This is a genomic window from Streptomyces sp. NPDC059852, from assembly GCF_042731455.1.
Classification (GTDB): domain Bacteria; phylum Actinomycetota; class Actinomycetes; order Streptomycetales; family Streptomycetaceae; genus Streptomyces.
Window position 1 is genome coordinate 230,687 of sequence record NZ_JBHWJK010000006.1, and the last position, 103,448, is coordinate 334,134.

Annotated in this window: 86 protein-coding genes and 1 riboswitch (1 of these 87 cut by a window edge); of the genes, 28 read left to right on the forward strand and 58 right to left on the reverse strand. The window is 72.2% G+C overall.

Going from position 1 to position 103,448, the window contains the following annotated elements; all coding sequences use genetic code 11:
* From cimA to ureA, 5 genes are all read right to left on the reverse strand, one after another.
* Nucleotides 1-327 carry the start of a citramalate synthase gene (gene cimA / locus ACFV46_RS10630; protein WP_376727401.1) on the reverse strand. The gene continues 1,278 nt to the left of window position 1, outside the view, so the window shows 327 of its 1,605 coding nt (coding positions 1-327); the start codon lies at nucleotides 325-327; its stop codon lies beyond the left edge, outside the window.
* 325 nt (nucleotides 328-652) lie between these two features.
* Nucleotides 653-1,252: a TetR/AcrR family transcriptional regulator gene (locus ACFV46_RS10635; protein ID WP_385497762.1), complete on the reverse strand. Its 600-nt coding sequence runs from the start codon at nucleotides 1,250-1,252 to the stop codon at nucleotides 653-655.
* Between the two features lie 11 nt (nucleotides 1,253-1,263).
* Nucleotides 1,264-2,283 (reverse strand): agmatine/peptidylarginine deiminase, encoded by a 1,020-nt coding sequence (locus ACFV46_RS10640; RefSeq protein WP_385497763.1) that lies wholly within the window; start codon nucleotides 2,281-2,283, stop codon nucleotides 1,264-1,266.
* Nucleotides 2,284-2,292: 9 nt separating this feature from the next.
* Nucleotides 2,293-4,002: an urease subunit alpha gene (locus ACFV46_RS10645; protein ID WP_385497764.1), complete on the reverse strand. Its 1,710-nt coding sequence runs from the start codon at nucleotides 4,000-4,002 to the stop codon at nucleotides 2,293-2,295.
* Nucleotides 3,999-4,694, reverse strand: coding sequence for an urease subunit gamma (gene ureA, locus ACFV46_RS10650; RefSeq protein ID WP_361926884.1), 696 nt, complete (start codon nucleotides 4,692-4,694; stop codon nucleotides 3,999-4,001). Before ureA ends, ACFV46_RS10645 begins: the two co-directional genes overlap by 4 nt.
* 131 nt (nucleotides 4,695-4,825) lie before the next feature.
* On the opposite strand from ureA, the gene ACFV46_RS10655 reads away from it, so the two are divergent.
* Nucleotides 4,826-6,277, forward strand: a complete 1,452-nt coding sequence (locus tag ACFV46_RS10655; RefSeq protein WP_376727406.1) for a cytosine permease — start codon at nucleotides 4,826-4,828, stop codon at nucleotides 6,275-6,277.
* Here the strand turns inward: ACFV46_RS10655 and ACFV46_RS10660 are convergent.
* The 3 genes from ACFV46_RS10660 to ACFV46_RS10670 form a co-directional block, all read right to left on the reverse strand.
* Nucleotides 6,274-7,362 carry a branched-chain amino acid aminotransferase gene (locus ACFV46_RS10660; RefSeq protein ID WP_376727407.1) on the reverse strand — a complete coding sequence of 363 codons (1,089 nt, stop codon included), beginning with the start codon at nucleotides 7,360-7,362 and terminating at the stop codon, nucleotides 6,274-6,276. The genes ACFV46_RS10655 and ACFV46_RS10660 overlap by 4 nt on opposite strands.
* Before the next feature lie 265 nt (nucleotides 7,363-7,627).
* Entirely contained in the window at nucleotides 7,628-8,671 is a 1,044-nt protein-coding gene (locus tag ACFV46_RS10665; protein WP_361926877.1) for a 3-isopropylmalate dehydrogenase, read from the reverse strand.
* Nucleotides 8,672-8,755: 84 nt separating this feature from the next.
* Nucleotides 8,756-8,896 (reverse strand): hypothetical protein, encoded by a 141-nt coding sequence (locus tag ACFV46_RS10670; RefSeq protein ID WP_107115595.1) that lies wholly within the window; start codon nucleotides 8,894-8,896, stop codon nucleotides 8,756-8,758.
* A gap of 338 nt (nucleotides 8,897-9,234) precedes the next feature.
* Here ACFV46_RS10670 and ACFV46_RS10675 point away from each other — a divergent pair, with 338 nt between their 5' ends.
* Nucleotides 9,235-9,441, forward strand: a complete 207-nt coding sequence (locus ACFV46_RS10675) for a DUF5988 family protein (protein WP_385497765.1) — start codon at nucleotides 9,235-9,237, stop codon at nucleotides 9,439-9,441.
* Nucleotides 9,442-9,505: 64 nt separating this feature from the next.
* On the opposite strand, the gene pruA is transcribed toward ACFV46_RS10675, so the two are convergent.
* Nucleotides 9,506-11,137, reverse strand: a complete 1,632-nt coding sequence (gene pruA, locus ACFV46_RS10680) for an L-glutamate gamma-semialdehyde dehydrogenase (RefSeq protein WP_361926873.1) — start codon at nucleotides 11,135-11,137, stop codon at nucleotides 9,506-9,508.
* A 78-nt stretch (nucleotides 11,138-11,215) separates the two neighbouring features.
* Nucleotides 11,216-12,142 (reverse strand): proline dehydrogenase family protein, encoded by a 927-nt coding sequence (locus ACFV46_RS10685; RefSeq protein WP_361926870.1) that lies wholly within the window; start codon nucleotides 12,140-12,142, stop codon nucleotides 11,216-11,218.
* Between the two features lie 142 nt (nucleotides 12,143-12,284).
* Here ACFV46_RS10685 and ACFV46_RS10690 point away from each other — a divergent pair, with 142 nt between their 5' ends.
* On the forward strand, nucleotides 12,285-13,508 hold the full coding sequence (locus ACFV46_RS10690) for a PucR family transcriptional regulator (protein WP_385497766.1): 1,224 nt from the start codon (nucleotides 12,285-12,287) through the stop codon (nucleotides 13,506-13,508).
* Here the strand turns inward: ACFV46_RS10690 and ACFV46_RS10695 are convergent.
* The 3 genes from ACFV46_RS10695 to ACFV46_RS10705 are packed head-to-tail and all read right to left on the reverse strand — an operon-like array spanning nucleotide 13,505 to nucleotide 16,637.
* Complete coding sequence (locus tag ACFV46_RS10695; RefSeq protein WP_385497767.1) at nucleotides 13,505-15,589, reverse strand: tetratricopeptide repeat protein; 2,085 nt, start codon at nucleotides 15,587-15,589, stop codon at nucleotides 13,505-13,507. The two genes, ACFV46_RS10690 and ACFV46_RS10695, sit on opposite strands and share 4 nt — an antisense overlap.
* A complete protein-coding gene (locus tag ACFV46_RS10700) occupies nucleotides 15,582-16,004 on the reverse strand; it encodes a hypothetical protein (protein ID WP_361926863.1) in 423 nt (140 codons plus the stop codon). The genes ACFV46_RS10695 and ACFV46_RS10700 overlap by 8 nt, the downstream gene beginning before the upstream one ends.
* Before the next feature lie 51 nt (nucleotides 16,005-16,055).
* Nucleotides 16,056-16,637, reverse strand: coding sequence for a TetR/AcrR family transcriptional regulator (locus tag ACFV46_RS10705; RefSeq protein WP_376727410.1), 582 nt, complete (start codon nucleotides 16,635-16,637; stop codon nucleotides 16,056-16,058).
* 84 nt (nucleotides 16,638-16,721) lie between these two features.
* On the opposite strand from ACFV46_RS10705, the gene ACFV46_RS10710 reads away from it, so the two are divergent.
* Nucleotides 16,722-18,272 (forward strand): MFS transporter, encoded by a 1,551-nt coding sequence (locus ACFV46_RS10710; protein WP_385497768.1) that lies wholly within the window; start codon nucleotides 16,722-16,724, stop codon nucleotides 18,270-18,272.
* A 59-nt stretch (nucleotides 18,273-18,331) separates the two neighbouring features.
* On the opposite strand, the gene serA is transcribed toward ACFV46_RS10710, so the two are convergent.
* The 6 genes from serA to ACFV46_RS10740 all read right to left on the reverse strand — a co-directional run bounded on the left by serA (nucleotide 18,332) and on the right by ACFV46_RS10740 (nucleotide 28,340).
* Nucleotides 18,332-19,921 carry a phosphoglycerate dehydrogenase gene (gene serA / locus ACFV46_RS10715; protein ID WP_361926856.1) on the reverse strand — a complete coding sequence of 530 codons (1,590 nt, stop codon included), beginning with the start codon at nucleotides 19,919-19,921 and terminating at the stop codon, nucleotides 18,332-18,334.
* A 231-nt stretch (nucleotides 19,922-20,152) separates the two neighbouring features.
* Nucleotides 20,153-21,151: a ketol-acid reductoisomerase gene (gene ilvC / locus ACFV46_RS10720; RefSeq protein ID WP_062666567.1), complete on the reverse strand. Its 999-nt coding sequence runs from the start codon at nucleotides 21,149-21,151 to the stop codon at nucleotides 20,153-20,155.
* A 118-nt stretch (nucleotides 21,152-21,269) separates the two neighbouring features.
* Complete coding sequence (gene ilvN / locus ACFV46_RS10725) at nucleotides 21,270-21,794, reverse strand: acetolactate synthase small subunit (protein WP_055624315.1); 525 nt, start codon at nucleotides 21,792-21,794, stop codon at nucleotides 21,270-21,272.
* Nucleotides 21,795-21,815: 21 nt separating this feature from the next.
* A complete protein-coding gene (locus tag ACFV46_RS10730) occupies nucleotides 21,816-23,660 on the reverse strand; it encodes an acetolactate synthase large subunit (RefSeq protein WP_361933812.1) in 1,845 nt (614 codons plus the stop codon).
* Between the two features lie 243 nt (nucleotides 23,661-23,903).
* Complete coding sequence (locus tag ACFV46_RS10735; protein WP_385497769.1) at nucleotides 23,904-26,936, reverse strand: putative bifunctional diguanylate cyclase/phosphodiesterase; 3,033 nt, start codon at nucleotides 26,934-26,936, stop codon at nucleotides 23,904-23,906.
* Nucleotides 26,937-27,389: 453 nt separating this feature from the next.
* The gene (locus tag ACFV46_RS10740) at nucleotides 27,390-28,340 is read right to left on the reverse strand and encodes a 2-hydroxyacid dehydrogenase (protein WP_385497770.1); all 951 of its coding nucleotides are present in this window, start codon (nucleotides 28,338-28,340) and stop codon (nucleotides 27,390-27,392) included.
* Nucleotides 28,341-28,415: 75 nt separating this feature from the next.
* On the opposite strand from ACFV46_RS10740, the gene ACFV46_RS10745 reads away from it, so the two are divergent.
* Nucleotides 28,416-29,414, forward strand: coding sequence for an aldo/keto reductase (locus tag ACFV46_RS10745; RefSeq protein ID WP_361933803.1), 999 nt, complete (start codon nucleotides 28,416-28,418; stop codon nucleotides 29,412-29,414).
* A 94-nt stretch (nucleotides 29,415-29,508) separates the two neighbouring features.
* Nucleotides 29,509-30,711, forward strand: coding sequence for a PQQ-dependent sugar dehydrogenase (locus tag ACFV46_RS10750; protein ID WP_376727415.1), 1,203 nt, complete (start codon nucleotides 29,509-29,511; stop codon nucleotides 30,709-30,711).
* Here the strand turns inward: ACFV46_RS10750 and ACFV46_RS10755 are convergent.
* From ACFV46_RS10755 to ACFV46_RS10780, 6 genes are all read right to left on the reverse strand, one after another.
* Nucleotides 30,698-30,919 carry a DUF6191 domain-containing protein gene (locus ACFV46_RS10755; protein ID WP_361933798.1) on the reverse strand — a complete coding sequence of 74 codons (222 nt, stop codon included), beginning with the start codon at nucleotides 30,917-30,919 and terminating at the stop codon, nucleotides 30,698-30,700. The two genes, ACFV46_RS10750 and ACFV46_RS10755, sit on opposite strands and share 14 nt — an antisense overlap.
* A 38-nt stretch (nucleotides 30,920-30,957) precedes the next feature.
* On the reverse strand, nucleotides 30,958-34,023 hold the full coding sequence (locus ACFV46_RS10760) for an AAA family ATPase (protein ID WP_376727416.1): 3,066 nt from the start codon (nucleotides 34,021-34,023) through the stop codon (nucleotides 30,958-30,960).
* 62 nt (nucleotides 34,024-34,085) lie between these two features.
* Nucleotides 34,086-34,298 (reverse strand): hypothetical protein, encoded by a 213-nt coding sequence (locus ACFV46_RS10765; RefSeq protein ID WP_376727417.1) that lies wholly within the window; start codon nucleotides 34,296-34,298, stop codon nucleotides 34,086-34,088.
* Nucleotides 34,299-34,462: 164 nt separating this feature from the next.
* Nucleotides 34,463-35,005, reverse strand: a complete 543-nt coding sequence (locus ACFV46_RS10770; RefSeq protein WP_385497771.1) for a hypothetical protein — start codon at nucleotides 35,003-35,005, stop codon at nucleotides 34,463-34,465.
* Between the two features lie 35 nt (nucleotides 35,006-35,040).
* Nucleotides 35,041-35,616: a GNAT family protein gene (locus ACFV46_RS10775; protein WP_361933788.1), complete on the reverse strand. Its 576-nt coding sequence runs from the start codon at nucleotides 35,614-35,616 to the stop codon at nucleotides 35,041-35,043.
* Entirely contained in the window at nucleotides 35,594-37,822 is a 2,229-nt protein-coding gene (locus tag ACFV46_RS10780) for an MMPL family transporter (RefSeq protein WP_385497772.1), read from the reverse strand. The genes ACFV46_RS10775 and ACFV46_RS10780 overlap by 23 nt, the downstream gene beginning before the upstream one ends.
* A gap of 305 nt (nucleotides 37,823-38,127) precedes the next feature.
* On the opposite strand from ACFV46_RS10780, the gene ACFV46_RS10785 reads away from it, so the two are divergent.
* Nucleotides 38,128-38,931: a methyltransferase domain-containing protein gene (locus tag ACFV46_RS10785; RefSeq protein WP_385497773.1), complete on the forward strand. Its 804-nt coding sequence runs from the start codon at nucleotides 38,128-38,130 to the stop codon at nucleotides 38,929-38,931.
* Between the two features lie 59 nt (nucleotides 38,932-38,990).
* Here the strand turns inward: ACFV46_RS10785 and gatB are convergent, their stop codons facing one another.
* The 9 genes from gatB to ACFV46_RS10830 all read right to left on the reverse strand — a co-directional run bounded on the left by gatB (nucleotide 38,991) and on the right by ACFV46_RS10830 (nucleotide 49,718).
* Nucleotides 38,991-40,505 carry an Asp-tRNA(Asn)/Glu-tRNA(Gln) amidotransferase subunit GatB gene (gene gatB / locus ACFV46_RS10790; protein ID WP_376727420.1) on the reverse strand — a complete coding sequence of 505 codons (1,515 nt, stop codon included), beginning with the start codon at nucleotides 40,503-40,505 and terminating at the stop codon, nucleotides 38,991-38,993.
* Nucleotides 40,506-40,520: 15 nt separating this feature from the next.
* Nucleotides 40,521-40,763 (reverse strand): hypothetical protein, encoded by a 243-nt coding sequence (locus ACFV46_RS10795; protein WP_361933777.1) that lies wholly within the window; start codon nucleotides 40,761-40,763, stop codon nucleotides 40,521-40,523.
* Nucleotides 40,760-42,253: an Asp-tRNA(Asn)/Glu-tRNA(Gln) amidotransferase subunit GatA gene (gene gatA, locus ACFV46_RS10800; RefSeq protein WP_385497774.1), complete on the reverse strand. Its 1,494-nt coding sequence runs from the start codon at nucleotides 42,251-42,253 to the stop codon at nucleotides 40,760-40,762. The genes ACFV46_RS10795 and gatA overlap by 4 nt, the downstream gene beginning before the upstream one ends.
* A 2-nt stretch (nucleotides 42,254-42,255) precedes the next feature.
* Nucleotides 42,256-42,552 carry an Asp-tRNA(Asn)/Glu-tRNA(Gln) amidotransferase subunit GatC gene (gene gatC / locus ACFV46_RS10805; RefSeq protein ID WP_019754397.1) on the reverse strand — a complete coding sequence of 99 codons (297 nt, stop codon included), beginning with the start codon at nucleotides 42,550-42,552 and terminating at the stop codon, nucleotides 42,256-42,258.
* A 118-nt stretch (nucleotides 42,553-42,670) separates the two neighbouring features.
* The gene (locus ACFV46_RS10810) at nucleotides 42,671-44,881 is read right to left on the reverse strand and encodes a putative bifunctional diguanylate cyclase/phosphodiesterase (RefSeq protein ID WP_385497775.1); all 2,211 of its coding nucleotides are present in this window, start codon (nucleotides 44,879-44,881) and stop codon (nucleotides 42,671-42,673) included.
* Nucleotides 44,882-45,205: 324 nt separating this feature from the next.
* Entirely contained in the window at nucleotides 45,206-47,401 is a 2,196-nt protein-coding gene (gene ligA, locus ACFV46_RS10815; protein ID WP_385497776.1) for an NAD-dependent DNA ligase LigA, read from the reverse strand.
* 14 nt (nucleotides 47,402-47,415) lie between these two features.
* Nucleotides 47,416-48,423: a methionine synthase gene (locus tag ACFV46_RS10820; RefSeq protein WP_361933768.1), complete on the reverse strand. Its 1,008-nt coding sequence runs from the start codon at nucleotides 48,421-48,423 to the stop codon at nucleotides 47,416-47,418.
* Nucleotides 48,424-48,462: 39 nt separating this feature from the next.
* Nucleotides 48,463-49,161 (reverse strand): SDR family oxidoreductase, encoded by a 699-nt coding sequence (locus tag ACFV46_RS10825; RefSeq protein WP_385497777.1) that lies wholly within the window; start codon nucleotides 49,159-49,161, stop codon nucleotides 48,463-48,465.
* A gap of 17 nt (nucleotides 49,162-49,178) precedes the next feature.
* Nucleotides 49,179-49,718 carry a TIGR00730 family Rossman fold protein gene (locus tag ACFV46_RS10830; protein WP_361933764.1) on the reverse strand — a complete coding sequence of 180 codons (540 nt, stop codon included), beginning with the start codon at nucleotides 49,716-49,718 and terminating at the stop codon, nucleotides 49,179-49,181.
* A gap of 50 nt (nucleotides 49,719-49,768) precedes the next feature.
* On the opposite strand from ACFV46_RS10830, the gene ACFV46_RS10835 reads away from it, so the two are divergent.
* Entirely contained in the window at nucleotides 49,769-50,092 is a 324-nt protein-coding gene (locus ACFV46_RS10835) for a DUF427 domain-containing protein (protein WP_385497778.1), read from the forward strand.
* 37 nt (nucleotides 50,093-50,129) lie between these two features.
* A complete protein-coding gene (locus tag ACFV46_RS10840) occupies nucleotides 50,130-50,909 on the forward strand; it encodes an alpha/beta fold hydrolase (protein WP_385497779.1) in 780 nt (259 codons plus the stop codon).
* A 46-nt stretch (nucleotides 50,910-50,955) separates the two neighbouring features.
* On the opposite strand, the gene mnmA is transcribed toward ACFV46_RS10840, so the two are convergent.
* Nucleotides 50,956-52,092, reverse strand: coding sequence for a tRNA 2-thiouridine(34) synthase MnmA (mnmA, locus tag ACFV46_RS10845; protein ID WP_385497780.1), 1,137 nt, complete (start codon nucleotides 52,090-52,092; stop codon nucleotides 50,956-50,958).
* 60 nt (nucleotides 52,093-52,152) lie between these two features.
* Between mnmA and ACFV46_RS10850 the strand changes: the two genes are divergently transcribed.
* The gene (locus ACFV46_RS10850; protein ID WP_361933754.1) at nucleotides 52,153-52,818 is read left to right on the forward strand and encodes a peptidoglycan recognition family protein; all 666 of its coding nucleotides are present in this window, start codon (nucleotides 52,153-52,155) and stop codon (nucleotides 52,816-52,818) included.
* A gap of 10 nt (nucleotides 52,819-52,828) precedes the next feature.
* On the opposite strand, the gene ACFV46_RS10855 is transcribed toward ACFV46_RS10850, so the two are convergent.
* The 3 genes from ACFV46_RS10855 to ACFV46_RS10865 all read right to left on the reverse strand — a co-directional run bounded on the left by ACFV46_RS10855 (nucleotide 52,829) and on the right by ACFV46_RS10865 (nucleotide 54,557).
* Nucleotides 52,829-53,998 (reverse strand): cysteine desulfurase family protein, encoded by a 1,170-nt coding sequence (locus ACFV46_RS10855; protein ID WP_376727435.1) that lies wholly within the window; start codon nucleotides 53,996-53,998, stop codon nucleotides 52,829-52,831.
* A 54-nt stretch (nucleotides 53,999-54,052) separates the two neighbouring features.
* Entirely contained in the window at nucleotides 54,053-54,331 is a 279-nt protein-coding gene (locus ACFV46_RS10860) for a DUF4190 domain-containing protein (RefSeq protein WP_376727436.1), read from the reverse strand.
* A 73-nt stretch (nucleotides 54,332-54,404) separates the two neighbouring features.
* Nucleotides 54,405-54,557, reverse strand: coding sequence for a hypothetical protein (locus ACFV46_RS10865; RefSeq protein WP_361933749.1), 153 nt, complete (start codon nucleotides 54,555-54,557; stop codon nucleotides 54,405-54,407).
* 136 nt (nucleotides 54,558-54,693) lie between these two features.
* Here ACFV46_RS10865 and ACFV46_RS10870 point away from each other — a divergent pair, with 136 nt between their 5' ends.
* Nucleotides 54,694-55,320, forward strand: coding sequence for a TetR family transcriptional regulator (locus tag ACFV46_RS10870; protein ID WP_361933746.1), 627 nt, complete (start codon nucleotides 54,694-54,696; stop codon nucleotides 55,318-55,320).
* 72 nt (nucleotides 55,321-55,392) lie between these two features.
* Here the strand turns inward: ACFV46_RS10870 and ACFV46_RS10875 are convergent, their stop codons facing one another.
* The gene (locus ACFV46_RS10875) at nucleotides 55,393-56,256 is read right to left on the reverse strand and encodes a thioesterase family protein (protein WP_385497781.1); all 864 of its coding nucleotides are present in this window, start codon (nucleotides 56,254-56,256) and stop codon (nucleotides 55,393-55,395) included.
* A 98-nt stretch (nucleotides 56,257-56,354) separates the two neighbouring features.
* Between ACFV46_RS10875 and ACFV46_RS10880 the strand changes: the two genes are divergently transcribed.
* Complete coding sequence (locus ACFV46_RS10880; RefSeq protein ID WP_385497783.1) at nucleotides 56,355-57,581, forward strand: alpha/beta hydrolase; 1,227 nt, start codon at nucleotides 56,355-56,357, stop codon at nucleotides 57,579-57,581.
* On the opposite strand, the gene ACFV46_RS10885 is transcribed toward ACFV46_RS10880, so the two are convergent.
* The 9 genes from ACFV46_RS10885 to ACFV46_RS10925 all read right to left on the reverse strand — a co-directional run bounded on the left by ACFV46_RS10885 (nucleotide 57,490) and on the right by ACFV46_RS10925 (nucleotide 67,247).
* Entirely contained in the window at nucleotides 57,490-58,146 is a 657-nt protein-coding gene (locus tag ACFV46_RS10885; RefSeq protein ID WP_361933739.1) for a trimeric intracellular cation channel family protein, read from the reverse strand. The two genes, ACFV46_RS10880 and ACFV46_RS10885, sit on opposite strands and share 92 nt — an antisense overlap.
* Before the next feature lie 63 nt (nucleotides 58,147-58,209).
* Nucleotides 58,210-59,499 carry an ABC transporter ATP-binding protein gene (locus ACFV46_RS10890; protein ID WP_385497784.1) on the reverse strand — a complete coding sequence of 430 codons (1,290 nt, stop codon included), beginning with the start codon at nucleotides 59,497-59,499 and terminating at the stop codon, nucleotides 58,210-58,212.
* Nucleotides 59,496-60,593, reverse strand: coding sequence for an ABC transporter ATP-binding protein (locus ACFV46_RS10895; RefSeq protein WP_361933734.1), 1,098 nt, complete (start codon nucleotides 60,591-60,593; stop codon nucleotides 59,496-59,498). Before ACFV46_RS10895 ends, ACFV46_RS10890 begins: the two co-directional genes overlap by 4 nt.
* A complete protein-coding gene (locus ACFV46_RS10900) occupies nucleotides 60,590-61,597 on the reverse strand; it encodes an ABC transporter permease (RefSeq protein WP_361933731.1) in 1,008 nt (335 codons plus the stop codon). Before ACFV46_RS10900 ends, ACFV46_RS10895 begins: the two co-directional genes overlap by 4 nt.
* A gap of 69 nt (nucleotides 61,598-61,666) precedes the next feature.
* The gene (locus ACFV46_RS10905) at nucleotides 61,667-63,439 is read right to left on the reverse strand and encodes an ABC transporter substrate-binding protein (protein WP_385497785.1); all 1,773 of its coding nucleotides are present in this window, start codon (nucleotides 63,437-63,439) and stop codon (nucleotides 61,667-61,669) included.
* Between the two features lie 37 nt (nucleotides 63,440-63,476).
* Nucleotides 63,477-64,475, reverse strand: a complete 999-nt coding sequence (locus ACFV46_RS10910) for an ABC transporter permease (RefSeq protein WP_361933726.1) — start codon at nucleotides 64,473-64,475, stop codon at nucleotides 63,477-63,479.
* 361 nt (nucleotides 64,476-64,836) lie between these two features.
* Nucleotides 64,837-65,625 carry an enhanced serine sensitivity protein SseB C-terminal domain-containing protein gene (locus tag ACFV46_RS10915; RefSeq protein WP_361933723.1) on the reverse strand — a complete coding sequence of 263 codons (789 nt, stop codon included), beginning with the start codon at nucleotides 65,623-65,625 and terminating at the stop codon, nucleotides 64,837-64,839.
* An 83-nt stretch (nucleotides 65,626-65,708) separates the two neighbouring features.
* Nucleotides 65,709-66,500, reverse strand: coding sequence for an enhanced serine sensitivity protein SseB (locus tag ACFV46_RS10920; RefSeq protein ID WP_376727440.1), 792 nt, complete (start codon nucleotides 66,498-66,500; stop codon nucleotides 65,709-65,711).
* A 78-nt stretch (nucleotides 66,501-66,578) separates the two neighbouring features.
* Nucleotides 66,579-67,247: an AAA family ATPase gene (locus tag ACFV46_RS10925; RefSeq protein WP_361933717.1), complete on the reverse strand. Its 669-nt coding sequence runs from the start codon at nucleotides 67,245-67,247 to the stop codon at nucleotides 66,579-66,581.
* Nucleotides 67,248-67,417: 170 nt separating this feature from the next.
* Nucleotides 67,418-67,516, forward strand: a riboswitch (glycine riboswitch).
* A 153-nt stretch (nucleotides 67,517-67,669) separates the two neighbouring features.
* Between ACFV46_RS10925 and gcvT the strand changes: the two genes are divergently transcribed.
* The 5 genes from gcvT (at nucleotide 67,670) to ACFV46_RS10950 (ending at nucleotide 72,724) form a co-directional block, all read left to right on the forward strand.
* Nucleotides 67,670-68,797 carry a glycine cleavage system aminomethyltransferase GcvT gene (gene gcvT, locus ACFV46_RS10930; RefSeq protein ID WP_361933715.1) on the forward strand — a complete coding sequence of 376 codons (1,128 nt, stop codon included), beginning with the start codon at nucleotides 67,670-67,672 and terminating at the stop codon, nucleotides 68,795-68,797.
* A gap of 135 nt (nucleotides 68,798-68,932) precedes the next feature.
* Nucleotides 68,933-69,310 (forward strand): glycine cleavage system protein GcvH, encoded by a 378-nt coding sequence (gene gcvH / locus ACFV46_RS10935; protein ID WP_361933713.1) that lies wholly within the window; start codon nucleotides 68,933-68,935, stop codon nucleotides 69,308-69,310.
* A gap of 16 nt (nucleotides 69,311-69,326) precedes the next feature.
* Nucleotides 69,327-70,604, forward strand: coding sequence for a serine hydroxymethyltransferase (gene glyA, locus ACFV46_RS10940; protein ID WP_283285940.1), 1,278 nt, complete (start codon nucleotides 69,327-69,329; stop codon nucleotides 70,602-70,604).
* 103 nt (nucleotides 70,605-70,707) lie between these two features.
* Complete coding sequence (locus ACFV46_RS10945; RefSeq protein ID WP_385497786.1) at nucleotides 70,708-72,075, forward strand: L-serine ammonia-lyase; 1,368 nt, start codon at nucleotides 70,708-70,710, stop codon at nucleotides 72,073-72,075.
* A 91-nt stretch (nucleotides 72,076-72,166) separates the two neighbouring features.
* Nucleotides 72,167-72,724, forward strand: coding sequence for a glycoside hydrolase family 25 protein (locus ACFV46_RS10950; RefSeq protein WP_361933708.1), 558 nt, complete (start codon nucleotides 72,167-72,169; stop codon nucleotides 72,722-72,724).
* 52 nt (nucleotides 72,725-72,776) lie between these two features.
* Here ACFV46_RS10950 and ACFV46_RS10955 read toward each other — a convergent pair whose 3' ends face one another.
* The 5 genes from ACFV46_RS10955 to ACFV46_RS10975 all read right to left on the reverse strand — a co-directional run bounded on the left by ACFV46_RS10955 (nucleotide 72,777) and on the right by ACFV46_RS10975 (nucleotide 77,452).
* Nucleotides 72,777-72,995 (reverse strand): EF-hand domain-containing protein, encoded by a 219-nt coding sequence (locus ACFV46_RS10955; RefSeq protein WP_361933705.1) that lies wholly within the window; start codon nucleotides 72,993-72,995, stop codon nucleotides 72,777-72,779.
* 98 nt (nucleotides 72,996-73,093) lie between these two features.
* The gene (locus ACFV46_RS10960; protein ID WP_062666485.1) at nucleotides 73,094-73,597 is read right to left on the reverse strand and encodes an ATP-binding protein; all 504 of its coding nucleotides are present in this window, start codon (nucleotides 73,595-73,597) and stop codon (nucleotides 73,094-73,096) included.
* A 294-nt stretch (nucleotides 73,598-73,891) separates the two neighbouring features.
* Entirely contained in the window at nucleotides 73,892-74,659 is a 768-nt protein-coding gene (locus ACFV46_RS10965; protein WP_361933702.1) for an enoyl-CoA hydratase-related protein, read from the reverse strand.
* Nucleotides 74,660-74,783: 124 nt separating this feature from the next.
* Nucleotides 74,784-76,025 carry an Ig-like domain-containing protein gene (locus tag ACFV46_RS10970; protein WP_376727441.1) on the reverse strand — a complete coding sequence of 414 codons (1,242 nt, stop codon included), beginning with the start codon at nucleotides 76,023-76,025 and terminating at the stop codon, nucleotides 74,784-74,786.
* Nucleotides 76,026-76,204: 179 nt separating this feature from the next.
* Nucleotides 76,205-77,452, reverse strand: coding sequence for an Ig-like domain-containing protein (locus ACFV46_RS10975; protein WP_376727442.1), 1,248 nt, complete (start codon nucleotides 77,450-77,452; stop codon nucleotides 76,205-76,207).
* A 157-nt stretch (nucleotides 77,453-77,609) separates the two neighbouring features.
* Between ACFV46_RS10975 and glgX the strand changes: the two genes are divergently transcribed.
* The gene (glgX, locus tag ACFV46_RS10980; protein WP_385497788.1) at nucleotides 77,610-79,865 is read left to right on the forward strand and encodes a glycogen debranching protein GlgX; all 2,256 of its coding nucleotides are present in this window, start codon (nucleotides 77,610-77,612) and stop codon (nucleotides 79,863-79,865) included.
* Here the strand turns inward: glgX and ACFV46_RS10985 are convergent, their stop codons facing one another.
* The 4 genes from ACFV46_RS10985 to ACFV46_RS11000 are packed head-to-tail and all read right to left on the reverse strand — an operon-like array spanning nucleotide 79,866 to nucleotide 83,418.
* On the reverse strand, nucleotides 79,866-80,513 hold the full coding sequence (locus ACFV46_RS10985; RefSeq protein WP_385497789.1) for a response regulator: 648 nt from the start codon (nucleotides 80,511-80,513) through the stop codon (nucleotides 79,866-79,868).
* Nucleotides 80,503-81,759 carry a sensor histidine kinase gene (locus tag ACFV46_RS10990; protein WP_385497790.1) on the reverse strand — a complete coding sequence of 419 codons (1,257 nt, stop codon included), beginning with the start codon at nucleotides 81,757-81,759 and terminating at the stop codon, nucleotides 80,503-80,505. Before ACFV46_RS10990 ends, ACFV46_RS10985 begins: the two co-directional genes overlap by 11 nt.
* Nucleotides 81,760-81,784: 25 nt before the next feature.
* Complete coding sequence (locus ACFV46_RS10995) at nucleotides 81,785-82,519, reverse strand: ABC transporter permease (protein ID WP_361933684.1); 735 nt, start codon at nucleotides 82,517-82,519, stop codon at nucleotides 81,785-81,787.
* Nucleotides 82,516-83,418 (reverse strand): ABC transporter ATP-binding protein, encoded by a 903-nt coding sequence (locus ACFV46_RS11000; RefSeq protein ID WP_385497791.1) that lies wholly within the window; start codon nucleotides 83,416-83,418, stop codon nucleotides 82,516-82,518. The genes ACFV46_RS10995 and ACFV46_RS11000 overlap by 4 nt, the downstream gene beginning before the upstream one ends.
* Nucleotides 83,419-83,625: 207 nt before the next feature.
* Between ACFV46_RS11000 and ACFV46_RS11005 the strand changes: the two genes are divergently transcribed.
* The 8 genes from ACFV46_RS11005 (at nucleotide 83,626) to ACFV46_RS11040 (ending at nucleotide 97,741) form a co-directional block, all read left to right on the forward strand.
* Nucleotides 83,626-85,410 carry an ABC transporter ATP-binding protein gene (locus ACFV46_RS11005; RefSeq protein ID WP_385497792.1) on the forward strand — a complete coding sequence of 595 codons (1,785 nt, stop codon included), beginning with the start codon at nucleotides 83,626-83,628 and terminating at the stop codon, nucleotides 85,408-85,410.
* Nucleotides 85,407-87,260: an ABC transporter ATP-binding protein gene (locus ACFV46_RS11010; RefSeq protein WP_385497794.1), complete on the forward strand. Its 1,854-nt coding sequence runs from the start codon at nucleotides 85,407-85,409 to the stop codon at nucleotides 87,258-87,260. Before ACFV46_RS11005 ends, ACFV46_RS11010 begins: the two co-directional genes overlap by 4 nt.
* Nucleotides 87,261-87,303: 43 nt before the next feature.
* Nucleotides 87,304-89,025, forward strand: a complete 1,722-nt coding sequence (locus ACFV46_RS11015) for an ABC transporter ATP-binding protein (protein ID WP_385497795.1) — start codon at nucleotides 87,304-87,306, stop codon at nucleotides 89,023-89,025.
* Nucleotides 89,022-90,830 carry an ABC transporter ATP-binding protein gene (locus ACFV46_RS11020; protein WP_385497796.1) on the forward strand — a complete coding sequence of 603 codons (1,809 nt, stop codon included), beginning with the start codon at nucleotides 89,022-89,024 and terminating at the stop codon, nucleotides 90,828-90,830. Before ACFV46_RS11015 ends, ACFV46_RS11020 begins: the two co-directional genes overlap by 4 nt.
* 72 nt (nucleotides 90,831-90,902) lie before the next feature.
* Nucleotides 90,903-92,933, forward strand: a complete 2,031-nt coding sequence (locus tag ACFV46_RS11025; protein ID WP_361933666.1) for an NAD(+) synthase — start codon at nucleotides 90,903-90,905, stop codon at nucleotides 92,931-92,933.
* Between the two features lie 307 nt (nucleotides 92,934-93,240).
* The gene (locus ACFV46_RS11030; RefSeq protein ID WP_385497797.1) at nucleotides 93,241-95,289 is read left to right on the forward strand and encodes a M4 family metallopeptidase; all 2,049 of its coding nucleotides are present in this window, start codon (nucleotides 93,241-93,243) and stop codon (nucleotides 95,287-95,289) included.
* A 214-nt stretch (nucleotides 95,290-95,503) separates the two neighbouring features.
* Nucleotides 95,504-97,162: a M4 family metallopeptidase gene (locus tag ACFV46_RS11035; protein WP_385497798.1), complete on the forward strand. Its 1,659-nt coding sequence runs from the start codon at nucleotides 95,504-95,506 to the stop codon at nucleotides 97,160-97,162.
* A gap of 69 nt (nucleotides 97,163-97,231) precedes the next feature.
* Nucleotides 97,232-97,741 (forward strand): DUF1990 domain-containing protein, encoded by a 510-nt coding sequence (locus ACFV46_RS11040; RefSeq protein WP_361933657.1) that lies wholly within the window; start codon nucleotides 97,232-97,234, stop codon nucleotides 97,739-97,741.
* A 31-nt stretch (nucleotides 97,742-97,772) separates the two neighbouring features.
* Here the strand turns inward: ACFV46_RS11040 and ACFV46_RS11045 are convergent, their stop codons facing one another.
* Nucleotides 97,773-100,391 carry a glycosyltransferase family 1 protein gene (locus ACFV46_RS11045; protein WP_376727453.1) on the reverse strand — a complete coding sequence of 873 codons (2,619 nt, stop codon included), beginning with the start codon at nucleotides 100,389-100,391 and terminating at the stop codon, nucleotides 97,773-97,775.
* Nucleotides 100,392-100,714: 323 nt separating this feature from the next.
* Here ACFV46_RS11045 and ACFV46_RS11050 point away from each other — a divergent pair, with 323 nt between their 5' ends.
* Together ACFV46_RS11050 and ACFV46_RS11055 are read left to right on the forward strand one after the other, a co-directional pair.
* Nucleotides 100,715-101,917 carry a S8 family peptidase gene (locus ACFV46_RS11050; protein WP_361933651.1) on the forward strand — a complete coding sequence of 401 codons (1,203 nt, stop codon included), beginning with the start codon at nucleotides 100,715-100,717 and terminating at the stop codon, nucleotides 101,915-101,917.
* 263 nt (nucleotides 101,918-102,180) lie between these two features.
* Nucleotides 102,181-103,448: maltotransferase domain-containing protein (locus ACFV46_RS11055; RefSeq protein WP_385497800.1), on the forward strand; the 1,268-nt coding region annotated here is incomplete at its 3' end.

Consider the following 103,448-nt stretch of genomic DNA (forward strand, 5'->3'; position numbering starts at 1 on the left):
GGTGATCACCGGGGCGCCGGACTCCAGCAGCGCCTTGACCTGCGGGTCCTCGGACGCCTTGCCGCCCGCGCGCCGGGTGGCGCCGAAGGCGACGAGCTGGGCGTGCCGGAACTCGATCTCCTGCTGGGCGCGGGCGAAGAACTCGGTGTCGCGCGGGTTGGCGCCGGGCCAGCCGCCCTCGATGAATCCCACGCCGAAGTCGTCCAGGTGCCGGGCGATGGCCAGCTTGTCGGCGACGGTGAGGTTGATGCCCTCCCGCTGGGCGCCGTCGCGCAAGGTGGTGTCGAAGACGTGGAACGAGTCGTCGAGCTCGTTGGTCGGCGTCATGGTCGTAAGGCTCCTGTACTGGATCTCGGTCTACCGGAATGACCGGCTCCACCGCCCCCACCTATGGTCCCTCACGCTCTCCGCCCGGCTGCGGGTGGGCCGGGAAACAGAAAAACCCCTCGCGGGTGCGAGAGGTCTGCGCGCGGGTCGAGGACGACGGTGTCCACCCGTACCTGGTCGTACGTGGTGGTCACTGCGGACCGGCGCGCCTGCTGCCAATAATCATGGCGAACGAGAGCACGGAGGCAGTCTGGCACACCTCCACCCCGCGCTCACCGTCCGTCTCAGGATGCGAACACTGTGCTGATCATCGGCGGTGGGGGTCTCAGGCGTCCCCGAGGAGGGTGTCGTCGAGGAACTCGCGCACATGGCGCAGGATCCGGGCGCGGTCGGTGCCGCGCAGGCCGATCGCCACATGGATGGAGAAGCCGTCGAGGAGGGCCCGCAGCCGGGCGGCGAAGCGGTCCGGGTCGACCGCCCGGAACTCCCCGCGCGAGATGCCCTCCGCGACGAGGGCCACGAGGTCCCGGTGCCAGGCGCCCTCGATGGCGGCCTGCCGGTCCCGGGCGTCGTCGTCGGCGTTCTGCGAGCGGTTCCAGACCTCCAGCCACAGAGTCCAGTGCGGGTCGCCCCGGCCGTCGGGGACGTACAGGTCGACATAGGCGTCGAGCCGTTCCCGCGCGGAGTCGCCCCGGGCGAGCAGCCGGCCGCGTTCGGCGCCGAGCCGGCCCTCGCTCCACTCCAGGGTGCGCAGCAGCAGCTCGTCCTTGGAGTGGAAGTAGTACAGGAGGTGGCCGCTGCTCATGCCGACCTCGCGGCCGAGCGCGGCCATGGTCAGCTTCTCCAGTCCGCGCTCGGCGATCATCTCCATGGCGGCGGCCAGGACCCGCTCGCGCGGCGGGGCGTTCCGGCGCGCACCGGCCATGGGTCAGGCTCCTAGGGTTTCGGCTGCTGCTGGGTGATGCAGTGGATGCCTCCACCGCCCGCGAAGATGGTACGGGCGTCCACCAGGGTGACCGTGCGCCCGGGGTACAGGCGGCGCAGGATGCCGGCCGCGATCTCGTCGTGCGGGTCGTCGAAGGCGCACAGCACGACGCCGCCGTTGCAGACGTAGTGGTTGATGTAGGAGTAGTCGACCCAGTGGCCGTCCTCGTCCCGGAGCACGGTCGGCGCGGGCACCTCGACGACCTCCAGGCGGCGTCCCCGGGCGTCGGTCGCGCCGCGCAGGATCTCCAGATACTCCAGGGAGCGGGCGTGGTCCGGGTGGTCGGGATCACGCTGGCTGTGGACGACGACGGTGCCGGGCCCGGCGAAGGCGGCGACGATGTCGACGTGGCCCTGGGTGCCGTACGTCCCGTAGTCGCCGGACAGGCCGTGCGGGAGCCAGATCGCCTTGGTGGTGCCGAGCCGGGCGTGGATCTCCGCCTCGACCTTCTCGCGGGTCCAGCCGGGGTTGCGTCCGGCGCCGAGCTGGACGGTGTCGGTCAGCAGGACCGTGCCCTCGCCGTCGACGTGGAGGGCGCCGCCCTCGTTGACCAGCGGCGAGGAGTGGACGGGGACGCCCGCGAGGCCGGCGACATGGCGGGCGATGCCCGCGTCGTGCTCCCAGCGGGCCCAGTCCTGGCCGCCCCAGCCGTTGAACACCCAGTCCACGGCGGCGAGCCGTCCGTCCTCGTCCTGGACGAAGGTGGGGCCGATGTCCCGCATCCACGCGTCGTCGAGGTCTCCCTCGGCCAGCTCCACGTCAGGGCCGAGCAGTTCGCGGGCGGAGTCGGCGTCGCCGGGGGCGTGGACCATGGTCACGGGCTCGAACCGGCGTACAGCACGGGCGACTTCGGCCCAGGCGGCGCGGGCCGCGGAGAGTTCGGCGTCGGTGGTGAAGGTCGGGTTGGGACGGGGCCAGGCCATCCAGGTGCGCTCGTGCGGGGCCCACTCGGGGGGCATGCGGAAGGTCATCACCACGTCCTAGAGGAAGTACAGGCGGTTGAGGGAGACGGAGTCGGCGGGCTCCGAGCGCAGCGGCTCCCCGTCGAGGGTGACCAGACCGGTGCGCCGGTCGACGTCGACCGCTCCGACACGGGTGTTCAGGCGCAGGTCGGCGGGGCCGATGCCTCGGGTGCCGCGCACGGCGACCCGGCGCCTGCGGGTCGGCATCGAGTCCCCGCCCTGGTCGAGGGCGGCCTGCGCGACGAAGGCGACCGAGAGGTCGGCGGGCGTGGCGCCGTACGCCCCGAACTGCGGGCCGAGCACGAGCGGTTCGCAGGTGTCGGTGGCCGCGTTGGGGTCGCCGACCACCCCGTACGCCGGGAAGCCGGCCTTGAGGACGAGCTGCGGTTTGGCGCCGAAGTACTCGGGGCGCCACAGCACGATGTCGGCGAGCTTGCCGACCTCCAGGGAGCCGACCTCGTGGGCGAGGCCGTGGGCGATCGCGGGGTTGATCGTCAGCTTGGCGACGTAGCGCAGGACGCGCTCGTTGTCGTGGTCCCCGGGCGCCCCGAACTGGGCTTTCATCTTCCCGGCCATCGCGAGGGTGCGCCGGACGGTCTCGCCGGCCCGGCCCATGCCCTGCGCGTCGGACGAGGTGATGCCGATGGCGCCCAGGTCGTGCAGGACGTCCTCGGCGCCCATGGTCCCGGCGCGGATGCGGTCGCGGGCCATGGCGGCGTCGCCGGGCAGGTCGGTCTTGAGGTCGTGGACGGAGACGATCATGCCGTAGTGCTCGGCGACGGCGTCCCTGCCGAACGGCAGGGTCGGGTTGGTGGAGGACCCGATGACGTTCGGCACGCCCGCCATCTTCAGGACGTTCGGGACGTGCCCGCCGCCGCAGCCCTCGATGTGGAAGGCGTGGATGGTGCGGCCCTCCAGGACCTTCAGGGTGTCCTCGACGGACAGGCACTCATTGAGGCCGTCGCTGTGCAGGGCGACCTGGACGTCGTGCTCCTCGGCCACGCGCAGCGCGGTGTCCAGGGCGCGGGTGTGGGCGCCCATGTCCTCGTGCACCTTGAAGCCGGAGGCGCCGCCCTCGGCCAGCGCCTCGACGAGGGGTGCCCCGTGGGAGGAGGAACCCCGGGCGAGGAAGCCGATGTTGACCGGCCAGGCGTCGAAGGCGCCGAACGCATGCCGCAGCGCCCAGGGCGAGTTGACGCCGACGCCCCAGACCGGCCCGAACTCCTGGCCGATGATCGTGGTGACGCCGGAGGCGAGCGACGCCTCCATGACGCGCGGCGACAGCAGGTGGACATGGGTGTCGACGGCGCCCGCGGTGGCGATCAGCCCTTCGCCGGAGACGATCGACGTGCCGGTGCCGACCACGACGTCGACGCCGTCGAGGGTGTCCGGGTTCCCGGCCCGCCCGATGGCGCTGATCCGCCCCTGCCGGATGCCGATGGACACCTTGCGGATGCCGAGGACCGCGTCGACGACCACGACGTTGCTGATGACGACGTCGCACGTCTCCCGGACCGACGCGGCCTTCAGGTGCAGCCCGTCCCGGGCGGTCTTGCCGAACCCGGCGAGGAACTCGTCGCCGGGGCGCTGGGAGTCGGACTCGACGCGGACGGTCAGCCCCGAGTCGCCGAGCCGGACGCGGTCGCCGGCGCGGGGGCCGTGGGTGGCGGCGTACTCGTGCGGGGTGAGGTGGCGGGCCTCGGCGGGGTGTCCTCCGGGACGGCTCATCGGCCGGCCTCCTTCCCGGGGACGCCCAGGTAGCCGCAGGCGGCGGCGCGGCGCAGGGCCTCCTCGCGGGCGCCGGGCGCGTCCAGCGGCCCGTCGACGAGGCCCGCGAAGCCGATGGCGATCCGGTCGCCGCCGAGGGGCACCAGCCCGACCTCGGCGCTCTCCCCCGGCCCGAACCGGACGGAGGACCCGGCGGGCACGGCGAGCCGCATCCCGTACGCCCGCGCGCGGGGGAAGTCCAGGCGCGGGTTGGCCTCGAAGAAGTGGAAGTGGGAGGTGACGGAGACCGGCACGTCGGCGGTGTTGGTGACCGTCAGCCGCAGGGCCGGCGCCGGCTCCTCGTGTCCGGGGCCGGGCAGCAGGGCACCGGGGGCGCGGTCGCCGAGGCCGCCGCCGATCGGGTCGGTGACCACCGCGAGCCGGGAGCCGTCGTCGAAGACGGCCTCGACCTGCACCTCGGTGACGACGTCCGCGACGCCGGGCAGCACGTCGTCCGGGCCGAGCACGGAGCGGGCCCGCTCGATCGCCTCGGCGAGCCGGGCGCCGTCGCGGGCGGCCTCGCACACCGTGTCCGCGATGAGCGCGGTCGCCTCGGGGACGTTCAGGCGCAGTCCGCGGGCACGGCGGGCCCGCGCCAGTTCCGCGGCGCCGAAGAGCAGCAGCCGGTCACGTTCCGTGGGCGTCAGTCTCATGCCGCGGCCTCTCCTTGCCTGACAGAAGTTAGATCGCCACTCTAAACATCGGATCGCCTGCAATCCAAGGGTTGACGGCGACCAGCATCCTCCCTCAGATTGAACGCCACTCTAACCGAGGGAGATCAGCCATGCCGAGGGAACAGCGCGGAGTCGACACCATCCCGGAGGAGGAACGCACCAGCGGGCCGAAGGACCTCGTCTCGATCCTGCTCGGATCGAACCTCTGCCTCGGCGTGATCGTCTTCGGCTGGCTGCCGCCGTCGTTCGGGCTCGGCTGGTGGGCCTCGGTCAGCTCGATCGTGCTCGGCACCCTGGCCGGTACGGTCCTCACCGCCCCGCTGGCCCTCGTCTCGCTGCGCACGGCGACCAACCTGTCGACCTCCTCCGGCGCCCAGTTCGGGGTGCGCGGCCGCCTGGTCGGCTCGGTGGTCGGACTGCTGCTGGCACTCGGGTACTCCGCGCTCACCGTGTGGATCGGCGGTGACGTCATGGTGGGCGTCCTCGGCCGCCTGACCGGCATGCCGGCGAACGACGTCTCGTACGGGGTGGTCTACGCGCTGCTGGCCGCCGCGACCGTCGCGGGCGCGGTGTACGGCTACCGCGTACTGCTCGCCATGTCCCGCGTCCTCGCGTTCGGCATGACGGCCCTGCTGGTCCTCGGCGTGGCCGCCTACGCCCCGCACTTCACGACGGCCGCGCTGCCGGAGGCGGGTGGCTATCTGCTGGGCGGCTTCTGGCCGACCTGGCTGCTGGCGGCGGTCGCGGCCGGTCTGTCGGGGCCGATCGCCTTCATCACCCTGCTCGGCGACTACACCCGCTACATCTCACCGGCCCGCCACTCCGCGCGCCGGGTGCTGCACGCGACCTGGCTCGGCCTGATCCTGGGCCTGCTGGTGCCGCAGCTCTTCGGCACCTTCACGGCGTACGCGGCGCGCGCGGCCCTAGACTACGCGGGACCGCTGGTCGACGCCTCCCCCGGCTGGTACCTGCTGCCGCTGCTGCTGGCCGCCTCGGCCGGGTCGGTCGGCAACGCGGGCCTGATGCTCTACTCCATGGGCCTGGACCTGGACGCGATCCTGCCGCGCGCCTCCCGCGCGACGGCCACGTACGCGGTCGCCGTCGTCGCCACCGTGTGCGTCTTCGCCGGTCACTACGCCTCCAGCACCCAGGACGCCATGACGTCGTTCGTCCTGCTGCTGACGGCGATCGGCACGCCCTGGGCGGTGATCACCCTCATCGGCTTCGTCCGCTGCCGGGGCGTGTACGACGCGGAGGCGCTCCAGGTGTTCAACCGCCGGGCGCGGGGCGGGATCTACTGGTACCGGGCCGGCTGGAACGTGCGGGCGACGGTGTCCTGGGCGCTGGGCGCGGTGGTGGGCGTGCTGGCGGTCGCACTGCCGTCGTACGAGGGGCCGCTGCTGGGCCTGACGGGCGGGGTGGACTGCAGCTTCCTGCTGTCGGGGCTGGTGGGAGGCGTGGCGTACGCGCTGCTGACCGGCCGCGGCGGCGCGGGTGCGGACGGAACGGCCGCCGTGGACACGGGGTCCGCGGCGGCCGTGAAGGTCCCGTCCGGCGATTAGGCCAGCTTGTGCATCCAGCCGTGCCGGTCCTCGGCCGTGCCGCGCTGGATGTCGAGGAGGGCCTGGCGCAGCTTCATCGTCACCTCGCCGGGCTCGCCCCCGCCCTGCTGCCACTGGGCGCCGGTGCGCTTGACGGTGCCGACGGGGGTGATCACCGCGGCGGTGCCGCAGGCGAAGACCTCGGTGAGGGTTCCGTTCTCGGAGTCGCGCTGCCACTGGTCGACGGAGACCCGGCCCTCCTCGGCCGTGTAGCCGAGGTCACGGGCGACCTGGAGCAGGGAGTCACGGGTGACGCCCTCCAGGATGGAGCCGGTGAGGGACGGGGTGACGATCCGGTCGCCGTACACGAAGTACAGGTTCATGCCGCCGAGTTCCTCGACCCACTTGCGCTCGACCGCGTCGAGGTAGCAGACCTGGGCGCAGCCCTCGGCGGCCGCCTCGGCCTGGGCCAGCAGGGAGGCCGCGTAGTTGCCGCCGGTCTTGGCGTCGCCCATGCCGCCGGGCACCGCGCGGACGTGGTCCTCGGAGACCCAGATCGACACCGGCTGGACGCCGCCCGGGAAGTAGGCGCCGGCCGGGGAGGCGATGACGATGAACAGGTACTCGCCGGCGGGCTTGACGCCCAGGCCGACCTCGGTGGCGAACATGAACGGACGCAGGTAAAGCGACTCCTCGCCGCCGTGCGCCGGGACCCACCCCTGGTCCTGCCTCACCAGCGCGTCGCACGCCTCGATGAACGTCTCGACCGGAAGCTCGGGCATGCCGAGGCGGCGGGCCGAGCGCTGGAAGCGCTCGGCGTTCTTCTCGGGGCGGAAGGTGGCGACGGTCCCGTCCGGCCGGCGGTACGCCTTGAGGCCCTCGAAGATCTCCTGCGCGTAGTGCAGGACCATGGTGGCCGGGTCGAGGGAGAGCGGCGCGTACGGCACGAGCTGGCCGTCGTGCCAGCCACGGCCCTCGGTCCACTTGATGGTCACCATGTGGTCGGTGAAGTGGCGGCCGAACCCCGGGTTGGCCAGGATCGCGTCGCGCTCGGCGGAGGAGAGCGGGCTGGCGGAGGGCTTGAGCTCGATCGTGGGCGTCGTCATGAGTGGTTGTCCTTCACCGGTTGTGTGTGACGGGCCGCGCTCACGCCTGTACTGCCCGTGGCCAGTGCTAGGACGTCCGAGCATTCCCTCATTCCGCGGCTCCTTGTTCGATTATCGCAAGAGCGAGCCGTGGACGAAATCGGCCTGTTCGGTGTGATCGGCGTGGTGTGCGACCCGGGGTCGATGGTGTCACCCGGCGGCGGACATGCGGAAGCCGCCGGGTGCGATGTGACCCGGCGGCTTCGAGGTGGGCGAGCGGCGCGGGTCAGCCGGCTACTCGTACGGCCAGCGCGTCGCCGATCTCCGACGTGCTGCGGGCGGGCTTGCCGGTGCGTTCGGCCAGGTCGGCGGAGACCGCCTCGTCGATCCGGGCGGCCTCGGCCTCGTAGCCGAGGTGGCGCAGGAGCAGGGCGACCGACAGCACCGTGGCGGTGGGGTCGGCCTTGCCCTGGCCGGCGATGTCGGGCGCGGAACCGTGGACCGGCTCGAACATCGAGGGGTACGTGCCGGAGGGGTTGATGTTGCCGCTCGCGGCGACGCCGATGCCGCCGGAGACGGCCGCGGCGAGGTCGGTGATGATGTCGCCGAAGAGGTTGTCGGTGACGATCACGTCGAACCGCTCGGGCTGGGTCACCAGGTAGATGGTGGCCGCGTCGACGTGCATGTACTCGGTGGTGACCTCGGGGAACTCCTCGGCCACCCGGTTGAAGACGTCGGTCCACAGGTGACCGGCGAAGGTCAGCACGTTGTTCTTGTGGATCAGCGCGAGCTTCTTGCGCGGGCGGGCCTGGGCGCGGGCGAAGGCGTCCCGGACGACACGCTCGACGCCGAAGGCCGTGTTGACGGAGACCTCGGTGGCGACCTCGTGCTCGGTGCCCTTGCGGATGGTGCCGCCGTTGCCGGTGTACGGGCCCTCGGTGCCCTCGCGGACCACGACGAAGTCGATGCTCGGCTCACCGGCGAGCGGGGTGGCCACGCCCGGAAGCAGCTTCGAGGGACGCAGGTTGACGTGGTGGTCGAAGGCGAAGCGGAGCTTCAGCAGGAAGCCGCGCTCCAGGACGCCGGACGGCACGGACGGGTCGCCGATCGCGCCGAGCAGGATCGCGTCGTGGGCCTTGAGGGCGTCGAGGTCGGCGTCGGTGAGGGTCTCACCGGTGGCGTGGTAGCGCCGGGCGCCGAAGTCGTACTCCTTGGTCTCCAGCTTCACATCCTGCGGGAGGACGGCGGAGAGGACCTTCAGGCCTTCGGCCACGACCTCCTGGCCGATGCCGTCACCGGGGATCACTGCGAGATCGATGCTGCGAGACATGTCGGCACCCTACTGCTCGTCCCATGGGATGACACACGCCGTCCGCCATACGGACAACGTGTGTCGGGCGGACGAGGGCCGGGGCTACGCGGCCTGGTGGCCGGTGGCGCCCCCGTTGTCCCTGCGGTCGAGGGCGCGCTGGAGGGCGGCCGCGGCGTTCTTGCGGTCGCTGTCGCTGGTGCGGGAGAGGTGACGGACTCGACGGCGGGCGGTCGTCTCGGCCATGGGAAATCGACTCCTTCGGCAAGCACGGGAGTGCGGGGAGGGGTTACGAGACGCCGGAAGGGGCGGGGAGCGGTGCCGCAGGGGTTGCCTGCACGGGGCCCGGCTCACGACCGCCATTCGCTGGATCGAGCGAGACGTTCGGCTCCTACAAAGCTAAGGGAGCCGGGCGCATCTGTCTCCACAATTACTCGGACTTCCTACTATCTGAGACGGCGGATCGGGCCTCACCACGCTGAGCTGCGGTTTCCTGGTCCACCCGGCAGAGCGCGTCAGCCGGTCGGCTGATCCTCCGGCCGGTCCGGGAGGCGGTGCCGCGCCGCCCGGGGAACGCTGGACGCATGAACGACACGGCGAAGGTGTTCCTGGAAGGCGGCCCGGACGATCTGCCCGACCGCGTCGTCCCCGCCCCGTCCCCCGGCCCGGACGTGAAAGTCGAACTGCGAGGCGGCTACGAGCACTTCCGGCCGACCTCGCGCCGCACGGACACCCCGCACGGGGAGCTGCCGGTGTACGAGTGGTGGGAGCGCACGGAGATGCCCGGCTAGCGGGACGGAGACGCAGAGGGGCCGGGCGCACGGCGCCCGGCCCCTCGTCACGCACCTCGGACGGTCAGCCCATGTGCGGGTACCCGTAGTCGGTCGGCGGGACCAGCGTCTCCTTGATGGCGCGGGTCAGCGTCCAGCGCATCAGGTTCTGCGGGGCGCCGGCCTTGTCGTTGGTGCCGGAGGCACGGCCGCCACCGAAGGGCTGCTGGCCGACGACGGCGCCGGTCGACTTGTCGTTGATGTAGAAGTTGCCGGCCGCGTAGCGCAGCTTCTCCATGGTGTACGCGGTCGCCGCGCGGTCGGTCGAGATGACCGAGCCGGTCAGCGCGTACGCGGACACCGACTCCATCTGGTCCAGCATCTCCTCGTACCTGTCGTCCTCGTAGACGTGCACGGCGAGGATCGGGCCGAAGTACTCGGTCGTGAAGACCTCGTTCTCCGGGTCGTCGCACTCGATGACGGTCGGGCGGACGAAGTAGCCGACCGAGTCGTCGTAGGAGCCGCCCGCGACGATCGTGCAGGACGGGTCGGCCTGGGCGCGGTCGATGGCGGCCTTGTTCTTGGCGAAGGCGCGCTCGTCGATGACGGCGCCGATGAAGTTCGACAGGTCGGTGACGTCACCCATGGTCAGGTAGTCGACCTCGGCCGCGAACTCCTCCTTGAAGCCCGAGTTCCAGATCGACGCCGGGATGTACGCCCGGGAGGTCGCCGAGCACTTCTGGCCCTGGTACTCGAAGGCGCCGCGGGTCAGGGCGGTCTTCAGGACCGCGCGGTCGGCGCTCGGGTGGGCGACGACGAAGTCCTTGCCGCCGGTCTCGCCGACGATGCGCGGGTACGAGCGGTACTTCTCGATGTTGTTGCCGACCGTCTTCCACAGGTACTGGAAGGTCTTGGTCGAGCCGGTGAAGTGGATGCCCGCGAGGTCGCGGTGCTCCAGCGCCACCTTGGAGACCTCGATGCCGTCGCCGGTGACGAGGTTGATGACGCCCTTGGGCAGACCGGCCTCCTCCAGGAGCTGCATCAGCAGCACGGCGGCGTGGGTCTGCGTCGGGGACGGCTTCCAGACGACGACGTTGCCCATGAGCGCGGGCGCGGTCGGCAGGTTGCCCGCGATGGCCGTGAAGTTGAACGGCGTGATCGCGTAGACGAAGCCCTCCAGCGGGCGGTGGTCGAGGCGGTTCCAGACGCCCGGGGAGTTCGCCGGGGGCTGCTCGGCGAGCAGGTCACGCGCGTACTTGACGTTGAAGCGCCAGAAGTCGACGAGCTCGCAGGGGGTGTCGATCTCGGCCTGCTGGGCGGTCTTGGACTGGCCGAGCATGGTGGAGGCGGCCAGCGTCTCGCGCCAGGGGCCGGCCAGCAGCTCGGCGGCGCGCAGGATGATCGCGGCGCGGTCGTCGAAGGACATGGCGCGCCAGCCGGGAGCGGCGGCGAGGGCCGCGTCGATGGCGTCCTGGGCGTCCTGCCGGGTGGCGGTGCCGAAGGTGCCGAGCCGGGCCTTGTGGTTGTGCGGCTGCACGACGTCGATCCGCTCGCCGCCGCCCATCCGCTTCTCACCGCCGATGGTCATCGGCAGGTCGATCGGGTTCTCGGCCAGCTCCTTGAGCTTGGCCTCCAGCCGGGCGCGCTCGGGCGAGCCGGGGGCGTAGCCGTGCACCGGCTCGTTGACGGGGGTGGGGACCTGGGTCACAGCGTCCATGGGTTCCGTAACTCCTTACTGAGCGGTGTGTGTCGAGCCGTTGTGCAGGGGCCGGGGGTCGGGCCGCTGTGCGGGGGCTCAGCCCTTGCTGACCATGGAGCGGACGAAGAACCGCAGGTTGGCGGGCTTCTCCGCGAGCCGCCGCATGAAATAGCCGTACCAGTCGGTGCCGTAGGCCGTGTAGACGCGCATGCGGTGGCCCTCGGCGGCCAGGCGCAGGTGCTCGTCGCTGCGGATGCCGTACAGCATCTGGAACTCGTACTCGTCCAGTTTGCGCCCGGCGCGCCGGGCGAGCTCCTGCCCGATGGAGATCAGCCGGGGGTCGTGGGAGCCGATCATCGGGTACCCGGAGCCCTCCATCAGGATCTTGAGGATCCGGACGTACGCCTTGTCGATGTCCTGCTTGCGCTGGAGGGCGACCTCGGCGGGCTCCTTGTAGGCGCCCTTGACCAGGCGGACCCGGCTGCCGTTCGCGGCGAGGCGGCGGGCGTCGTCCTCGGTGCGGAACAGGTAGGCCTGGATGACGCAGCCGGTCCGGGGGAAGTCCTTCCGCAGCTCCTCGTGGATGGCGAACATCGAGTCGAGGGTGGTGTGGTCCTCCGCGTCCAGCGTGACCGTGGTGCCGATGGCGGCGGCGGCCTCGACCACGGGGCGGACGTTGGCGAGGGCGAGCTCGTGGCCGCCCTCCAGCGCCTGGCCGAACATGGAGAGCTTCACGGACATCTCGACGCGCTCGCCGAGTTCCAGGTCCTTGATCCGGTCGACGAGGCGCAGATAGGCGTCCCGCGCGGCGGCGGCCTGCTCGGGGCGGGTGATGTCCTCACCGACGACGTCCATGGTCAGCTCCAGGCCCTTGCCGGTGAGCTCCTGGACGATCGGCACGATCTCGTCGACGGTCTCGCCGGGGATGAACCGGTCGACGACCTGCTTCGTCACCGGGGCCGCCGAGATCAGGCGTCGCATCCGGTCGCTGCGCGACGCGGCGAGAATCACGGGACCCAGCACGGGGCACCTCCACAGACAACGAAAGGCGGCCGCGATCCCGACCATTCGGGTACGGCACGGAGAACCACCGTGAAACCTAGGGATCCCTCCGATCGTGGGCCATCGACAGCTGTCACGCATCCGTGCCGGAGATCTCAGACAGATGTATGAAGCCCCCGGGAGAATGAGGGAGAATGCCCGGGTGACGCCCGCAGACAAGGCCGACTATCAGGAGCTCGTGGACGAGATCTCGGAGCTCCTGGGCGCCCCCGCGACGCTGGAGAACCGCGACTTCGAGCTGATCGCGTTCGGCGCGTACGACAGCGAGGACGAGCTCGACGCGTCGGCCCTGGACCCCGTGCGCACCCGCTCGATCCTGACCCGGCGCTCCACGGCGGCCGTGCGGACCTGGTTCGAGGGGTTCGGCATCACCCGGGCGAGTGGCCCGGTGCGCATCCCCCGCACCCCGGAGGCCGGGGTCTACCGGGCCCGGATCTGCCTCCCGGTACGCCATCGGGGTGTCGTCCTCGGCTATGTGTGGCTGCTGGACGGCGATCCCGGCCCCACCGACCGGCAGCTTGACGACGCGATGGCGGTCACCGCGCGGATCGGCGCGCTGCTCGCGGACGAGGCGCAGCACGGGGCCGACCTCAGCCGTGAGCTGCGCGCGGTGCTGACCGCTGAGCGCGGGTGGCAGAGCGACATGGCGGTGGCCGAGCTGCGCACGGCGCTCGGGTCGCGCGCGGACGGCGTCCACACGGTGGTCTGTGTGGCCCTCTGGCCCTCGGCACACCCGGACGACACCCCGTCGGTGCGGACGGTCCCGCACGCGACCGCGCTGTGCACGCTCCCCTGGGGCGCGGCCGGGCACAGCCTCGCCGTCCTCGTCCGGCTGCGCTCGGCGGACGTGCGCACGGCGGCGCACGCGGCGGCGGCCCGGCTGTTGAAGGACGACACGGGTCCGGCCCGCCCGGCGGCCGGCCTCGGCGAACCGCGCACCGGGCTCGCCGAGCTGGCCGCGTCCTGGCGGGAGGCGTCGGCGGCGGCCCGCGCGGCGCTGGCGGAGCCGCGGCTGGGCCCGGTGGCCGAGTGGTCGGGCATCGGGCCGTACCGCCTGCTCACCGCGCTGCCCCCGGAGGCGTCCCGCGACGCGGCGATCGCCCCGCTCCTGTCCCCCGCCCAGCGCGAGCTGGCGCACACCGCCGAGGTCTACCTGGACCGCGCGGGCCAGGCGGGCCGCACGGCCGCCGAACTCGGCATCCACCGCCAGACCCTGTACTACCGCCTCTCCCGCGTCGAACAGCTCACGGGCCTGGACCTGGACGACGGCGAGGACCGGCTGCTGCTGCACATGACGCTGAAGGGACGCCGGCTCGAATCCCCTTAGGACCTGTCCGCCACCGTCCGCCAGTGCTCGACGTTGCCCCGCAGGACGGACACGTCCACGTCGTCGAAGCCCAGCGGCCCGAGATCGTGGTCGAGCAGCCCGGCGAACGCGTCGGCCGCGCCGGCGGCGTCCCCCTCCTTCGCCCGCAGCATGCCGAGGAACCAGCGGGTCGTGAGCGTGTTCGGATCGCCGGGCCCGTAGGCGCGTTCCTGCTCCGTGAGGCGCTGCTCGTAGGCGGGGAGCGTGCCGGGGTGGTCGGGGCTGAAGACCGGGTACTGGCCCGCGCGGGCCTCGGTCGACGCGGCGGCGGCTCCACGCATGTCGCCCTGCCGCTCCCGCCACTGGGCGAGGCTCCTGCGGGTGGCGAGCGTGGCGGCGTGGCCGGGGCCCAGCACCCGCTCGTAGTCTGCGCACAGGCGGGTGAAGGCGGCGACCGCGCCCGCCGCGTCCCCGGAGTCACCTTGCAGCCAGGCGAGTTCGTAGCGGGTGTCCAGGACCTCGGGGTCGTCGGGTCCGAAGACCCGTTCCTGGTCCGCGCACAGGGCGCGGAACGCCGCGGCGGCACCGGCCGTGTCCCCTGTCTGGGCCCGTAGCCAGGCGAGGTTGTGGCGGATACCCAGGGTGCCCTTGTCGTCCGGGCCCGCGACCCGTGCCGCGTCGACGGCCAGCGCCTCGAGGATCTCCACCGCTCCCGCGTGGTCCCCCGCCTCCGCGCGCAAGGTGGCGAGCTGCCCCCGCGCGGACAGCACCTCGGGGTCGTCGGCGCCCTTCTCCCGGGTCAGCGCGGCGATCTGCCGCTCGTGCTCGGCGGCCATCGCCGTAAGGACCTCGGCCTCCCGGAACAGGTCGGCGGGCGTCTTCAGCTCGGTGACCCAGTCCGGCGCGTCCGAGCGCTGGTGGCGGCACATGTGGGGCAGGAAGACCTCGACGAAGTGGACGCGCCAGCTGTGGTGGGCCTTGCGGTACCGGACGTCCCGGTCCTCCCACAGGAACGGCCCGTAGGACGGCGCCAGCACCTCCTCGCGCATCCGCTGCACGTACTGCTGGATGTAGGGCAGGCGCATCCCCGTGGTCATCAGGCGCCGGGCGGTGCCGTCGTCACCGCGCCGGAACGACAGGTCCGAGAGGATCATGATCGCGGAGTAGTAGGCCTCGCACGCCTCGGTCGCGCGGCGCGCACTGTGCCAGGCCGTGAGGCGATGCCGGCCGTCCCACTCGAACCGTTTGAGGGCGCCCAGCAGGCCGGTGGGCCGCTTGTTCATCACCAGCCACACCCCCACGAAGTAGTTGAAACACGCGGTGAACGTCGCCGCGTCCGCCCGGAGCTCCTCGTTCTCCTCGTCGGAGATCCGCAGATGCGGGGTGAGGCGCTCGGAGAGGAACGCCTCCGTCTCCCGGCCCTCCACGGACAACAGGTCCCCGTGGTCGAGGTGGGCGAGTTCGTGCGCGAGGGCGAAGGCCATCGCCGCGTCGTAGAAGTCCCGCGGCCCACGCGCGTGGGTCCTCGCGCGGTCTCCGTGCCGCATCGCGATGTCGAGCATGCTCAGCGACACCGGTCCGCCGTCCGGCACCTCCAGGGCGCGTACGTAGCGCTGGAGGTTGAGGGCGAGCGACTCCTGCGCGTGCATGGTGGCCGCCTCCCATCCGCGGGGAAGCGCCTCCGGTTCGTAGGGGTGCGCCAGTTCCAAGCCCCAGGCGATCTCGGCGGTCAGCTGGACGACGGCCGGGGAGATGCCGATGAGGTGGCCGGGCGTCCCCTGGGGGCTGGCGAAGACCCGTGACTCCAGCGCCCCGGAGGGCAGCACGAACGCCTCGACGGAGCCCGCCAGTTCGGCCGCGCGATCCTGGTCCTCCGGGGGGAACGTGCCGAGGAGGCCGTCGAGCAGCCCTCGCAGCTGCGGCTGTGTGTGGGCGAAGTACGCCTCCCACGCCCGCTCCGGGTCCTCCTCGCCGGTGACCCGGCGCAGATGGGCGAAGTCGGCGAAGGTCAGGCTCATCTCGCGCGCCTCGGCCGCCAGTTCCGGGTTCTGGTGGCGGCCGAACAGGATGCTGCGGCCGGGGTCGCCGCCCGGGTCAGGCACCGGACCCGCCACTGCCCTGGCCTGCGCCGTCACCGCCGCGCGCGGGCAGCGCCGCGGTGATGACGTCCGTCAGCCCGGCACCGTCGCGCACGGTCACCTCGCCCGACTTCGAGCGGACGACCACGAGGCCGCGGGGCAGGGCCGGGTCCTGCCGGACGGTGATCCGCCGGCCGATCGCGTCGACGACGACGCCCTTGCTCCACGCCTTGCGCAGGGTGTTGATGAGATAGGCGAGGGCGTGCGTCGCGACCGAGCCGATCAGCAGCACGTCGCCCAGGGGGACGGTGCCCCGGGCCTCGACGTCCTTCGCGACGCTCTCGGCCCGCGCGAACGCCGCCCGCGCCGCGGTCAGCGACTCCTCGTCGCCGGGCGCGAAGACGCTCACCCGGATCCGCTCGGTCCCCACCACGTCCACCCGAACCCCCCGTTGAGCGTACGAACTCGGTCAACGCGACTGTAACGCAGTTCACTTACCCGGCCGGGCGGCTTCCATCACCCGGCGCAGCCCCTCCGTGAGGTGCCCGGCCTCCGGAGCGCCGTCCGGGTCGAAGGTCCACTGCATCATCAGGCCCATCAGCAAGGTCGTGTAGAACTCGCCGAGGGTGTCCGCGGTGTCCTGGGTGACGTCGTCCTCGGAGCCGCCCATGAAGAGCGCGACGATGCCGCGCGAGGCCTCGCGCTGGGCCTCCGCCAGATGGGCCCTGACCTCGGGCAGTTCGTCACCCATGGCCACGATCTCCACGCTGAGCCGCCACAGCGAGCCGGGGTCCCTCATGGTGCCGATGATGTTGGACCACACCTCCTCGAAGCGCTCCAGGGAGCCCGGTTCGCCCCGGATGCCGTCCACCCCGTCGAAGGCCTCGGACATCCCCTCGACCAGGGAGACGTACGCCTGGGCGAGCAGCGCGTCCTTCGAGCCGTAGTGGTAGCCGATCGAGGCCAGGTTGGTCCCCGACTCCTTGACGATGTCGCGTGCCGTCGTGCGCGCGAACCCCTTCGCCAGCAGGCAGCGCTTGGCGCCTTCGAGCAGATCCTCACGGTGTCCCATGCGGCTCAGCCTACCGCGCATTCATACAGCCGTCCTATACAAGCGTTCTAGACAAGCGTTTAAGACGCGCGTACCTTCACCGTCATGACTCCCGAACCAAAGAGCGCCACCCCTGCTCCCGCCCGTGCCGGGCGCCGCGAATGGACCGCCCTGGGCGTCCTGATGCTGCCGCTGCTGCTGGTCTCCATGGACGTCTCCGTCCTCTACTTCGCCATCCCGGCGATCAGCGCCGACCTGCGGCCCAGCGGCACCCAGCAGCTGTGGATCTTCGACATCTACGCCTTCGTCCTCGCCGGACTGCTGATGACGATGGGCTCGCTCGGTGACCGCGTCGGCCATCGCCGGCTGCTGCTCGTCGGTGCCGCCGCCTTCGGTGCCGCCTCGCTGACGGCGGCCTACGCCGGCAGCGCCGGGACGCTGATCGCCGCCCGCGCGGTCCTCGGCGTCGGCGGCGCGACCCTCATGCCGTCCACCATGGCCATGCTCCGCGCGATGTTCACCGACCCCGGCCAGCGCGCCAAGGCGATCGGCCTCTGGTCGGGCGTGATGACGGCCGGCATCGCCCTGGGCTCCGTGATGAGCGGGGTGCTGGTCGAGTTCTTCTGGTGGGGCTCGGTCTTCCTGGTCAACCTGCCCGCGATGGCCCTGCTGCTGATCCTCGGCCCGCTGCTGCTCCCGGAGTCGCGGACGGCCCGCCCCGGCCGCTTCGACCTGCTGAGCGTCCCGCTGTCGCTGGCCGCGGTGCTGCCCGTGATCTACGGGCTGAAGGAGATCCCCTCCGAGGGCTGGAACGTCCGCTACGTCGTCTCGATCACCGTCGGCCTGCTCTTCGCCGCCCTGTTCGTGCACCGCCAGCGCACGGCCGCCGCGCCGATGATCTCCCCCGCGCTGTTCCGGGGGCGGGGCTTCGCGCCCTCGGTCGCCCTGAACCTGCTCTCGGCGTTCGGTGTGATGGGGTCCGCCTACTTCACCACGCAGTACCTGCAGTCGGTGCTCGGCAGGAGCGCACTGGAGGCGGCCCTGTGGGCGCTGCTGCCGTCCGTGCCGATCGGCGCGGCCGCCCCCGTCGCCGGGGCGCTGGTGAGCCGGGGCGTGCCCCGGGCCCATGTCGTCACGGTGGGCTTCGCCGTGGCCTCGGCGGGCTTCGGGGTGCTGTCGCTGGCCGGCACCGACTCGATGGCCGTGGTGCTCACGTCCAGCGCGATCCTCGCGGTCGGCGCCGTCGTCGTGATGTCCCAGATCATGGACCTGGCGCTGGGCACCGTCCCGGTGGAGCGGGCGGGCGCCGCGTCCTCCCTGATGGAGACGTCCAGCGAGTTCGGCGGGGCGATGGGCATGGCGGTGCTCGGCTCGATCGGCGCCGCGGTCTACCGCCACGAGGTCCCCGCGTCGGCGCCGGACGCGGCCCGGGAGACGCTGGGCGGCGCGCTCACCGTCGCGGACCGGGTGCCGGGGCTGGCGGCGGCCGCGCGGGAGGCGTTCACCAGCGGGATGCAGGGCGCGGCGATCGCCGGGGCCGTGGTGCTGGCCGGCGCGGCGGTGCTGGCGGCCCTCACCCTGCGCCGGGTCCGCGACGGTGAGCGGGCATGCGGAACGCCGGACGAGCCGAGCACGCTCAGCCCGTCCGGCGTATGAGGACGGAGCCCCCTCCGGGGCGCCGGAGCGGGCCGGGACAGCCGTCCCGGCCCGTCGGCTCAGGTCAGGTTCACCGCACGCGCGGACGTCGCGCCGATCTCGGCCGCGACCTCGGCCAGCACCCCGGCGGGCACGGTGTCGTCGACGGTGAGGACGGCCAGCGCCTCGCCGCCGGCCACGGCCCGGGAGACCTGCATGCCGGCGATGTTCAGCCCGGCCTCGCCGAGGATGCGGCCGACGGTGCCGACGACACCGGGCCGGTCCTCGTACCGCAGGACCGCCATGTGGTCGGCCAGCGCGAGGTCCACGTCGTACTCGCCGACGGCGACGACCTTCTGGAGGTGCTTCGGGCCGGCCAGCGTGCCGGAGACCGACACCTCCTCGCCGTTCGCGAGCGTGCCGCGCACGGTGACGACGTTGCGGTGGTCGCTCGACTCGGAGCTGGTCGTCAGCCGCACCTCGACGCCGCGCTCCTGCGCGAACAGCGGGGCGTTGACGTACGACACGGTCTCGTCGACGACGTCCTCGAAGACACCCTTGAGGGCGGAGAGCTCCAGGACCTTCACGTCGTGCTGCGTGATCTCGCCGTACACCTCGACGTCGAGACGGACCGCGACCTCGCCGGCGAGCGCCGTGAAGATGCGGCCGAGGCGCTCGGCGAGCGGCAGGCCCGGCTTGACGTCCTCGGCGATGACGCCGCCCTGCACGTTCACCGCGTCGGGGACCAGCTCACCGGCGAGCGCGAGCCGCACGGAGCGGGCGACGGCGATGCCGGCCTTCTCCTGCGCCTCGTCGGTGGAGGCGCCCAGGTGCGGGGTGCTGACGACCTGGTCGAACTCGAACAGCGGGGAGTCCGTGCAGGGTTCCTTCGCGTACACGTCGAGGCCGGCGCCGGCGACGCGGCCCTCCTTGAGGGCGGAGTACAGCGCCTCCTCGTCGACGATGCCGCCGCGCGCGGCGTTGACGATGCGCACGCTCGGCTTGACCTTGCGCAGCGCCTCGTCGCCGATCAGGCCGACCGTCTCCGGGGTCTTCGGCAGGTGGACGGTGATGAAGTCGGAGACCTCGAGCAGCTCGTCCAGGGACAGCACCTTGACGCCCATCTGCGCGGCGCGGGCCGGCTGGATGTAGGGGTCGTAGGCGACGACCTTCATGCCGAAGGCGGACATGCGCTGGGCGACGAGCGCGCCGATCCGGCCGAGGCCGACCACGCCGAGCGTCTTCTCGGCCAGCTCCACGCCGGTGTACTTGCTGCGCTTCCACTCGCCGTTCTTCAGCGCGGCGTTGGCCTGCGGGATGTTGCGGGCGGTGGCGAGCAGCAGACCGCAGGCCAGCTCGGCGGCGGTCACGATGTTGGAGGTGGGGGCGTTGACGACCATCACGCCGGCCTTGGTGGCGGCGGAGACGTCGACGTTGTCCAGGCCGACGCCGGCTCGTGCGACGACCTTCAGCTTGTTGGCGGCGGCGATCGCCTCGGCGTCGACCTTGGTCGCGGAGCGGATCAGGATCGCGTCCACGTCGGCGATGGCGGGCAGCAGCTCGGCCCGGTCCGCGCCGTTGCAGTGCCGGATCTCGAAGTCCGGGCCAAGCGCGTCGACGGTCGCGGGCGAAAGCTCTTCAGCGATGAGTACGACGGGTTTCGAGCTCACGTGAGTCCTCACAAGTCCATTGCGGACGGCCGTCCCGACGGCCGCAGGCGGTGGAGGGTTGCTAGCCGCGTGGAAGACGCACGACGCTGTGGGCCTGACGCGTATGTAGTACGGCAGTGTAGTGCCGTGACGGAGACGGTCTCACGCCTCCGCGGAAGGATCACTCGTCCGTGGTGGGACGAGGTGGACAAGAGGGCCGGAGCGGCTGCTCCGGCCCTGTCGCCCTGAGGCTCACGCCTCCTCGTTCACCCAGCTCATGAGCTTGCGCAGCTCCTTGCCGGTGGTCTCCAGCAGGTGCTCGGAGTCCTGCTGCTTGTACTCGTTGTACTTCTTCAGGCCGCCGTGGTACTCGTCCATCCACTGCTGCGCGAAGGTGCCGTCCTGGATCTCGCCGAGGACCTTCTTCATCTCCGCCTTGGTGGCGTCGGTGATGATCCGCGGGCCGGTGACGTAGTCGCCCCACTCGGCGGTCTCGGAGATCGACCAGCGCATCTTCTCCAGGCCGCCCTCGTACATGAGGTCCACGATCAGCTTCAGCTCGTGCAGGCACTCGAAGTACGCGATCTCCGGCTGGTAGCCGGCCTCGGTCAGCGTCTCGAAGCCGGCCTTGACCAGCGCGGCCGTACCACCGCAGAGGACGGCCTGCTCACCGAACAGGTCGGTCTCGGTCTCCTCGGTGAAGGTCGTCTTGATGACGCCGGCGCGGGTGCCGCCGATGCCCTTGGCGTACGACAGGGCGAGCGCGAAGGCGTTGCCGGAGGCGTCCTGCTCGACGGCCGCGATGCACGGGACGCCGCGGCCCTCCTCGTACTGACGGCGCACCAGGTGGCCCGGGCCCTTGGGGGCGACCATGCAGACGTCCACGCCGGCCGGGGGCTTGATGAAGCCGAAGCGGATGTTGAAGCCGTGGCCGAAGAACAGGGCGTCGCCGTCCTTGAGGTTGTCCTTGATGGACTCCTCGTAGACCTGGGCCTGGATCGGGTCCGGGACCAGGATCATGATGACGTCGGCCTCGGCGGCGGCCTCGGAGGGCGTCACCACGCGCAGGCCCTGCTCCTCGGCCTTCGCCTTGGACTTCGAGCCCTCGTGCAGACCGACACGGACGTCGACACCCGAGTCGCGCAGCGACAGCGCGTGGGCGTGGCCCTGGCTGCCGTAACCGATGACCGCGACCTTGCGGCCCTGGATGATGGACAGGTCGGCGTCGGCGTCGTAGAACAGCTCGGCCACTTTGGGTTCTCTCCTTGGGTGCTGGTGTTGCGTCCCACCGTATGACGGTGGGGGTGGGGGAGGTCTCGGGGTCTCGGAATGCGGGCGGCCGGATTCCCCCGGCCGCCCGAACGGCGTCCTACGCCGACCGGTCCAGGGCGCGCAGCGACCGGTCCGTGATCGAACGGGCGCCGCGGCCGATGGCGATCGTGCCGGACTGGACGAGCTCCTTGATGCCGAACGGCTCCAGCATCTTGAGCATGGCCTCCAGCTTGTCGCTGGAGCCGGTGGCCTCGATCGTGACGGCCTCCGGGGAGACGTCGACGGTCTTGGCGCGGAACAGCTGGACGATCTCGACGATCTGGGAGCGGGTCTCGTTGTCGGCGCGGACCTTCACCAGCACGAGTTCACGCTGGACGGCCGAACCGGGCTCCAGCTCGACGATCTTCAGCACGTTGACGAGCTTGTTGAGCTGCTTCGTGACCTGCTCGAGCGGGAAGTCCTCGACGCTGACCACGATGGTGATGCGGGAGATGTCGGGGTGCTCGGTGACACCGACCGCGAGCGAGTCGATGTTGAAGCCGCGCCGGGAGAACAGGGCGGCGATCCGGGCCAGGATGCCCGGCGTGTTCTCCACCAGGACGGAGAGCGTGTGCTTGGACATGATCTTTTACGTCTCTCTCGCTCAGTCGTCTTCGTTGTCGCCGAAGTCGGGGCGGACGTCCCGGGCGGCCATGATCTCGTCGTTGGAGGTGCCGGCGGCGACCATCGGCCACACCATGGCGTCCTCGTGGACGATGAAGTCGACGACGACGGGGCGGTCGTTGATGGAGTTCGCCTCCTCGATCACCTTGTCCAGCTCGTCCGGCGACTCGCAGCGCAGGCCGACACAGCCCATGGCCTCGGCGAGCTTGACGAAGTCCGGCACGCGCGTGCCCTTGGCCTGCGGGTTGACGTCGTCCGGGCCGGAGTGCAGCACGGTGTTGGAGTAGCGCTGGTTGTAGAACAGGGTCTGCCACTGGCGGACCATCCCGAGGGCGCCGTTGTTGATGATGGCGACCTTGATCGGGATGTTGTTCAGGGCGCAGGTGGTGAGTTCCTGGTTGGTCATCTGGAAGCAGCCGTCGCCGTCGATCGCCCAGACCGTCCGGTCCGGGACGCCGGCCTTGGCGCCCATGGCGGCCGGCACCGCGTAGCCCATGGTCCCGGCGCCGCCGGAGTTCAGCCAGGTGGCGGGCTTCTCGTACTGGACGAAGTGCGCGGCCCACATCTGGTGCTGGCCGACGCCCGCCGCGAAGACGGTGCCCTCGGGGGCGAGCCGCCCGATGCGCTCGATGACCTGCTGCGGGGAGAGCGAGCCGTCCTGGGGCAGGTCGTAGCCGAGCGGATAGGTGTCGCGCCAGCGGCTGAGGTCGTTCCACCAGGCGGTGTAGTCGCCCTGGTGGCCCTCGGCGTGCTCCTTCTGGACGGCCTGGACGAGGTCGGCGATGACCTCGCGCGCGTCACCGACGATCGGCACGTCGGCGGCGCGGTTCTTGCCGATCTCGGCGGGGTCGATGTCGGCGTGGACGATCTTGGCGTACGGGGCGAAGCTGTCCAGCTTGCCGGTGACGCGGTCGTCGAAGCGGGCTCCGAGGGCGACGATCAGGTCGGCCTTCTGCAGCGCGGTGACGGCGGTGACCGAACCGTGCATGCCCGGCATCCCCACGTGCAGCGGGTGGCTGTCGGGGAATGCGCCGAGCGCCATCAGGGTGGTGGTGACGGGCGCTCCGGTGAGTTCCGCGAGGACCTTCAGCTCGGCGGTGGCGCCGGCCTTGATGACGCCGCCGCCGACGTAGAGGACGGGGCGCTTCGCGGAGGTGATGAGCTTGGCGGCCTCCCGGATCTGCTTGGCGTGCGGCTTGGTGACGGGCCGGTAGCCGGGCAGGTCCATGACGGGCGGCCAGGTGAAGGTGGTCTTCGCCTGGAGGATGTCCTTGGGGATGTCGACCAGGACCGGTCCCGGGCGGCCGGTGGAGGCGATGTGGAACGCCTGCGCGATCGTCCGGGGGATGTCCTCCGCCTTGGTGACGAGGAAGCTGTGCTTGGTGATCGGCATGGTGATGCCGACGATGTCCGCCTCCTGGAAGGCGTCGGTGCCGATCGCCTTGGAGACGACCTGCCCGGTGATCGCGACGAGCGGCACCGAGTCCATGTGCGCGTCGGCGATCGGCGTGACCAGGTTGGTGGCGCCCGGACCGGACGTCGCCATGCACACCCCGACCTTGCCGGTGGCCTGCGCGTACCCCGTGGCCGCGTGGCCGGCGCCCTGCTCGTGGCGGACCAGCACGTGGCGGACGCGCGTGGAGTCCATCAGGGGGTCGTACGCCGGCAGGATGGTGCCCCCGGGGATGCCGAACACGGTGTCGGCGCCGACCTCCTCGAGCGAGCGGATGAGGGACTGCGCACCCGTGACGTGCTCGGGCATGGACTGCTGTCCTCCGGATCGGGGCCGGGGCTGTGGGTGAGCCCCGGAGGCCTGCTCGGTCATCGGCATTCTCTTCTCGATGCTGAGGGTTTTTGCGAGGTTTGGGCGGAGTTTCGGCGTTGCACCACAGGTGCTGGTGCAACAAAAAACCCCTCGTGCCATAAGGCAAGCGAGGGGAGCGCGCCGGGTGTGGGTCGCTGGGATTCCGGGTCGGTCCGGACGTCACCAGCTTCAGCCGACGCGCTTTCCAAGTACGAGAATTCGGGTGCGCATGGCACTGACCCTCCCCCCGGCGCGCACCCGGTGTCAAGTGGGTGGGACGGGAGTCTCATTATGTGAACGCAGGCCCGTCCCACCGCCGAGGACGGCGGGCACCCCTCCGGCGTACCGGCCCGTACCCCGTTCGGCGGGCTCCCGCGCGCCACCCACGAACGCGGGTTCGACGGGGCCGTTCGGCACCGGGTAGTGGCCGGCGGTGAGCGCCCGGCGCAGCCGGTACTCGTCCAGCGGACCGGAGAAGGCCATGCCCTGTCCATGGGTGCAGCCCATGGAGCGCAGGGCGACGACCTGCTCGGGGAGGTCCACGCCGTCGGCCACGGACTGGAGCCCGAGGTCGCTCGCGATCCGCAGCAGCCCACCGGTGATCTTGTGCAGTCGGGCGGACTCGACGACGCCCTCGACCAGGCCCCGGTCGAGCTTGAGCACGTCGACGGGGAGCCGGCGCAGGGCGGTGATGGCCGCGTATCCGCTGCCGAAGCCGTCCAGGGCGATCCGGACGCCGAGCCGGCGCAGCCCGCTGAGCCGGCGCTCCAGCTCGTCCAGCGGGATCCGCGGGTCGAGATCGGCCAGCTCGACGACGAGCGACCCGGACGGCAGCCCGTACCGCGTCAGAAGCGTCTCCACGGAGCCGAGCGGCATCGACCGGTCGAGCAGCCGGCGCGCGCCCACCCGTACGGCGACGGGGACCGCGTGGCCGGTCGCGGTGCGCTCGGCGGCCTGCTCGACGGCCTCCTCCAGCATCCAGCGGCCCAGCTCGGCGGTCTTGTCGCTGTCCTCGGCCACCCGCAGGAACTCGGCGGGCGTGAACAGCACCCCCTGCGAGGACCGCCAGCGCGCCTGCGTGGCGACCGACGCGATCCGGCCGGTCTCCAGGCACACCACCGGCTGGTGCAGCAGCGCGAACTCGCCGTCGTGCAGCGCGGCCCGCAGACGCGTGGCCAGCTCCGCCTTGCGGACGACGTCCTGCTGCATCTGCGGCTTGTACAGCTCGACGCGCCCCTTGCCGCCCGCCTTGGCCCGGTACATGGCCAGGTCGGCGTTGCGCAGCAACTCCCCGGCGCCCAGGCCCGGTTCGGCGAAGGCGACGCCGATGGAGGCGTTGACGCGGACATCGTTGCCGTCGATGAGGTAGGGCTGGGACAGCGTCACCCTGAGGCGGTCGGCGAGCTCCAGGATGTGCCGTTCCCGGGCGGCGCGGTCGCGGGTGCCGTCTCCGGTGATCAGGGCCGCGAACTCGTCGCCGCCCAGCCGCGAGGCGATGTCCCCGCCGCGGACCGCGTCCTGGAGTCTGCGGGCGGCCTGGACGAGCAGCTCGTCCCCGGCCTGGTGTCCGATCGTGTCGTTGACGCCCTTGAAGCCGTCGAGGTCGATGAAGAGCACGGCCGTGTTGCGCAGGGCGACGCCCCGGTCGGTGGCGCGGCGGCCGGACAGGGCCTGCTGCACACGCTTGGTGAACAGGGCGCGGTTGGGCAGGTCGGTGAGCGGGTCGTGCTCGGCGTTGTGCTGTAGCTGGGCCTGCAGACGGACCCGCTCGGTGACGTCCCGGCTGTTGAAGATCAGGCCGCCGTGGTGCCGGTTGACCGTCGACTCGACGTTGAGCCACCCGCCGTCGCCGGAGCGGAACCGGCACTCGATGCGCGTGGTGGGTTCCTCCAGCGGGCTCGCGGCGAGGAAGCGGCGCACCTCGTGCACCACGCAGCCCAGGTCCTCCGGGTGGATGAGTCCGGCCAGCTCCGAACCGACCAGCTCCTCGGCGGAGCGGCCGTAGACCCCGGCGGCGGCCGGGGAGACGTACCGCAGGACGCCGTTGGGCGCGGCGATCATGATGACGTCGCTGGAGCCCTGCACCAGGGAGCGGAAGTGGTTCTCCTTCTGGGCGAGTTCCTGGGTGAGGGTGATGTTGTCGAGCAGCATGATGCCCTGGCGCACGACGAGGGCGAGCACCACGGTGCCGCCGGTGATCAGCACGACGTGGTCGACGCTGCGGCCGTTGAGGACGTTGTACAGGATGCCCAGGGTGCAGACGGCGGCGGCGAGGTAGGGCGTGAGCGCGGCCAGGGAGCCGGCGATGGGCCGGGTGAGCGGGTACCGGGGCTGGTCGCCCGGCTGCGGGGCCGGCGGCGGGGCGGGGTGGTGGTGGCCGGCGCCGCGCTGTCCCGGCAGATGCTCGTGGACCACGCGGGAGTGCCCGGCGCCGTCCTTGCGACCCGCGTCGGCGGCTCCGCGCCGGGGTGCCGCCCAGGGCGCGTAGGCGAGGAGCAGGGAGCCCGCGAACCATCCGGCGTCGAGCAACTGGCCCGACTGGTACGAGTGGTGGAGCAGCGGCGAGGTGAACAGCGCGTCGCACATCACGGTCAGGGCGAGCGCGCCGATCGCGGTGTTGATCGCGGTGCGGTTGGTCGAGGAGCGCCGGAAGTGCAGGGCGAGCACCATGCTGACCAAGGCGATGTCCAGCAGCGGGTAGGCGAGCGAGAGCGCGGTGTGCGCGACGCTGGGCCCCTCGGACTTGGCGGCCTGGGCGAGGGCGAGGCTCCAGGCCAGCGTCAGCAGCGAGCCGCCGATCAGCCAGGCGTCCAGCCCCAGGCAGACCCAGCCGGCCTTGGTCACGGGCCGTTTGGCGAGCACCAGGAGGCCGACGATGGCAGGCGGCGCGAAGCACAGGAAGAACGCGTCGGCGTACGAGGGGCTCGGCACGGACCGCTCGAGGACGACCTCGTACCACCCCCAGACCAGGTTGCCGAGGGCGGCCATCGCCGAGGAGAGCGCGAACAGCAGCCAGGCGGGCCGGAAGCGGATGCGGCGGCTGCGGGCGTAGCGGAAGCAGGAGACGGCGGCCACCGCGGCGGCCGCGGCCAGTCCGAAGTCGCCCATGATCAGGGCGAGTCGGTCCGAGCCCCAGCCGACCGCGGACCCGACGGCATAGGCCGCGCACACCAGGGCCAGCACGCACTGCTGGGCGAGAGCGGAGCCGCCGAGCAGCGGGCTCGGCAGGGTCAGCCGCGGTGTGCGCCGGTCCCGCACTCCGTCGACGCGCGTCGGGGAGGGCGGTGGCGAGCTCACCGGTCCCTCCCGGTGCGCGCCGCTCGTGGGTCCCGCGGGTCCCGGTGGGCCGGGCGGGTCTGCCGCCTCCGGCCGCCGGGCCCGCGTGGATGCTGGCCGTGACGGCAGCCGTGACCGGCTTGGTGGCCGCGTCCGCGGGCGGCCGTCCGCCAGGGTCGCCGTCGGCGGCCCCGCAGCGTCGGATCGATCGTCCATAGGCCGTGCATCGCCCGTCGCCCCCCTCACACATCTGGTCTGTCCGTCCCCGGCGCCGAACGGTGCGCGGCGCAGCCCCTGTCCGGACGATACACCAGTCTCGTCACTCAGGGACATAGCATCTCTACTCTCCGTGACGACCAGCGCATATGCGCGTACGGACCGCTTCCGAAGGGTTGCGGACGGTACTCGAAGCGGATTTCCGGCGTGTTGCGTGGCGGCGAGCGCGTCACCCCGCGCGCGGTCGGCCGGTGGGCGTCACGCGCGGTTCGCGCCCGTCGTAAGGATCACGTTGCGCAAGGGCTCCCGGTTCACCCAACGAGTCAACTGGTCCACCAGCAACCGCTTCGCGCGCGGCAGGAACGCGGACGTGGGTCCGCCGACGTGCGGGCTGACCAGTACGCCGGGGGCCCGCCACAGGGGGTGCGCCGGCGGGAGCGGCTCGGGGTCGGTGACGTCCAGGGCCGCCGTGATGCGGCCGGTCTCCACCTCCGCGAGCAGGGCCTTCGTGTCCACGACGCCGCCGCGGGCGACGTTGACCAGGAGCGCGCCGTCCTTCATACGGGCGAGGAAACCGGCGTCGACCAGGTGCCGGGTCGCCTCCGTGAGGGGCGTGGAGAGGATGACGACGTCCGCGTCGGGGAGCAGGGCGGACAGATCGGTGAGTGGGTGCACGGGGCCGCGCGCCGTGGTGCGCGCCGAGCGCGCGACGCGCGCCACCCGCGCCACCTCGAAGGGGACGAGCCGGTCCTCGATGGCGGCGCCGATCGAGCCGTATCCCACGATGAGGACGTTCTTGTCGGCGAGCGCCGGCCGGAAGCCGCCGCGCCACTCCCCCTTGTCCTGGGCCCGTACGAAGTCCGGGATGCCGCGCAGGGACGCGAGGATCAGCGTGAGCGTGAGTTCGGAGGTGCTCGCCTCGTGCACCCCGCGCGCGTTGCACAGCCGCACGCCGGGCCGCAGGTGCTTGAGGCCCGGCTCCACGTGGTCGGTGCCCGCGGACAGCGTCTGCACGACCTGCAGGGCGGTCATCCCGGGCAGGGGGCGCTGACCGACCTCCGGCGCCTTCATATAGGGCACGACGTAGAACGCGCACTCCGCGGGATCGGCGGGATAGTCCTCGCCGCCGTCCCAGAAGCGGTACGCCGGACCTGCGGGAAGGCCGTCGATCTCGTCCGGCCGGAGCGGGAGCCACACGTCATCAGTCATGCCTGGAGGCTATGTCAGGCGAACTGGTGTGCAGAGGTTAGGTTGGGGTGCCGGAAGAGGGAGGGTTACGGCCAGGTGGAGCGCAGGACGATCGGCGCGGGCGCACTCGCGGTGGGAGCCGTCGGCCTCGGCTGCATGCCGATGAGCTGGGCCTACAGCTCGTCGCGGCAGCGGGGCGAGGAGTCGGTGCGAGCGGTGCACCGCGCGCTCGATCTGGGCACGACGCTGCTGGACACCGCCGACATGTACGGCCCGTTCACCAACGAGCTGCTGGTGGGGCGGGTGTTGAAGGAGCGGCGGCCGGACGCCTTCGTGTCGACCAAGGTCGGCCTGCTGGTCGGCGAGCAGCACATCGTGGCCAACGGCCGCCCCGGCTATGTGAGACGGGCGTGCGACGCCTCGCTGCGCCGGCTGCAGACCGACGTCATCGATCTGTACCAACTGCACCGCGCCGACCCGGAGGTGCCCGTCGAGGAGACGTGGGGCGCGATGGCCGAGCTGGTCCAGGCCGGCAAGGTGCGGGCGCTGGGGTTGTGCGCGGTCGGCGCCCGCGGCGGACGGCGATCCGGCGCACGCCTGCACGACGCCACGATCCGCCAGCTCCAGCGGGTGCAGCAGGTCTTCCCGGTGAGCGCGGTGCAGGCCGAGCTGTCGGTGTGGTCGCCCGAGGCCCTGGAGACGCTGCTGCCGTGGTGCGAGGCCCGCGGGGTCGGCTTCCTGGCGGCGATGCCGCTCGGCAACGGCTTCCTGACCGGCACCCTCACCCCGGGCCAGGGCTTCGAGCCCGACGACGTGCGCGCCCGGCATCCCCGCTTCACCGCCGAGATGATGGCGGCGAACCAGCCGATCGTGGTGGGGCTGCGCCGGATCGCCGCCCGGCACGGCGACGGGGTGACTCCGGCGCAGGTGGCGCTCGCGTGGGTGCTGGCGCAGGGGCGGCACGTGGTGCCGGTGCCGGGCGCCAAGCGGGAGCGCTGGGTGACGGAGAACGCGCGGGCCGAGGGGCTGCGGCTGACGAGCGAGGACCTGGCCGAGGTGGCGGAGCTGCCCCGGGCACGGGGATCCTGGGACTGACGGCGGGGCCGCCCCGGCGGGCCGACCCCGGACCCGTGACCGACGATCGTGACCGGTCCCAGGAGATCGGGAACCCGTCGGGCTCGGGCGGTGTATGAAGAGTGAGACCCGCCGCGTCGAAGGGACCGTGATCGTGCAACGTCGAGCCGTGCCGGCCGTGTTGGCCGCCGCCGCACTCCTGCTGACGGCCGGATGCTCGTCCGGCGACGGTGACGCGCCGGAGAAGAACGGAGGCGCGCGCCCGAGCGCCACCGCCGGCTCCGAGGCGCCGCCGAGCGCCCGGGCGACCGCGACCCCGCCCGCGAAGGGCACGGTCTCCGTGGTGCGCACGGTCGCCGAGGGCCTGAAGACCCCCTGGGGTCTCGCCCCGATCCCGGGCGGCGATCTGCTGGTGTCCTCCCGTGACGACGCCACGATCATCCGGGTCGACCCGGATACGGGGAAGAAGACCGAGCTGGGCGAGGTGCCCGGGGTGTCGGCGGCCGGCGAGGGCGGGCTGCTGGGGATAGCGCTGTCCCCGGACTTCGCCGCGGACCGCATGATCTACGCCTACTTCACCTCCGCCTCGGACAACCGCATCGTGCGGATGCTCTACGACGCGAAGCGGCCCGCCGGCGAGCAGCTGGGCGCCCCGGACACGGTCTTCAAGGGCATACCGAAGGGCTACATCCACAACGGCGGGCGGATCGGCTTCGGCCCGGACCGCATGCTGTACGCGGGCACCGGCGAGAGCGGCGACACCGGGCTGTCCCAGGACAAGAAGTCCCTGGGCGGCAAGATCCTGCGGATGACGCCCGAGGGCGAGCCCGCGCCGGGCAACCCGTTCCCGGACTCCCCGGTGTACTCCTACGGCCACCGCAATGTGCAGGGCCTGGCCTGGGACCGGGAACAGCGGCTGTTCGCCTCGGAGTTCGGCCAGGACACCTGGGACGAGCTGAACGCGATCAAGCCCGGCGACAACTACGGCTGGCCCGAGGCCGAGGGCAGGACCGACGACAAGGACTTCCACGGTCCGCTGGCCCAGTGGGCGACCGACGACGCCTCTCCCAGCGGGCTCGCCCACGCCAAGGGCTCTCTGTGGATGGCAGGGCTGAAGGGCCGCACGCTGTGGCGCGTCCCGCTCGACGGCGTCAAGGCGTCGGCCGACCCCCAGCCCTTCCTGAAGGGCGAGTACGGCCGGCTGCGGACGGTCGTGGCGGCGGGCGGCGACCGGCTGTGGCTGGTGACGAGCAACACCGACGGAAGGGGCGACCCCAAGACCGGCGACGACCGCATTCTGGAGCTCAAGGTGAGCTGAGGCGGCTGTCCTCCTCGCCGTCCTCGTCGTCCTCCTCGGGGGGCGCCGGCTCGGTACGCCGTACGACGACCTTTCCGGAGGCGAGGTCTATCGGCCCGCGTCCGGGGTCGCTGTCCCCGACGTCCTCGCGGGTCAGTTCCAGGCGCTTCTGTTCGTCGTGCTCGTGCTTGCGGCCCGGCGCGAAGAGCTCTTCGAACGCGTTGAACACGGGACCTCCTCCGACCGGCGTCCCTTGCAGCGTATGCCTCAGCCGCGCGATCCGGAGGTGAGTGTCTCCACCGGGAAGAGCCCCATCCGGTGCGCCACCGCGGCCGCCTCGCCCCGGCCGGAGACGCCGAGCTTGCCGAGGATGTTCGACACATGGACGCTCGCGGTCTTCGGGGAGATGAAGAGCTCCTCGGCGATCTGGCGGTTGGTGCGGCCCACGGAGACCAGGCGCAGCACATCGCGCTCGCGGCTGGTGAGGCCGAGGGTGTCGGCCGGGTCGGCGGGGGGCGGGGCCGTGGTGAGGCTGAGGCGGGCCCGCTGGGCCAGCAGGGCCGTGGCGTCGGCGAGTGGACGGGCGCCCAGGTGGACGGCGGTGGCCCGGGTCAGCCGGAGCAGTTCGGTGGCGCGGGCGCGCTCGTCGTCGCCGCCCTCGGTCAGCAGGGCCTCGGCCAGGCGGTGGCGGACCCGGGCGAGGTCGTAGGGGCGTGCCAGGGACTCGAAGGCGGTGACCACGTCGGACCAGGTGCCGGCGTCGGTGCGGTCCTCGGCCCGGTCGAGCTCGGCGCGGGTCCACCGCTCGTAGGCCCGCCAAACGGGCGCGCCCGTGGCGAGGGTGCGGACGGCCTCGAAGAGCCGCCCCAGGAAGGCCGTGCGTCCGTCGCGTCCGCCGGGCGACGGGAGGGCGCGGGCGTCGGACTCGGCGACGGCGGCGTCCAGCAGCAGGGGCCAGACGTAGCGCTGGGTGCCGGGCGGGAAGCCGGCGTCGAGGACGCGGTCGGCCTCGGCGCGGGCGTCGAGGAGGCGGCCCTCGGCGGCGGCTGTCCCGAGGGCGAGGCGCGACATGGGCAGGTTGTGCTGCGGCATCGGGTCGTGGGTGCCGTAGGAGGCGCGCGCGGCGGCGAGGTGGCGGGCGGCCTCGGCGGTCTCGCCCCGGTCGAGCGCGAGCTGGGCGAGGCGTGCGGCGGCGCCCCCGCGCGGCTTGGCGGACTGGCTGGTGCGCTGGGCGCCGACGGCGGCCTCGGCCGCCTCGTCCCAGCGGCCGAGGGAGACCAGGGACTCGGCGAGGTTCACCCACACCCAGGCCTCGGAGTCGCGCAGGCCCCACTCCTGGGTGAGCCGCAGGCCCTCGCGGAGGATGGCGACGGCCTCCGCCGAGCGGCCGACGCCTTCCAGAGCGGACGGCAGGTTCACATGGCTGCGGCCCACCACGGAGACGAGGCCGCGTTCCAGGACCGCTTCCTTGACCTCGTACATCTGGTCGAGGCCGGCGCCGTCCCCGGCCTCGACCATGAGTCCGCCGAGGGTCAGGCGGGCGTTCAGCTCGATGTCCTCGGCGCCCACCATGCGCGCGTACTCCACGGCCCGCTCGGCGGCGGACACCGCGTCGGGTCCGGGGTCGCGCAGCATCGACCAGCTGGCGGCGGTGGCGAGCACCTCGGCGTGCACCTCGGACGGCGGCAGGCCGCGGACGAGGTCCTGAGCGGTGCCGATCTCCTTCCAGCCGTCCCCACGGGCCAGGGCCTGCACCAGCCGGGAGCGCTGGATCCAGAACCAGGCGGCGCGCAGCGGGTCGTGCTCCTCCTCGAGCAGGTGCAGAGCCCGCTTGGTGATCTTCAGGGCGCGTTCGCGTTCCCCGCAGCGGCGTCCGGCGACGGCCGCCTCGGCCATCAGGTCGAGGTAGCGCAGCGGGGCGGCGGGCTCGGCGGTGCCGCCGCGCCGCTCGGACAGCGGCGGCGGATAGGCCTCGGTGTAGTCGACGGGGCGCAGGGTGGCGCGGATGTCGGCGGGGGTCGCGTCCCACAGTTCCATCGCGCGTTCCAGCAGCCGGAGTTGCTCCGAGTGGGCGCGCCGGCGGCGGGCGGTGACGGAGGCGTCGAGGACGGCGGGCAGGGCCTTGGCCGGGTCGTTCGCGTGGTACCAGTAGCTGGCCAGCCGCATCACGCGCTCTCCGGCCGGGACGAGCGTCGGGTCGGCTTCGAGGGCTTCGGCGTAGCGGCGGTTGATGCGGGAGCGTTCACCGGGCAGCAGATCGTCGGCGACGGCCTCGCGGACGAGGGAGTGCCGGAAGCGGTAGCCGTCGTCGCCGGGCGCGACGGTGAGGATGCTGGCGTTGACGGCGGCCCGCAGCGCCTCGATCAGATCGTCCTCGGCGAGGTCGGCGACGGCGGCGAGCAGCCGGTACTCGACGGTGGAGCCGCCTTCGGCGACGAGCCGGGCGATCCGCTGGGCGCTCTCGGGCAGCCGTTCGACGCGGACGAGGAGCAGGTCGCGCAGGGAGTCGGTGAGGCCGGTGCAGCCGCCCTCGTGGGTGGCGACGGCGAGTTCCTCGACGAAGAAGGCGTTCCCGTCGGAGCGTTCGAAGATCGCGTCGACGTGGGCCGGGTCGGGTTCACGGGCGAGGATGCCGGCGATCTGGCAGCCGACCTCGTCGCGGGTGAAGCGGCCGAGCTCGATACGGCGGACGGTGCGCAAGCGGTCGAGTTCGGCGAGGAGCGGGCGCAGCGGGTGCCGGCGGTGGATGTCGTCGGAGCGGTAGGTGGCGAGGACGACGAGGCGGCCGGTGCGCAGGGTGCGGAAGAGGTAGGTGAGCAGGTGCCGGGTGGAGGCGTCGGCCCAGTGCAGGTCCTCCAGGGCGACGACGACCGTGCGGTCGGCGGCGAGGCGTTCCAGGAGGCGGGCGGTCAGTTCGAAGAGGCGGGCCATGCCCTCCTCGCCGGAGCGGTCGGCGCCGAGGCCGGCGGGGGTCTCCCCCACCTCGGGCAGCAGGCGCGCCAGCTCGTCCTCCTGTCCGGCGGCGGCCGCGGCGAGTTCCTCGGGCAGTTGGCGGCGCAGGGCGCGCAGGGCGGTGGAGAAGGGGGCGAACGGCAGGCCGTCGGCGCCGATCTCGACGCAGCCGCCGAGGGCCACGACGGCGCCCGCGCGGGCGGCCGCCGTCGCGAACTCCTCGACGAGGCGGGTCTTGCCGACGCCGGCCTCGCCGCCGATGACCAACGCCTGCGGCTCGCCCGTGGTGGCACGGGCCAGCGCGTCGTCCAACGTCTCCAACTCGGTTGTCCGGCCGACGAACACGGGGCTTACGGAGCGGCTCTCCACAGGCCCGAGCATCGCACGCGGCGCGGGCGGCGCGGCACCGGTTTTCGTGGTGCCGGGCCCGCTCCCCGGCGGCCTCACGCGGCGCGTGCGGCTCGCCGGTGGCCGGGGCGGGCGGTATGCGAGGGCGTGTCCTCCGCTTTCCGGGCGGCGCGGCGCTCGGCGCGGCGGACCCGGACGGCCTCCCGGACCAGGCGCTCGTGCTCGGCCTGGCGGATCAGCTCGTCGGTGCGGAGGTGGTGCATCTCGTGGTCGAACATGGTGTCCCCCTGGTGGATCCGGGCTGTCATCGCTTTCTGCGATGCCTCCACCTTCGTCTCCCAGGGAGGTCCGCCACATCGGGAGAGTGCCGCATCTTGCCGGCCGGGCGGGTGCCTTAGAGACGGCGAAGGGGCCTCAGGCCGCCCTCTAAGGTGCTTACGGCGGCCCTGAGGCCCCTTCGATCCGCGGTGGCTCAGCCCGCCGAGGGCAGGCCGAGCAGCGCGTCGGTGTACTTGAGGACGGCCAGGAGCAGACCGATGACGCCGAGGGCGACTCCGCCCCAGGCGACGGACTTGATCCAGGCGGGCTGCGGCGCGCCGGGGGCCCCGAACGCGGGCCGGGCGAGCACCACGACACCGACGATCAGCGCGACCACCGCGAACAGGCCGGCGACCAGCGCGGAGGTCTGCCAGGCGTCGCCGTAGACCGCCTTGATCTGCGTGGCCACGTTCGCCTGGGACGACGTCTCCAGCTGGCCGATGAGCGTCTCGCGGGCGGCGGCGACCGTGCCGATCCAGCCGCCGGTCAGGGACACGAGGCCGAGCGCGGCGGAGACCACCGCGGCGGCGCCCTGGCCGACGAAGGAGGGTGCCGCTTCCGTCGCCTCGGCGGCCACCTCCTCGGGCTCGTCCCCGGCGGCGGCGTCGGCCTGGGCCTCGGCAGCCTCGGTGGCGTCCACGGTCTCGTCGTCGGCCTTGGCCGCGGTCACGGTCTCGTCCACTGTCTTCGTTCCCATGTCCGGCACGGTACGGATGCTTCCTGAGAGGTGTCTTAATGATCGCTGTGCGCGGCACGCGCGCGTGCTTCGCGCCACTCCGGGGCGAGGACCGACCAGATCTCCAGGTCGTGGCGGACCCCACCGTGGAGGTGGGCCTCGCGGCGCACGCCGTCCCGGGTCATGCCGAGGCGGCGGGCGACGTCCAGGCTGGCGGTGTTGCCGGCGGCGGCGACCCATTCGACGCGGTGGATGCCGCGCTCCTCGACGGCCCAGTCGATGAGCACGCGCATGGCCCGCGTGACGAGGCCGCGCCCGGTCGCGGCGGGCTCCAGCCAGCAGCCGACCTCGCAGGTGCCGGCCGCGGCGTCGAAGTGCAGGGTGAGGACGCCGCCGACGAGCTTCCCGTCCAGCCAGATGCCGTGGTACGAGGCACTGTCCGCGGCGCGCAGGTCGGCGTACCGCTGGAGCGTGTCACGGGCGGACGCCGGGTCGGTGACGGCCGAGCCGAACGGGATGAACCGTCCGATGAACTCCCGGCCGCGCTCCAGATGGGCCAGGAACGCGTCGGCGTGCCACGGCTCCAGCGGCCTCAGCTCGGCTCCGTCGTCACCCAGGGATATCGCGTACATCGTCCCTCTGCTCCTTCTCGAGTTCCGCCACGACGTCGGTGAGCCTCTCATGGGCGGCCCGGCACTCGGGCGGCTCGATGCTGATGCGGGGCATGCGCTGGTCGAGCCAGCGGGGCAGCCACCAGTTGGCGCCGCCGAGCAGGTGCATGAGGGCGGGGACGAGGAGGGTGCGCAGGACGAACGCGTCCAGGGCGACGGCCGCCGCCAGGGCGATGCCGAACATGGCGATCACGCGGTCGCCGCTGAGGACGAAGGCGAGGAACACGGAGATCATGATGACGGCGGCGGAGTTGATCACCCGGCTGGTCTCGGCGAGGCCGACGCGTACGGCCCGCCGGTTGTCGCCGGTCTCCAGCCACTCCTCGTACATCCGGCTGACCAGGAAGACCTGGTAGTCCATGGAGAGCCCGAAGAGCACGGACACCATGATCACGGGGAGGAAGGGCTCGATCGGCCCGGCCCTGCCCAGCCCCAGCAGCTCGCTCCCCCAGCCCCACTGGAACACGGCCACGACGACGCCGAACGCGGCGGCCACGGCGGCCACGTTCATCACGGCGGCCTTCAGCGGGATGCCGAGGGAGCGGAAGGCGAACAGGAGCAGCAGACAGCCGAGGCCGATGACGGCGCCGACGAAGAGGGGCAGCTTGCCGACGATCACGTCGGCGAAGTCGTCGTACCCGGCCGTCATGCCGCCGACGTGCACGTCGAGGGAGGTGCCGGTCTCCGCGCGCGGCAGGACGTCGTCGCGCAGCCGGTCCACGAGGTCGCTGGTCCGGTGGGACTGCGGGGACGACTCCGGGACCACGGTGAGGTAGGCGGTGTCGCTGCGCGCGTTGTACGTCACCGGGGTCACCGAGGCGACGCCCCCGGTGGCGCGCAGGGTGGCGTCCAGGTTGTCCAGGGCCAGCTTGTCCTCGGCGCCGCCGACCCGGGTGACGAGGGTGAGCGGCCCGTTGACGCCGGGCCCGAAGCCGTCGGCGAGGAGGTCGTAGGCCTGGCGGGTGGTGGAGCCGGCCGGGTTGTTGCCCTGGTCGGAGGTGCCGAGGCGCAGCCCCAGGGTGGGCAGGGCGAGGACGGTGATGACGGCGAGGGCGATCGCGCCGAGGGCCTTGGGGTGGCGCTCCACGAAGGCGGACCAGCGGGCGGCGAGGCCGGTGGGCAGTTCGGGCTGGGGGCCGTGCTCGGCCAGGCGGCGCCGCTCGCGGCGGCTGAGGGCGCGCAGGCCGATGAGGGACAGCAGGGCGGGCAGCAGGGTCACGGAGGCGGCGACGGTGAGGACCACGGTCAGCGAGGCGGCGATCGCCACGCCGTTGAGGAAGCTGAGCCGCAGGATGAGCATGCCGAGTAGGGCAATGCACACGGTTGCGCCCGCGAACACCACCGCGCGCCCGGTGGTGGCCACCGCGTTGGTGATCGACTCGGCCACGGGCAGGCCGCGTTTGAGGCCGCGGCGGTGTCTGGTGACGATGAACAGGGCGTAGTCGATGCCGACGCCGAGCCCGACGAGCATGCCCAGCATGGGGGCGAAGTCGGCGACCGTCATGGCGTGCCCGAGAAGCGCGATCCCCGCGTAGGCGGTGCCGACGCTCACCAGGGCGGTGGCGATGGGCAGCAGCGAGGCGGCGAGCGAGCCGAAGGCGAGGAAGAGCACGACGGCGGCGACGGCCACGCCGACGATCTCGGCGGTGGGCCCGCCCGGTGACTCGGTGAGGGCGACGGCGGACCCGCCGAGTTCGACCTGGAGCCCGTCGGTCTCCGCGGCCTTGGCGGTGTCCACGACGGCCCGGGCCTCGCCCTTGTCGAGGTGTTCGGCGCCGTCGTGGAAGGTGACGGTGGCGTAGGCGGTGTGCCCGTCCTCGCTGATCCGGGCGGCGCCCTCCTTGCCGTAGGGGCCGTCCACGGACGCGACGCCGGGCAGGTGCGCGATGTCGTCCAGGGTGCGCGTCATGGTCTGCTGGACGGCGCCGGCGCGGACGGTGCCCGACGGGGTGTGCCAGACGACGCTGTCGCTGTCACCGCCGAGGCCGGGGAAGCCCTCCTGCAGCAGCTGGGTGGCACGGCCCGACTCGGTGCCGGGGACCTCGTAGTCGTTGGAGTACGCGGAGCCCGTGACGGCGGCGGCCGCGGTGACCCCGCCGAAGGCGAGGAGCCAGAGCAGTACGGCGACGAGGCGGCGTTGGACACACCAGCGTGCAAGAGCTGCCACGGACGTGCTCCCAGGGGGACGATGTGTGGATCTTTGACCGGGAACAGTCGTTCATGAAGTGAACAGCCCGCAAAGAACGCATGAGCGATGTGAAACAACTCTTGCAGCAGAAAATGATCGTTTGCCGCGATCGTGGGGTTGTTCACAGCAATAGGAGGAAGATCACAGGACAGTAACGGCGATTGTGTCGTCGCAGGTGGCGCCTCTCACAGAAGTGCCTCCGCGCACCGGGAACTTATTCCGAGCGCCCGGCCGGGCTCCTCCGTATTCTGTTCGGCTTCCGGACCCAAGGAGCCTGTCCACCCATGCCGGACCACACCCCGCACCCCTCGAGCGAGTCCCTCGCCGAACGGCTGACCCATCCCCGCTACCCGCGCGCCAACCGCTACGACGCCCGCTGGGTCGTCGACAACCAGATGGGGCCGAACGCGCTCTGGCTGCTGGAGTGGCTGGCCCCCGCCCTCGGCCTGGACGCCCTGCGCCCCGGCGCCCGGGTCCTCGACCTGGGCTGCGGCCGGGCCATGACCTCCGTCTTCCTGGCCAGGGAGTACGACGCGCAGGTCACCGCCGCCGATCTGTGGATCGAGCCCGACGACAACGCGCGCCGGATCGCCGAGGCCGGTTTCGCCGACCGGGTGCTGCCCGTGAAGGCCGAGGCGCACGACCTGCCGTTCGCCGAGGGCTGCTTCGACACGATCGTGAGCGTCGACGCGTACCAGTACTTCGGCACCGACGACCTCTACCTGCCCACGCTCACCCGGCTGCTGCGCCCCGGCGGCCGGATCGGCGTCGTCGTCCCCGCGCTGCGCGAGGAGCCGGACGGCGTGGAGCCGCCGGAGCATCTGCGGCCGTACTGGGAGCCCGCGTACTGGTGCTTCCACAGCGCCGGCTGGTGGCGGCGCCACTGGACCCGCAGCGGTGCCGTGGAGGTGGAGGCCGCCGACTGGCTGGACGACGGCTGGCGGGACTGGCTGCTGTGGTGCGAGGTGGTCGCCGAGGAGAGCCCCGAGGAGTTCCACCGCACGATGGCCCGCCAGGTCGCGGAGATGGTCCGCCGCGACCAGGGGCGCACGCTGGGCTTCGTCCGCGTGGTGGGGCGCCGTCGGTGACGACGAGGGGGACGCACCGGCATCCGGTGCGTCCCCCTCGTCGGTGTCCTGCCTCGGGCTCAGCCCTCGGTGACGCCGAGCTTCTCCAGGATCAGCTCCTTGACGCGGGCCGCGTCGGCCTGACCGCGGGTGGCCTTCATGACCGCGCCGACCAGGGCGCCGGCCGCGGCGACCTTGCCGGAGCGGATCTTGTCGGCGATGCCCGGGTTGCCGGCGATGGCCTCGTCGACGGCCGCGCCCAGGGCGCCCTCGTCGGAGACGACCTTCAGGCCGCGCTTGTCGACGACCTCGTCCGGAGTGCCCTCGCCCGCGAGGACGCCCTCGATGACCTGACGCGCGAGCTTGTCGTTGAGGTCGCCCTTGGCGACGAGCTCGGTGACCCGGGCGACCTGCTCGGGGGTGATGGAGAGCTCGTCGAGCGCCTTGCCCGACTCGTTGGCGCTGCGGGCCAGCTCGCCCATCCACCACTTGCGGGCGGACGCCGCGTCGGCACCGGCGTCGATCGTGGCGACGATCAGGTCCAGCGCGCCGGCGTTGAGGATCGCCTGCATGTCGGTGGCGGAGATGCCCCACTCGGCCAGCAGCCGGGTGCGGCGGGCCAGCGGGAGTTCGGGCAGGGCCGCCCGGATCTCCTCGACCCACTCGCGCGAGGGGGCGACCGGCACCAGGTCCGGCTCGGGGAAGTACCGGTAGTCCTCGGCCTCCTCCTTCACGCGGCCCGAGGTCGTGGACCCGGTGTCCTCGTGGAAGTGCCGGGTCTCCTGCACGATCGTGCCGCCGGACGACAGCACGGCCGCGTGCCGCTGGATCTCGAAGCGGGCCGCGCGCTCCACGGACCGCAGCGAGTTCACGTTCTTCGTCTCCGAGCGGGTGCCGAACTTGTCGGTGCCGTGCGGGCGCAGCGACAGGTTCACGTCGCAGCGCATCTGGCCCATCTCCATACGGGCCTCGGAGACACCGAGCGCCCGGATGACCTCGCGCAGCTCACGGACGTACGCCTTGGCCACCTCGGGGGCGCGCTCGCCGGCGCCCTCGATCGGCTTGGTGACGATCTCGATGAGCGGGATGCCGGCGCGGTTGTAGTCCAGCAGGGAGTGGGACGCGCCGTGGATACGGCCGGTGGCGCCGCCGACGTGCGTCGACTTGCCGGTGTCCTCCTCCATGTGGGCGCGCTCGATCTCGACGCGGAAGGTCTCCCCGTCCTCCAGCTGCACGTCGAGGTAGCCGTTGAAGGCGATCGGCTCGTCGTACTGGGAGGTCTGGAAGTTCTTCGGCATGTCCGGATAGAAGTAGTTCTTCCGGGCGAAGCGGCACCATTCGGCGATCTCGCAGTTCAGCGCGAGACCGATCTTGATGGCGGACTCGACACCGGTCGCGTTGACGACCGGGAGCGCGCCCGGCAGGCCGAGGCAGACCGGGCAGGTCTGCGTGTTGGCGTCCTGGCCGAGCGCGGTCGAGCAACCGCAGAACATCTTGGTCTTGGTGCCGAGTTCGACATGGACCTCGAGGCCCATGACAGGGTCGTACGACGCGAGTGCGTCCTCGTACGACACCAGGTCGGTCGTGGTGGTCACGGTGAAGGTTCCCTCTCAGCCCAGCAGGACGTCGTCGTCGCCCAGCCGCTTCAGCTCGCGGTAGAGGATGGCGAGGCCGGTGACGATCGCGGCGGCGGAGACGGCGGCGTCGATCAGACGCAGCGTGTCGCTCTCCACGCGGGCCTTCCTGGCCTGCTTGGCGACGTTGACCGCACCGAACGCGGTGGTGGCCATGGACAGGTACAGACCGGACTTCGACTTCTTGAAGCCCTTGGCCTTGGACATTGCCTTGCTCACAGCGACGGAGCCTCCTCGATCAGCGGGTGACCCCACTTTTCCACGAAGGCCGCCTCGACGGCCGCGCCGACCTTGTAGAGCCGGTCGTCCTTCAGGGCCGGGGCGATGATCTGCAGGCCGACCGGGAGGTTGTCCTCCGGGGCCAGACCGCAGGGCAGCGACATGGCCGCGTTGCCCGCGAGGTTCGTCGGGATGGTGCACAGGTCGGCGAGGTACATCGCCATCGGGTCGTCGGCACGCTCGCCGATCGGGAAGGCGGTGGTCGGCGTCGTCGGGGAGACGATCACGTCGACCTGCTCGAAGGCCTTCTCGAAGTCGCGCGTGATGAGCGTGCGGACCTTCTGGGCGCTGCCGTAGTACGCGTCGTAGTAGCCGCTCGACAGGGCGTACGTGCCCAGCATGATGCGGCGCTTCACCTCGGGGCCGAAGCCCGCCTCACGGGTCAGCGAGGTGACCTCCTCGGCGGAGTGCGTGCCGTCGTCGCCGACGCGCAGGCCGTAGCGCAGGCCGTCGAAGCGGGCGAGGTTGGAGGAGCACTCGGACGGGGCGATCAGGTAGTACGCCGACAGGGCGAGGTCGAAGGACGGGCAGTCCAGTTCGACGATCTCGGCGCCGAGTTCCTTCAGCAGTTCGACGGACTCGTCGAAGCGCTGGATGACGCCGGCCTGGTAGCCCTCGCCGCGGAACTGCTTGACCACGCCGACCCGCATCCCCTGGACGCTGCCGTTGCGGGCGGCCTCGACGACCGGCGGGACCGGGGCGTCGATCGAGGTGGAGTCCATCGGGTCGTGCCCGGCGATGACCTCGTGCAGCAGGGCCGCGTCGAGGACCGTGCGGGCGCAGGGGCCGCCCTGGTCCAGCGAGCTGGAGAAGGCGACCATGCCGTACCGGGAGACGGCGCCGTACGTCGGCTTGACGCCGACCGTGCCGGTGACGGCGGCCGGCTGGCGGATGGAACCGCCGGTGTCGGTGCCGATGGCGAGGGGTGCCTGGAAGGAGGCGAGCGCGGCGGAGGAACCGCCGCCGGAGCCGCCGGGGATCTTGGTGAGGTCCCAGGGGTTGCCGGTCGGGCCGTAGGCGCTGTTCTCGGTGGAGGACCCCATGGCGAACTCGTCCATGTTGGTCTTGCCGAGGATGACGACGTCGGCGGCCTTCAGCCGCTTGGTGAGCGTCGCGTCGTACGGCGGGAGCCAGCCCTCGAGGATCTTCGAGCCGACGGTCGTCGGGACGCCCTCGGTGGTGAAGATGTCCTTCAGCGCGAGGGGGACGCCGGCCAGCGGGCCCAGCTTCTCGCCGCGCTCCCGCTTCTCGTCGACCGCGCGGGCCTGCGCGAGGGCGCCCTCGCGGTCGACGTACAGGAAGGCGTGGACCTTCTCGTCGACGGCCTCGATCCGGGCCAGGTGGGCCTCGGTGACCTCGACGGCCGTGAGCTCGCCGGAGGCGATCCTCGCGGCGGTCTCGGCGGCGGTGAGCTTGATGATGTCCGTCATGACTAGTCCTCCCCCAGGATCTGCGGCACCTTGAAACGCTGCTGCTCCTGGGCCGGGGCGCCGGAGAGCGCCTGCTCGGGGGTGAGCGAGGGACGGACCTCGTCCTCGCGCATGACGTTCGTCAGCGGGAGCGGGTGCGAGGTCGGCGGTACGTCTTGGTCGGCGACCTCACTGACGCGGGCGACCGCGCCGATGATGTCGTCCAGCTGTCCCGCGAAGTGGTCGAGCTCTTCGGGCTTCAGCTCCAGACGCGCCAGCCGGGCGAGGTGGGCGACCTCCTCGCGCGTGATGCCAGGCATGCAGCGATCCTCTGGGGTGAGTGTGTGTGGTTTGGCCCAATCCTATGGGTCGGGGGGGCATGCCCGTGCATCGGTTTCCCTGCGGCACCCGCGGGGGGCTGCTCAGGGCGTCACCGGGTCACTCGGCGGCCGGGAGCGCCGCCTTCGGGCGCTGCCAGCCGCGTGAGCCGCGCGCCCGCAGCCAGGCGGTCGTCTCCTCGGGCGGCATGGCGGCGGCCACCAGCCAGCCCTGGACGGCGTCGCAGCGCAGATCGCGCAGCCGCTCCCAGGTCTCGTCGTCCTCGACGCCCTCGGCGACGACCAGCAGGCCGAGGGAGTGCGCCAGGTCGATCGTGCACCGCACGATCTCCGCGTCCTCGGCGTCCACCGCGAGCCGGGCCACGAACGAGCGGTCGATCTTCAGCTCGCTCACCGGCAGCCGCCGCAGATGCACCAGCGAGGAGTAGCCGGTGCCGAAGTCGTCGAGGGACATCTTCACGCCGTGCCCGGTGAGGGCGGCGAGGGTGTCGGCGGCGCGGGTCGGGTCCTCCAGCAGGACGTGCTCGGTGATCTCCAGCTGGAGCGCGCCCGCGGGCACCCCGTGCCGGGCGAGGCGCGCGGCGACGGACCCGGCGAACCCGGGGGTGTGCACGTCGCGCGGGGAGACGTTGACGGCGACCGGCACGAACAGGCCCTGGGAACGCCAGCGCGCCACCTGGCCGAGCGCGGTCTCCAGGACGTACTCGGTGAGGTGCGGCATCAGCCCCGAGGACTCGGCGATCGCGATGAACTCGTCGGGCGGCACCTTCCCGCGCTCGGGGTGCACCCAGCGGACCAGTGCCTCCAGTCCGGCGACCTGTCCGTCGAAGCGGACCTTGGGCTGGTAGTGCAGCTCGACCTCGTGCGCGTCGAGGGCGCGGCGCAGATCGCCGAGGAGCCCGAGCCGGTCCGGGGTGTTGGAGTCCCGTTTGGACTCGTAGACCTCGACGCCCGTGCGGTCCCGCTTCGCCTGGTACATCGCCACGTCCGCGCGGCGCAGCATCCCTTCGGCGTCGAGCGCGTGGTCCGGGAAGACGGCGACGCCCGCGCTGGCCTCCAGCACCAGGGTGAGGCCGTCCAGGTCGAGCGGTGAGCTGAGCGCCGAGACGAGGCCGCGGGCGACTCGGGTCGCGGACGTGGTGGAGTCGGCGACGGGCAGCAGGACGGCGAACTCGTCTCCCCCGAGCCGCGCGGCCTCCGCTCCGCGCGGCAGGGCGAGCCGCAGCCGGTCGGCGATCTGCAACAGCAGCCGGTCACCGGCGAGATGTCCCAGGGTGTCGTTCACCGACCGGAAGCGGTCGAGGTCGATCAGCATGAGCGCGGAGCGGGCGCCTATGCGTTCGGCGTCGTCCAGCGCGGTCCAGATCCGCTCCTGCAGCCACTGCCGGTTCGGCAGCCCGGTCAGCGGATCGCGCAACTGCTCCTCCGCCCGGGCCCTGGCGATCCACAGGGTGGAGTCGAGGGCTATCAGCGGGATGGAGAACAAGGGCAGCAGCAAGGGCTTGGCGACGGCCACCACGCACACCAGCGGGGCGATGCCCAACAGGGCGACGGCGACCAGGCCCTGTCTGACCAGGGCGGTGCGGGCGACGGTGGGCAGTCCGCCGCGCGGGGCGTGCAGATACCAGTGCAGGACGCGGGTGACGAGGAGGTAGGCGACCGCGACCAGCACCACGCCGGGTGCGGTGTAGAGCGTCCAGGTGTCGGGGCTCCAGGGGCTCTCGACGCTCGGGACCCGGCCGAACGCGGCCAGCACCAGGGCGCCGGAGGCGATGCCGAGGATGTCCACCGCGCCGTGCAGGACGCCCTGGCGCCAGCGGCCCCGGCGGGCGGCACCCACCAGGACGACGACGGTGAGGCTGACCATGCCGGCCGGCACCCAGCCGTACAGCAGCAGCACGGCGAGGGTGAGGGCGGCGCCCGAGCCCGTGCCGCCCCACCAGCGGGCGCGGCCCAGGGCCACCAGGTGGCCGACGATGATGCCGGTCAGCACGGCGAGGGACCAGCCGACGGTGCCCGACGGGAAGAGGGCGTGGCCGCCGGTGAACGCCCGGTAGAAGCCGGCTCCGAGGACGAGGGCGGCGGCCGCGACCACCGACGCGGGCAACGCGGGCCAGGACGGGTGCCGTTCCTGGTCGGGGTCCGACAGCCCCGCGGCGTGCTCGCCGTCACGCAGGGCGCCGCCGCCGTCCGTGGTGTCCCGCCCGGTGCCCGTGTTCGGGCGATCCGCGGTCCGTGTCGCCCACCCGCGCCATGCGCCGGCCGTCCGGCGCAGCCGTGAGTGCGGGGCGGCACTCTCGGTCGGTTCCATTCCCGTCCCTCTCACAGCCGGCGGTGCCCACGCCACGCGGCCCGTCGCCCGACGACTGCCCTCGACGGCCCCGCGCTGGAAAACCCTTCCCCTCGCCCTTCCTTGCTCCTCGGCGGTCCTCGGAACTCTCTCGGAGCTCACTCGGAGCCCTCTCGGAGCGTCTCGGAGCGAAGGGATGCCCCGACCGCAGCTGGGCACGGCAGGCGCACCTCTCAACAGTAGGCCGCCGAAGGCGTGTACGGGCAGCGGTCGTCGACGGTTGCCCGAATGCGCCCCAGCCACCCGTATGCATCTGATATGCGCCCATCGGGCCGGGTTCAACCGCTACTGCTCCGCGGACAGGGCGACTTCGGCCGCGGCCTCCGGCCCCTGTTCCAACAGGACGGCGAAGCCGTCCTCGTCCAGGACCGGCACCTTCAGCTGCACCGCCTTGTCGTACTTGGAGCCCGGGCTGTCCCCCACGACGACGAAGGACGTCTTCTTCGACACCGAACCGGTCACCTTCGCGCCGCGGCTCTCCAGGGCCTCCTTGGCGCCGTCCCGTGTGTGGTTCTCCAGCGTGCCGGTGACGACGACCGTGAGGCCCTCCAGCGGACGGGGGCCCTCGTCCTCCCCGGAGGACTGCTCCTCGAGCGGGACGCCGGCCGCCTTCCACTTGCGGATGATCTCGCGGTGCCACTCCTCGGCGAACCACTCCTTGAGCGCGGCGGCGATGATGGGGCCGACTCCGGCGGTCGCGGCGAGCTCCTCCTCCGTGGCCTGTTCGATGCGGTCGATCGAGCGGAACTCACGGGCGAGGGCCTGCGCGGCGACCGGGCCGACGTGCCGGATGGACAGCCCGTTGATGAACCGTGCGAGCGGCCGCTGCTTGGCCGCCTCGATGTTCGCCAGCAGGGCGAGGGTGTTCTTCTTCGGCTCGCCCTTCTGGTTGGCGAAGACCGTGACGACCTTCTTCTCACCCGTTCTGGGGTCGCGCTTGGGCAGACCGCTGTCGGGGTCGAGGACGTACGCCTTGATGGGCAGCAGCTTCTCCACCGTCAGGTCGAACAGGTCGCCCTCGTCGGCCAGCGGCGGGTCGGCCGGCTCCAGCGGGCGGGTGAGCGCGGCGGCGGCCACCGCGCCGAAGTGTTCGATGTCCAGGCACTCCCGGCCGGCGAGATAGGAGACCCTCTCCCGCAACTGGGCGGGGCAGGCACGGGCGTTGGGGCAGCGGAGGTCGATGTCGCCCTCCTTCATGGGCCGCAGCGGGGTGCCGCACTCGGGGCACTCGCTCGGCATCACGAACTCCCGCTCGCTGCCGTCGCGCAGGTCGACCACCGGGCCGAGGATCTCCGGGATGACGTCCCCGGCCTTGCGGATGACCACGGTGTCCCCGATGAGGACGCCCTTGGCCTTGACGACCTCCTGGTTGTGGAGGGTCGCGAACTCGACCTCGCTGCCCGCGACGGTGACCGGCTCGACCTGCGCGTAGGGGGTGACCCGGCCGGTGCGGCCGACGCCGACCTTGATGTCGATGAGCTTGGTGTTGACCTCCTCCGGCGCGTACTTGTACGCGATGGCCCAGCGCGGGGCGCGCGCGGTGGAGCCGAGGCGGCCCTGGAGCCGGATCTCGTCCAGCTTGACGACGACGCCGTCGATCTCGTGCTCCACGGAGTGGCGGTTCTCGCCGTAGTACGCGATGAACTCCCCGATGCCCTCGAGGCCGTCGACCACGCGGTTGTGCGGGGAGGTGGGCAGGCCCCAGGTCTTCAGCAGGTCGTAGGCCTGGGAGAGCCGGGTCATGCCGGAGAAGCCCCGCAGCGCGCCGATGCCGTGGACGACCATATGCAGCGGGCGGGTCGCGGTGACGCGCGGGTCCTTCTGGCGCAGCGAACCGGCGGCGGCGTTGCGCGGGTTGGCGAAGGGCTTGTCGCCGGCGGCGACCAGGCGTTCGTTGAGCTCGAGGAACTTCTCCATCGGGAAGTAGACCTCGCCGCGGATCTCGACCAGCTCGGGGACGTCGTCGCCGTGGAGGCGGTCCGGGATCTCCGCGATGGTGCGGACGTTCGGCGTGATGTCCTCGCCCGTGCGGCCGTCGCCGCGGGTGGCCGCTCGGGTGAGGCGGCCGTTCTCGTAGGTGAGGTTGACGGCGAGTCCGTCGACCTTCAGCTCGCACAGGAAGTGGTACTCCTGGTCGCCCAGTTCACGGGCGATACGGTCCACCCAGGCGGCGAGCTCCTCGTCGTTGAAGGTGTTGTCGAGCGACAGCATCCGCTCGCGGTGCTCGACCGCGGTGAACTCCGTCTCGTACGAACCCGCGACCTTCTGGGTCGGCGAGTCCGGTGTACGCAGCTCCGGATACTTCTCCTCGAGGGCCTCCAGCCTCTTCAGCAGCGTGTCGAACTCGGCGTCGCTGACGACCGGAGCGTCCTTCACGTAGTACCGGAAGCGGTGCTCCTCGACCTGCTCCGCCAGCTGCGCGTGCTCTTCGCGGGCCTCGGCGGGCACCGCCGTCGTCTCCGCCTGCTTGTCGCCGGCCACCGTGTTTCCTCCCGTTACTCTGGGTTGTCCGCGAGGGATCTCGCCGCCTGGACGCAGTGGGCCAGTGCCCTGCGCGCGTAGTCGGGGGACGCGCCCGCGAGTCCGCACGACGGCGTGATCGTGACCGTCTCCGCGAGAAGCCCCGGTGACAGCCCCAGCCTGCGCCACAACGTCCTGACACCCATGACGCTACCGGCAGGGTCTGACAACGGGACGTCCGTGCCGGGGACGACACCGGCGAACAGCCGCGTGCCGCCTTCCACGGCCTCACCGATCGCGTCGTCGTCACGCTCCGTGAGAAGGGAGAGGTCGAAGGAGACCGCGGCCGCGCCCGCCCGGCGCAGCAGCGCGAACGGGACGTCAGGTGCGCACGAGTGCACCACGACCGGGCCCTCGCCGTGCACCCCGACGACGTCGCGCAGGGTCGCCTCGACGATCTGCCGGTCGACGGCGCGATGCGTGCGGTAGCCGCTGGCGGTCCTGACCTGCCCGCGCAGCACCGCGATCAGGGAGGGCTCGTCGAGCTGGAGGACGACCCGGGCGCCGGGGACCCGGCGCCGTACCTCCGCGAGATGCTCGCGCAGGCCCTCGGCGAGCGAGGCGGCGAGGTCGCGGCAGGCGCCCGGGTCGGACAGGGCGGCCTCGCCGTTGCGCAGTTCCAGGGCGGCGGCGAGCGTCCAGGGGCCCACGGCCTGCACCTTGAGCGGGCCCTCGTAGCCCTGGGTGAACTCCTCCAGCGCGTCGAGGTCCTCGCCCAGCCAGGACCGGGCCCGCCGGGTGTCCCGGCCGGGCCGGTCGCCGAGCCGCCACCCGCTGGGCTCCACGCGCGCGTACAGCTCGACGAGCATCCCGGCGGTCCGCCCGATCATGTCGGCGCCGGGGCCGCGGGCGGGCAGTTCGGCCAGGAACGGGAAGTCCTCGAAGGAGCCGGTGGCGGTCTTCGCGGCCTCGCGGGCGTCGCCGCCGGGCAGCGAACCGACGCCGGTGGCCGCGCCGAACAGGTGGTCAGTGCTGTTGCTCACCCGCAAAGCCTATGCAACGCGGCGCGGCCGTCGCGCCGGTCACCTGCCCGGCCGGACCGTCAGGTCGTTCACCTCCGCGTCCCGGGGCAGGTCCAGGGCCATGACGATCGTCGTGGCGACCGACTCGGGGTCGATCCAGCGCGCGGGGTCGTAGTCCTTGCCCTCCTGCTGGTGCACCTTCGCCTGCATGGGGCTCGCCGTGCGGCCCGGGTAGACCGAGGTGACCCGGACGCCGCCCGCGTGCTCCTCGGCCCGCAGGGAGTCCGCCAGGGCCTTCAGACCGTGCTTGGAGGCGGCGTAGGCCCCCCATTGGGCGTGCGCGGTGAGACCGGCGCCGGAGTTCACGAACAGGACGTGCCCGCGCGCGGCGCGCAGCTGGGGCAGGAAGTGCCGGGTCAGTTCGGCGGGGGCGATCAGGTTGACGTTCAGCTGGTGGCGCCAGGTCTTGGGGGTGAGGTCGCCGACCGGGCCCAGGTCGACGACGCCGGCGATGTGCAGCAGGGAGTCGACCCGGTCGGGCAGCGACTGGTGGGAGAAGGCCCAGGACAGCCGGTCCGGGTCGGCCAGGTCGCCGACCAGGGTCCTCGCGCCCTCGTAACGGGCGGCGAGCTCCTTCGCGCGGGCGGCGTCGCGCGCGTGCAGGACGAGTTCGTCCCCGCGCGCGTGCAGACGACGGGCGACGGCCGCGCCGATTCCGGAGCCCGCTCCGGTGATCACATGTGTAGCCATACCCGCCATGCTCGCACCGGCCTGGATCACGCGATGCCCTGGCTCTCCTCCAGGTAGGCGAGCGCCCCGACGGGCTCCTCGGCGAAGAAGACCAGGTCGGTGAGCGGGCGGGGCAGGAAGCCCTCGTCGTCCATGCGCCGGAACTGCTCCTTCAGGCCGTCGTAGAACCCGGCGGTGTTGAGCAGGACCACCGGCTTCTCGGTGTGGCCGTGCTTCTTGAGCTCCAGGATCTCGGTCGCCTCGTCCAGGGTGCCGGTGCCGCCGACCATGATCACCACGGCGTCGGCCTTCTCCAGCAGCAGCCGCTTGCGCTCGGCGAGGTCCTTGGCGATCACCATCTCGTCGACGCCGGGCCGCGCCTTGGCGGCCAGGAACTCCACGGAGACCCCCACGAGCCGGCCGCCCGCGTCCTGCACCCCGTCGGCGACGACCTTCATCAGGCCGACGTCGGAACCGCCCCAGACGAGTGTGTGGCCGCCCTTGCCCAGCAGTTCCGCGAACTCGCGCGCGGGGACGGTGTAGCGGTCGTCGAGGTCGGCGGCGGAGAGGAAGACGCAGATACGCATGGGCCCACGGTACGCGGGAAGAACGAGCGGCCCGCGCGCGCTGACCCGACATGCCCCTTGGACACACGATCACGATCGAGCAAGGGACCCGGCATGTACGGGTCGTGCACGAAGGCCAGGTGCTGGCGGAGAGCGACCGGCCGCTGGTGCTGCGGGAGACGGGCTGTCCCGTGCGCTACTACATCCCGCCGGAGGACGTCCGCCTGGATCTGCTGACCCCCTCGGCCACCCACAGCCACTGCCCCTTCAAGGGCGAGGCCTCCTACTGGTCGCACGGCGGCACCGCGGACCTGGTCTGGGCGTACCCGGACCCGAAGACGGACGTCGCCGCGATCAAGGACCACCTCTGCTTCTACGAAGTCGAGGTGTCGTAGGCGATTAGTTCCCTGCCGTACGGCAATCTGCACAGGCATGGACAAGAAGACCATTTCGGCCGACGGCACCTCCCTCGCCTACGCGAGCCGGGGCGAGGGACCGCCGGTGATCCTCGTCAGCGGCGCGATGTCCACCGGGGACACGGTGGCACCCCTGGCGGAGGCACTCGCGGACCGCTGCACGGCCGTCGTCTACGACCGCCGGGGGCGCGGCGGGAGCGGTGACACCCGACCGTACGCGGTGGAACGCGAGGTCGAGGACCTGGCGGCGCTGATCGACGCGGTCGGCGGCGAGGCGGCGCTGTACGGCGTCTCGTCGGGCGGCGCGCTGGCGCTGCGGGCGGCGGCGAGCGGGCTGCCGGTGCCCCGGATCGCCGTGTACGAGGTGCCGTTCGCCGTCTACGAGGGCGGCGCCGAGGAGCGGGCGGAGTACACCGAGCGGCTGACGGCCGCGCTGGCCGAGGACCGGCGCGGGGACGCGGTCGAGCTGTTCCTGCGGCTCACCGGGCTCGGCGAGGGGATCATCCAGGGCGCCCGGCAGTCCCCGATGTGGCCCGGCATGGAGTCGATCGCGCCGACCCTGGCCTACGACGACGCCGTGATGGGCGACGGACTGGTGCCGGAGGCCCGGCTGGCGTCCATCACGGCCCCGGTCCTGTCGCTGGCGGGCGGCGCGAGCCCCGAGTGGATGCGCGAGGCGGCCCGTACGGTCGCGGACACGGCCCCGCGGGGGACGTACCGGGTGCTGGAGCGGCAGTCCCACATGGTGGAGCCGGAGGTGCTGGCGCCGGTGCTGGCGGAGTTCTTCGGGCAGTGACCGGAGCGGGGCACGCGCGTGTGCGGGGCGCTCGCGCGCGTGGGCCTCAGCCCGCCGGCGTGGTCTCCTTCACCCGGACCGTCGACGCGATCGTCGCCGAGCCCACCACGCGCGTGCCGTCGTACAGCACGATCGCCTGGCCGGGGGCGACACCGCGCACGGGCTCGGTGAAGGACACCTCCAGGGAGCCGTCGACGAGTTCCGCCCTCACCTCGGTCTCGCCGCCGTGGGCGCGCAGCTGGGCGGTGTAGGTGCCGGGGCCGGACGGGGCGGCGCCGCACCAGCGGGGCTTGATCGCGGTGAGGGCGGAGACGTCGAGGGCGGACGCCGGGCCGACGGTGACCGTGTTGTCCACCGGCGAGATGTCGAGGACGTAGCGCGGCTTGCCGTCGGGCGCCGGGGTGCCGATGCGCAGCCCCTTGCGCTGGCCGATGGTGAAGCCGTACGCGCCCTCGTGGCTGCCGACCTTGGCGCCGGACTCGTCGACGATGTCGCCCTCGGCCTTGCCGAGCCGCTTGGCGAGGAAGCCCTGGGTGTCGCCGTCGGCGATGAAGCAGATGTCGTGCGAGTCGGGCTTCTTGGCGACGGCGAGGCCCCGGCGCTCGGCCTCCGCGCGGATCTCGTCCTTGGTGGTGACCGTGTCGCCGAGCGGGAACATCGCGTGGGCGAGCTGCCGGTCGTCGAGCACGCCGAGGACGTAGCTCTGGTCCTTGGCCATGTCGGAGGCGCGGTGCAGCTCCCGGGTGCCGTCCTCGCGCACGATCACCTGCGCGTAGTGGCCGGTGCAGACCGCGTCGAAGCCGAGGGCGAGGGCCTTGTCGAGCAGCGCCGCGAACTTGATCTTCTCGTTGCAGCGCAGGCAGGGGTTGGGGGTGCGGCCGGCCTCGTACTCGGCGACGAAGTCCTCGACGACGTCCTCGCGGAAGCGGTCGGCGAGATCCCAGACGTAGAACGGGATGCCGATGACGTCGGCGGCGCGGCGCGCGTCGCGGGAGTCCTCGATGGTGCAACAGCCCCGCGCGCCCGTACGGAACGACTGCGGGTTCGCGGAGAGCGCGAGATGGACGCCGGTCACGTCGTGCCCCGCCTCGGCCGCGCGGGCGGCGGCGACGGCGGAGTCGACCCCGCCGGACATGGCGGCGAGGACGCGGAGGGGGCGGGAGGGCTGCGCGGTGTCAGTCATAACCCCTCCAGGGTACGGGGGCGCGGGAACCAGGACCCCCGGGTATCCGTTGACGAGCACATGGGACAGGGGAAGGCTTCGAAGGACGGTGACCGGAAGGTCGGGCGCCGCGCGGTGCTGATCGGCGGGGCGGTGGCCGCGGCGGGCTCGGCCGTCCTGGCCCGTGACGAGCTGTCCCGCCTGTGGTGGCGGACGCCGGGCGTGGAGAAGCCGCGCAAGGAGGGCGAGGTCGACTACGCCGGGGCGCGGTGGGTGGCGGCCTCGGAGGCCAACTGGCGGCGGGCGGACCGGCCCGCCGACTACGGCATCGACATGGTGGTCGTCCATGTCACGCAGGGCAGTTTCGCGAGCGCGGTGAAGGTGTTCCAGGACCCGGAGCACAAGGCGGCCGCGCACTACATCGTGCGCAAGGACGGGCACATCACGCAGATGATCCGCGAACTCGACGTGGCGTACCACGCGGGGAACCGCTCCTACAACGAACGCAGCGTCGGCATCGAGCACGAGGGCTTCGTGGAGCGCCCCGAGGACCTCACCGACGCCATGTACGAGGCGTCGGCCCGGCTGACGGCCCGCATATGCGCGCGCTACGACATCCCGGTCGACCGGGAGCACATCATCGGGCACGTGGAGGTGCCGGGCACGGACCACACGGACCCCGGCCGGCACTGGGACTGGGACCGGTACATGAAGCTGGTGCGGGCGGCCCGGACCGCGCCCGCCTAGGAGCCCTCCGTCAGGTGAGACCGGCCGCGCGGGCCCGTTCCACCGCCGGTCCGATCGCCCGGGCGACGGCCTCCACATCGGCCTCGGTGGAGGTGTGGCCGAGGGAGAAGCGCAGGGTGCCGCGGGCCAGGTCCGGGTCGGTGCCGGTGGCCAGCAGGACGTGGCTGGGCTGGGCGACGCCCGCGGTGCAGGCGGAGCCGGTGGAGCACTCGATGCCCTGGGCGTCCAGCAGCAGGAGCAGGGAGTCACCCTCGCAGCCGGGGAAGGTGAAGTGCGCGTTGGCCGGCAGACGCCCGCCCGGCTCGGGGTCGCCGCCGAGGATCGCGTCCGGGACGGCCGTACGGACCGCGTCGACGAGGGAGTCGCGCAGGGCGCCGATCTCGCGGGCGAACCATGCGCGCTGCTCGGCGGCGAGACGTCCGGCGACCGCGAAGGAGGCGATGGCGGGGACGTCCAGGGTGCCGGAGCGGACGTGCCGTTCCTGCCCGCCGCCGTGCAGCACGGGCACGGGGGTCCGGTCGCGGCCCAGGAGCAGCGCGCCGATGCCGTACGGGCCGCCGATCTTGTGGCCGGAGACCGTCATCGCGGCGAGGCCGGACTCGGCGAAGCCGACCGGGACCTGGCCGAAGGCCTGGACCGCGTCGGAGTGCAGCGGCACCCCGAACTCGGCGGCGGCGTCGGCCAGTTCACGGATCGGCATGATGGTGCCGATCTCGTTGTTGGCCCACATCACGGTGGCCAGGGCGACGTCGTCGGGGTTGCGGGCGATGGCCTTGCGCAGGGCGTCCGGGTGGACCCGGCCGTGCGTGTCGACGGGCAGGTACTCGACGGTGGCGCCCTCGTGCTCGCCGAGCCAGTGGACGGCATCGAGGACCGCGTGGTGCTCGACGGGGCTGGCGAGGACGCGGGTGCGGGCCGGTTCGGCGTCACGGCGGGACCAGTACAGGCCCTTGACCGCGAGGTTGTCGGCCTCGGTGCCGCCGGAGGTGAACACCACCTCGCTGGGGCGGGCGCCGAGCGCTTCCGCGAGGGTCTCGCGGGCCTCCTCGACGGTGCGCCGCGCGCGGCGGCCGGATGCGTGCAGGGAGGAGGCGTTGCCGGTGACGCCCAGCTGGGCGGTCAGTGCCTCAGCCGCCTCCGGGAGCATCGGGGTGGTCGCGGCGTGGTCGAGGTAAGCCATGGTGGCCACGATTCTAAGGGGCCCCGGTGAGCGGCCTCAGGTCGAGGCCGCCGCTCAGAAGCTCCAGGACAGCGTGTCGTCCATCTGCATGACGGCCAGCAGGACCAGCAGGTCGGCGACGCCCAGGCCCATGCCCAGGTAGGCGCGGCCCTTGCGGGTGGTGCCCCGCCACAGGGAGACCGCGGCCAGGACGACGGCGGTCGGGCCGAGGAAGACGTTGAAGACGAGGAGGCCCAGGAGGCCGAGGATGAAGGACGCGACGGCCATGCCGTCGGCGTCGCGGGTGCGGGTCCGGGGGCGCGGCCGTTCGGCGGCCGGTGCGGTGAGATGCATGGGTGTCAGCTCCTGTGGGTCGTCGGAAAGGACCGTCGGCGGTGCCGTGACGGCCAGGCCGGTGACGGCCGTGTCAGTGCCGGCGGGCGTGGCGCTCGCGGGCGGCGAAGACGGCCAGCCAGCAGGCGATCACGACGGCGGCGACGGCGCTGAAGGCGAGCGGCGCGTGGGCGACGGCGCCCAGCACCACGCCGAGCAGCAGGAGCGCTGCGACGAGGAACAACATGGTCGGATCCCCCTCCGAGATCACGTGTCGATCTCTCTCAATTCGGTGAACAGTTGTGGTTACACTTGTTCACTGACTTCAGAGTACCCCGCCCCACGGCTTCCCAACTCCAGAGAACAGTTGTTAACTGCATGGCATGAGTCACACCCTCGGCATACGGCAGGCCCAGAAGCAGAAGACCCGGCAGGCACTCCTGGACGCCGCGTTGACCCTGCTGGAGGACCAGAGCCTGAGCAGCCTGGGTCTGCGCGAGGTCACCCGGGCCGTGGGCGTCGCGCCGACCGCCTTCTACCGGCACTTCCGCTCCACCGCCGACCTGGGCGTCGCCCTGGTGGAGGAGGCCCTCGGCAGCCTGCACCCGATGATCCGCACCATCGTCGCCCCCGACGGCGAGAGCGAGAGGCGCATCGAGCGGGCGGTCGAGCTGATCGCGGGTCATGTGGAGACCCATCCGGCCCATGTGCGCTTCATCGCGCGGGAGCGGCACGGCGGGGTGCAGCCGGTACGCACGGCGATACAGGACCAGCTCGCCCTGTTCGGCGAGGAGGTGAAGACCGCGCTGGCCCAGGACCCGGTCTCGGAGGGCTGGCAGGAGGACGACCTGCGCATGCTCGCGCATCTGTACGTCGATCAGATGCTGGTGACGGCCTCCCTGTTCCTGGAGGCCCTGGAGGGCCCCGAGGGCGCCCGCCGCCAGGTCGCCGAGGACGCGATCCGGCGGATGCGGCTGATCACCCTCGGCCGGGAGCACTGGCTGGACTGAGCGGTCCGCGCACGCCCAGGGGCGGCACCCCCGTTCACCGGGGGTGCCGCCCCTGTCGTCCGTGGACGGGCCTCAGGCGAGCCGCACGCGCGCCAGCTGCCGGGACTGCGCCACGAGCCGGTCCTCGCTGTCCCAGACCTCCGCGTCCTCCTCCAGGAAGCCGCCCGCGAGGTTGCGGGTGGTGATGGAGACCCGCAGCGGGCCGGGGGCGGGGCGGTGGCGCACATGGACCGTCAGCTCGACGGTCGGGACCCAGCCGGAGATGCCGATCTCGAACGCGGTGGGCGGCAGGGCGTCCACGGCGAGCAGCAGCGAGAGCGGGTCGGCGTCGCGGCCGTCGGCCAGCCCGAACCAGGCCCGCATCTCGCCCTTGCCGGACGGCCGGCCGATCGCCCAGCCGACGGTGGCGGGGTCGAGCTTGAGCATCAGCCGCTCGGTGATGGCGGAGCTGCCGGAGACCGGGGCGGGGCCGTCGTCGGCGCCGAAGCAGTGGTCGATGGGCGGGATCGCCGGCGGCACGGCCGTCGTGCGGACGTCGTCGGGGAGGGCGTCGAGGTCGCCGTAGGAGGCGAGGACGCGGATGCGCTCGACCTCGTGGCCCTCGTCGTCGTACTGGAAGAGGGAGGCCTGGCCGGTGGAGAGGGTGCGGCCGGTGCGGACGACGTCCGTGCGCACGACCGCGGGGCCCGGCTGGGACGCGGTCAGGTAGTGCGCGGAGATCGTGAACGGGTCGCTGTGCGGCAGGGCGTCCGCGAGGGCGCGACCGAGGACGGCCAGCAGATAACCGCCGTTGACGGCGCTGATGATGGTCCAGCCGGCGGAGAGGTCGATGTCGTACACGCCGGGCTCGCGCCACGTGAGCGCGGTGTCGCGGTCGAACTCGCTGTCGCCGATCGTGGCCCGCTGGGCCGTGGTGGCGGAGGCTGCTTCTGGCATGGCTGAACGGTACAACAACTAACTACTAAGCGGTAGCTTTTCGTTCGGCGCGGTCTCGGGGGTGAACCCGAGGGCCCGCTTCGCCCCTCTATGAGGACATGAGTCTCACCGGGACCCCGTTCCTCGCCACGCTCGCCGTGCTGTGCGCCGCCGCCGTCGCCCTGCCGCTGGCCCTCTGGTCACGGGTGCCCGGACCCCGGTTCGCCCGCGTCGCGGCCCGGCTGGCCATGCTGCTGTTCGCCCAGGCCACGGCGGTCGCCCTGGTCTTCACGCTGGTCAACAACTCCAACCAGCTCTACGACAACTGGGACGACGTCCTCGGGACCGGCGACCATGTCCGCGAGGCCGTCGACCTCGGGGCGAGCGGCACCGGCGGGATAGCCCTGGAGACCCTGCCCCGGGTCCGCCAGACCTTCGAGCGGGGCAGGGGGCCCGGCATGCGCGCCGAGGGCGGGGTGCTCGTCACCCGGCTGGAGGGCCGGGTGTCGGGGGTCCACGCCGAGGTCAACGTCTGGCTGCCGCCCCAGTACGACGACCCCGCCTACCGCGCGCACCGGTTCCCGGTCGTCGAGCTGCTGCCCGGCTATCCGGGCTCCTCCAAGGCCTGGTTCGGGTCGATGGACGCCACCGAGCAGCTGGCGCCGCTGATGCGCGCGGGGCGGATCGAGCCGTTCATCCTCGTCTCGCCGCGCACCAACCTGCTGCCGGGCGTGGACACCGGGTGCGCCAACATCGCGGGGCGGGTGAACGCCGACACCTGGCTGAGCGTGGACGTGCCGAAGATGGTCACCGACAACTTCCGGGCGCGGGCGGCGCCCGAGGGCTGGGCCGTGGCCGGCTACTCGGCGGGCGGCCACTGCGCGGTCAAGCTGGCCGTGGCCCACCCCGACCGCTACCGCGCCGCCGTCGGCCTGTCCGGGTACAACGACCCCGCCGCCGAGGCCGGCTCGCTCGCGGCCCGCACCCCCGCGCTGCGGGCCGCCAACGACCCGTACACGCTGCTGACGCGCTCCCCCGCCCCGCCGCCCGTCGCGCTGTACCTGTCCGGGCAGCCGGGCGACGGGTACGAGGCAGCGCAGGCCCTCGACCGCGTCGCCCGGCCGCCCACGCGCGTGGACGTGGTGTTCGTCCCGCCGAGCGCCGGAGGCCACACCATGGCGTTGTGGAAGCCGCAGGTCGTGCCGGCCTTCCGGTGGCTGAGCGAGGTGATGGCGCCGCGGGACGCGCCCCGCGCTACTCCTCCCGCACGGTCGAGCGCCGGTTCCACGCACGGGGAGCCCGCCAGTGGAACCGCATGGCGAGCAGCCGCAGCACGAAGGCCGTGACCGCCGCGGCCGTGCCGGTGACCGGGGTCAGGGCGTCGTAGTGGATGCACAGCACGGTCAGCGAAGCGCCGACGATCGCGGGGACGGCGTACAGGTCGCGGTCCCAGCGCAGCAGCGACGGCACCTCGTTGGCCAGCACGTCGCGCAGCACACCGCCGCCGACGGCGGTCGCGAGACCCAGCGCGACGGAGGCGGTGAGGTTCAGCCCGTAGTCGTACGCCTTCGCCGTCCCGGCGACGCAGAACAGGCCGAGGCCCGCCGCGTCGAAGACGTTCACACCGGTCTGGATGCGCTCCACATGCGGGTGGAGGAAGAACACCAGGAGCGCGGCGAGCAGCGGGGTGAGGAAGTACCCCAGGTCCGTGAACGCGGCCGGCGGCACGGCACCGATGACCACGTCCCGGAACAGTCCGCCGCCCAGGGCCGTGACCTCGGCGAGGACGGCTATGCCGAAGACGTCGAAGTTCTTGCGGACCGCGAGCAGGGCGCCCGAGATCGCGAACACGAAGATTCCGATCAGGTCGAGCGTGTGCTGGACGGACGGAGTGAAAAGTTGCTGGAGCACCCGTACATTCTTACGCAGCAAACGGCCCCCGCCTTACAAAAGAAGGCGGGGGCCGCTGCGTGGCTACTTGTCGTCACCCTCGGCGGGAGCTTTGGCGGAGTCCTCCGCGGCGGGCTCGCCGTCGGTCCCGTCCGCCTCATCGGCCTCATCGGCCTCGGCAGCGGGCTCGGCGGTCTTCTCCGCCGCCGGCGCGACCTCCGCGGCCACCGCGGCCGACGTCTGCGCCGACTCGGCGAGCACCTCGTCGGCCACCAGCTCGGCGGCCTCCTTGGCGGCGGTGAGCAGCACCGTGTCCTGCGGCTGCTGGTCCTCGAAGTTCTCCGGGTGGTGGCACGCCACGCGCTGGCCGGGCCGCAGCTCCAGCAGCGGCGGCTCCACCGTCCGGCAGACCTCGGTCGCCTTCCAGCACCGGGTGTGGAAGCGGCAGCCGGGCGGCGGGGCGATCGGCGAGGGCACGTCCCCGCGGAGCAGGATGCGCTCGCTCTTGGCGCCCCGGCGCTTCGGGTCCGGCACCGGCACGGCCGACATCAGGGCCTTGGTGTACGGGTGCATCGGCGCCTCGTACAGCGAGGTGCGGTCGGCGAGCTCGACGATCTTGCCGAGGTACATCACCGCGATGCGGTCCGACACGTGCCGGACGACCGAGAGGTCGTGCGCGATGATCACGTAGGTCAGGCCGAGCTCCTCCTGGAGGTCGTCCATGAGGTTGACGACCTGCGCCTGGATGGAGACGTCCAGGGCGGAGACCGGCTCGTCCGCCACGACCAGCTTCGGCTTCAGCGCGAGCGCCCGGGCGATGCCGATGCGCTGGCGCTGGCCGCCGGAGAACTCGTGCGGGTAGCGGTTGTAGTGCTCGGGGCTCAGGCCCACCAGCTCCAGGAGCCGCTGGACCTCCTTCTTCACCCCGCCCTCGGGCTGGACGCCCTGGAGCCGGAAGGGCGCCGAGACGATCGAGCCGATGGTGTGCCGCGGGTTCAGGGAGCCGTAGGGGTCCTGGAAGATCATCTGGATGTCCCGCCGCAGCGGGCGCATCCCGGCCGTGTTCAGCCGCGTGATGTCCTTGCCCTCGAAGTGGATCGAGCCGCCCGTCGGGTCCTGGAGACGGGTGATGACCCGGCCCATGGTCGACTTGCCGCAGCCGGACTCGCCGACCACGCCCAGCGTCTCGCCCTTGCGCACCTCGAAGTCGATGCCGTCGACGGCCTTGACCGCGCCGACCTGACGCTGGAGGACGCCCTTGCGGATCGGGAAGTGCTTCTGCAGGCCCTCGACCTTCAGCAGCACCTCGCGCTCGGCGGCGGGGGCCGGCGCCTGGGCCGGGACGGCCGCGTCCGATTTCTTCGTCTCACTCACAGCTTCGGCGCAATCTCTTCGGTCCAGATCCGCGTGCGGTCCTCAGCCGAGAGGTGGCAGGCGGAGAAGTGTCCGCTGCCGACCGGCTGGAGCTCCGGGCGCACGGTACGGGTGACATCGCCCTTGGGGATGTCGGCGTACGGGCAGCGCGGGTGGAAGGCGCAACCCGACGGGACGTTGATGAGGCTCGGCGGCTGGCCCTTGACGGGGATGAGCCGCTCGGAGGTCTCCCGGTCGATGCGCGGCATCGAGCCGAGCAGGCCCCAGGTGTAGGGGTGCTGCGGCCGCTCGAAGACGTCGTCGACGGAGCCCCGCTCCACGCACCGGCCGCCGTACATCACGAGGACGTCGTCGGCGATCTCGGCCACCACGCCCAGGTCGTGCGTGATGAGGACGACCGCGGAGCCGAACTCCTTCTGCAGGTCGCGGATGAGGTCCAGGATCTGCGCCTGGACGGTCACGTCCAGGGCGGTCGTCGGCTCGTCCGCGATGAGCAGTTCGGGGTTGTTGACCAGCGCCATCGCGATCATCGCGCGCTGGCGCATACCGCCGGAGAACTCGTGCGGGTAGTTGTCGACGCGCTTGCCGGGCTCGGGGATGCCGACCCGGTCGAGCATCTCGATGGCCCGCTTGCGCGCGGTCTTCTTGTTGACGTCGTGGTGGACCCGGTACGCCTCCACGATCTGGCTGCCGATCGTGTAGTACGGGTGCATCGCGGACAGCGGGTCCTGGAAGATCATCGCCATCTCGCGGCCGCGCAGCCGGCGCACCTCGTCCGGGTCGGCGGAGATGAGCTCCTTGCCGCCCAGCCAGATCTCGCCGGACATCTGCACGTTCTTGCCGCGTGCGCCGAGCCGGTGCAGGCCCATGACCGCGAGCGAGGTGACCGACTTGCCGGAGCCGGACTCGCCCACGATGCAGAGGGTCTTGCCCTTCTCCAGCGAGAAGCTCAGCCCGTCGACGGACTTGACCAGACCGTCGTCGGTCGGGAAGTGCACCTTGAGGTCACGGACATCGAGGAACGCCGTGGACGCGTCGGAGTCGCCCTTCACGGGCTCCCCCACTGCGGCACCGGTCTTGGAGAGTTCGGTCACGAGATCCTCACCCGCGGGTCGGCGGCGGCGTACAACAGGTCCACCAGGAAGTTGGCGAGTACGACGAAGAAGGCGGCCAGGAGCGTGACGCCGAGGATCGGCGGCAGGTCGTTGTCCCGGATGGACTGCACCGCGTACTCGCCGATGCCGTGCAGGGAGAACACCGTCTCGGTGATGACGGCACCGCCGAGCAGGAGTCCGAGGTCCATGCCGAACACGGTGATGATCGGCGTCAGCGCGGCCCGCAGACCGTGCCGGACCACGACCTTCCGCTCCCGCAGGCCCTTGGCGCGGGCGCTGCGGATGAAGTCCTCGTTCATCGTCTCCAGCATGCCCGAGCGGGTGAGCCGGGCGTAGATGGCCGAGTACAGCAGGGCGAGCGAACACCACGCCGGGAAGAGCGTGTTGGCCCACTGCGAGGGGTTCTCGGTGAACGGGACGTACTCGCGGCCGAAGATCGGCCACTGGAAGGTGAAGAGGAACAGCGCGAGCTGGCCGGTGAAGAACATGGGCAGCGAGACACCCGCGAGGGCGATGCCCATGAACGTCCGGTCGGCGAACGACCGCGGCTTCAGCGCGGAGATCACACCGGCCGTGACACCGCCCACCAGCCACAGCACGGCGGCACCGGCGGCCAGGGAGACCGTCACGGGCAGCCGGTCGGTGAGCTGCGGCCAGACCTCGACGTGCGTCTTGAAGGAGTAGCCGAAGCAGGGCGCGCTGCAGTGCGCCGTGGTGGGGCCGAGGTCGTAGGTGGCGCCGGAGACGATCCCCTTGATGAAGTCCCAGTACTGGATGTACACGGGCTGGTCGAGACCGAGGTTCTGCTTGACCGCCTCGATGTCGGCCTGGGTGGGGCTCTTCCCGATGTACTGCTGCGCCAGCTGGTCGGCCGTCTGGCCGGCGAGCCTGGGCAGCAGGAAGAAGATCGCGAAGGTGACCGCGGTGACGACCAGCAGCAGGATCACTGCCGCGAGCGTCCGGCGGAGGATGTACGAGATCACGGGGATCGGCGCTGGTGCCCGCGGGCCGCGAGGCCCGCGGGCACCAAAGCCTTCACCTGCCTTCCGGGGCTACTTCTTGGTCGTGCCGATGTTGAGGTAGTCGTACTGACCGCTGAAGGCCGCGGTGGACACCAGGTTGGTGAAGCCGGCGGGGCGGTACAGCAGGACCTTGAAGTAGGTCAGCGGAACGAGGGCCGCCTCCTCCATCGCCTTCTTGTCGATCTCGGCGTAGAGGCTGTCGCGCTCGCCCTGGTCCTCGCTGGCGATCGCCTTCTCCAGCAGGGAGTCGACGTCCTTGTTGTCCAGCTGCGACAGGTTCGTGTTGCCGGACTCGCCGATCGCGTCGCTGTGCAGGATCTGCTGCAGGAAGCCGTAGCCGGACGGCCAGTCGGCACCCCACTGCATCATGTGCAGACCGATGTTCTGCTTCTTGTTGAACTTCGGGACACCCGCGGCGTCGGTGAAGTACTTGCCCGACGGGAACTGCTTCAGGCTGGCGTTGATGCCGACCTTCTTCAGCGAGTCGATGATCGCGGTGGCCGCGTCGATCTCCGCGGGACGGTCGCTGCGCGCCGAGATGTTGGTGTTGATCGACGTCTTGCCGCAGGCCTTCAGCTGCTCCTTGGCCTTGGCGACGTCGCCCTTGTTGCCCGGCGTGGCGTACAGGTCGGACTTCTGGTAGCCCGGGATGTCCGGCGGCAGGACGGTGGAGGCGATGTCACCGCGGATCGGGCCGCCGAGAGCGGTCTGCACGGAGACCTTGTTGACCGCGAGCTCCACGGCCTTGCGGCACTCGACCTTGTCGAACGGCGCGAGCTTGGTGTTGATCGCCATGTAGACCAGGCGGCCACCGTAGGTGTTGTCGGTGTTGGCCTTCTGGTCCGAGGAGTTGACGACCTTCGCCTGGGTCGCGGCCTGGACGCCCGTACCACCGAGGTCGATGGCCTTGCCGGCCATGACGTCCTGGTCGATGGTCTCGGCGTTGACCTTCAGCTTGACGACGACCTTGGCCGGGTACTGCTTGCGCAGCGGGTCGGTCTTGGCGTCCCAGTTCTCGTTGCGGACCAGGACGGCTTCCTTGCCCTCCTGGTAGCTCTCGAACTTGTAGGAGCCCGACGACACGATCTTCTTGACGTAGTCGACGCCGGTGTCCTTCGCCTTCGGCACGGGGGCCGTCTGCGGGGTGGCGACCAGGTAGTCGAACTCCTGGAAGGCGCGGTTCAGCTTGAAGACGATGGTGGTGTCGTCCGGCGTCTGGATGGACGAGATGCCCTTGTCGCTCTTGTCCTTGTACGGGCCCTTGTACTTGTCGCCGCCCTCGAGGAACTGCTGGAAGTAGCTCGGGCCGAGGGAGAGCACGTCACGCGCGAAGTTGGAGCGCTCGACGGCGTACTTCACGTCCTTGGACGTGATCGGGGTGCCGTCCTCGTACTTCAGGCCCGGACGCAGCTTGTACGTCCAGGTCTTGCCGCCGTCGCTGGGCTCGCCCGGGGCGGAGGCCAGGTCCGGGACCAGCTCGTTGCCGGACTCGCCGGCGCCGGGCTTGAACGTCATCAGCGGGCGGGCGTACAGCCGGCTGAGGTTGTACATGTACGCGTAGTACGTGTTGCCCGGGTCGAAGGAGTCCGGGACGTCGGAGTACTCGTACGTGACCGTCCCACCCTTCTGGGTGGAGGCGTTGACGACGTCCTTGGTCGCGGCGTTGGCCCCAGCCGACTTCGATCCGTTGTTGTCCGACTTGTCATCGGCCTTGCTGCAGGCCGAAAGCAGCAAGCTCGCACTGCCGACGACCGCAACCGCGGCCAGCACTGACCTTCGCATGATGGTCTGCTTCCCCTCCATTGTTGGAAATCTCTGGGACTCTCGATCCGGCCGCGGGTCAGCGGCTGCGCGGGTCGAGAGCGTCACGAAGACCGTCGCCGAGCAGGTTGAACGCCAGGACGGTGACGAAGATGGCGAGGCCGGGCACGATCATGAACTGCGGGTCGACCTCGTAGAAGTCGACCGCCTGGTTGAGCATGCCGCCCCACGATGCCTGCGGGGGCTGGATGCCGACACCGAGGAAGCTCAGGCTGGCCTCGAAAAGGATGTTCGTCGGGATGAGCAGCGTCGAGTAGACGATGATCGGGCCGACCAGGTTCGGGAGGAGCTCCCGGAAGAGGATGTACGGCCCCTTGGCCCCCATGCCCCGGGAGGCGTCGACGAACTCGCGCTCCCTGAGGGCCAGGGTCTGGCCGCGGACGATGCGGCCCAGATACGGCCAGTTGAAGAAACCGATGATGAAGATCAGGACACTGATGTGCAGCGGCAGGCCCTCCAGGCCGAAGGCACCGCCCTGCAGGGTGGCCGAGATGGCGATGGCGAACAGCAGCAGCGGGAACGCCAGGAAGGTGTCCATCAGACGGCTGATGATCGTGTCCACCCGGCCGCCGTAGTACCCGGCGACGACGCCGAGGATGGCGCCGATCGTGTTGGACAGCAGCGTGGCACCGAAGGCGACGACCAGCGAGACCCAGGAGCCCTCGAGGATGCGGGTGGCGATGTCGCGGCCGAACTTCGGCTCGACACCCAGCGGGTGGTCCCAGCTCATGCCGCCGAAGTCACCCTTGGGCAGCGAGGTGTTGGGGTCGATGAGGTCCTGGTTGAGGGCGTTGGGGTCCAGGCCGAGCATCGCCTGGAGGGGACGCGACAGGATCGCGAGCAGGATCAGCAGGACGACGATGACGCCGCCGGCGACGGCCGCCTTGTCCTTCTTGAAGCGGGACCAGGCGATCTGCCCCAGGGAGCGCCCCTCGATCTGGCTCTTCTCGATCCCGGAGAGCACGGCCTCAGGCTGTGCTCCAGCCTCCGCTCCCGTTGTCTCGATCGGTGCGGTCACAGTGGAATTGACCCCTCTCGGCCGGCGGTTGCCGACCCCCCTGGCTGCCGCGGTAGCGGTTGCTCTCACTCGCACACAGGGCCGACCGGCCCTGCCTAGCGGGGAGTCTTCAATGCGGGAGTGATCAGTCGCCAGAGCCAACGGGGAAAGGATGCGCAACCGTGATGCTGTTTGGGGGATTCCGTTATCCGAACAGTGGGTAACAGGGGCCGGACGCGCACCAGTTGGGGCGTATGAGGGCGGACCGGGACCTTCCGATCGCATCTACGCGCGGAGATTCACCTGCGAAACCACGCCGGGAAGACGCTCGCGCCTACGACAGAGGGGGGTGGGAGGAAACGGCTCAAGCGCAAGCGAATGCTCAGTAACGGCCCTGTGCCGGAGGGTAGCCATAGCCTCCGGCGGGGGCGGGGGCGTGTGCCTCGCGGTCGTAGAACGGCCGCGCGGCCGCCCGCATCCACAGCGCCACCGGGTCGTCCTCGTCGGCCAGGGCGACGGTCGAGACCGGCAGTCCGTCCGGGACCGCGGTGACCGACTGGAGCATCATCGAGCGCACCGCGTCCACGGCGGGCGGGCTGGTGTCGTACACGTCCAGGCCGATCGCCAGATACGGCGCCCCCAGCGCGGGCTGCACCCAGGCGCGGCGCAGGGTGCGCACGGCCGGGGTGCGGTGCGCGTTCTGCGCGAGGAGGGCGTAGAACTGCGGGATCTCGATGGCGGGCTCCGACAGCCGCAGCGGGCCCGCGGGCTGGCGGTCCAGGCCGGTGGCGATCCGGCGCAGGTCGAGCCAGGGGATGCCGACGCCGCCGCCGGGGGCGTGCGGGTTCAGCCAGAGGCCGTAGTGGTCGGGGTAGAGGGTGCGGGCCACGTCGAGCCCGTCGACGACCTCGTAACTGCGGTTCCAGCCGCTGGCCGACAGCTCCTGCGCGGAGGTGACGCACGGGGCGTAGCCGTGTCCTTCGACCTCCATGTTCCCGTACTGGGCGTCCGGGGAGCCCGCCTGACCGTGCCACAGCAGCATCCAGACCTGGCCGGTGGCCGGGGTGGCGAGCGCGCGCAGGAGGGCCTCGTAGGCGTCGTAGCGCCCGGGGGTCACCTGGCGCAGCATGTGCTCGACCTGCCCGGTCGAGGTTGTGCCGCTCGCGCTCACGTTTTACCGCCCCTTCGGGAGAACCTGGCTTTGAGCCCAGCTTAGGGCCTGCCGTTCGGATCCTGGGCGCTCCGCTCGGGGTCTCAGGGCTCGCGGGTGTAGAAGGGGCGGACCTTCGCCCGCATCCAGTCGATGACCGGGTCCTGGGCCACGTCGAGGAGGACCAGGTTGACCGGCCAGGGCACGGGGATGCGGCCGAGGGCGCGGCCCAGGGCGTCGGTGGGGGCCGCCCTCAGATCGCCCTCCCAGTGGGTCAGTTCGACGCCGACGAACATGACCGGCGGGCCCGTCTCGATCGCGGCGAGACAGCGGCGGGCGGTGGCGACGACGCCGGTCGCGGCGAACTCGGCCGAGGCGGCGGACAGGAAGTCGACCGGGTCGTCCTGCCAGTCGGGCTCGTAGAGCTTGACGCGGCCGCCGGAGGCGGGGCCGTCCAGCGGGGTGCGGCCCGCCCGGCACACCTCGGCCACCGCCGCCGGGGGCAGCGGCACGCCGACCACGCCGCCCGGGTTGACGGCGATGCCCACGTGCGGGGGCAGTCCACGGGCGAACTCCACGGCCGGGGCGACGGTGTACGCCATGTGGGAGCCGACGACCTGCCGGAACTGCTCCTCGGAGGAGAACACCGGGACATAGCCCTGGCCGTCGATCTCCATGCCGGGCAGGTCGAGCGGACCGCTGTGCGGGCCACCGCCGTTGGGCAGCGGGACCCAGACGAAGCTGCGGCCCAGCACCTCCACGATCCGGGCGCCGGCCGAGGGCCGGCCGAGGGAGGCGGAGAGCACCTCCTCCAGTTCGTTGCCGGGCCAGCCGCCGTGCGGGTGGAGAGGTGAGCCTGCCGGGAAGTCCGCCGGGAGATCCGCTGCGAAGTCCATCTGTGGGTGACCGCCTGCTGTGAATCACGTCTGAGGATCGAAAGGCTACCGGGGTCCCCGCCGTCCGGCGGGGCCCGGTCAGCCCGTGAAGCCGATCCGGCGCAGCGCCGCGGCCGCGTCCCGGTCGAGCAGCACCGCGGAGCCGCAGCCCCGGGGCAGGTCGCCGGCGGTGAGCGCGCGCATCAGCCGGGAGGCGGCGCGCCGGTGGCGCAGGAAGGCGTACCGGGAGACGCCCCGGCCGCGCTCGCGCTGTCCCGCCAGCGCGGTGTCCGGGTCGACGTCGAGCACCAGCAGGTGCAGGACTCCGCCGCGGCGCCGGGCCGCCCGGGCCAGCCAGCCGCGCACCCACGCCTGGGTGCCGCAGTCGTGCACGACGAGCCCGCCCCCGCGGCGGACGGCGCGGCGCAGCCCGGCGTAGTGGGAGAGGCGGACCAGGGGCCGGTAGAACGCGTAGGGCAGGAGGCGGGGCATCCGGGCGTCCCAGCGGTCCCGGGTGTCCTGGGAGTCGACGCGCGGGCCGGGCACGGTCCGCCGCATCAGGGTGGACTTGCCGCTGCCGGGCAGACCGGTGATCACGACGAGGTCGCGTGGGCCGAACAGCAGGGCGTGCGGGCCGCGGCCGGACCGCTCGCGCAGATCGCGGACGACGGGCGCGGGCGCGGCGGTCCCGACGGCGGGGGCCGCCGGCTGCCCGGGCAGGGCGATGCCCGAGGTCGTGGCGTACGCCGAGGTGCGCTTCACCGTCATCGTCCTCCTCCGCATACAGGCTTCCCCGTCCCCACCGTGTGTAAAGAGAAGGTAATGGAGTCTCGCCTCCGATTTCGTTCGCTTACTGCCACAGGCCGGTTACAGATGTGGCCTGGGGCAGAGGGGGCCGGGCATGCGATGATGGCGGCGCCAACTGCATACCGGCCGCTTGAATCCGCGCGGGAGAGTCCCCGGCAGTACGCCGCCGGGGCGCCGAAGGAGCAAGTCCCTCCCTTGAATCTCTCAGGCCCCGTTACCGCGCGGGCGAGGCACATCTGAAAAGCGGGCCACCGTGCGCGGTGGCTCCACCCAAGGTGCAAGCCATGAACTTCCCCTCCGGGGGTCGTGGCGAACCTCTCAGGTTCCGATGACAGATGGGGAGGAACGTTCCTCGCCCGTCTGCCCTTGGAGAAGACCGACCGATGAGCAGTACCGCAGCCTCCGCACCGCGCCGTACCGCGCTCGATGCCCTGCATCGCTCGCTCGGCGCCACCATGACCGACTTCGCCGGCTGGGACATGCCCCTGCGCTACGGCTCCGAGCGCGACGAGCACAACGCGGTGCGCACCCGGGCCGGCCTGTTCGACCTGTCCCACATGGGTGAGATCACGGTCACCGGCGCCCAGGCGGCGGCCTTCCTGAACCACGCCCTGGTCGGCAACATCGCCTCCGTCGGCGTCGGCCGCGCCCGCTACACCATGATCTGCCAGGCGGACGGCGGCATCCTCGACGACCTGATCGTGTACCGGCTCGCCGAGACGGAGTACATGGTCGTCGCCAACGCCTCCAACGCCCAGGTCGTGCTCGACGCCCTGACCGAGCGGGTGACCGGCTTCGACGCCGAGGTCCGCGACGACCGCGACGCGTACGCGCTGATCGCCGTCCAGGGCCCCGAGTCCCCCGGCATCCTGAAGTCCCTCACCGACGCCGACCTCGACGGCCTGAAGTACTACGCCGGCCTGCCCGGCACCGTCGCCGGCGTGCCCGCCCTGATCGCCCGCACGGGCTACACCGGGGAGGACGGCTTCGAGCTGTTCGTGAAGCCGGAGCACGCCGTGGAGCTGTGGCAGGCGCTGACCGAGGCCGGCGAGGGCGTCGGCCTGGTCCCCTGCGGCCTGTCCTGCCGGGACACGCTCCGCCTGGAGGCGGGCATGCCGCTGTACGGCAACGAGCTGTCGACCTCGCTCACCCCCTTCGACGCCGGGCTCGGCCGGGTGGTGAAGTTCGAGAAGGAGGGCGACTTCGTGGGGCGCGAGGCGCTCCGGGCGGCCGCCGCCAAGGCCGAGACGGACCCGCCGCGCGTCCTGGTGGGCCTGGTCGCCGAGGGCCGCCGGGTCCCGCGCGCCGGGTACCCGGTCGTCGCCGGCGGCGAGGTCGTCGGCGAGGTGACCTCGGGCGCCCCCTCCCCCACCCTGGGCAAGCCGATCGCCATGGCCTACGTCGACGCCGCGCACGCGGCGCCGGGCACCCCCGGTGTCGGCGTGGACATCCGCGGCAGCCACGAGCCGTACGAGGTCGTGGCGCTGCCGTTCTACAAGCGCCAGAAGTAGGACCCGCGAGCGGCACGAGCACCGCCGCGCGTACAGACTGGCAGGGCGGCGTGCGACCCCGCACGCCCGCCGCCATGTCCGTGTCCCCCGTCCCCCATTCATCAGCACTCCCGCGTGTACAGGAGAATTCAGGCCATGAGCAACCCCCAGCAGCTGCGTTACAGCAAGGAGCACGAGTGGCTCGCGACCGCCGAGGACGGCGTCGCCACGGTCGGCATCACCGAGTTCGCGGCGAACGCGCTCGGCGACGTCGTCTACGCCCAGCTCCCCGAGGTCGGCTCGACCGTGACCGCGGGTGACACCTGTGGCGAACTGGAGTCGACGAAGTCCGTCTCCGACCTGTACTCCCCGGTCACCGGCGAGGTCACCGAGATCAACGAGGACGTGGTGAACGACCCGGCCCTGGTGAACTCGGCCCCCTTCGAGGGCGGCTGGCTGTTCAAGGTGCGCGTCACGGAGGAGCCGGCCGACCTGCTCTCCGCCGACGAGTACGCCGCCCACACCGCCGGCTGAGGAGCCGTAGTCCCCCATGTCTGAGAACTCCCTTCTGAACACGCCCCTGCACGAGCTGGACCCGGCGGTCGCCGCGGCGCTCGACGCGGAGCTGGAGCGTCAGCAGTCCACCCTCGAGATGATCGCGTCGGAGAACTTCGCTCCGCTCGCCGTCATGGAGGCGCAGGGCTCGGTCCTGACGAACAAGTACGCCGAGGGCTACCCCGGCCGGCGCTACTACGGCGGCTGCGAGCACGTCGACGTCGCCGAGCAGATCGCGATCGACCGGGTCAAGGAGCTGTTCGGCGCCGAGTACGCCAACGTGCAGCCGCACTCGGGCGCCTCGGCCAACCAGGCCGCGCTGTTCGCGCTGGCCCAGCCGGGCGACACCATCCTGGGCCTGGACCTGGCGCACGGCGGCCACCTCACCCACGGGATGCGGCTGAACTTCTCCGGCAAGCAGTTCCAGGTGGTCGCGTACCACGTGGACGCCGAGACCGGTCTGGTCGACATGGACGAGGTGGAGCGCCTCGCCAAGGAGCACCGCCCGAAGGTGATCATCGCGGGCTGGTCGGCGTACCCCCGGCAGCTGGACTTCGCGGCCTTCCGCCGGATCGCCGACGAGACCGGCGCCTACCTGTGGGTCGACATGGCCCACTTCGCGGGTCTGGTCGCGGCCGGGCTGCACCCCAACCCGGTGCCGCACGCCGACGTGGTCACCTCGACCACCCACAAGACGCTCGGCGGTCCGCGCGGCGGGATCATCCTGGCCCGCAGCAAGGAGTTCGCGAAGAAGCTGAACTCCTCCGTCTTCCCGGGCTTCCAGGGCGGTCCGCTGGAGCACGTGATCGCCGCCAAGGCGGTCTCGTTCAAGGTGGCCGCCTCCGAGGAGTTCAAGGAGCGCCAGCGCCGCACGGTCGAGGGCGCCCGGATCCTCGCGGATCGGCTGACCGCGGCGGACGCCCGCGAGGCCGGCGTGAACGTGCTGTCCGGCGGCACGGACGTGCACCTGATCCTGGTCGACCTGCGCGACTCCGAGCTGGACGGGCAGCAGGCCGAGGACCGCCTCCACGAGGTCGGGATCACGGTCAACCGCAACGCGGTGCCGAACGACCCGCGTCCGCCGATGGTGACCTCCGGGCTGCGCATCGGCACCCCGGCGCTGGCCACCCGCGGTTTCACCGCGGAGGACTTCACCGAGGTCGCCGACGTGATCGCCGAGACGCTGAAGCCGTCCTACGACGCCGCGGCGCTCAAGGCCCGGGTGAAGGCGCTCGCCGACAAGCACCCGCTCTACGCCGGTCTGAACAAGTAGGACCGTCGTCCCTTCCCCGGGGCGTCCCGCACACTCGAAGGTGCGGGGCCCCCGGGGAAGGCCCCCCGCACGACCCCGCACCACCCCGCACCGAGGAGTTTCCGTGGCCATATCGGTCTTCGACCTGTTCTCGATCGGCATCGGCCCGTCCAGCTCCCACACGGTGGGCCCGATGCGGGCGGCCCGTATGTTCGCGCGCCGGCTGCGCAACGAGGGCCTGCTGGAGTCCGCCACCGCCGTCCGGGCCGAGCTGTACGGCTCGCTGGGCGCCACCGGGCACGGGCACGGCACCCCGAAGGCGGTGCTGCTCGGCCTGGAGGGCGACTCGCCGCGCACGGTGGATGTCGAGTCCGCCGACCAGCGGGTGGAGTCGATCAAGGAGTCGGGCCGGCTGCGGCTGCTCGGCGAGCGCGAGATCGCCTTCTCCTTCGACGACGACCTGGTCCTGCACCGCCGCAAGGCGCTCCCGTACCACGCGAACGGCATGACCCTGTGGGCGTACGACGCCCAGCGCGCCGAGCTGCTGACGAAGACGTACTACTCGGTGGGCGGCGGTTTCGTCGTCGACGAGGACGCGGTCGGCGAGGACCGGATCAAGCTCGACGACACCGTCCTGAAGTACCCGTTCCGCACGGGCGACGAGCTGCTGCGCCTGACCCGTGAGACGGGCCTGTCGATCTCGGCGCTGATGCTGGAGAACGAGCGGGCCTGGCGCACCGAGGAGGAGATCCGCGAGGGCCTGCTGGAGATCTGGCGGGTGATGCGGGAGTGCGTGGCGCGGGGCATGTCCCGCGAGGGCATCCTGCCCGGCGGGCTGAAGGTGCGGCGCCGGGCCGCGAACACCGCGCGCAAGCTGCGTTCCGAGGGGGACGCGAAGGCGCTGGCCATGGAGTGGATCACGCTCTACGCGATGGCCGTGAACGAGGAGAACGCCGCCGGCGGCCGGGTGGTCACCGCCCCGACGAACGGCGCGGCCGGCATCATCCCGGCCGTCCTGCACTACTACATCAACTTCGTGCCGGGCGCCGACGAGGAGGGCGTGGTCCGCTTCCTGCTGGCCGCGGGCGCGATCGGCATGCTCTTCAAGGAGAACGCCTCGATCTCCGGCGCCGAGGTCGGCTGCCAGGGCGAGGTCGGCTCGGCCTGCTCGATGGCGGCGGGCGCGCTGGCGGAGGTGCTGGGCGGCTCCCCGGAGCAGGTGGAGAACGCCGCCGAGATCGGCATGGAGCACAACCTGGGCCTCACCTGCGACCCGGTCGGCGGTCTCGTGCAGATCCCCTGCATCGAGCGCAACGGCATGGCGGCCGTCAAGGCGGTCACGGCGGCCCGGATGGCGATGCGCGGCGACGGCTCGCACAAGGTGTCCCTGGACAAGGTCATCAAGACGATGAAGGACACGGGCGCCGACATGTCCGTCAAGTACAAGGAGACGGCTCGCGGAGGGCTCGCCGTGAACATCATCGAATGTTGACGATTCCACGTCGATGACGCGTCAGCCGTGCCACGGTGGGGCATGAGCCAGGTCAACTCCTGTCCCCCCAGGCACCCCAGGGAGTCCCCCCATGCTGCGCGGCATCGACGTGAGCGCGTACCAGTCCTCCTCCTACGACACCGACGGCCTCTCCTTCGTCTTCGTCAAGGCGACGGAGGGCCGTTCGTACGTCAACCCGAAGCTCTCCGCCCAGACCAGGCACGGCCGTGACGCGGGCCTGGTCGTCGGCTACTACCACTTCCTGTGGCCCGGGAACCTGACCGCCCAGGCCGACTACTTCCTGAAGCACGCGCCGGAGAAGGCGGGGGACATCCTCGCCGTCGACTGGGAGACGACCGGCGAGGGCACGCACGCGAGCAACGCGGAGAAGGACCGGTTCATCCGGCTCCTGAAGGAGAAGCGCCCGGACAACCGGGTGGTCCTGTACTGCAACCGCCACTACTGGCTGAACGTCGACACCACGTCGTACGCCGGGGACGGCCTGTGGATCGCCGACTACGTCACCAAGGGCAAGCCGCGGATCAAGGCGAAGTGGCGCTTCCACCAGTACACGGACGACCCGCTGGACAAGAACGTCGGGAATTTCGCCGACAAGGCGGCGCTGCGGGAGTGGGCCGGGAACGCCTGAAGGGGCGCCTTCCCTGAGGGGAGGGCGCCCCTTCACAGGGGTCCTGACGGTCCTACTTGCTCAGGAAGGCCCAGAACTCGTCGAAGGACAGCACCTTGTCGCCGTTGAGGTCGCGGCTCTTGATGATGGCCTCGGCGACGGACTCGGTGACGTTCCAGTCGCCGCCCTGGGCGAGGGCGGTCTTGAACTCGGCGGCGGTGATGGTGCCGTCGCCGTCCGCATCGATGCGCTCGAACTGCTTGCGTGCTTCCTCGATGTCGATGTGCGCCACCGGTCCGCCCCTCTGTTCGCGTGTACTCGCGTCAAGTCGTAGTCGTGCTGGCTTTTTGCCGCAGGTCAGATTATCCGTTCGCGACGGCGGGGCGGCCCTCAGCGTTCGGTGACCCTCATCTCGAACCAGGTGGTCTTGCCGCGGGGCAGCAGATCCACGCCCCAGCGGTCGGCGAGCTTGTCGACGAGGAAGAGCCCCCGGCCGCTGACGTCCATCTCCTGGACCGGCATCAGACAGGGCAGACCGCGGGAGGGGTCGCGGACCTCGATCCGGATCCAGCCGCGCCGGCGGCGCATCCGTAAGCCGAAGACCCGGGCGCCGGTGTGACGGACGGCGTTGCCGACGAGTTCGGAGACGAGGAGGACGGCGTCCTCGGCCATTCTGGGACTCAGGGCCCACTGCCGCAGGACCACGGTCTGGGTCAGCCGGCGTGCGGTGGCGGCCGATTCGGGGCGGGACGGCAGCGGAACTTCGGCCTCCGTGGGATTGCCGAACAGCTCCAGCGCCTTCGCGGCAGTGTCGTCCTCGACCGCCGGCGACCAGCGCGCCGCGGCCGCACGGCTGTGTCCCCGCGGCTGTTCGATACCCTCCAGCCCCGCCATGCCCCCATCATGGCCGTCCGCGGGGCTCCGCGTGGCCGTTCCCGAGGAATACACCCCCCGGAAGGGGTCATTCCGCCGCAGCCGATCGGCATATGCCACCGGCAGTTCGGAGCCCTCCACAGCCCCGCTGAGCTGCGGCGGAAGGCCTCTCGGCGGCCCTTGCCCGACTCCCTCGACAAGGCGCGCTTAAGGCTGCCTTAAGACTGACATAAGCCGCCCCATCGAGGGATCCGGGTCAGACACAGCGTCAATTGCAAGGGGTGCGGCGGAGGTTCACCGGACCGCGCGGACGCGTCAGAGGAACTTCGCCTTGCCGGGACCCTCCTCGACGAAGCTGCGCATCCCGCGTTCGCGATCCTCGGTCGCGAACAGGCCCGCGAACCAGTTCCGCTCGACGGCGAGGCCCGTCTCGATGTCCGTCTCCAGGCCGGTGTCGATGGACTCCTTGGCCGCGCGCAGCGCGATCGCCGGCCCCTGGGCCAGCCTCGCCGCCCAGGCGTGCGCCTCGGCGTAGACCTGGTCGGCCGCCACCACGCGGTCCACCAGGCCGAGTTCGCGGGCCTCCTCGGCCTTGACCATCCGGCCCGTGAAGATCAGGTCCTTGGCCTTCGACGGGCCGACCAGACGGGCCAGCCGCTGGGTCCCGCCCGCGCCCGGGATGAGGCCGAGCAGGATCTCGGGCTGGCCCAGCTTGGCGTTGTCCGCGGCGATACGGAAGTCGGCGCACAACGCCAGCTCGCAGCCGCCGCCGAGCGCGTAGCCGGTCACCGCGGCCACGACGGGCTTGGGGATGCGGGCCACCGCCGTGAACGACTCCTGCAGGGCCCGGGCCCGCACGACCATCGCCGTGTGGTCCATGGCCTGCATCTCCTTGATGTCCGCGCCGGCCGCGAACACCTTCTCCCCGCCGTAGATCACCACGGCCCGCACGTCGTCCCGGCGGCCCGCCTCCTCGGCGAGTTCCTTGAGCCGGTCCTGGGTGGCGACGTCCAGCGCGTTCATCGGCGGCCGGTCGAGACGGAGGGTACCGACGCCTTCGGCGACTTCGAGATTCACGGTCATGCGAGCAGGTTAACGGGGGCTAACGCGCGGCGGAGGGGTGCGGTCGGTCACATGCCGTGCCCGGGAACGCGAACGGCCCCGGTGCGAAGCGCACCAGGGCCGTCAGGCCGTCACCAGGCGGGCCCTACGCCTTCCACTTCTCCCAGGACATGTTCCAGCCGTTCAGGCCGTTGTCCGGGGCCACCGTGGCGTCGGCGGAGTTCTTCACGACGACGACGTCGCCGATCATCGAGCGGTTGTAGAACCAGGCGGCCGGGGCGTTCTTGTCCCAGGCGCCCTTGACGTCGCGCAGGCCGACGCAGCCGTGGCTGGCGTTGCTGTTGCCGAAGGCGCCGCTCGCCCAGTAGTTGCCGTGGATGAAGGTGCCGGAGTCGGTCAGGCGGATGGCGTGCGGCACGTCCTTGATGTCGTACTCGCCGTCGTAGCCGACCGTGTCGCCGTTCATCCGGGTCTGGACGAACTTCTCGGTCATGACCATCTGGCCGTTCCAGGTCTCGTAGCCGGGCGCGCCCGTCGTGACCGGGATCGTCCTGATGGTCTTGCCGTCGCGGGTGACCTTCATCTTCTTGGTCTTCACGTCGACGTAGGAGACCTGGCTGCGGCCGATGGTGAAGGTGATCTTCTTGTCCTGCTTGCCGTAGACGCCGTCGCGGCCCTCGACGCCGTCGAGGTCGAGGTCGACGGTGACCTTGGTACCGGCCTTCCAGTACTTCTCGGGGCGGAAGTCCAGGCGGTCGTTGCCGAACCAGTGGCCGGCGACCTCGACGGCCGGCTCGGTCTTGATGGTGACGGCCTTCTCGACGTCCTCCGGGTTGGTGATGCCCCGGTCGAAGCGGAGGGAGAACGGCATGCCGACCCCGACCGTGGAGCCGTCCTCGGGGGTGAACCTGCCGAGGAAGGTGGCCTTCGGGGTGAGCGTCGTGAAGTCGGAGTCCTTCGTGGTCTCGACACCCTCGGTGTCCTTGGCGACCGCGTGCACCGTGTACGTGGTGGAGGCGGCGAGATGCCGGGACGGCGTCCAGCTGGCGCCGTCGCCGGATATCTCGCCATCGACCGCGTTGCCCTTGGCGTCCTTGACCTCGACGGCGGTCAGCCTGCCCTTGGCCGCGGTGACCTTCAGCGCGCCGCTGGTGTCGACGGACTTCGCCCCGTCCTTCGGGGCTATGGTCACCTCCGCGCTGGACTTGCGGACCTCGGCCTGCGAGGAGTCCCCGCCCTTGGCCCCGTCCGCGCCCTTGTCCGATCCGCCGCCGCCCCCGCACGCGGCGACCGCCAGCAGCAGCACTCCGGCCAGTGCCGCCATGCCCTTGCGTCCGCGCCGCGCGCGTGCGTCAACCGACGCCCCCCATATCGGCCGCACGTTCAATTCCGTGTCCCTCCCCCGGGCCTCAGCGGGCCCAATCCCCCGCGCGTCCACCGCGCTCACCGGCGCATATTAACCACAAGGTCAGGTCGCCGACGTCGGTGCGTCTGTCACCGTTTCGTTCCAACATCACCGGCCGGGTGGGACGGCCCCCCGCCGCCCCACCCGGCGCCGCCCGCCGCCTACTTCACGGCGCTTCCCGCCTTCCAGTCCTTCCAGCCCATGTTCCATCCCCCGAGGCCGTTGTCCGGGGCGACCTGCTTGTCGTTGCTGTGCACGACCTCGACGACGTCCCCGATGAGGCTGCGGTCGAAGAACCAGCCCGCGGGGGTGTCGGAGCCGCCGCCCTTGACGTCCCGCAGCCCCACGCACCCGTGGCTGACGTTGCTGTGCCCGAACACCGAGGCGTCCGCCCAGTAGTTGCCGTGCAGGAACGTGCCCGAGCGGGTCAGGCGCATGGCGTGCGGGACGTCGGGGATGTCGTACTCGCCCTTGCCGTCGGCCTTCCTGAAGCCGACGGTGGCGCCGTTCATCCGGGTCAGCTCCAGCATCTCGGTGACCACCATCTTGCCGTTGTAGGTGGTGGTCGCGGGGGCGCCCGCGGTGACCGGCACGGTTGTCAGAAGGGCGCCGTCGCGCCGCACCTCCATGGTGTGCCGGGCCGCGTCGACGACGGAGACCTGGTGGCGGCCGACGGTGAAGGAGAACGTCTTGCGCTGCAGGCCGTACACGTCCGGTGCCCCCTCGACGTCCCGCAGGTCCAGCGCGACGGTGACCCGGGTGCCGGGCTTCCAGTAGTGCTCGGGGCGGAAGTCCAGGCGGGTCGCGCCGAACCAGTGCGGGCGGATCTCCACGGCCGGTTCGGCGGTGACGCGGACGGCGCGCTCCACGGCGGCCCGGTGGGCGATCGCGCGGCTGAACTCCAGGGAGACGATCATCCCGGTGCCGACGGTCGCGCGGTCCTCGGGGGTGACGTAGCCGATGAACCGCTTCTCGGGGACGTACGTGGTGAAGGTCGTGTGCCGTGCGCTGCGGCGTCCGTGGCCGTCGAGGGCCACCGCGTCGACCGTGTACCGGGCGGCCAGCGCGAGCCGGGGCTCGTCCGGCTCCCAGCGCAGGCCATCCTTGGAGATGTGCCCGGGCACCGGGGCCTCCTCGGCGTCCTGCGACTTCACCACCCGCACCGACTCCAGGCGCCCGCTGCGCACCCGGACCAGCAGCCGGTCGTCCGGGGACGCGCCCTTGGTGCCGTCCTTCGGTGTCACCCGGATGACGTCCTCGGCCGCAGGCGCCTTGTTCAGCAGCCGGTCGAGCCCGGCCGCGTCGCCGTCCTCGGTGCAGCCGGCCACTCCCGCCAGCAGTCCCGCCCATGTCAGTACGGCGGCCACCACGGCCACCGCGCGCCGCGCGCGCCCTTGTACGTGCCTCACGAAGACCCCAACGACGGGGGCGGCCCTGGGGAAACGTGAGTGCGAGCTACGCGGTGGGCAGAACAGTGGGGAGACGACGCGACGGGGAGCCGCGGTACGGGACGCCCGCGGCCCCCTTCCCTACGCGTGTGGTCCCTGAGCCGTGGGAGGCCGTCAGGTGTCGAGCGCAGCCGAGCAGGAGGCGGTGGCCGGGGCGGTCGCCGCTGAGGAGGGGCGCCCGGCCACCGCGGTGAACGGGGCACGCGGCAGGGCGCCGGGGGTGCCCGTGTGGCCGGGGACGCCGGTGCCGCTCGGCGCCCGCTTCCGGGTGGGCCCGGACGGGGTGGCGGGCACCAACTTCGCGCTGTGGGCGGGCGGGGCGGAGGCCGTGGAGCTGTGCCTGTTCGACGAGCGGGGCAAGGAGACCCGCGCCGGGCTGACCGAGCTGACGCACGAGATCTGGCACGGCTTCGTGCCGGGGGTGATGCCCGGGCAGCGCTACGGCTACCGGGTGCACGGCCGCTGGGACCCGTGGACCGGCGCCCGCTGGAACCCGGCGAAGCTGCTGCTCGACCCGTACGCGCGCGCGGTGGACGGCGACTTCGGCCTGCCGCCCGAGGTGTACGGCCATGTCCGGGACTGGCCCCAGCAGCATGTCGCGGACACCGTGCGCGACGAGCGGGACTCGGCGCCGTACGTCCCCAAGGGGGTGGTCGTGCACGACGACGCCCCCGACGACGAGTGGCAGGACGACCGCCGCCCGAAGACGCCCTGGGCCGACTCGGTGATCTACGAGCTGCATGTGCGCGGCTTCACCCGGCTGCACCCCGGCATCCCGGAGGACCTGCGCGGCACCTACGCCGGGCTGGCGCACCCGGCGGCGATCGAGCACCTGGTGGGGCTGGGGGTGACGGCGGTGGAGCTGCTGCCGGTGCACCAGTTCGCGCACGAGGACCATCTGCTGCGCCGCGGTCTGCGCAACTACTGGGGCTACAACTCCATCGGCTACTTCGCCCCGCACGCCGCGTACGCCGCCTCGGGGACGACCGGCCAGCAGGTCGGCGAGTTCAAGCGGATGGTGCGCGCGCTGCACGCGGCCGGGATCGAGGTCATCCTCGACGTCGTCTACAACCACACGGCGGAGGCGGGCGAGCTGGGCCCGACGCTGTCGCTGAAGGGCATCGACAACCGGGGCTACTACCGGCTGCAGGGGGACGCCCGCCGCTACGCCGACTACACGGGCTGCGGGAACACCCTGCACGTCGTCCAGCCGCACGTCCTGCGGCTCATCACCGACTCGCTGCGGTACTGGGTGACGGAGATGGGGGTGGACGGCTTCCGGTTCGACCTGGCCGCCGCGCTGGCCCGCTCGATGCACGACGTCGACATGCTGTCGCCGTTCCTCGCGGTGATCGCGCAGGACCCGGTGCTGCGGCGGGTGAAGCTGATCGCCGAGCCGTGGGACGTCGGCTCGGGCGGCTACCAGGTGGGCGCCTTTCCCCCGCTGTGGACGGAGTGGAACGACCGCTACCGGGACGCCGTGCGGGACTTCTGGCGCGGCGCCCTGCCGGACGTACGGGACCTCGGGTACCGCCTGTCGGGGTCGAGCGACCTGTACGCCTGGGGCGGGCGCAGGCCGTACGCCTCGGTGAACTTCGTGACCGCGCACGACGGTTTCACGCTGCGGGACATGGTGTCCTACGAGCACAAGCACAACGAGGCGAACGGCGAGGGCAACCGGGACGGCTCGAACGACAACCGGTCCTGGAACTGCGGCGCCGAGGGCGAGACGGACGACCCGGAGGTCCTCGCGCTGCGGCGGCGGCAGCTGCGGAACCTGCTGACCACGCTGCTGCTGTCGACGGGCGTGCCGATGCTGGTCGCGGGCGACGAGATGGGGCGCACCCAGCGCGGCAACAACAACGCCTACTGCCAGGACAACGAGATCAGCTGGCTGGACTGGGGGCTGCTGGAGGAGCCGGGCTGGAAGGCGCTGTCCGATCTGACGGCGCGGCTGATCGCGCTGCGCCACGACCATCCGGTGCTGCGCCGCCGGGCGTTCTTCTCGGGCCGGGCGCACTCGGCGGACGGGCTGCGCGACCTGGCCTGGTTCACCGCGCGCGGCACGGAGATGACGGAGGCCGACTGGTACGCGCCGGCCGCCACGCTGGGCATGTATCTGTCCGGCCGGGACATCCCGGGCCGGGACGAGCGGGGTGCGCCCGTCCTCGACGACAGCTTCCTCGTGGTCCTGCACGCCGGGCACCGGCCGGTGCGGTTCGTCCTGCCGGGGACGCCGTGGGCGCGGCGGTACGAGGTGGTGGTCGACACCTCGCGGGAGGAGCAGGACGGGGCGCCGGGCGTGGAGCAGCCGGCGGGGACGGAGATCACCGTGCCGGAGCGGGCCGTGCTGCTGCTGCGGGTGGCCGGCTGATCAGCCGAGGATGCCCCGCTCGTAGGCGGTGGCGACGGCGGCCGCGCGGTCGTTGACGCCGAGCTTGGCGTACAGGTGCGTGAGGTGGGTCTTCACGGTGGCCTCGCTGATGAACAGCTCGCGGGCGATCTCCCGGTTGGAGGTGCCCCGGGCGACCAGTGCCAGGACCTCGCGCTCGCGTGCCGACAGCGGTTCGTCGCGGTCGTTCCTGGGGGCGCGCACGGCGCAGACCAGCCGGGAGGCGACGGCCGGCGAGAGGACCGTACGGCCCTCGGCGGCGGCCCGGACCGCGGTGAACAGCTCGTCGCGCGGGGCGTCCTTGAGGAGATAGCCGGTGGCGCCCGCCTCGATGGCGGGCAGTGTGTCGGTGTCGGTGTCGTAGGTGGTCAGCACGAGGACCCGGGCGCGGGCGCCGGCGCGGGTGAGGTGGGCGATGGCCGCGACCCCGCCGCCGCCCGGCATGCGCAGGTCCATGAGGATCACGTCCGGGTCGAGGTCCGCGGCCCGCTCCACGGCCTCCTCGCCGCTCGCGGCCTCGCCGAGCACGGTGAAGCCGGGCGCGGACTCGAACATGCCGCGCAGTCCGTCCCGGACGACGGGGTGGTCGTCGACGATCAGCAGGGTGATGGGGGACGCGTCAGGGCTCATGGCGCACCAACGGTACGCGAGCCGACAGGGCGGTGCCGCGCCCCGGTTCGGCCTCCACGGCGAGGCAGCCGGCGATGCGCTCGGCGCGGGCCCGCATCCCGGCGAGCCCGAAGCCGCCGTCACGGCTGCGTTCGGGCAGGGCGTCCGGGTCGAAGCCGCGGCCGTCGTCGCGGATGTCGAGGATGACCTCGTCGCCGAGGAAGGTGAGGGTGACGCCCACCCGGGTCGCGTCCGCGTGCCGGGCGGTGTTGGACAGGGCTTCCTGCGCGATGCGGAGCAGGGTCGCCGACAGTTCGTCGTGGAGGTGCTCGGCGGTGCCGGTGACGGTGAAGTCGGCGCGGGTGCCGGTGCGTTCGGACCACTCGGCGACCGTGCCCTTCAAAGCCTGCGGCAGGCTGCCATGCTCCAGGGCGACGGGGGCGAGGTTGTGCACCGAGCGGCGGGCCTCGCCGAGGCTGTGCCGGGCGAGCGCGGAGGCGCGGTCGAGGTGGGTGCGGGCGGTGGCCAGGTCGGGGGCGCCTGCGACGACCTGGAGCTGGGCGATGATCCCGGTCAGGCCCTGCGCGAGGGTGTCGTGGATCTCGGCGGCGAGACGGCGGCGCTCGTCGGCGACGCCCGCCTCCCGGGCCTGGACGAGCAACTGGCTGTGCAGGGCGGCGTTCTCGGCGAGGGCCTGGTGCAACGCGGTGTTGGCGCGCTCCAGTTCGGCGATGGTCTCGGCGCGGGCGCGGGAGCGTTCCTCCTGCTGGGCGGTGAGATGGCCGACGACGACGAGGAGGACGCTGTTGACCAGCACCAGCCCGGCGAACACCGCCCACTGCACGGGCCGCTGGAAGGGCAGCCCGCCGGCCTGCGAGCCCGAGACGGTGACCGCGCAGGCGAACGGCCCGGCCCAGCGCAGCCGCCGCCCCCGCATCAGTTCCTCGGCGTCGAAGTAGCCGGCGGCCGCGTAGAACGCGAAGAACGGGTTGAGCCAGGTCAGCGCGAAGCCGAGGGCCCAGCGCACCGCGTAGTACACGGTCCCGGCGGCGGACGGGCCGGGCCGGGTGCGGTTCGTGCGGCCCCACCACAGCTGCAGCACGAGGCCGGCGAGCACCAGGGCGCCGACCGCCGTCCGCTCCCCCGCGCCGGGCGTCAGTTCGGCGGTGGCCAGCGACAGCAGGGTGGCGACGGCGAGCAGGACGTACGGCCCCTTGGCGCGGATCACCTGCCAGCGCCGTTCGATGTCCCGGTCCGACAGGGTCATGGCACCAGTCTGCACGGCGGGCCGCCTACTCCCAGCGGAACCAGCGGGCGGCCGCCCCCGACAGCAGCACCGCCCAGCCGGCCATCACGCCCAGGTCGGCCCAGCCGGGCCAGTCGCCGGCCGTGGCGTCCCCGAGGGCGCGGGCGGCGGCCCCGAACGGGGTGAGGACGACGATGTCCGCCATGAGGTCCGGCATGGACGGCACCGGCAGCCACACACCCGCGGAGAACAGCATCGGGAAGAACACCACCGTGCCGACCGCGCCCGCGATCTTCACGGTGCGGGACACCGCCGAGATCAGCGCGCCGAGCGCGAGGGCGGCGAGGACGGCGAGGAGCAGCGCCGGCAGATAGCCGAACGGCTGCCGGGGCAGGTGCACGTCGCAGAGGATCCGGCCGACGGTGAGCGTCAGCAGGGCGGAGAGGATCGCGGCGACGGCGTGCACCAGCATCTGCGCGGACAACAGCGCCGACGGGCGGACCGGTGTGGTGGCCATCCGGCGCAGGATGCCGTGCTCCCGGTAGCCGGTGAGGCCGGCCGGCATCGCCTGCACCCCGGCGACGATGAGGCCGACGAGCACGGTGACGGGGACGTAGGTGTCGACGACGCGCAGCCCGCCGAGCGCGTCCTGGGGCTCGCGGAACGCGGGGACGGCGCCCAGGATCACCAGGAGCAGCGGCGGGAAGGCGAGGATCCAGAACAGGCTCCCCGGTTCCCGGGCGAGCAGCCGGGCCTCGGTGCGCAGGACGGCGGTGTTCATGAGGAGGTCTCCGTGAGGTCCAGGTAGGCGTCGTCCAGGGTGGCGTCGCCGACGCGCAGGTGGTGGGCGGTGACGCGGTGCCGGGCGAGCAGGCTGATGACGGCGTTCACCGTCTCGTCGCCGCCGGCCAGGGTGATCCGGCCGTCCTTGTGGCTGACGGAGGCGAGTCCGGGCAGCGCGTTCAGCTCCCGCTCGTCCAGCGGCGCGGACGGCGTGAAGGTGATGACGGTGGCGCCGGCGGAGCGGCGGATGAGCCCGGCGGGCGTGTCGAGGGCGGCGAGGCGGCCCTGGTCGATCACGGCGACGCGGTCGCAGAGCCGCTGGGCCTCCTCCATGAAGTGGGTGACGAGCAGGACGGTCACCCCGCTGTCCCGGACCTCCTCGACGAGCCGCCAGGTGTCGCGGCGGGCCCGCGGGTCGAGTCCGGTGGTCAGTTCGTCGAGGACGACGACACGCGGGTCGCCGACGAGGGCGAGCGCGATGAACAGGCGCTGCTTCTGCCCGCCGGACAGCTTGCCGAACCGGGTGTCCAGCCGGGCGGTCAGGCCCAGCCGTTCGGCGAGCGGACGCCAGTCGGCGGGCGCCGGGTGCAGGGCCGCGTACAGGCGCAGCGCCTCGCCCACGGTGATCTTCTCCTGCAGGCGGCCCTCCTGGAGCTGGGCGCCGAGGACCCGGGTGAGGCGGTCGTGGTCGGCGACGGGGTCGAGGCCGGCGACCCGCACCCGGCCGGCGTCGGGGACGCGCAGACCCTCGACGCACTCGACGGTGGTGGTCTTCCCCGCCCCGTTCGGGCCGAGGATGCCGAAGACCTCGCCCTCCTCGACGGTGAAGGAGACGCCGTCGACGACGGTCCGGCCGCCGTAGGACTTGCGCAGATCGGTGACTTCGATGACGGGCATGCCCTCAGCCTCGCGACGCGGGCCGGACCACGGCATCGGCCGTCCCGCTCGCAAACGCATCCCCCGATCGGATGATGGGCGGGTACGACCTCGCCGCCCGCCGGTCCTACGGCCCGCCGAACACGCAGGTCGTAGGACCAGCGGCGGACCGGGGTCCGGCCGAAACTCGGTGGGAAGTGTCAGTGGCGAACCGTAGGCTCGCTGCTGATGGCCACTACACAGGAAACCCCGGGGACCAGGTCCGACCGATCCGCCGTGCGCACGCTGCTGCGCCTGTGGCCGTACGTGCGGCCGGTGCGGGCGCGGTGGTTCACCGCCGCCGCCGTGGCCGTCGTCGCCTCCTGTCTGGCCCTCGTCATCCCGCTGGTCCTGAAGTGGATGGTGGACGGCCCGATCACCGACCGCGACCCGGCGGGCGTGTGGCTCGGCGCGCTGTTCCTGCTGCTTCTCGGCATCGGGGAGGCCCTGTTGTTCGGGCTGCGGCGCTGGCTGGTGGCGCGTCCGCTGGCCGGTGTCGAGGCGTCGATGCGGGCGGAGCTGTACCGGCATCTGCAGCGCCTGCCGGTGGCGTTCCACGACCGGTGGGCGTCGGGGCAGCTGCTGTCGCGCGGCACCACCGATCTGATGCTGGTCCGGATGTTCCTGGCGTTCCCGCTGACGTTCCTGCTGGTCAACAGCGTGACGATCCTGGTGGGCGTCATCATCATGCTGGTCCAGGACGTCACGCTCGGGCTGGTGATCCTGGTGCCGGCGGTGCCCGTGATGGTCATGTGCGTCGTCTTCGAGAAGCGGTACGCGCTGGTGGCGCGGCGCGCGCAGGACCAGGTCGGCGACCTGACGACGCTCGTCGAGGAGAGCGTGCTCGGCATCCGGATCATCAAGGGGTTCGGGCGGCACCGCAGCCAGTCCCGGGCGTTCCGGGAGATGGCGCGGACGCTGCGCGGCACGGAGCTGCACAAGGCCCGGCTGCTGGCGACGATCTGGGCCGTCATCATCACGCTCCCCGAGCTGGCGATCGGCGTGGCCCTGGTGCTGGGCACGGTACGGGTCGCCGACGGCGACCTGTCGGCGGGCACCCTGGTGGCGTTCCTGTCGACGGCGCTGGCCCTGCGGTGGCCCGTGGACTCGATCGGCTTCCTGCTGGCGATGAGCCAGGAGGCGGCGACGGCCACCGAGCGGTACTTCGAGGTCATGGACGCGGTGCCCGAGGGCCGCGAGGTGGCGCGGGCGCGCGAGGACGAGGCCGGCCGGGGACTGCGCTTCGAGGGCGTGCGGTTCCGCTACCCGGACGCACCCGAGGGCTCGGCGCCCGTCCTGGACGGCGTCGACCTGCACATCCGGCCAGGCGAGTCCCTGGCGCTCGTCGGCGCGACCGGCAGCGGCAAGACGACGCTGACCGCGCTGGTGCCCCGGCTGTACGAGCTGACGTCGGGCCGCATCACCCTGGACGGCCGGGACATCACGGCGATGCCGCGCGAGGAGCTGCGCTCTTTGGTGGCCGTCGCCTTCGAGGAGCCCACCCTGTTCTCCGCGAGCGTCGCGGACAACGTTCTCATGGGGACCGCCGCGGACGCCGGTGAGCCGGAGCTGGAGCGGGCCCTGGCGGTCGCGCAGGCCGGCTTCGCGCACGACCTGCCGCAGGGCACCGCGACCCAGGTGGGCGAGCAGGGGCTCAGCCTGTCCGGCGGCCAGCGCCAGCGTCTCGCACTCGCCCGGGCGGTGGTGGGCCGCCCCCGCTTCCTCGTGCTGGACGACCCGCTGTCCGCTCTGGACGTGCACACCGAGGCGCTGGTCGAGGCCGCCCTGCGGGACGTCCTCGCGGAGACCACCGCCCTGATCGTGGCGCACCGCCCGTCGACGGTCCTGCTGGCGGACCGTGTCGCCCTGCTCTCCGGGGGCCGCGTCGCCGCGGTCGGCACCCATCACGAACTGCTGCGGGACAACACCGAGTACGCGCATCTCATGGCCGGAGCCGAGGAGGCAGCCCGATGACGGCGACGACCGCCACCCCGCCGGGCACGGACCGGCCGGACGGGCGCACCGGGGCCCCGGACGACCCGTTCGACCACGACGCGCTGCCCTCGCCACCGGGGGCCACGGCCGCGCTGCTGCGGTCCCTGCTGGCCCCCATGAAGGCCCGGGTGGCGCTGACCACGCTGTTGCTGCTGCTCCAGCAGGCGGCCGTGCAGGCGGGGCCGCTGCTCGTGGCGTACGCCATCGACTCGGCGGTGCCGGCGTTCCGGCGGGACGACCTGGGGCCGCTGATCGCGGTCGCGGCCGGCTATCTGCTGTGCGCGGCGGCCTCCGGCGGCCTGCAGTACGCGTTCTTCCGCACGTCCGCCCGGGTGAACCAGGACGTGCTGCTCGATCTGCGCGGGCGCATCTTCCGTCACGCGCAGGCGCTGAGCGTCGACTTCCACGAGCGGTACACCTCGGGCCGGCTGATCTCCCGCTCCACCACGGACGTCGAGTCGCTGCGCGAGCTGCTCGACGAGGGCCTGCAGGAACTCGTCACCGTGATCCTGTCGTTCGTCTACATCTCGGCGATGCTGCTGTGGCTGGACCTCGGGCTGGGCGCGGTGGCCGTGGCCTCCCTCGTGCCGCTGTACCTGCTCGTGCGGTCCTACCGGCGGCGGGCCGCGCGCGTCTACACCCAGCGGTCCACGGCGATCGCGGCCGTCATCGTGAAGTTCGTGGAGACGATGAACGGCATCCGCCCGGTGCGCGCGTTCCGCCGGGAGCGCGCCAACGACGCCGACTTCGAGGTCCTCAACCACCGGCACGAGCGCACCAACGGCGACGCCCTGCTGGAGATGGCCCGGTACGTCGTCGGGTCCCGTCTGGTCGCCAACACCGCGGTCGCGGGGATGGTGCTGTGGGGCGCCTACCGGGTCGCGGGCGGCACGCTGGCCCTCGGGGTGCTGGCGGCGGCCGTGCTGTACCTGCGGCGGCTGTACGACCCGATCGACCGGCTCGGCATGTTCCTCAACTCGTACCAGTCGGCGGCGGCCTCCCTGGAGAAGATCGCCGGTCTGCTGGCGCAGACGCCGTCCGTGCCGGAGCCGGCCACGCCGAGGGAGCTCCCGGCCCTGGCGGGCGAGCACCCCGGCCGCGAGGTCGTCTTCGACGGCGTCCGGTTCGCCTACCGCACCGGCGGCGAGGTCCTGCCCCGCTTCGACCTCACGCTGCCGGCGGGGCAGACCGTGGCGGTCGTGGGCTCCACGGGCGCGGGCAAGTCGACGCTGGCGAAGCTGCTCGCCCGGTTCTACGACCCGTCCGAGGGGCGGGTCCTGCTGGACGGCGTGGACCTGCGCGACCTGGCGGTGCCCGAGCTGCGGCGCGGGGTGGTGATGGTGACGCAGGAGGCGTTCCTGTTCTCCGGGACGGTCGCCGAGAACATCGCGATCGGGCGGCCGGACGCGACCCGCGAGGAGATCGAGCGGGCGGCGAAGGCCATCGGGGCGCACGACTTCATCACCGCGCTGCCCGACGGCTACGACACCGACGTACGCAAGCGGGGCGGCCGTATCTCGGCGGGACAGCGGCAACTCGTGGCGTTCGCGCGCGCGTTGCTCGCCGATCCGGCGGTGCTGATCCTCGACGAGGCGACCAGCTCGCTGGACATCCCCGGTGAGCGGGCCGTGCAGCGCGCCATGGCGACGGTCCTGCGGGGCCGCACGGCGGTCGTCATCGCCCACCGGCTGTCCACGGTGGAGATCGCCGACCGGGTGCTGGTGATGGAGCACGGCCGGATCGTCGAGGACGGCACACCGGCCGACCTCGTGGCGGGCACGGGCCGCTTCGCCGACCTGCACCGGGCCTGGCGGGACAGCCTGGCGTGAGGCGCCGGGCGGCGCGCGGACGACGGACGGGATGCGGGGGACGATGATCGACGCGTACGGGGACCCGGGCGAGCCGGACCGCCGGGGCGGCTGGCGCTATCTGGGGTGGCTGGTCAGGAGACAGCTCGCGCGATCCGCCGTCGGGGCGCTGATCTCCAGTGTGTGGATGGTGCTGCTGGCCGCCACCCCCTATCTGCTGTCGCGGGCCGTGGACGACGGGCTGGCGAGCGGTGACCGGCGGGCGCTGTGGGGCTGGACGGCCGCGCTGTTCGTGGTGGGCGTGTTCAACGCCTGGCTGAGCATCATGCGGCACCGCACGATGACCCGGGTGCGGATGGACGCCAACTTCCGCACGGTCAAGGTGCTGGTCGACCACGCGGTGCGCCTCGGTGCCGCGCTGCCGCGCCGGATCGGCGCCGGGGAGGTCGTCACCATCGGGGTGGGCGACGTGCAGACCATCAGCACCTCCCTGACCGTCGTGGGGCCCGGGGTGGGCGCGGTCGTCGCCTATCTGGTGGTGGCCGGGCTGCTGGTGTCGGTGTCGGTGCCGATCGCGGTCGTGGTGCTGCTCGGGATGCCGCTGATCGGGGTGCTGGTCGGACCGCTGCTGGGGCGGTTGCAGGGCACGGAGACGGAGTACCGGGAGCTGCAGGGGGTGCTGACCGCGCGGATCACCGACCTGGCGGGCGGGCTGCGCGTCCTCAACGGCCTCGGCGGCAAGGACCTGGTCGCGGACGCCTTCCGGCGCGACTCGCAGCGGCTTCGGGCGCAGGGCTACCGGGTGGGCGCGGTCACCAGCTGGGTGCAGGCGCTCGGCGTGGGTCTGCCGACGCTGTTCCTGGCCGTGGTGACCTGGCTGGCCGCCCGGCTCGCCGCCCAGGGCGCGATCACGGTCGGCGAACTGGTGTCGGTGTACGGCTATGTCGCGGTGCTGGTGGGGCCGGTGGCGTTCTTCATCGAGTGCGGCTACCAGGTCAGCCGGGGCGTGGTGGCGGCCCGGCGGGTCGTGCGGTTCCTGCGCCTGGAGCCCATGGAGGACACCGGCACCCGGGACGCGCCCGCCGAGCCGGCGCCGCTGTACGACCCCGAGTCCGGGGTGCGGGTCCTGCCGGGCCGGCTCACGGCGCTGGCCGGGGCGCGGCCCGCCGACGCGGCGGCCGTCGTCGACCGCCTCGGCCGCCTCGCGCCGTCGGCGGCGACCTGGGGCGGTGTCCCGCTGGCCGAGATCCCGGCGGCGCGGCTGCGGGAACGCGTCCTGGTGGCCGACCACGAGGCGGACCTGTTCGCGGGCCCGCTACGGGAGCTGGTGTCCGGGCACACCGACCGGGACGAGGCGGCGATCGCCCGGGCTCTGCGCACGGCGGTCGCGGAGGACGTCGTGCGGGGACTTCCGGACGGCCTGGACTCCCCGGTCGACGCGCAGGGCCGCAACCTGTCCGGCGGGCAGCGCCAGCGGATCCGTCTGGTGCGCGCGCTGCTGGCCGACCCGGAGGTGCTGCTGGCCGCCGAGCCGACGTCGGCGCTGGACGCGCACACGGAGGCGCGGGTCGCCGAGCGGCTGCGCGCCGACCGGGCCGGCCGCACCACCGTCGTCACGACGACGTCCCCTCTCGTCCTGGATCGCGCGGACGTCGTGCACTACCTGGTCGACGGCAAGGTGGCGGCCACCGGGACGCACCGGGGCCTGCTGGAGTACGAGCCCGGTTACCGGTCCCTGGTGGCGCGGGACGAGGACGCGGCGGACGCCGAGGAGGTCGTGCGGTGACGGACGGACAACGCGCTCAGCGGCCCCCGCGCGGGGCCCTTCCGGTGGCGGGGCCCCAGGACGTCCGCCGGGCCACCGCCCGCCTGGTCCGCTCCGACGCCCGCGCCTTCACCGCCGTGCTCGCCCTGAACGCGGCCGCCGCGCTCGCCGGTCTGGCCGCGCCCTGGCTGCTCGGCCGGATCGTCGACGAGGTCCGGGCCGGCTCCGGGGTGTCGGCCGTGGACCGGCTGGCCCTGGCCATCCTGGTGGCGGCGCTCACGCAGCTGCTCCTGGCCCGCTGGGCCCGGTACGTCGGCCACCGCTTCGGCGAGCGCACCCTCGCCCGGGTCCGCGAGGAGTACGTCCGCCGTACGCTCGCGCTGCCCGCGTCGGTCGTGGAGCGGGCCGGCACCGGCGACCTGACGGCGCGCGGCACCACGGACGTGACCGCCGTCGGCACCACCCTGCGGGACGCCGGGCCGGAACTGCTCATCAACGGCGTGCAGGTGCTGTTCCTGCTGGTCGCGGTGTTCGTGCTGGACCCCCTGTTCGGCGTCTGCGGGCTGCTCGGCCTGGCCGTGCTGTGGCCGGTGCTGCGCTGGTACCTGCGCCGGGCCCGGGCGGGCTATCTCGCGGAGGGCGCGGCCAACTCCGAGGTCGCCGAGATCCTCGCGGCCACCGCGTCCGGCGCCCGCACCGTGGAGGCGCTGCGGCTGGAGCGGCGGCGGGTGGCGGCGAGCCGGGACGCGCTGGACGTCTCGCGCCGGGCCCGGCTCCACACCCTGTTCCTGCGCACAGTGTTCTTCCCGGCGGTCGAGATCGCCTATCTGGTGCCCGTGGTGACGGTCCTGCTCGTCGGCGGCGCGCTGCACGCGCGCGGCGCGATCAGCCTGGGCACGGTGGTCGCGGCGGCGCTGTACCTCCAGCAGATGGTCAACCCGCTGGACGAGATCCTGATGCGGGTGGAGCAACTGCAGAGCAGCGGCGCCTCGTTCGCCCGCGTGGAAGGACTGGCCCGCGCCCCGCAGGCGGCGGACACGGCCGGCCCGGTCCCCGAGGGCGACCGCATCGACGTGACGGGCGTGCGCTACGCCTACGACCGGGGCGGCGAGGTCCTCGGCGGGGTCGATCTGGCGGTGCGGCCCGGTGAACGGCTGGCGATCGTCGGTCCGTCGGGCGCCGGGAAGTCGACGCTGAGCCGGCTCCTCGCGGGTGTGGACGCGCCGACCGCCGGCGCGGTGACGGTCGGCGGGGTGCCGGTGGCCGAGCTCGGCCCGGAGCAGCTGCGCCGGCAGGTCGTCCTGGTCACGCAGGAGCACCACGTCTTCCTCGGCACCGTCCGCGACAACCTCCGGATCGCCGAGCCGTCCGCGTCGGACGACGCGCTGTGGGCGGCGCTCACGGCGGTCGGCGCCGACGGCTGGGTGCGGGAGCTGCCCGCCGGCCTGGACACCCGGCTCGGCGACGGGGGCAGCCCCACGGACGGCTCGCAGGCGCAGCAGCTCGCGCTGGCGCGGGTGGTGCTGGCCGACCCGCACACCCTGATCCTCGACGAGGCGACGGCCCTGCTCGACCCGGCGACCGCCCGGCACACCGAGCGGGCGCTGGCCGCCGTGCTGCGGGGCCGTACGGTCATCGCCGTCGCCCACCGGCTGCACACCGCGCACGACGCCGACCGGGTGGCCGTGATGGAGGGCGGCCTGCTCACCGAGCTGGGCACGCACGAGGAGCTGGTCGAGGCCGGCGGGGCGTATGCGGCGCTGTGGCGGTCCTGGCACGGTGAACGGCCCGCCTCGGGCCGTGGACCTGAATCCGGGGGCGCATGATCGGAAGATTTATGCTCGACGGGGTACTAGAGGCTGACACGCCGCGGAACGTCCAGCAGAAAGCACGGTCCATTGAACTTCTGGTCGATCTACCAGCACGGCTTCGCGCGGGTGGCCGCGTGCACGGGCCACACCGTCGTCGCCGACCCCCAGGCCAACGCGGAGGCCGCCCTGCGGCAGGCGCGGCGGTGCGCCGAGGAGGGGGTGGCCGTCGCCGTCTTCCCCGAGCTGGGGCTGACCGGCTACTCCATCGAGGACCTGCTGCTCCAGGACGTGGTGCTGGACGACGTGGAGCGGGCGCTGGACACGGTCGTCGCGGGGTCGGCGGACCTGCTGACGGTGCTCGTGGTGGGCGCCCCGCTGCGCCACCGGAACCGCGTCTACAACTGCGCGGTCGTCGTGCACCGGGGCCGGATCCTCGGCGTGGCGCCGAAGTCGTACCCGCCGAACTACCGCGAGTTCTACGAGAAGCGGCAGATCGCGGCCGGTGACGACGAGCGCGGCGGCACCATCCGGATCGGCGGCGAGGAGGTCCCGTTCGGGACGGACCTGCTCTTCGAGGCGCGGGACGTGCCGGGGCTGGTGCTGCACGCGGAGATCTGCGAGGACATGTGGGTGCCGGTGCCGCCGAGCGCGGAGGCGGCGCTGGCCGGCGCCACCGTGCTCGCGAACCTGTCGGGCAGCCCGATCACGGTGGGCCGGGCCGAGGACCGCCGGCTGCTGTGCCGTTCGGCGTCCTCGCGCTGCCTGGCGGCCTACGTGTACTCGGCGGCCGGTCTGGGCGAGTCGACGACGGACCTGTCCTGGGACGGGCAGACGATGATCTACGAGAACGGTGTGCTCCTCGCGGAGACGGACCGTTTCTCCGCCGACGACCAGTTCGCGGTGGCCGACGTGGACCTGGACCTGCTGCGCCAGGAGCGCCTGCGCATGGGCACGTTCGACGACAACCGGCGCACTCACGCCGGGCGCACCGGCGACTTCCGGCGGATCGCGTTCCTGCTGGACCCGCCGGCCGGCGACCTGGGGCTCAGGCGCCGGGTGGAGCGGTTCCCGTTCGTGCCGGCGGACGCCGAGCGCCTGGCCCTGGACTGCTACGAGGCGTACAACATCCAGGTCGCGGGGCTCCAGCAGCGGCTGGCCGCGATCGGGAACCCGAAGGTCGTCATCGGGGTGTCCGGCGGTCTGGACTCCACGCACGCGCTGATCGTCGCGGCCCGCGCGATGGACCGGGCGGGCCGGCCGCGCAGCGACATCCTGGCGTTCACGCTGCCGGGCTTCGCCACCAGCGACCACACCAAGGACAACGCCCACAAGCTGATGAACTCGCTGGGCGTCACGGCGGCCGAGCTGGACATCACGCCGACCGCGCGGCTGATGCTGGAGGAGATGGGCCACCCGTTCGCGTCCGGCGAGCCGGTGTACGACGTCACCTTCGAGAACGTGCAGGCCGGTCTGCGCACCGACTACCTGTTCCGGCTGGCGAACCAGCGCGGCGGGATCGTACTGGGCACGGGCGACCTGTCGGAGCTGGCGCTGGGCTGGTCGACGTACGGCGTCGGCGACCAGATGAGCCACTACAACGTCAACGGCGGGGTGCCGAAGACGCTGATCCAGCATCTGATCCGCTGGGTCGTCGCCTCCGGCCAGTTCGACGAGGAGACCGGCCGCACGCTGACCGCGATCCTGGACACCGAGATCAGCCCGGAGCTGGTGCCGGGCGAGGAGATGCAGTCGACGGAGTCGAAGATCGGGCCGTACGCGCTGCACGACTTCACGCTGTTCCATGTGCTGCGGTACGGCTTCCGGCCGTCGAAGATCGCCTTCCTGGCCTGGCACGCCTGGCACGACGTGGCGGCCGGCGCCTGGCCGCCCGGCTTCCCCGAGGCCAAGCGGGTGGCGTACGACCTGGCGGAGATCCGGCGCTGGCTGGAGGTCTTCTGCCGTCGCTTCTTCGCGTTCGCACAGTTCAAGCGGTCCGCGATGCCCAACGGCCCGAAGGTGTCGGCCGGGGGGTCGCTCTCCCCGCGCGGCGACTGGCGGGCGCCCTCCGACGGCAACGCGGCGGCCTGGCTGCGCGATCTGGAGCGCATCGACGCCTGAGGTGTCCCGGGGGGGCCGGAGCGTTCAAGGCGTCCGAGGTGTCCGGTCCGTTTATCGAACGTGAACTCCCGGACAACGAACGATTTCCGGCCAACTTCCTGACGCGCCCCTGACAGAAACCGCAATCACCTGCCACTCTTCCCACGGCCGCGACACAGCAACCCCACAGCACCGCCGCACGGCGGTGGCCGCGGCCGAGCTCCGCACGCACGTCGTTCTGCGTACCACCACGATCTGCCCGGACGGCCCACCCGCCGGCCGGTCTCCCCTGGTCGCGTGATCCGCGGCCGCGCAGAAGGAGTCAGTGTTGAGAGACAGGTCCTCCCACAGACGCACCCCCCACACCCCCCGCCGCCGGGCCGCCGCCGTGGCCCTCGTCGGCGTCGCCGCGCTCGTCGCGGCAGCGGTCCAGTCGGGCGCCGCGACCGCGGCCCCGCCCCGGGCCCCGCAGGCCGCCGGCCAGGTGCTCCCGGGCGCCGAGTCGGTCAAGCTCACCCCCGCCCAGCGCGCCGAACTCATACGCGAGGCCAACGCCACCAAGGCGGACACCGCGAAGGACCTGGGCCTCGGCGCCAAGGAGAAGCTGGTCGTCCGTGACGTCGTCAAGGACGGCGACGGCACGGTCCACACCCGCTACGAGCGCACCTACGACGGGCTGCCCGTCCTCGGCGGCGACCTGGTCGTGGAGACCTCGAAGTCCGGCGCCACCAAGGACGTCGTGAAGGCGACCCGCGCCGCGATCAGGCCGGCCACCACCACGGCCGCCGTCCCCGCCGCGAAGGCCGAGAAGCAGGCGCTGGCCGCGGCGAAGGCCGACGACGCCAGGACCGCGGACGTCGACAAGGCGCCGCGCAAGGTGATCTGGGCGGCGAACGGCAAGCCGACCCTGGCGTACGAGACGGTCGTCGGGGGTCTCCAGGAGGACGGCACCCCGAACGAGCTGCACGTCGTCACCGACGCCGCCACCGGCGCGAAGCTCTACGAGTACCAGGGCATCGAGACCGGCACCGGCAACACGATGTACAGCGGCACCGTCACGCTGACCACCACGCAGTCGGGCTCGACGTACAACCTGACCGACGGCGCGCGCGGCGGCCACAAGACGTACAACCTCAACCGCGGCACCTCGGGCACCGGGACGCTGTTCTCCGGCTCCGACGACGTCTGGGGCAACGGCTCGGCGTCCAACGCGGAGACCGCGGCGGCCGACGCGCACTACGGCGCCGCGCTGACGTGGGACTACTACAAGAACGTGCACGGCCGCAGCGGCATCCGGGGCGACGGCGTCGGCGCCTACTCCCGTGTCCACTACGGCAACAACTACGTGAACGCGTTCTGGTCCGACAGCTGCTTCTGCATGACGTACGGCGACGGCTCGGGCAACACGCACCCGCTGACCGCGATCGACGTGGCCGGCCACGAGATGACCCACGGCGTCACCTCGAACACCGCGGGCCTCGTCTACAGCGGCGAGTCCGGCGGCCTGAACGAGGCGACCTCCGACATCTTCGGCTCGACCGTCGAGTTCTACGCGGGCAACTCCTCCGACGTCGGTGACTACCTCATCGGCGAGGAGATCGACATCAACGGCGACGGCTCGCCGCTGCGGTACATGGACAAGCCGAGCAAGGACGGCGCGTCCAAGGACTCCTGGTACTCGGGCATCGGCTCGGTCGACGTGCACTACTCGTCCGGCCCGGCGAACCACTTCTTCTACCTGCTGAGCGAGGGCAGCGGCACCAAGACCATCAACGGTGTCACCTACAACTCGCCCACTTCGGACGGCCTTCCGGTCACCGGCATCGGCCGTGCCAAGGCGGAGAAGATCTGGTTCCGCGCGCTGACCACGAAGTTCACCTCGAACACCAACTACGCGGCCGCCCGCACCGGCACCCTGGCCGCGACCGGTGAGCTGTACGGCACCACCAGCGCCGAGTACAAGGCGGTCCAGGACGCCTGGGCGGGCGTCAACGTCGGTACGCGCTCCGACGGCGGCGGCGGTGGCGGCACCACCTTCGAGAACACGGCCGACGTCGCCATCCCGGACCGGGGCTCGGCGGTCACCTCGTCGATCACCGTCTCGGGGCGGACCGGCAACGCGCCGTCCAACCTCCAGGTCGGCGTGAACATCGTCCACACCTACATCGGTGACCTGAAGGTCGACCTCGTCGCTCCCGACGGCAGCGTGTACGCCCTCAAGGGCTACGGCACCGGCGGCAGCGCGGACAACATCGACACGACGTACACCGTGAACGCCTCCTCCGAGGCCGCCAACGGTGTCTGGAAACTGCAGGTCCAGGACAACGCGTCGCTCGACACCGGCTACATCAACAGCTGGAAGCTGACCTTCCCGTAGGCCGCGCGCACGCGGTGCATCCCGGTACGGGGCGCCGTCCCGGTGGGTTCAACTCCCGCCGGGGCGGCGCCCGTTCACATATCAGAAACTTTTGGCCGATGGTCAAATTCAGGTCAACATCATCTCGGCCTCATGACATGTACGCGACCTAGATGCCACTCTTCCCTCAACCGCCGCACAGATCTCCCCGTCCTTCCCCCACCAAGGAGCCCGTGTGACCCCCCTCTACGCGCGTCGCAAGCGCACCACCCTGGCCATATCCACCGCCGTCGCGGCCGGGGCACTCCTCACCACCGCCCTCACCGCCGGGACGTCGTCCGCGGCCCCCGCCGGCGGCGCCGAGGCCGCACCGCTGGCCGTCCCGGTCGCCCTGGCGCCCGCGGCGCGCACCGCCCTGATCCAGGACCAGCAGGCCGAGGCCGCCGCGACCGCCGAGGACCTCGGCCTCGGCGCCCAGGAGAAGCTGGTCGTCAGAGACGTCGTCAAGGACGCCGACGGCTCGGTCCACACCCGCTACGAGCGCACCTACGCCGGGCTCCCCGTCCTCGGCGGCGACCTGGTCGTCCACGAGTCGGCGTCCGGCGCGCGCAAGGGCGTGACCAAGGCGACGAAGGCCGCCATCAAGGTGTCCTCGCTGAAGCCGGCGATCAGCGCCGCGAAGGCCGAGGGCCAGGCCCTGAAGCGGGCCGAGGCGGCCGGCGCCGAGAAGACCGAGGCCGACGGCGCGCCCCGCAAGGTGATCTGGGCGGCCGACGGCAAGCCGACCCTGGCGTACGAGACGGTCGTCGGGGGTCTCCAGGAGGACGGCACCCCGAACGAGCTGCACGTCGTCACCGACGCCGCCACCGGCGCGAAGCTCTACGAGTACCAGGGCATCGAGACCGGCAGCGGCAAGAGCCTGTACTCGGGCACCGTCACCCTCGGCACCACCAAGTCCGGGTCGACGTACCAGCTGTACGACACCTCGCGCGGCGGCCACAAGACGTACAACAAGGCGCGCAGCACCAGCTCGTCCACGGGCACCCTGTTCACCGACGCGGACGACGTCTGGGGCACCGGCAGCGCCTCCAGCTCGACCAGCGACCAGACGGCCGCCGTGGACGCCGCCTACGGCGCCCAGGTCACCTGGGACTTCTACAAGAACACCTTCGGCCGCAACGGCATCAAGAACAACGGCCAGGCCGCCTACTCCCGTGTGCACTACGGGAACGCCTACGTCAACGCGTTCTGGTCCGACAGCTGCTTCTGCATGACGTACGGCGACGGCACGGGCAACACCCACCCGCTGACCTCGCTGGACGTAGCCGGCCACGAGATGACCCACGGCGTCACCTCCAACACCGCGGGCCTGAACTACTCGGGCGAGTCCGGCGGCCTCAACGAGGCCACCTCGGACATCCTCGGCACGGCGGTGGAGTTCTACGCGGGCAACTCCTCCGACGCCGGCGACTACCTCATCGGCGAGAAGATCGACATCAACGGCGACGGCACGCCGCTGCGCTACATGGACAAGCCCAGCAAGGACGGCGCGTCCGCCGACAGCTGGTCGTCGAGCCTGAAGAACCTCGACGTGCACTACTCGTCGGGCCCCGCGAACCACTTCTTCTTCCTCCTCGCGGAGGGCAGCGGCGCCCGGACGATCAACGGGGTGAGCTACAACTCCCCGACGTCCAACGGCTCGACGGTCACCGGTATCGGCCGCGCCAAGGCCGTGCAGATCTGGTACAAGGCGCTGACGTCGTACATGACGTCGACGACGAACTACGCGGGCGCCCGCACGGCGACGCTGAACGCGGCGTCCGCCCTGTACGGCTCCACCAGCACCGAGTACAAGGCGGTGGCCGCCGCCTGGGCCGCGGTCAACGTGAGCTGATCCGGTCCTGACCGGCGGGCGGCACCCGGGACGACCGCGTCCCCGGGTGCCGCCCTACTCTTGGTTCCCATGTCCTTCACGTACGACGACGTCGGCGCGACCCGGCAGACCGGCTTCTGCCCGCCCGGCTTCCACCCCCTCCATGTGCGCACCCGCGTAGGCGAGGGCGAGGACGTCTTCCGCAGAGCCGCCGACGCGGTGATGACCTGGGAGATGCACCGCGCGATGGGCGTCGGCGTCGACGCCTCGGCCGACCGCGCGGCCACCGGCGTCGACGTCACGATCACCCTCGCCGGCGTGATCAAGGCCCCCTGCCGGGTCGTGTGGACGGTGGAGGAGTACCGCAGGACCGGCTGGGCCTACGGCACCCTCACCGGCCACCCCGAGTGCGGCGAGGAGGCCTTCGTCGTGGAGCGCACCGGCGACGGCACGGTCTGGCTCACCGTGAACGCCTTCAGCCGCCCGGCGAAGTGGTACTCCCGCGCGGGCGGCCCGGCCACCCGGGGCCTCCAGCACGCCTACGCACGACGGTGCGGAGCGGTGCTGCGCAGGCTGACCGTGCCCGCGTCCGAGTACTGACGCCCGGCCGGCGGACCGGCCGGGCGCACGCTCACCGCAGCAGCACCCCGCCCCCCTCCCCCGTCTCCTGGGAGGGCACCGCCAGCAGGCCGAGTTCGGCGCTCGAGGCCAGGAGGCGGTGGGAGGGGAGGATGCGGACCGTGTAGCCGTAGGGGCCGGTGCGGTCCAGGGAGAGCGGGCCCTCGTAGACCCAGCGGCCCTCCGCGTCGGGGCTGCCCACCGGTTTCAGCGGCACCGTCGAGGCGTCCGCGATCCGGTCCTCGCCGTCGACGCGGCCCGAGACGGCCTGCACCTCCACGTCCTCCGGGCCCAGCTCGCCGAGGCCGACCCGGACGCGCAGGCGCAGCGTCGAGCCGAGCTCCGCGGTCGGTTCCGCGGCCGACGTCTCGACGTGGTCGACGGTGACGGCGTGCCAGGCCGCGCGCACCCGGGCCTTCCAGCCCGCCAGCTCACGCGCCGCGTCCGGGGTCATCGCGCGGTGGGCGTGCGCGGCCGGGGTGTAGAGGCGGTCGACGTACTCGCGGACCATCCGGCCGGCCAGCACCTTCGGCCCGAGCAGGGCCAGCGTCCGGCGGACCATCTCGATCCAGCGGTCCGGCAGGCCGTCCCGTCCGCGCTCGTAGAAGCGGGGTGTGATCCTCTGCTCCAGCAGGTCGTACAGCGCCGCGGCCTCTATGTCGTCCCGGCGGTCCGGGTCGGTGCCGGTGCCGTCGGCCGTGGGGATCGACCAGCCGAAGTCGGGCTGGAACCACTCGTCCCACCAGCCGTCCAGGACGGACAGGTTGAGGCAGCCGTTCAGCGCGGCCTTCATGCCGGAGGTGCCGCAGGCCTCCAGTGGCCGCAGCGGGTTGTTCAGCCAGATGTCGCAGCCCGGGTAGAGCTTCTTGGCCATCGCCATGCCGTAGTCCGGCAGGAAGACGATGCGGTGGCGCACCCGCGGGTCGTCCGCGAAGCGCACCAGTTCCTGGACGAGCCGCTTGCCGCCGTCGTCCGCCGGGTGCGCCTTGCCCGCGACCACGATCTGGACGGGCCGCTCCGGGTGCAGCAGCAGGCTCATCAGCCGGTCGGGGTCCCGCAGCATCAGCGTGAGCCGCTTGTACGAGGGGACGCGGCGGGCGAAGCCGATGGTCAGGACGTCCGGGTCGAGGACCCCGTCGACCCAGCCCAGTTCGGCGGTCCCGGCGCCCCGCTGCCGCCACGAGGCGCGCAGCCGCTCGCGCACCTCCTGCACCAGCTGCTCGCGCAGCACCCGGCGCAGCTCCCAGACGTCCTGGTCGGGGATGTCGGCGACGGCGTCCCAGCGGTCGGAGCCGCCCACGGTGAGGGCGTCCTCCATGCGCCGGGCGCCGATCCGGTCGGCGCCGAGGCGGAACACCTCGGGCGCGACCCAGGTCGGGGCGTGCACGCCGTTGGTGACGGAGGTGATCGGGACCTCGTCGGGGTCGAAGCCCGGCCACAGCCCGGAGAACATCTCGCGGCTGACGTTGCCGTGCAGCAGGGACACCCCGTTGGCCCGCTGGCCCAGGCGCAGGCCCATCACGGCCATGTTGAACAGGTTGGGCTCGCCGCCGGGGTAGGTCTCCATGCCGAGCTGGAGGATGCGGGCCACGTCGAGGCCGGGCAGTTCGGCGTCGGGCCCGAAGTGGCGGGCGACCAGTTCGCGGTCGAAGCGGTCGATGCCGGCCGGGACGGGGGTGTGCGTGGTGAACACCGTGCCCGCCCGGACGGCCTCCAGCGCCGCGTCGAAGTCGAGGTCCCGCGCGCACAGTTCGGCGATGCGCTCCAGGCCGAGGAAGCCGGCGTGGCCCTCGTTGGTGTGGAAGACCTCCGGCGCGGGGTGGCCGGTGAGCCGGCAGTACGTCCGCACGGCCCGCACCCCTCCTATGCCGAGGAGCATCTCCTGGAGCAGCCGGTGTTCGCTGCCGCCGCCGTAGAGCCGGTCGGTGACGCCGCGTTCGCCGAGGTCGTTCTCCTCGACGTCGGAGTCGAGCAGCAGCAGCGGGACCCGGCCGACCTGGGCGAGCCAGACGCGGGCGTGCAGCGAGCGGCCGCCGGGCAGCGCCAGCCGGATCCGGGCGGGGGTGCCGTCGGCCTCCTTCAGCAGGGCGAGCGGCAGCTCGTTGGGGTCGAGGACCGGGTAGTGCTCCTGCTGCCAGCCGTCCCGGGACAGGCTCTGGCGGAAGTAGCCGTGCCGATACAGCAGGCCGACGCCGATCAGGGGGACGCCGAGGTCGCTGGCCGCCTTCAGATGGTCGCCGGCGAGGATGCCGAGGCCGCCGGAGTACTGCGGCAGAGCGGCCGTGATGCCGAACTCGGGCGAGAAGTAGGCGACGGCCGCGGGGAGTCCCGCGGGCTGCCGCTGGTACCAGCGCTCGCCGGTGACGTAGTCGTCGAGGTCGCGGGCCGCGGCGGCCAGCCGCTCCAGGAAGGGCGCGTCCGCGGCCAGCTCGGCGAGCCGGGCGGGCGGGACGCTGCCCAGGAGGCGTACGGGGTCGTCGCCCGAGGCGGCCCAGCGCCCGGGGTCGACGGAGCGGAAGAGTTCGCGGGTCTGCGCGTGCCAGGACCAGCGCAGATTGCGCGCCAGGTCGCTGAGGGGCCGCAGGGGTTCGGGGAGGACAGGACGGACGGTGAACCGACGGATCGCCTTCACTTTCCACCTCGGGCAGCACGTGGCAGGGGACACACGGCGGTGTGGGTCCCGTCAACGCCCCCGACGGTATCGGTATGCGGGGCTTCGTCACCAGCGTGCGATTTGCGTAGCCCGGGGCGCGTCGTACGACGGATGTCCGTCCGAAAGTGGACGCAACCTTTGTCGATCCGGCCAGGGCGGATATGGCCGATTCCACCCCCGTAGGCGTCCTTGTGGCGACTTCTCGCATCAGGAGAGGGTGACGGGTGGCGCGCCGGCCCACGCCGGGTGCACCGGGTGTTCCAGGGCCGCCGTGCGCCGACACGAGGAGGGGAAGCCACACCATGGCACGGACGCGTACACGGCGTCTGCGCTGGGCGTCCGGCCTGACCGCGGTGACCTGTGTCGCCGCGCTCTCGGCCGCCGGGGCGCCCGCGCACGCCGCACCGGAGGGGCGGATACGGGGTGCCGGGCTGCCCGGCGCCGTCGGCGGCAGCTATGTGGTGACCCTCAGACAGGGGACGCCGGCCCTGTCGGCGGCCGGAAAGAGCCTCGCCGCACGGTACGGGGTGAGAATCAGCCATACGTACGGCACGGTCCTCAACGGCTGGGCCGTCCGCGCCGACGCGGGACAGGCCGGGCGGCTCGCGGCCGACCCCCGGGTCGCCTCGGTCACGCAGGACACCCGGGTGACGCTCGAGGACACGCAGAAGAATCCTCCGTCCTGGGGACTCGACCGCGTCGATCAGGCCAATCTCCCGCTGGACAAGGGCTACCGGTGGCCGGGGTCCGCGGGGGCCGGTGTGACGGTGTACGTCATCGACACCGGTGTCCGCGTCTCGCACCGGGACTTCGGCGGCCGGGCGGCGTACGGCTGGGACTTCGTGGACGACGACCGGACCGCCGGCGACGGCAACGGCCACGGCACGCACGTCGCCGGCACGATCGCGGGCACCCGGTACGGCGTCGCCAAGAAGGCGCAGGTCGTGTCGGTGCGCGTGCTGGACGACACGGGCGGCGGCAGCACCGCCGACGTCATCGCCGGCATCGACTGGGTGACCCGGCACGCGAGGAAGCCGGCCGTCGCGAACGTCAGCCTGGGCGGTCCCCGCAACAGGCAACTGGACGCCGCCGTACGCAACTCCGTGGCGTCCGGCGTCACCTACACGGTCGCGGCGGGCAACGCCGGGCGGCCCGCCGCGCTGTACTCCCCCGCCGGGGTGTCCCAGGCCCTCACCGTGGGCGCCACCGACCGCACCGACCGGCGGGCCGGCTTCTCCAACCACGGGCCCGCCCTGGACCTGTTCGCCCCGGGCGTGTCGATCACCTCGGCGGCACACACGAGCGACACCGCGAAGGCCACCTACTCGGGCACGTCGATGGCGTCTCCGCACGTCGCGGGGGCCGCCGCGCTCTATCTGGCCGGGCATCGCAAGGCCACACCCGCGCAGGTGTCCAAGGCGCTCGTGGCGCGGGCCGTGTCCGGCAGGATCTCCGGCCGCGGGGCCGGGTCGCCGGACGAACTCCTGCGTATTCCTGGGCCGTAGCGGACGTGTCACGGCGGAGTACGGGTATCGGTCCCGTCCGTCCGGAACGGGGCCGGTCTTGTGCGTAGACATACGCGTGAGTAGTTAACAAAGTGCCGGATTGCCCACCCGAATAGGGTGGGAAGGCTCCTCCGGTACACCCCACCCGTGCGCTCCCGGGCGCACACCCCCACGGGGTGCAGCCGACAGCGACACCGTCACACCGCAGGACCCACCTCCCCATTGCCATCCGCCCACCAACGTTGACGCGGACAGGAGCGGTCATGCCCGCCAAGCACCACCAGTCGTCCTCACCCCCGACGTCCCGCGCCGGGACCCCGGCGTCCCGCCCCGCGGCCCCGCCCGTCCGGGGCGCCGCCACCGCCGACCCGGGCCCCCCGGCGCCGCGGCCCGCCCCGGCCGGCGCGGCGGACGGGGTCGGGCGCATACCGGTCCTCGACGTCCGCCCGGTCGTGCAGCACGGGCGCCGCCCCGCCAAGGCGGTGACCGGCGAGTCCTTCCCGGTCACGGCGACCGTGTTCCGGGAGGGCCACGACGCGGTGGCCGCCAACGTCGTGCTGACCGATCCGGAGGGCCGCCCGGGTCCCTGGACGCCGATGCGCGAACTCGCGCCGGGCACCGACCGCTGGGGCGCCACCGTCACCCCGGACGCGCCCGGCCACTGGACCTACCGGGTGGAGGCGTGGGGCGACCCGGTCACCACCTGGCGGCACACCGCCCAGATCAAGATCCCGGCCGGCATCGACACCGACCTGGTGCTGGAGGAGGGCGCGCGCCTGCACGAACGCGCCGCCGCCGGAGTGCCCGAGGGCCCCGCGCGGGCGGTGGTCCTGCGGGCGGCCGAGGCGCTGCGGGACGAGAGCCGCCCGGCGGCCTGGCGGCTGTCGGCCGCGCTGGCCCCCGAGGTCGACGACGTCCTGGCCCGGTATCCGGTGCGGGATCTGGTGACGGCGTCGGAGCCGCTGCCGTTGCTGGTGGAGCGGGAACGGGCCCTGTACGGGGCGTGGTACGAGTTCTTCCCGCGTTCGGAGGGCACCGCGGAGCGGCCGCACGGCACGTTCGAGTCGGCGGCGCGCCGGTTGCCGGCGATCGCCGCGATGGGTTTCGACGTGGTGTACCTGCCGCCGATCCACCCGATCGGCACGACGTTCCGCAAGGGCCCCAACAACACCCTGTCGGCCGGGCCGCGGGATGTGGGGGTGCCGTGGGCGATCGGGTCGCCGGAGGGCGGGCACGACGCCGTGCACCCGGACCTGGGCACGATCGAGGACTTCGACCGGTTCGTGGCCCGCGCGAGGGAGCTGGGGCTGGAGATCGCGCTGGACTTCGCCCTGCAGTGCTCGCCGGACCATCCGTGGGTGTCGAAGCACCCGGAGTGGTTCCACCACCGCCCCGACGGCACCATCGCGTATGCGGAGAACCCGCCGAAGAAGTATCAGGACATCTACCCGATCGCGTTCGACGCCGACATGGACGGCCTGGTCACCGAGACGCTGCGGATCCTGCGGCACTGGATGGGCCACGGCGTGCG

Excerpts from the sequence above, each read along its gene's own strand:
- ACFV46_RS11050 (WP_361933651.1), top strand. The coding sequence starts at position 100,715 with ATGGCACGGACGCGTACACGGCGTCTGCGCTGGGCGTCCGGCCTGACC.
- ACFV46_RS10990 (WP_385497790.1), bottom strand. The coding sequence starts at position 81,759 with ATGACCCTGTCGGACCGGGACATCGAACGGCGCTGGCAGGTGATCCGC.
- ACFV46_RS10765 (WP_376727417.1), bottom strand. The coding sequence starts at position 34,298 with ATGACAGCCCGGATCCACCAGGGGGACACCATGTTCGACCACGAGATG.
- ACFV46_RS10850 (WP_361933754.1), top strand. The coding sequence starts at position 52,153 with ATGGGACAGGGGAAGGCTTCGAAGGACGGTGACCGGAAGGTCGGGCGC.
- ACFV46_RS10865 (WP_361933749.1), bottom strand. The coding sequence starts at position 54,557 with ATGTTGTTCCTCGTCGCAGCGCTCCTGCTGCTCGGCGTGGTGCTGGGC.
- ACFV46_RS10760 (WP_376727416.1), bottom strand. The coding sequence starts at position 34,023 with ATGCTCGGGCCTGTGGAGAGCCGCTCCGTAAGCCCCGTGTTCGTCGGC.
- pruA (WP_361926873.1), bottom strand. The coding sequence starts at position 11,137 with ATGGACGCTGTGACCCAGGTCCCCACCCCCGTCAACGAGCCGGTGCAC.
- ACFV46_RS10995 (WP_361933684.1), bottom strand. The coding sequence starts at position 82,519 with ATGAACACCGCCGTCCTGCGCACCGAGGCCCGGCTGCTCGCCCGGGAA.
- ACFV46_RS10670 (WP_107115595.1), bottom strand. The coding sequence starts at position 8,896 with ATGGCCGAGACGACCGCCCGCCGTCGAGTCCGTCACCTCTCCCGCACC.
- ACFV46_RS10665 (WP_361926877.1), bottom strand. The coding sequence starts at position 8,671 with ATGTCTCGCAGCATCGATCTCGCAGTGATCCCCGGTGACGGCATCGGC.
- ACFV46_RS10965 (WP_361933702.1), bottom strand. The coding sequence starts at position 74,659 with ATGACCGTGAATCTCGAAGTCGCCGAAGGCGTCGGTACCCTCCGTCTC.
- ACFV46_RS10750 (WP_376727415.1), top strand. The coding sequence starts at position 29,509 with ATGAAGAGTGAGACCCGCCGCGTCGAAGGGACCGTGATCGTGCAACGT.
- glyA (WP_283285940.1), top strand. The coding sequence starts at position 69,327 with ATGTCTGAGAACTCCCTTCTGAACACGCCCCTGCACGAGCTGGACCCG.
- ACFV46_RS10925 (WP_361933717.1), bottom strand. The coding sequence starts at position 67,247 with ATGACGGTGAAGCGCACCTCGGCGTACGCCACGACCTCGGGCATCGCC.
- ACFV46_RS10640 (WP_385497763.1), bottom strand. The coding sequence starts at position 2,283 with ATGACCTTCCGCATGCCCCCCGAGTGGGCCCCGCACGAGCGCACCTGG.
- ACFV46_RS10635 (WP_385497762.1), bottom strand. The coding sequence starts at position 1,252 with ATGGCCGGTGCGCGCCGGAACGCCCCGCCGCGCGAGCGGGTCCTGGCC.
- ACFV46_RS10775 (WP_361933788.1), bottom strand. The coding sequence starts at position 35,616 with ATGTACGCGATATCCCTGGGTGACGACGGAGCCGAGCTGAGGCCGCTG.
- mnmA (WP_385497780.1), bottom strand. The coding sequence starts at position 52,092 with ATGACTGACACCGCGCAGCCCTCCCGCCCCCTCCGCGTCCTCGCCGCC.
- ACFV46_RS10655 (WP_376727406.1), top strand. The coding sequence starts at position 4,826 with ATGCCGAGGGAACAGCGCGGAGTCGACACCATCCCGGAGGAGGAACGC.
- ACFV46_RS11000 (WP_385497791.1), bottom strand. The coding sequence starts at position 83,418 with ATGCCCGTCATCGAAGTCACCGATCTGCGCAAGTCCTACGGCGGCCGG.
- ACFV46_RS10985 (WP_385497789.1), bottom strand. The coding sequence starts at position 80,513 with ATGAGCCCTGACGCGTCCCCCATCACCCTGCTGATCGTCGACGACCAC.
- gcvH (WP_361933713.1), top strand. The coding sequence starts at position 68,933 with ATGAGCAACCCCCAGCAGCTGCGTTACAGCAAGGAGCACGAGTGGCTC.
- ACFV46_RS10960 (WP_062666485.1), bottom strand. The coding sequence starts at position 73,597 with ATGGCGGGGCTGGAGGGTATCGAACAGCCGCGGGGACACAGCCGTGCG.
- ACFV46_RS10645 (WP_385497764.1), bottom strand. The coding sequence starts at position 4,002 with ATGAGCCGTCCCGGAGGACACCCCGCCGAGGCCCGCCACCTCACCCCG.
- ACFV46_RS10840 (WP_385497779.1), top strand. The coding sequence starts at position 50,130 with ATGGACAAGAAGACCATTTCGGCCGACGGCACCTCCCTCGCCTACGCG.
- ACFV46_RS10770 (WP_385497771.1), bottom strand. The coding sequence starts at position 35,005 with ATGGGAACGAAGACAGTGGACGAGACCGTGACCGCGGCCAAGGCCGAC.
- ACFV46_RS10825 (WP_385497777.1), bottom strand. The coding sequence starts at position 49,161 with ATGGCGGGTATGGCTACACATGTGATCACCGGAGCGGGCTCCGGAATC.
- gatA (WP_385497774.1), bottom strand. The coding sequence starts at position 42,253 with ATGACGGACATCATCAAGCTCACCGCCGCCGAGACCGCCGCGAGGATC.
- ACFV46_RS10950 (WP_361933708.1), top strand. The coding sequence starts at position 72,167 with ATGCTGCGCGGCATCGACGTGAGCGCGTACCAGTCCTCCTCCTACGAC.
- ACFV46_RS10705 (WP_376727410.1), bottom strand. The coding sequence starts at position 16,637 with ATGGGACACCGTGAGGATCTGCTCGAAGGCGCCAAGCGCTGCCTGCTG.
- ACFV46_RS10785 (WP_385497773.1), top strand. The coding sequence starts at position 38,128 with ATGCCGGACCACACCCCGCACCCCTCGAGCGAGTCCCTCGCCGAACGG.
- ureA (WP_361926884.1), bottom strand. The coding sequence starts at position 4,694 with ATGAGACTGACGCCCACGGAACGTGACCGGCTGCTGCTCTTCGGCGCC.
- gcvT (WP_361933715.1), top strand. The coding sequence starts at position 67,670 with ATGAGCAGTACCGCAGCCTCCGCACCGCGCCGTACCGCGCTCGATGCC.
- ACFV46_RS11040 (WP_361933657.1), top strand. The coding sequence starts at position 97,232 with ATGTCCTTCACGTACGACGACGTCGGCGCGACCCGGCAGACCGGCTTC.
- ACFV46_RS10855 (WP_376727435.1), bottom strand. The coding sequence starts at position 53,998 with ATGGCTTACCTCGACCACGCCGCGACCACCCCGATGCTCCCGGAGGCG.
- gatC (WP_019754397.1), bottom strand. The coding sequence starts at position 42,552 with ATGCCTGGCATCACGCGCGAGGAGGTCGCCCACCTCGCCCGGCTGGCG.
- ACFV46_RS10810 (WP_385497775.1), bottom strand. The coding sequence starts at position 44,881 with ATGGAACCGACCGAGAGTGCCGCCCCGCACTCACGGCTGCGCCGGACG.
- ACFV46_RS10660 (WP_376727407.1), bottom strand. The coding sequence starts at position 7,362 with ATGACGACGCCCACGATCGAGCTCAAGCCCTCCGCCAGCCCGCTCTCC.
- ACFV46_RS10835 (WP_385497778.1), top strand. The coding sequence starts at position 49,769 with ATGCCCCTTGGACACACGATCACGATCGAGCAAGGGACCCGGCATGTA.
- ACFV46_RS11015 (WP_385497795.1), top strand. The coding sequence starts at position 87,304 with ATGATCGACGCGTACGGGGACCCGGGCGAGCCGGACCGCCGGGGCGGC.
- ACFV46_RS10830 (WP_361933764.1), bottom strand. The coding sequence starts at position 49,718 with ATGCGTATCTGCGTCTTCCTCTCCGCCGCCGACCTCGACGACCGCTAC.
- ACFV46_RS10880 (WP_385497783.1), top strand. The coding sequence starts at position 56,355 with ATGAGTCTCACCGGGACCCCGTTCCTCGCCACGCTCGCCGTGCTGTGC.
- ACFV46_RS10710 (WP_385497768.1), top strand. The coding sequence starts at position 16,722 with ATGACTCCCGAACCAAAGAGCGCCACCCCTGCTCCCGCCCGTGCCGGG.
- ACFV46_RS10870 (WP_361933746.1), top strand. The coding sequence starts at position 54,694 with ATGAGTCACACCCTCGGCATACGGCAGGCCCAGAAGCAGAAGACCCGG.
- ACFV46_RS10730 (WP_361933812.1), bottom strand. The coding sequence starts at position 23,660 with ATGACCGAGCAGGCCTCCGGGGCTCACCCACAGCCCCGGCCCCGATCC.
- ACFV46_RS11005 (WP_385497792.1), top strand. The coding sequence starts at position 83,626 with ATGGCCACTACACAGGAAACCCCGGGGACCAGGTCCGACCGATCCGCC.
- ACFV46_RS10690 (WP_385497766.1), top strand. The coding sequence starts at position 12,285 with ATGTATGAAGCCCCCGGGAGAATGAGGGAGAATGCCCGGGTGACGCCC.
- ACFV46_RS10905 (WP_385497785.1), bottom strand. The coding sequence starts at position 63,439 with ATGGAGGGGAAGCAGACCATCATGCGAAGGTCAGTGCTGGCCGCGGTT.
- ACFV46_RS10920 (WP_376727440.1), bottom strand. The coding sequence starts at position 66,500 with ATGGACTTCGCAGCGGATCTCCCGGCGGACTTCCCGGCAGGCTCACCT.
- ACFV46_RS10740 (WP_385497770.1), bottom strand. The coding sequence starts at position 28,340 with ATGACTGATGACGTGTGGCTCCCGCTCCGGCCGGACGAGATCGACGGC.
- ACFV46_RS10860 (WP_376727436.1), bottom strand. The coding sequence starts at position 54,331 with ATGCATCTCACCGCACCGGCCGCCGAACGGCCGCGCCCCCGGACCCGC.
- ilvN (WP_055624315.1), bottom strand. The coding sequence starts at position 21,794 with ATGTCCAAGCACACGCTCTCCGTCCTGGTGGAGAACACGCCGGGCATC.
- ACFV46_RS10875 (WP_385497781.1), bottom strand. The coding sequence starts at position 56,256 with ATGCCAGAAGCAGCCTCCGCCACCACGGCCCAGCGGGCCACGATCGGC.
- ACFV46_RS10675 (WP_385497765.1), top strand. The coding sequence starts at position 9,235 with ATGAACGACACGGCGAAGGTGTTCCTGGAAGGCGGCCCGGACGATCTG.
- ACFV46_RS11010 (WP_385497794.1), top strand. The coding sequence starts at position 85,407 with ATGACGGCGACGACCGCCACCCCGCCGGGCACGGACCGGCCGGACGGG.